Annotated in this window: 97 protein-coding genes and 1 pseudogene (1 of these 98 only partly in view); 59 read left to right on the top strand and 39 right to left on the bottom strand. The window is 63.2% G+C overall.

The window, feature by feature from the left end:
• Positions 1-263: 263 nt before the first annotated feature.
• Positions 264-1,013 (bottom strand): ABC transporter permease, encoded by a 750-nt coding sequence (locus CRO48_RS21315; RefSeq protein ID WP_097141875.1) that lies wholly within the window; start codon positions 1,011-1,013, stop codon positions 264-266.
• A gap of 58 nt (positions 1,014-1,071) precedes the next feature.
• Positions 1,072-2,079 (bottom strand): ABC transporter substrate-binding protein, encoded by a 1,008-nt coding sequence (locus CRO48_RS21310; RefSeq protein ID WP_097141874.1) that lies wholly within the window; start codon positions 2,077-2,079, stop codon positions 1,072-1,074.
• A 228-nt stretch (positions 2,080-2,307) separates the two neighbouring features.
• Between CRO48_RS21310 and CRO48_RS21305 the strand changes: the two genes are divergently transcribed.
• Positions 2,308-3,711 carry an amidase gene (locus tag CRO48_RS21305; protein WP_097141873.1) on the top strand — a complete coding sequence of 468 codons (1,404 nt, stop codon included), beginning with the start codon at positions 2,308-2,310 and terminating at the stop codon, positions 3,709-3,711.
• 14 nt (positions 3,712-3,725) lie between these two features.
• Here CRO48_RS21305 and CRO48_RS21300 read toward each other — a convergent pair whose 3' ends face one another.
• The 4 genes from CRO48_RS21300 to CRO48_RS21285 form a co-directional block, all read right to left on the bottom strand.
• Positions 3,726-4,679, bottom strand: a complete 954-nt coding sequence (locus CRO48_RS21300; RefSeq protein ID WP_176526840.1) for an NAD(P)-dependent oxidoreductase — start codon at positions 4,677-4,679, stop codon at positions 3,726-3,728.
• Between the two features lie 60 nt (positions 4,680-4,739).
• Positions 4,740-5,462, bottom strand: a complete 723-nt coding sequence (locus CRO48_RS21295; RefSeq protein WP_245423612.1) for a GntR family transcriptional regulator — start codon at positions 5,460-5,462, stop codon at positions 4,740-4,742.
• A gap of 82 nt (positions 5,463-5,544) precedes the next feature.
• A complete protein-coding gene (locus tag CRO48_RS21290; protein ID WP_097141870.1) occupies positions 5,545-6,369 on the bottom strand; it encodes an alpha/beta fold hydrolase in 825 nt (274 codons plus the stop codon).
• A complete protein-coding gene (locus CRO48_RS21285) occupies positions 6,359-6,688 on the bottom strand; it encodes an ATP-binding cassette domain-containing protein (protein ID WP_097141869.1) in 330 nt (109 codons plus the stop codon). The genes CRO48_RS21290 and CRO48_RS21285 overlap by 11 nt, the downstream gene beginning before the upstream one ends.
• Before the next feature lie 307 nt (positions 6,689-6,995).
• Between CRO48_RS21285 and CRO48_RS21280 the strand changes: the two genes are divergently transcribed.
• The 13 genes from CRO48_RS21280 to CRO48_RS21220 all read left to right on the top strand — a co-directional run bounded on the left by CRO48_RS21280 (position 6,996) and on the right by CRO48_RS21220 (position 18,652).
• Positions 6,996-7,772, top strand: a complete 777-nt coding sequence (locus CRO48_RS21280) for an SDR family oxidoreductase (RefSeq protein ID WP_097141889.1) — start codon at positions 6,996-6,998, stop codon at positions 7,770-7,772.
• Positions 7,773-7,777: 5 nt separating this feature from the next.
• A complete protein-coding gene (locus tag CRO48_RS21275) occupies positions 7,778-8,908 on the top strand; it encodes a pyridoxal phosphate-dependent aminotransferase (protein WP_097141868.1) in 1,131 nt (376 codons plus the stop codon).
• 42 nt (positions 8,909-8,950) lie between these two features.
• Positions 8,951-9,829, top strand: coding sequence for an alpha/beta fold hydrolase (locus CRO48_RS21270; RefSeq protein ID WP_097141867.1), 879 nt, complete (start codon positions 8,951-8,953; stop codon positions 9,827-9,829).
• 10 nt (positions 9,830-9,839) lie between these two features.
• Entirely contained in the window at positions 9,840-11,090 is a 1,251-nt protein-coding gene (locus CRO48_RS21265; RefSeq protein WP_245423611.1) for a hydantoinase/carbamoylase family amidase, read from the top strand.
• Positions 11,087-12,016, top strand: coding sequence for a cupin domain-containing protein (locus tag CRO48_RS21260; protein WP_097141865.1), 930 nt, complete (start codon positions 11,087-11,089; stop codon positions 12,014-12,016). The genes CRO48_RS21265 and CRO48_RS21260 overlap by 4 nt, the downstream gene beginning before the upstream one ends.
• Positions 12,016-12,294: a hypothetical protein gene (locus CRO48_RS21255; RefSeq protein ID WP_097141864.1), complete on the top strand. Its 279-nt coding sequence runs from the start codon at positions 12,016-12,018 to the stop codon at positions 12,292-12,294. Before CRO48_RS21260 ends, CRO48_RS21255 begins: the two co-directional genes overlap by 1 nt.
• Before the next feature lie 234 nt (positions 12,295-12,528).
• A complete protein-coding gene (locus CRO48_RS21250; protein ID WP_097141863.1) occupies positions 12,529-13,401 on the top strand; it encodes an ABC transporter ATP-binding protein in 873 nt (290 codons plus the stop codon).
• 18 nt (positions 13,402-13,419) lie between these two features.
• On the top strand, positions 13,420-14,199 hold the full coding sequence (locus CRO48_RS21245; RefSeq protein WP_097141862.1) for a class II aldolase/adducin family protein: 780 nt from the start codon (positions 13,420-13,422) through the stop codon (positions 14,197-14,199).
• Between the two features lie 48 nt (positions 14,200-14,247).
• The gene (locus CRO48_RS21240) at positions 14,248-15,261 is read left to right on the top strand and encodes an ABC transporter substrate-binding protein (protein WP_097141861.1); all 1,014 of its coding nucleotides are present in this window, start codon (positions 14,248-14,250) and stop codon (positions 15,259-15,261) included.
• The gene (locus tag CRO48_RS21235) at positions 15,258-16,055 is read left to right on the top strand and encodes an ABC transporter permease (protein WP_097141860.1); all 798 of its coding nucleotides are present in this window, start codon (positions 15,258-15,260) and stop codon (positions 16,053-16,055) included. The genes CRO48_RS21240 and CRO48_RS21235 overlap by 4 nt, the downstream gene beginning before the upstream one ends.
• Positions 16,052-16,813 carry an ABC transporter permease gene (locus tag CRO48_RS21230; RefSeq protein ID WP_097141859.1) on the top strand — a complete coding sequence of 254 codons (762 nt, stop codon included), beginning with the start codon at positions 16,052-16,054 and terminating at the stop codon, positions 16,811-16,813. The genes CRO48_RS21235 and CRO48_RS21230 overlap by 4 nt, the downstream gene beginning before the upstream one ends.
• A gap of 6 nt (positions 16,814-16,819) precedes the next feature.
• On the top strand, positions 16,820-18,115 hold the full coding sequence (locus tag CRO48_RS21225) for an LLM class flavin-dependent oxidoreductase (protein WP_097141858.1): 1,296 nt from the start codon (positions 16,820-16,822) through the stop codon (positions 18,113-18,115).
• Between the two features lie 24 nt (positions 18,116-18,139).
• Positions 18,140-18,652, top strand: a complete 513-nt coding sequence (locus tag CRO48_RS21220; protein ID WP_245423610.1) for a flavin reductase — start codon at positions 18,140-18,142, stop codon at positions 18,650-18,652.
• Between the two features lie 105 nt (positions 18,653-18,757).
• On the opposite strand, the gene CRO48_RS21215 is transcribed toward CRO48_RS21220, so the two are convergent.
• Positions 18,758-18,973: a type 2 periplasmic-binding domain-containing protein gene (locus CRO48_RS21215; RefSeq protein ID WP_097141856.1), complete on the bottom strand. Its 216-nt coding sequence runs from the start codon at positions 18,971-18,973 to the stop codon at positions 18,758-18,760.
• Between the two features lie 400 nt (positions 18,974-19,373).
• On the opposite strand from CRO48_RS21215, the gene CRO48_RS21210 reads away from it, so the two are divergent.
• The 5 genes from CRO48_RS21210 (at position 19,374) to CRO48_RS21190 (ending at position 25,879) form a co-directional block, all read left to right on the top strand.
• Positions 19,374-19,931, top strand: coding sequence for a biliverdin-producing heme oxygenase (locus tag CRO48_RS21210; RefSeq protein ID WP_097141855.1), 558 nt, complete (start codon positions 19,374-19,376; stop codon positions 19,929-19,931).
• Positions 19,918-22,470, top strand: a complete 2,553-nt coding sequence (locus CRO48_RS21205) for an HWE histidine kinase domain-containing protein (protein WP_097141854.1) — start codon at positions 19,918-19,920, stop codon at positions 22,468-22,470. Before CRO48_RS21210 ends, CRO48_RS21205 begins: the two co-directional genes overlap by 14 nt.
• A 277-nt stretch (positions 22,471-22,747) precedes the next feature.
• The gene (locus tag CRO48_RS21200) at positions 22,748-23,731 is read left to right on the top strand and encodes a hydroxyacid dehydrogenase (protein ID WP_097141853.1); all 984 of its coding nucleotides are present in this window, start codon (positions 22,748-22,750) and stop codon (positions 23,729-23,731) included.
• Positions 23,732-23,736: 5 nt separating this feature from the next.
• Positions 23,737-24,435, top strand: coding sequence for an RraA family protein (locus CRO48_RS21195; RefSeq protein WP_097141852.1), 699 nt, complete (start codon positions 23,737-23,739; stop codon positions 24,433-24,435).
• Positions 24,436-24,601: 166 nt separating this feature from the next.
• Positions 24,602-25,879 carry a CitMHS family transporter gene (locus CRO48_RS21190; RefSeq protein ID WP_097141851.1) on the top strand — a complete coding sequence of 426 codons (1,278 nt, stop codon included), beginning with the start codon at positions 24,602-24,604 and terminating at the stop codon, positions 25,877-25,879.
• A gap of 61 nt (positions 25,880-25,940) precedes the next feature.
• Here CRO48_RS21190 and CRO48_RS21185 read toward each other — a convergent pair whose 3' ends face one another.
• From CRO48_RS21185 to CRO48_RS21105, 16 genes are all read right to left on the bottom strand, one after another.
• On the bottom strand, positions 25,941-26,864 hold the full coding sequence (locus CRO48_RS21185; protein WP_097141850.1) for a LysR substrate-binding domain-containing protein: 924 nt from the start codon (positions 26,862-26,864) through the stop codon (positions 25,941-25,943).
• A 110-nt stretch (positions 26,865-26,974) separates the two neighbouring features.
• Positions 26,975-27,562, bottom strand: coding sequence for an SCO family protein (locus CRO48_RS21180; protein WP_097141849.1), 588 nt, complete (start codon positions 27,560-27,562; stop codon positions 26,975-26,977).
• Positions 27,559-28,065: a copper chaperone PCu(A)C gene (locus CRO48_RS21175; protein WP_097141848.1), complete on the bottom strand. Its 507-nt coding sequence runs from the start codon at positions 28,063-28,065 to the stop codon at positions 27,559-27,561. The genes CRO48_RS21180 and CRO48_RS21175 overlap by 4 nt, the downstream gene beginning before the upstream one ends.
• A gap of 28 nt (positions 28,066-28,093) precedes the next feature.
• On the bottom strand, positions 28,094-29,518 hold the full coding sequence (locus CRO48_RS21170) for a PepSY-associated TM helix domain-containing protein (RefSeq protein ID WP_097141847.1): 1,425 nt from the start codon (positions 29,516-29,518) through the stop codon (positions 28,094-28,096).
• 326 nt (positions 29,519-29,844) lie between these two features.
• Positions 29,845-30,246: a DUF2946 family protein gene (locus tag CRO48_RS21160; protein ID WP_097141845.1), complete on the bottom strand. Its 402-nt coding sequence runs from the start codon at positions 30,244-30,246 to the stop codon at positions 29,845-29,847.
• A 201-nt stretch (positions 30,247-30,447) separates the two neighbouring features.
• Positions 30,448-32,799, bottom strand: coding sequence for a glycoside hydrolase family 3 C-terminal domain-containing protein (locus CRO48_RS21155; RefSeq protein ID WP_097141888.1), 2,352 nt, complete (start codon positions 32,797-32,799; stop codon positions 30,448-30,450).
• 37 nt (positions 32,800-32,836) lie between these two features.
• On the bottom strand, positions 32,837-33,319 hold the full coding sequence (locus CRO48_RS21150) for a MarR family winged helix-turn-helix transcriptional regulator (RefSeq protein ID WP_097141844.1): 483 nt from the start codon (positions 33,317-33,319) through the stop codon (positions 32,837-32,839).
• A 51-nt stretch (positions 33,320-33,370) separates the two neighbouring features.
• Positions 33,371-33,967, bottom strand: coding sequence for a cysteine hydrolase family protein (locus tag CRO48_RS21145; protein ID WP_097141843.1), 597 nt, complete (start codon positions 33,965-33,967; stop codon positions 33,371-33,373).
• A gap of 4 nt (positions 33,968-33,971) precedes the next feature.
• On the bottom strand, positions 33,972-35,021 hold the full coding sequence (locus CRO48_RS21140) for an ABC transporter ATP-binding protein (protein WP_097141842.1): 1,050 nt from the start codon (positions 35,019-35,021) through the stop codon (positions 33,972-33,974).
• Positions 35,008-35,787 carry an ABC transporter permease gene (locus CRO48_RS21135; RefSeq protein ID WP_097141841.1) on the bottom strand — a complete coding sequence of 260 codons (780 nt, stop codon included), beginning with the start codon at positions 35,785-35,787 and terminating at the stop codon, positions 35,008-35,010. Before CRO48_RS21135 ends, CRO48_RS21140 begins: the two co-directional genes overlap by 14 nt.
• Before the next feature lie 10 nt (positions 35,788-35,797).
• Complete coding sequence (locus CRO48_RS21130; RefSeq protein ID WP_097141840.1) at positions 35,798-36,712, bottom strand: ABC transporter permease; 915 nt, start codon at positions 36,710-36,712, stop codon at positions 35,798-35,800.
• Positions 36,702-37,778: an ABC transporter substrate-binding protein gene (locus tag CRO48_RS21125; RefSeq protein ID WP_097141839.1), complete on the bottom strand. Its 1,077-nt coding sequence runs from the start codon at positions 37,776-37,778 to the stop codon at positions 36,702-36,704. The genes CRO48_RS21130 and CRO48_RS21125 overlap by 11 nt, the downstream gene beginning before the upstream one ends.
• A 372-nt stretch (positions 37,779-38,150) precedes the next feature.
• Positions 38,151-40,394, bottom strand: coding sequence for an MGH1-like glycoside hydrolase domain-containing protein (locus CRO48_RS21120; protein WP_097141838.1), 2,244 nt, complete (start codon positions 40,392-40,394; stop codon positions 38,151-38,153).
• A 6-nt stretch (positions 40,395-40,400) separates the two neighbouring features.
• Positions 40,401-43,085 carry a carbohydrate-binding protein gene (locus CRO48_RS21115; RefSeq protein WP_097141837.1) on the bottom strand — a complete coding sequence of 895 codons (2,685 nt, stop codon included), beginning with the start codon at positions 43,083-43,085 and terminating at the stop codon, positions 40,401-40,403.
• Positions 43,086-43,096: 11 nt separating this feature from the next.
• Complete coding sequence (locus CRO48_RS21110; protein ID WP_097141836.1) at positions 43,097-46,633, bottom strand: molybdopterin cofactor-binding domain-containing protein; 3,537 nt, start codon at positions 46,631-46,633, stop codon at positions 43,097-43,099.
• Positions 46,630-47,130, bottom strand: a complete 501-nt coding sequence (locus CRO48_RS21105) for a (2Fe-2S)-binding protein (RefSeq protein WP_097141835.1) — start codon at positions 47,128-47,130, stop codon at positions 46,630-46,632. Before CRO48_RS21105 ends, CRO48_RS21110 begins: the two co-directional genes overlap by 4 nt.
• 425 nt (positions 47,131-47,555) lie before the next feature.
• On the opposite strand from CRO48_RS21105, the gene CRO48_RS21100 reads away from it, so the two are divergent.
• The 8 genes from CRO48_RS21100 (at position 47,556) to CRO48_RS21065 (ending at position 55,078) form a co-directional block, all read left to right on the top strand.
• Entirely contained in the window at positions 47,556-48,692 is a 1,137-nt protein-coding gene (locus CRO48_RS21100; protein WP_097141834.1) for an FAD-dependent monooxygenase, read from the top strand.
• Positions 48,689-49,489: an alpha/beta fold hydrolase gene (locus CRO48_RS21095; RefSeq protein ID WP_097141833.1), complete on the top strand. Its 801-nt coding sequence runs from the start codon at positions 48,689-48,691 to the stop codon at positions 49,487-49,489. Before CRO48_RS21100 ends, CRO48_RS21095 begins: the two co-directional genes overlap by 4 nt.
• Positions 49,490-49,560: 71 nt before the next feature.
• On the top strand, positions 49,561-50,313 hold the full coding sequence (locus CRO48_RS21090) for a maleate cis-trans isomerase family protein (protein ID WP_097141832.1): 753 nt from the start codon (positions 49,561-49,563) through the stop codon (positions 50,311-50,313).
• 10 nt (positions 50,314-50,323) lie between these two features.
• Complete coding sequence (locus tag CRO48_RS21085) at positions 50,324-50,959, top strand: N-carbamoylsarcosine amidohydrolase (RefSeq protein ID WP_097141831.1); 636 nt, start codon at positions 50,324-50,326, stop codon at positions 50,957-50,959.
• Between the two features lie 57 nt (positions 50,960-51,016).
• Positions 51,017-52,045: a hypothetical protein gene (locus tag CRO48_RS21080; protein ID WP_003526874.1), complete on the top strand. Its 1,029-nt coding sequence runs from the start codon at positions 51,017-51,019 to the stop codon at positions 52,043-52,045.
• Between the two features lie 126 nt (positions 52,046-52,171).
• A complete protein-coding gene (locus CRO48_RS21075; RefSeq protein WP_097141830.1) occupies positions 52,172-53,485 on the top strand; it encodes an MFS transporter in 1,314 nt (437 codons plus the stop codon).
• A 192-nt stretch (positions 53,486-53,677) separates the two neighbouring features.
• Entirely contained in the window at positions 53,678-54,157 is a 480-nt protein-coding gene (locus CRO48_RS21070; protein WP_097141829.1) for a MarR family winged helix-turn-helix transcriptional regulator, read from the top strand.
• Between the two features lie 21 nt (positions 54,158-54,178).
• Entirely contained in the window at positions 54,179-55,078 is a 900-nt protein-coding gene (locus CRO48_RS21065) for a ribokinase (protein ID WP_097141828.1), read from the top strand.
• Between the two features lie 49 nt (positions 55,079-55,127).
• On the opposite strand, the gene CRO48_RS21060 is transcribed toward CRO48_RS21065, so the two are convergent.
• Positions 55,128-56,027, bottom strand: a complete 900-nt coding sequence (locus CRO48_RS21060) for a LysR family transcriptional regulator (protein WP_097141827.1) — start codon at positions 56,025-56,027, stop codon at positions 55,128-55,130.
• Positions 56,028-56,143: 116 nt separating this feature from the next.
• Here CRO48_RS21060 and CRO48_RS21055 point away from each other — a divergent pair, with 116 nt between their 5' ends.
• Both CRO48_RS21055 and CRO48_RS21050 read left to right on the top strand, forming a co-directional pair.
• Complete coding sequence (locus CRO48_RS21055; protein WP_097141887.1) at positions 56,144-57,076, top strand: ring-cleaving dioxygenase; 933 nt, start codon at positions 56,144-56,146, stop codon at positions 57,074-57,076.
• A gap of 110 nt (positions 57,077-57,186) precedes the next feature.
• Positions 57,187-57,873 (top strand): hydrolase, encoded by a 687-nt coding sequence (locus CRO48_RS21050; RefSeq protein ID WP_097141826.1) that lies wholly within the window; start codon positions 57,187-57,189, stop codon positions 57,871-57,873.
• Between the two features lie 345 nt (positions 57,874-58,218).
• On the opposite strand, the gene CRO48_RS21045 is transcribed toward CRO48_RS21050, so the two are convergent.
• Genes CRO48_RS21045 through CRO48_RS21030 form a run of 4 tightly spaced genes read right to left on the bottom strand, consistent with a single transcriptional unit; the run spans position 58,219 to position 62,091 of the window.
• A complete protein-coding gene (locus tag CRO48_RS21045; protein ID WP_097141825.1) occupies positions 58,219-59,019 on the bottom strand; it encodes an ABC transporter ATP-binding protein in 801 nt (266 codons plus the stop codon).
• A complete protein-coding gene (locus tag CRO48_RS21040) occupies positions 59,016-60,050 on the bottom strand; it encodes a FecCD family ABC transporter permease (RefSeq protein WP_097141824.1) in 1,035 nt (344 codons plus the stop codon). Before CRO48_RS21040 ends, CRO48_RS21045 begins: the two co-directional genes overlap by 4 nt.
• A 2-nt stretch (positions 60,051-60,052) precedes the next feature.
• Positions 60,053-61,030, bottom strand: a complete 978-nt coding sequence (locus CRO48_RS21035) for a FecCD family ABC transporter permease (protein WP_245423617.1) — start codon at positions 61,028-61,030, stop codon at positions 60,053-60,055.
• A 50-nt stretch (positions 61,031-61,080) separates the two neighbouring features.
• Entirely contained in the window at positions 61,081-62,091 is a 1,011-nt protein-coding gene (locus tag CRO48_RS21030; protein WP_097141822.1) for an iron-siderophore ABC transporter substrate-binding protein, read from the bottom strand.
• Between the two features lie 299 nt (positions 62,092-62,390).
• On the opposite strand from CRO48_RS21030, the gene CRO48_RS21025 reads away from it, so the two are divergent.
• Positions 62,391-64,511, top strand: a complete 2,121-nt coding sequence (locus CRO48_RS21025; protein WP_097141821.1) for a TonB-dependent siderophore receptor — start codon at positions 62,391-62,393, stop codon at positions 64,509-64,511.
• A gap of 64 nt (positions 64,512-64,575) precedes the next feature.
• On the opposite strand, the gene CRO48_RS21020 is transcribed toward CRO48_RS21025, so the two are convergent.
• Entirely contained in the window at positions 64,576-65,469 is an 894-nt protein-coding gene (locus CRO48_RS21020; protein ID WP_210202012.1) for a helix-turn-helix domain-containing protein, read from the bottom strand.
• Between the two features lie 249 nt (positions 65,470-65,718).
• On the opposite strand from CRO48_RS21020, the pseudogene CRO48_RS21015 reads away from it, so the two are divergent.
• Both CRO48_RS21015 and CRO48_RS21010 read left to right on the top strand, forming a co-directional pair.
• Positions 65,719-65,982 (top strand): annotated as a pseudogene (locus CRO48_RS21015) (ABC transporter ATP-binding protein); the annotation flags it as partial.
• On the top strand, positions 65,979-66,926 hold the full coding sequence (locus CRO48_RS21010) for a 2-hydroxyacid dehydrogenase (protein WP_097141819.1): 948 nt from the start codon (positions 65,979-65,981) through the stop codon (positions 66,924-66,926). The pseudogene CRO48_RS21015 and the gene CRO48_RS21010, both read left to right, overlap by 4 nt.
• 104 nt (positions 66,927-67,030) lie before the next feature.
• Here CRO48_RS21010 and CRO48_RS21005 read toward each other — a convergent pair whose 3' ends face one another.
• The gene (locus tag CRO48_RS21005) at positions 67,031-68,509 is read right to left on the bottom strand and encodes a glycosyl transferase family protein (protein WP_097141818.1); all 1,479 of its coding nucleotides are present in this window, start codon (positions 68,507-68,509) and stop codon (positions 67,031-67,033) included.
• A gap of 264 nt (positions 68,510-68,773) precedes the next feature.
• Between CRO48_RS21005 and CRO48_RS21000 the strand changes: the two genes are divergently transcribed.
• The 5 genes from CRO48_RS21000 (at position 68,774) to CRO48_RS20980 (ending at position 74,532) form a co-directional block, all read left to right on the top strand.
• Positions 68,774-70,810, top strand: coding sequence for a TonB-dependent receptor domain-containing protein (locus CRO48_RS21000; protein ID WP_245423609.1), 2,037 nt, complete (start codon positions 68,774-68,776; stop codon positions 70,808-70,810).
• A 43-nt stretch (positions 70,811-70,853) separates the two neighbouring features.
• Entirely contained in the window at positions 70,854-71,780 is a 927-nt protein-coding gene (locus tag CRO48_RS20995) for a siderophore ABC transporter substrate-binding protein (protein ID WP_097141816.1), read from the top strand.
• Between the two features lie 82 nt (positions 71,781-71,862).
• The gene (locus CRO48_RS20990) at positions 71,863-72,816 is read left to right on the top strand and encodes an ABC transporter permease (protein ID WP_097141815.1); all 954 of its coding nucleotides are present in this window, start codon (positions 71,863-71,865) and stop codon (positions 72,814-72,816) included.
• A gap of 22 nt (positions 72,817-72,838) precedes the next feature.
• On the top strand, positions 72,839-73,777 hold the full coding sequence (locus CRO48_RS20985; protein WP_407071947.1) for an iron chelate uptake ABC transporter family permease subunit: 939 nt from the start codon (positions 72,839-72,841) through the stop codon (positions 73,775-73,777).
• The gene (locus tag CRO48_RS20980; protein WP_097141814.1) at positions 73,774-74,532 is read left to right on the top strand and encodes an iron ABC transporter ATP-binding protein; all 759 of its coding nucleotides are present in this window, start codon (positions 73,774-73,776) and stop codon (positions 74,530-74,532) included. Before CRO48_RS20985 ends, CRO48_RS20980 begins: the two co-directional genes overlap by 4 nt.
• A 34-nt stretch (positions 74,533-74,566) precedes the next feature.
• Here the strand turns inward: CRO48_RS20980 and CRO48_RS20975 are convergent, their stop codons facing one another.
• The 7 genes from CRO48_RS20975 to CRO48_RS20945 all read right to left on the bottom strand — a co-directional run bounded on the left by CRO48_RS20975 (position 74,567) and on the right by CRO48_RS20945 (position 80,444).
• Positions 74,567-74,896, bottom strand: coding sequence for a DUF2218 domain-containing protein (locus CRO48_RS20975; protein WP_245423608.1), 330 nt, complete (start codon positions 74,894-74,896; stop codon positions 74,567-74,569).
• Positions 74,893-75,474 (bottom strand): PadR family transcriptional regulator, encoded by a 582-nt coding sequence (locus tag CRO48_RS20970; RefSeq protein WP_245423607.1) that lies wholly within the window; start codon positions 75,472-75,474, stop codon positions 74,893-74,895. The genes CRO48_RS20975 and CRO48_RS20970 overlap by 4 nt, the downstream gene beginning before the upstream one ends.
• A gap of 153 nt (positions 75,475-75,627) precedes the next feature.
• Positions 75,628-76,380, bottom strand: a complete 753-nt coding sequence (locus CRO48_RS20965) for an MBL fold metallo-hydrolase (protein WP_097141813.1) — start codon at positions 76,378-76,380, stop codon at positions 75,628-75,630.
• Positions 76,381-76,391: 11 nt separating this feature from the next.
• Complete coding sequence (locus CRO48_RS33515; protein WP_097141812.1) at positions 76,392-77,474, bottom strand: ABC transporter ATP-binding protein; 1,083 nt, start codon at positions 77,472-77,474, stop codon at positions 76,392-76,394.
• Positions 77,471-78,259 carry an ABC transporter permease gene (locus CRO48_RS20955; protein WP_097141883.1) on the bottom strand — a complete coding sequence of 263 codons (789 nt, stop codon included), beginning with the start codon at positions 78,257-78,259 and terminating at the stop codon, positions 77,471-77,473. The genes CRO48_RS33515 and CRO48_RS20955 overlap by 4 nt, the downstream gene beginning before the upstream one ends.
• A gap of 56 nt (positions 78,260-78,315) precedes the next feature.
• Positions 78,316-79,179 carry an ABC transporter permease gene (locus tag CRO48_RS20950; RefSeq protein WP_097141811.1) on the bottom strand — a complete coding sequence of 288 codons (864 nt, stop codon included), beginning with the start codon at positions 79,177-79,179 and terminating at the stop codon, positions 78,316-78,318.
• A gap of 182 nt (positions 79,180-79,361) precedes the next feature.
• Positions 79,362-80,444, bottom strand: coding sequence for an ABC transporter substrate-binding protein (locus CRO48_RS20945; protein ID WP_097141810.1), 1,083 nt, complete (start codon positions 80,442-80,444; stop codon positions 79,362-79,364).
• A gap of 112 nt (positions 80,445-80,556) precedes the next feature.
• Between CRO48_RS20945 and CRO48_RS20940 the strand changes: the two genes are divergently transcribed.
• The 9 genes from CRO48_RS20940 (at position 80,557) to cysG (ending at position 92,497) form a co-directional block, all read left to right on the top strand.
• A complete protein-coding gene (locus CRO48_RS20940) occupies positions 80,557-81,186 on the top strand; it encodes a TetR/AcrR family transcriptional regulator (protein ID WP_097141809.1) in 630 nt (209 codons plus the stop codon).
• A gap of 13 nt (positions 81,187-81,199) precedes the next feature.
• Positions 81,200-81,592 carry a YybH family protein gene (locus tag CRO48_RS20935; RefSeq protein ID WP_097141808.1) on the top strand — a complete coding sequence of 131 codons (393 nt, stop codon included), beginning with the start codon at positions 81,200-81,202 and terminating at the stop codon, positions 81,590-81,592.
• A gap of 149 nt (positions 81,593-81,741) precedes the next feature.
• Entirely contained in the window at positions 81,742-82,344 is a 603-nt protein-coding gene (locus tag CRO48_RS20930; RefSeq protein WP_097141807.1) for an ANTAR domain-containing response regulator, read from the top strand.
• Entirely contained in the window at positions 82,341-83,555 is a 1,215-nt protein-coding gene (locus tag CRO48_RS20925) for a CmpA/NrtA family ABC transporter substrate-binding protein (RefSeq protein WP_097141806.1), read from the top strand. The genes CRO48_RS20930 and CRO48_RS20925 overlap by 4 nt, the downstream gene beginning before the upstream one ends.
• Positions 83,556-83,876: 321 nt before the next feature.
• On the top strand, positions 83,877-85,112 hold the full coding sequence (locus tag CRO48_RS20920; protein ID WP_097141805.1) for an MFS transporter: 1,236 nt from the start codon (positions 83,877-83,879) through the stop codon (positions 85,110-85,112).
• A gap of 18 nt (positions 85,113-85,130) precedes the next feature.
• On the top strand, positions 85,131-87,581 hold the full coding sequence (gene nirB, locus CRO48_RS20915; RefSeq protein ID WP_097141804.1) for a nitrite reductase large subunit NirB: 2,451 nt from the start codon (positions 85,131-85,133) through the stop codon (positions 87,579-87,581).
• A gap of 136 nt (positions 87,582-87,717) precedes the next feature.
• Positions 87,718-88,047, top strand: a complete 330-nt coding sequence (nirD, locus tag CRO48_RS20910; protein WP_097141803.1) for a nitrite reductase small subunit NirD — start codon at positions 87,718-87,720, stop codon at positions 88,045-88,047.
• A gap of 114 nt (positions 88,048-88,161) precedes the next feature.
• Positions 88,162-90,858, top strand: a complete 2,697-nt coding sequence (locus tag CRO48_RS20905) for a nitrate reductase (RefSeq protein ID WP_097141802.1) — start codon at positions 88,162-88,164, stop codon at positions 90,856-90,858.
• Complete coding sequence (gene cysG, locus CRO48_RS20900) at positions 90,830-92,497, top strand: siroheme synthase CysG (protein WP_102026012.1); 1,668 nt, start codon at positions 90,830-90,832, stop codon at positions 92,495-92,497. The genes CRO48_RS20905 and cysG overlap by 29 nt, the downstream gene beginning before the upstream one ends.
• 48 nt (positions 92,498-92,545) lie before the next feature.
• Here cysG and CRO48_RS20895 read toward each other — a convergent pair whose 3' ends face one another.
• Complete coding sequence (locus CRO48_RS20895) at positions 92,546-93,445, bottom strand: LysR family transcriptional regulator (RefSeq protein WP_097141800.1); 900 nt, start codon at positions 93,443-93,445, stop codon at positions 92,546-92,548.
• Positions 93,446-93,749: 304 nt separating this feature from the next.
• Here CRO48_RS20895 and CRO48_RS20890 point away from each other — a divergent pair, with 304 nt between their 5' ends.
• From CRO48_RS20890 to CRO48_RS20870, 5 genes are read left to right on the top strand one after another with little or no spacing between them, the layout of a single operon-like run.
• Entirely contained in the window at positions 93,750-94,496 is a 747-nt protein-coding gene (locus tag CRO48_RS20890; protein WP_245423614.1) for a 5-oxoprolinase subunit PxpA, read from the top strand.
• Between the two features lie 15 nt (positions 94,497-94,511).
• The gene (locus CRO48_RS20885) at positions 94,512-94,754 is read left to right on the top strand and encodes an acetyl-CoA carboxylase (RefSeq protein ID WP_097141798.1); all 243 of its coding nucleotides are present in this window, start codon (positions 94,512-94,514) and stop codon (positions 94,752-94,754) included.
• Complete coding sequence (locus CRO48_RS20880) at positions 94,751-96,136, top strand: acetyl-CoA carboxylase biotin carboxylase subunit (RefSeq protein WP_097141797.1); 1,386 nt, start codon at positions 94,751-94,753, stop codon at positions 96,134-96,136. Before CRO48_RS20885 ends, CRO48_RS20880 begins: the two co-directional genes overlap by 4 nt.
• A complete protein-coding gene (locus CRO48_RS20875; RefSeq protein ID WP_097141796.1) occupies positions 96,136-97,011 on the top strand; it encodes a 5-oxoprolinase subunit B family protein in 876 nt (291 codons plus the stop codon). Before CRO48_RS20880 ends, CRO48_RS20875 begins: the two co-directional genes overlap by 1 nt.
• The gene (locus CRO48_RS20870; RefSeq protein WP_097141795.1) at positions 97,001-97,969 is read left to right on the top strand and encodes a 5-oxoprolinase subunit C family protein; all 969 of its coding nucleotides are present in this window, start codon (positions 97,001-97,003) and stop codon (positions 97,967-97,969) included. Before CRO48_RS20875 ends, CRO48_RS20870 begins: the two co-directional genes overlap by 11 nt.
• A 96-nt stretch (positions 97,970-98,065) precedes the next feature.
• On the opposite strand, the gene CRO48_RS20865 is transcribed toward CRO48_RS20870, so the two are convergent.
• Complete coding sequence (locus tag CRO48_RS20865) at positions 98,066-99,076, bottom strand: GntR family transcriptional regulator (RefSeq protein ID WP_097141794.1); 1,011 nt, start codon at positions 99,074-99,076, stop codon at positions 98,066-98,068.
• Between the two features lie 180 nt (positions 99,077-99,256).
• On the opposite strand from CRO48_RS20865, the gene CRO48_RS31850 reads away from it, so the two are divergent.
• From CRO48_RS31850 to CRO48_RS20830, 8 genes are all read left to right on the top strand, one after another.
• Positions 99,257-99,649 (top strand): hypothetical protein, encoded by a 393-nt coding sequence (locus CRO48_RS31850; RefSeq protein WP_141402087.1) that lies wholly within the window; start codon positions 99,257-99,259, stop codon positions 99,647-99,649.
• On the top strand, positions 99,616-100,689 hold the full coding sequence (locus tag CRO48_RS20860; protein ID WP_097141793.1) for an ABC transporter ATP-binding protein: 1,074 nt from the start codon (positions 99,616-99,618) through the stop codon (positions 100,687-100,689). Before CRO48_RS31850 ends, CRO48_RS20860 begins: the two co-directional genes overlap by 34 nt.
• 48 nt (positions 100,690-100,737) lie before the next feature.
• Positions 100,738-101,637, top strand: a complete 900-nt coding sequence (locus CRO48_RS20855) for an ABC transporter permease (RefSeq protein WP_097141792.1) — start codon at positions 100,738-100,740, stop codon at positions 101,635-101,637.
• Between the two features lie 2 nt (positions 101,638-101,639).
• Complete coding sequence (locus CRO48_RS20850) at positions 101,640-102,485, top strand: ABC transporter permease (RefSeq protein WP_097141791.1); 846 nt, start codon at positions 101,640-101,642, stop codon at positions 102,483-102,485.
• On the top strand, positions 102,482-103,222 hold the full coding sequence (locus CRO48_RS20845; protein ID WP_407071945.1) for an SDR family NAD(P)-dependent oxidoreductase: 741 nt from the start codon (positions 102,482-102,484) through the stop codon (positions 103,220-103,222). Before CRO48_RS20850 ends, CRO48_RS20845 begins: the two co-directional genes overlap by 4 nt.
• A 13-nt stretch (positions 103,223-103,235) precedes the next feature.
• Complete coding sequence (locus tag CRO48_RS20840; protein ID WP_097141789.1) at positions 103,236-104,003, top strand: SDR family NAD(P)-dependent oxidoreductase; 768 nt, start codon at positions 103,236-103,238, stop codon at positions 104,001-104,003.
• A 99-nt stretch (positions 104,004-104,102) separates the two neighbouring features.
• Positions 104,103-105,335 carry an ABC transporter substrate-binding protein gene (locus CRO48_RS20835; protein ID WP_097141788.1) on the top strand — a complete coding sequence of 411 codons (1,233 nt, stop codon included), beginning with the start codon at positions 104,103-104,105 and terminating at the stop codon, positions 105,333-105,335.
• Between the two features lie 107 nt (positions 105,336-105,442).
• Positions 105,443-106,099: the 5' portion of an ABC transporter ATP-binding protein gene (locus tag CRO48_RS20830; RefSeq protein ID WP_097141787.1), read on the top strand. It continues 453 nt past the right edge of the window; the window shows 657 of its 1,110 coding nt (coding positions 1-657); the start codon lies at positions 105,443-105,445; its stop codon lies off the right edge, out of view.

The raw sequence follows: 106,099 nt of genomic DNA, 5'->3' as shown, positions 1-106,099 counted from the left end.
CAAAGCCTAGGTTCCCCCAGAGCCTTGAGCTCGACAAATTGATTGGCTCTCCATCCGCGGACTTCATCAGGGCCAGTGGCTACAATGCCACGATAAAAGGCCGGACACATGACTGAACCTGACCGATCCCATCGATACAGAGTCTTGCATTCCACGGGCCGTCCACACATGGGGAACCTTGCCGAAGGCAACGGCGAGCTCCCAGACGAAACCCATGACGACGACGGCGAACGCAACGGGCAGACATGCGTTGAGCAGCGCATTCAGGCGGGACGCCACCATACATATTTCCTTTCGATGAAGGCGAGCAGCCCATAGAGCAGTGTTCCAAGCAGGCCGCAGACGACGATCAGCACCCAGATGCGCTCGACCTGTTCAAAATAGAGCGCCTGCAGCAGCATGACGCCGAGACCGACGGTATCGCCGAACCATTCGCCGACGATCGCACCAATAAGGCTAAGCGACACGGCCAGTTTCAGGCCGGTGAAGATCGAGGGCAGGGCGGTGGGCAGCGCGAGCCGAAAGAAGACTTGCATGCGGTTGGCGCCGAAGCTGAGGAAGAGCGCGACGCGTTTCTCGTCGATCGCCTGCAGACCGCGAAGCGTCGAGACAGCAACGGGAAAGAACGACAGGTAGAGCGCGATCATTACCTTGGAAAAGAGGCTGTTGCCGAACCAGATGACGACGACCGCGCCGAAGGCGATGACCGGGACGCTCTGCAGCGCGATGAAGAGCGGCAAGACCGAGCGTTCCAGCACGCGACTGCGGGCGAAAGCCATGCCGAAGGCGATGCCGAACGTTGCGCCAGCGATAAATCCGAGCACGGCTTCGGCAAGCGTGCGCAGGAAGCTGTTCAGGAGTTCCGGCCAGACCGAAACCGCATCCGCAACGACGCGCCCGAGCGAGGGGAGATAGCGCGGCGGAATGCCGAGCAGCGGGACGAGGACGAGCCAGGCGCACGCCACCATGACCAGGGCGGTGGCGGGATGGGCCAGCGGGAGATGTCGTTTCATGCAAACTCCGTCGTAGATCTGCCCGGCGACAGCGGAGCGCCGGGCAGATGCGCATGCCTCACATGGACTTTGCGTCTGCCGGCACCTTGGCCCAGAAGCTCTGGTCGAAGGCGGCTTCCAGATCGACATCGGTATTCAATGCCTTGTACTCCCTCAGGCTGTCATGCACGGCCTTGATCGAGGCCATGTCGATTGCGCCGAGGCCCTCGCTGCCGCCGAGCTTGGCACGCATCAGCTTCTCGATCTCCTCGAGCATCAACTCCTGGTGCTTGCGCTCGAGCCCCGAGCCTGCGGCCATGACGATATCCACGGCTTCGCTCTTGTTCTCGAAGGCGTACTTCCACCCCTTGAGCGTGGCGTTGAGGAAAGCCTGCACCACCTCCGGCTTTTCTGCGATCATCTTCTCAGATGTGACGATCGAATCCTGTTGGGTCGTGACACCGGAATCGTCGGGAAGGAAGACCTTGATGTTGTTGATGCCTTGTTCCTTCAGCGTGTTCAGCTCGTTGTAGAGCGTGACCGTCGCGACATCGTACTGCTTGTCGATGAAGGGCTGCATGGAGAAGGGCTGGGAGACGATGTTGGCATCGCCCTGTGCGAGACCTTCATGCGCCAGAACCGAGTAAAGCGTGAACTGCGGGCCGGTCATCCAGGTTGCGACCGTCTTGCCCTTGAAGTCCTTCACCGAGTTGATGCCGGAATCGTCGTAGGCGACATAGGCAAAGGGGGTCATCTGCTGCGACATGCCAATGCAGGTCAGCGGCAATCCCTTTTCGCGGGCATAGAGCACGCCTTCCGTGCCGCTGGCGATGCCGAACGTGTCCGCACCCGAGGCGACGAGCGTCTCGACGTTGATGTTGGGGCCGCCGGGATTGATGGTCGCATCGAGGCCGGCTTCCTCGTAGAAACCCTTGGCCTTGGCAACGTAAACTCCCGCGAACTGGGCCTGCGCGACCCATTTCAACCGGACGGAGACGGCTTCCGCCGCCTTTGCGGGCAGCGAGCCGCCGATCAGGGTGACGGCGAATGCGATGGCAGCGATGCTGCACTTGAGCGGGAGGTTCATTCTGTTCCCCTTGATTGATGTATGCATAAAGTCATTTGCAATATACGTGCCAACTATGTTTCGCATCCAGACAGGCGTGCCTGCCGACTTCCAGCGCTAAATATTCACCATTTTCAGGTTATGGATGCGCAAACTGCTTCTTATGTATGCAGTTTTGACAAGTCTGATTTTTTAAGCTCAATAGAAGTCACACAGCCGACCATGCGCCGCATCACGAGAGGACAGAGAATGACCGACCAGCCCCTTTGGGCCGCCGAGTTCACCCGGCTTTCCGACGCCATCCGCTCAGGCAGGGTGACCTCTTGCGAACTCACAGAGCTCATGCTCGAACGCATCGCCGAATATGATGGAAGGCTCAATTCCTACGCAGCGGTGGCACCGGACGTGGCCCGCGCGGCCGCCCGGGCGGCCGATGCCGAGATTGCGGCGGGCAACTGGCGCGGACCGCTGCATGGCATTCCGCTGGCCGTCAAGGATGCATTCGCCACCGTCGACATCCCGACCGGCTTTGGCAGTCCCGTCTTCGCTGGACAGGCGATTGCGGAAGAATCGACCGCCACGGCCCGCCTGAGGACGGCAGGTGCCGTGATGCTCGGCAAGCTGACGCTGACCGAAGGCGTCTATGCCGATCACCACCCGTCGATCACGCCGCCGGTGAACCCGTTCGGGCCGGCACACTGGACGGGCACCTCGTCATCGGGCTCCGGCGTTGCCGTGACATCGGGGCTCGCCTACGCGACCCTCGGCACGGACACGGGCGGCTCGATCCGCCTGCCGTCCTCCTGCTGCGGCGTGGTCGGCATCAAGCCGACCTGGGGCCGCGTCAGCCGCCACGGCGTCTTTCCGCTCGCAGAATCGCTGGACCACGTGGGGCCGATGGCACGGAGCGCGGCAGACGCGGCCGCCCTGCTTGCCGCAATCGCAGGTCCCGACACCGCCGACCCGACGTGCATACCAGCGCCGCTCGACGACTATCTCGGGGCGGCACTGTCGGCAGACGTCGCCGGTGTGACCATCGGCATCGATCGCACCTTCATCGCCTCGCGTGCGACAGACGAGGTCCAGGCCTCCATCGAGGCGGCGGTCGAGGTGATGAGCGCTTTGGGCGCGCGCTTCGTCACCGTCGATTTTCCAGATCCGGATGCAATCCTGCGCGGCTGGGCGGTGCAATGCGCCGTCGAATGCGCGCTTGCCCACGAAGGTGCCTATCCGTCGCGCAGCGCCGAATACGGCGAACGGCTTGCAGCGCTGATCGAACGCGGCCGCAGGCATACGGCGCGCGACATGGCTGTGGCGTTGCAGGATCGGCGCGATTTCAACGGTCGGATGGCACAGCTCTTTTCCACCGTCGACCTGGTGATGGTTCCGGGCCTGCCGGTCGCCGGCCCCTCGATGGATTTCATGGCGTCGCTGGGCGAAGATCCGGCAGCAATTCTCGCCATCGGGCCTTTCACGGCGCCGTTCGACGTCTGTGGCTATCCGACGATCACACTTCCCTGCGGTCAGAGCGGCGAGGGGATTCCGATAGGGTTGCAGTTTGTCGGCAAGCCGTTTGCCGAGGCGCTGCTCTGCCGCGCCGGCGGGGCCTATCAGAGCGTCACCGCTTTCCACCGCCGCCGGCCGGATTTCTGAGAGCCCCTGGCCTCCTAATAGCCGCGGGAGGGATCGACGACTTCCAGCAGCGGCTTGCCGGTAAGATAGGCATCGAGATTGGCCAGGAACCGCGCGCGAAAATCCGCGTCTCCGGTTCCTCCGCACCAGGAGATGTGCGGGCTGACGAAGACGTTCTGCAGGCGGTAGAACGGGTGGCCGTCCGGCAGGGGTTCCGGCGTGGTGACATCCAGCGTCGCCTGGCCGATCCGGCCGCTTTCGAGCGCCTCGAGCAGCGCATGCTGGTCGACGAGGCCGCCCCGGGAAATGTTGATCAGGTGCAGGCCGGGCTTCGCCGCACTCAGCAGTTCCGCACCGACCATGCCTTTCGTCTCCGGCGTGAGCGGCGCGGCGATAACGACATGATCCGAGCCTGCGAAAACCTCAGCGGCGTCGGCGCAAGCGGTCAGGCCGTCGCCGCCTGACCAGGGGGTGCGCCGCTTGACAAGCACGCGCATGTCGAAGGCGAGCGCGCGCCGCGCGATCGCCTGCCCGATCGAACCGTATCCGACAAGGCCGAGCGTCCTGCCGTGCAGGTGGCCGATTGTGTGCTGGGCGTGCCAGTCGGTCTCGCCGCGTGCCCGTGTTTCCTCAAGCTTCCGCTCGACGCGCAGCATGGCCGCGAACACGAATTCGGCGATTGGCAATGCATTGAGCCCACGGCCGCAGGTGACGAGCCGCCCCCGCATCAGCGCCGGCGGATAGGTCTCGAGGCCGGTGGACAGGACCTGCACCCATTTCAGCGTGTCGGGAAACGGGTGGTCGCGCGGTGTTCCGCTCCAGCCGGGCAAGGCTCTCGTCACGAGAACTTCCGCCTCCGGGCTGATGCGCCACGGTTCGGCGGTTGCGAAATCATCGATCACCAGCGGCTGCGAGGGATGTGCGGCGGCAAGGCGGCCGAACTCCGCACCGAGATGGTTGACGATCACCGGCCTCTTGCGCGTGGCCATGTCTCTCCTTGTCCGCGGGCGCGAGACTGCTCTGGGGGCGGTGCGGTCGGCCGTCGCCATTTATTGCGCGCGGCTGAGATTGGCCGGGAGCGAGGATATGAAATCGGTGAGCTGGTCGCCGAGCAACTGCACATGCTCGCTCGCCGCCTGGCGCGCTGTTTCCGGGTCACCCGCGTCGATCGCGTCCATGATACGCACATGTTCGCTAAGGGTATTCAGCATACGCCCCGGTTGATAGGTGGCGCGCATGCGGTAGGCGCCGATGCGGCGGCGCAGCTGTATCGCCTGGTCTGCGATGAAATGCGTGTGCGCCGCCTCGTAGAGCAAGTCATGGAATTTCTGGTTCACCTTGTAGAAGGCGACCGGATCACCGGCTTCGTAGGCCTGGATGAGCTCTTCGTGCACCTTGCGCATGGCGGCACGTTCGGCAGGCGTAGCGCGTCGCGCAGCCAACCGGGCACAGAGGCCTTCGAGCGCGGACATGACATCGAACATTTCGAGGAGGGCGGGAATGGAGAGCAACGCCACATGGGTACCCTGCCGCCCGCGCGTCTCGACGAGGCCGACCGCCAGAAGCGCTTTGATCGCCTCTCGCACCGGAGTGCGCGACAGGCCGAAGCGGCGGGCGAGCTCCATCTCGTCGAGCCGTTCGCCGGGGGCAAGGCGGCCGTCGAGGATCATCTGTTCGAGCTGATCGCGCAGTTCGCCCGATCGGGTCGGCGCACGTGACGTTCCCTGTGACGCAGCCGAAGCATTTGGCGACCGGATTTCATCCTGATCCACGACGGGCACTCCTCTCGCACGGCTTGCGAAGTTTAAACGGGGTTTCTGAAGTGCCATTTATACTTTTCTTTCGGGTGTGCATTCAATCTCGCGCATGCCGGCATACCAATCCGGCGAGGCAGGTTTTCAGTTTTTCCACAATCATCCCGGGCGCCTCGATCATCGGGAAATGGCCGGAGTCGTAGGGGACGACCGCCGTGGCCGCGAAGCAGGCCATCGATTCGGGATGGGCACGGCGCGCACTCCAGGTGGAATTCAGCATCAGGGCCGGGCAGTTGACGAGCGGCCATCGTTCCTCGGCGTTCCAGGCAAGGAGCCAGTCCTTGATGTCGAGCGCGAATTCCATCGGTGCCGCCATCACCATATCGTCGGTGATCGACTGCCGCAGCGTTTCGGGCGTGCCGGGATGCACGATGTCGTCGATCATCCCGCGCATGCGCCCCGTATAGTCTGCGGCGAACTCAGCATGCCGCCTGGCGATCTCAGCGTCCGGCACCCGACCGTAGTAGTGACGGTCCGTCAGCGTATCGAGGCCCACAAGGGCGCGGATCCGCTCCGGCGCGCAGATCGCGGCCTCCGTCATAACTGGCCCGCCCATCGAATGACCGACGAGCACGGCACGGTCGATGCCAAGATGGGCGAGGACATGCGCGACGGCGGCGCCCATGGCCCCCATCGTCTGACCGTCTTTCGGAGGCGGCGCCATGCCGCCGAACCCAGGAAGGGTGACGGCGAGGATGCGATAGCCCCCTGCGAGCGCCGGCACGATCGGGCTCCAGATATCGGCATTGCCGCACCAGCCATGGATAAGCACGAGCCAGTCACCGTCTCCCATCGTGCGGTAGCCGACGCTACCGCCCATGGGGGCGCTCAGCCTTTCGAGATCGGGCAAGGTTTCAATGGACATCTATCGCCCCCCGACGCCGCTCCATGCCTGCCAGGCGAAGGCCGAAGCTCATGCTCTGCGCAACGGTCATATGGGGGTAGAGCGCGTGGTTCTGGAAGACCATGGCGATATCACGCCCTCGTGGCTCCGGTTTGTCGACACGACGGTCACAGATCCCGATCTCGCCATCGGAAAGCTCCCAGAGGCGGGCGATCATGGGTAGCGTCGTCAACTGGCCACAACCCGAAGGGTCGACGAACACGACAAACTCGCCACTGCGGATCTGGAGATTGAGGTCCTCCACCGCGCTGGCTGAGGCGTCCTCGTAGGTTTTCCACATGGGGAATCGTCCTGAGCGTCAATTCGCAAGCCGACTCGACGGCCTGCGGCAACACTGGCGACATTTTCGTATTCACGCAATAGCGATACGTATACAAAATATCGATTTTAATTTCACACGGCTTGAATGCCGCTTTTTGAGGCCATTTGCTCAGGAAGCGTGCCTATCTGCTGGGCAAATGCAAATAATCAGCCACTTTAACGGCCTCAAAGTGAAAAACATTGTCGCCTTCAGCCGAAATGTATGGACACTGCCAAAAATTTACGTATGCAGGAAATAGAACTATGTATTCAGACAGGAGATGCAGGTGAAACTCAATCTGGCTGGAAAGACGGCGCTGATTACCGGGGCCTCCCAGGGCATCGGCCACGCCATCGCCAAGGTGCTGGCTGCGGAGGGGTGCCACCTTCACCTCGCCGCGCGCAACCGCGCCGCCATGGAAGAACTGAAGAAGGAGCTTGCCATCTATCCGGTCGAGGTCACCGTCCATGAGGCGGACCTCGGCACGACGGAAGCGATGGTTGCGCTGGACAAGGCGTGCGGCGACTACGACATCCTCATGAACAATGCCGGTGACATCCCGGCCGGTTCGATCGAGGACGTGACCGACGACTCGATCCGCCGCGGTTTCGATCTCAAGGTCTTCGGCTACATCACGCTCTCCCGCGAATTCTGGAAGCGGCGCAAGGGCAAAGGCGGCGTCATCATCAATGTCATCGGCAATTCCGGCGAAAACTGGGATGCCGCCTACTTCGCGGGCTCGACCGGCAATGCCGCATTGATGAGCTTCACCAAGGCGCTCGGTGGGCGCAGCATGGACGAGGGCATTCGCGTCGTCGGCGTGAACCCCGGTCCCGTCGACACGCCGCGCATGTTCAAGATCATGAAGCGCAAGGCGATCGACATGCTGGGCGACGAATCGCGCTGGGAAGAACTCTACGACAAGTATCCGGGCAAGCGTCCGGCAACCGCCGAAGAGGTTGCCGATCTCTGCGTCTTCCTCGCCTCGCCGAAGGCCGGCTATATCAGCGGCACGATCGTCACGATCGATGGCGGTATCGCCGCGCGCGGCTCGGTGATCTGATCGCCATGGCCGACGCACGCACCCGCAACCGCTATTTCGACGACCTGTTCTCCACGCCGGACCTGGCGTGGATGGGCCAGAACACCAACCACGTACCGGCGCATCCCGCCATCGTCGAGGCGATGGTGCGATCGGTGAAAGCCGGTGAGTTCAACGCCTATGCTCCGCCGATGGGCTTCGAGGCGCTGCGCAGCGCCATCGTCGCCGATCTCGGCGTGGCAGCCGGCGAAGCGCTCGTCACCGAGGGCGGCGTCAACGCGCTCGCCATGATCTGCAAGGCGCGCGCCAGATCCGGCACGACACTGGTGACCACCGATCCGACCTGGAAATGGCCGTGCATGTTCGCCGAGCAGGCCGGCGCCGAGGTGATCCAGATTCCGATCTACGATCCGGCAACGAACTACAAGCTGACGCCGGAGGCGCTTCGCGCCGCCGTCGACGAGCGATGCGCCCTTATCTACATCGTCGATCCGAACAATCCGCTCGGCATCCGCTACGAGCGCGAGGAAATCGAAGCCTTCGCCGAGATCGCCCGTTCGGTCGGTGCGCTGATGATCCACGACTGCACCTATCGCGACTTCGCCGACGGGCACACGCCGGTGCTGCAGGTGGCGCCGGAGGGCACCGTCGTCTCGCTTAGCTTCTCGAAGTGGCTGGGTCTGGCCGGCATGCGCATCGGCGCCCTGGTGGCCGAACCGAAGCTGGTGGACGAATTCTCGGCGGCCTCGACCTCGGTCCTCGGCGCCTCCGTGGTCGCCCAGCGTGCCGCCATGGCGGGCCTCTCGGTCAAGCCGGAGTGGATGCAGGAGGTTCGCCGCATCGATCGCGCCAACAAGGCGATGATTGTAGAGGCCGCCGGCACGGCCGGGCTCTCCGTACCTATCCCGGTATCGCACGGCAATTTCCTGGTGCTGGAGACCGCCGCGACCGGGGTGTCTCCGGAAGCGATCGTCGAGGCCGCCCGCCGCGAGGGCGTGATGATCCGGCAAGGCCGCTATCACACCGCCGCCTTCGGCGACCGTTTCATCAAGGTCTCGACCTCGGTGCCGGGCGCCTGGGCCGAGCGCTTCTGCGAAGGCCTGCCGCGCTACATCGAGACGGCGCGCACGCTCAACGACGTGCCGGCCCTGTTCTAGGGCCGGTATTGATACGACAACAGACCGAGAAAGAGGCTCCGCATGTATGCAACCGCGAGCGATGGCACGAAGCTCTACTACGAGACGGCGGGGGAGGGCGGCACGCCCATTCTCTTCGTCCACGAGTTCGGCGGCAACTACGATGCCTGGGAGCCGCAGATGAGCTTTTTCGCGCGCCGCCACCGCTGCATCACCTACGCGGCACGTGGCTATGCGCCGTCCGATATTCCCGATGACGTCGAGAAGTATTCCCAGGCGATCGCGGCATCGGATGCGCTTGCCGTGCTCGATGCGCTCGGCATCGAGAAGGCGCATGTGGTCGGCTTGTCGATGGGCGGCTTTGCGACGCTGCATTTTGGCCTGCGCTATCCCGAACGCGCGCTGTCGCTGACGGTAGCCGGGGCTGGCTACGGCACGGAACGGGAAACGGCCGACTATTTCCGCAATACCTCGCTGAAAGTGGCGGAGAACTTCGAAAAAGACCCGGCCGGTTTCTCGAAGATCTATGCGCTCGGCGCAAGCCGGGTGCAGTTCCAGAACAAGGACCCTCGCGGCTGGGCGACCTTCGCCGAACGGCTTTCGCGCCACTCGGCGGTCGGTGCCGCCAACACGATGCGCGGCGTACAGTGCCGCCGCCCATCTTTCTGGGACCTTGAGGAGGAGCTGAAGCGCATGAGCGTGCCGACGCTCGTGATGACCGGCGACGAGGATGACCACTGCCTCCAGCCGTCGATCTATCTCAAGAAGATGCTGCCCGCCGCCGGCCTCGCGATCCTGCCGAAGACCGGCCACACGCTGAACCTCGAAGAGCCGGCGCTCTTCAATGCGCTCGTCGCCGATTTCATCGCGCAGGCCGAGCAGGGTGCCTGGAAGGTGCGTGATCCGCGCGCCGATCCCGGCCAGGTCATGCGGACGGAGTAGGAGCATGGCGATGCCGAGGATTTCCGCCGACCGGCTCTGGCAGCGCCTGATGGCGCTCGGCGAAGACGGCGCGCTGCCCGGCGGCGGCGTCAACCGGCAGGCGCTATCGGCGGAAGAAGTCCTCGCCTGGCGCCGCCTCATCGGCTGGGGCGCCGAAGCCGGCCTCAAACCCTCGACCGATCCCGCCGGAAACCTCTTCCTGACGCTGGAAGGTTCTGCTCCCCACCTGGCGCCCGTCGTCGCCGGCAGTCATATCGACAGCCAGCCAACGGGCGGTCTTTTTGACGGAGCCTTCGGCACGCTTGCCGCCCTTGAAGCGGTCACCGCCATCGCCGAAGCCGGGGTCAGGCCCGTACGTCCGATCGTGGTCGTCGGCTGGATGAACGAGGAGGGAAGCCGTTTCGCGCCGGGCATGATGGGCTCGGAGCTCTTTGCCTGCCTGCGCCCGCTTGGCGAGGTCCTGGCGGTCCGCGACGCCGACGGCATCAGCGTCTGCGAAGCGCTGAAAGCGCTTCACGATTGTTTCCCCGATGTCGAGCGGCGGCCGCTGGGCTTTCCGGTCCACGCCTACATCGAGCCGCATATCGAACAGGCCGACCTTCTGGAAACGGAAGGTGCGGTCATTGGCGTGGTCTCCGGCATCCAGGGCAAGAAGACCTTTGAAATCACGCTTTGCGGTCGCGAAGCCCATGCCGGTACGGAGCCGATGGCACAGCGGCAGGATGCGGTGAAAGCCTTCGCCGAGATCGCCTCGCGCATGCACGCCGCCATGGCTGGCGACCTCCTCATGAAGTTCACCATCGGGCGCGTCGTGGTCGAGCCGAATGCGCCGTCGGTGGTTCCGGCCAGGGTGACGTTCCGCATCGACCTGCGCCATCCCGACAATGCAACGCTGAATGCTTTCGCCGCGCGGATCGAGGACATCGCGAAGGCAGGCGCAGGCGCCTGCGCCGTCGATATTTGTCGCCTCGTCGACGCGCCGTCAAACGGGTTCGATTCCGGCCTTCAAGAGGCTATCCGCACCTCGGCCGACAGGCACGGCCTTGCTCGCCTCGACCTTCTTTCCGCCGCCGGCCATGACGCGCGGCAGATGGCGCCGCTCACCCGCGCGGCGATGATCTTCATTCCCTGCCGTGGCGGGGTCAGCCATCATCCGGACGAATGGGCCGAGCCAGCCCATGTCGCCGCTGGCGCCACCGTTCTTCTCGATCTCCTCATGCAGGAGGCGGGCGTTTTGTCGAACCAAGGAGATGAAAGATGAGCGCAGCCAACGACATGGCGGAGATGCCGGTCCAACTGCCGCGTGATCCCGCCAGTGCGGCACAGGCGCGCAGCCGCTATTTCAACTCCGGCAACGCCTTCAATATCAAACTGCCGCCGGTACCGGGGCATATCTTCATGGACGAGCCGGCCAAGGCGATGAAGTCGGAAGTGACCGGCTTCATCAATTGCGACCAGTCCGACAGGATGCAGTGCGCCTTCCCAGCGACGACGCCGCTGATGCTGGCACGATACGCCGTCGTCAAGGCGGGCGAGACGCTCGACACCATGCTTCCGAACACCGCATCGATCTGGTACGTCATCAAGGGCGGCGCCGATCTTACCGTTGGCGGCGAGAAGGCCACGCTTGGCAAGGCCGACGTGTTCCTGCTGCCGGGTGGCGTACCATCATCCATCTCCGCCAGGGAAGACAGCGTCTTCTGGGCCGTCGGCAACGATCCGCAGCTCAGGTTCGACGCGTCCGCACCGGCTACGGGCGCAGAAGCCGCGGTGCAGTTCGTCCACTATCCGGCCGACGAGATCGTGCACCAGCTCGATGTCGTCTACAGCCGCAATGCCAATGACAGCACGTCCGGGCACGCGCTGATCTTCTCTGCCGAGAAGACGGAGGCCGCACGCAACATCACCCCGACGATGACGTTGTCGCTCAACACGTTGAAGCCCCAAAGCGAGCAGCCGCCGCACAAGCACAATTCGGCTGCGATCACGCTGGTCGTCGCGGGCGACCCGGCCTATTCGATGGTTGCCGATCAGAAATGCGACTGGTCGGCCTGGGCGACGCTGGTCACGCCACCGGCGGCCAAGCACAGCCACCACAACGATGGCAATACCCGCGCCGAATTCCTGATCGTGCAGGACGGCGGCCTCTACTACCATGCCCGCACGATGGGCTTCGAGTTCTACTGATGCAGATCATCACCGATACGGATACGACGGGCGACGGCACCTGCTCGTTGCTCGGCAACCGCTGGCCGGACGACACGGAAAACGCGTGCGTCTTCGAGCGCGCTTCAAACAATGGCTTCTTCTGGATGATGACGCAGGCGTGCTCCGAAGGAAAAAGGTGGCGGGGCCGGCACCACCTCCGTCGCGGGCTTTTCATGAGCATGACATGCCGCAAGAAGATGCCGGTCGTCGCCAGTGGAGCATGCCTCAAAATCGACCATTCAACGCACAATAAATAGAACTTTTTGCACTCAGGAAATTTATTTATGTATGCAGAATTTCACTTTATGGATTCATTTTTCCACGCCACCTCGTATCGTCCCGCCAAAGTTGGCGAGAATGTGCCCCGGATAGCAAAGAAAGGCAAAATTGCATCATTCCTGCGGCGGGCGTCAGTTTGGCATGCGGCTTGCTTGTATCCCTATAGACAAAAACTGCATACGTAAGGATCTTTGCGATGACGGAGGCAAGCCATGACATTGGTTGACAGAGATTTCCAGGGTGCCACCGGTGATGCGGGCGCAAAGAAACTCACCCCCGCGCAGGATGCCGCCGGTGGGGAACGCCCGCTGATCGAATTGCGGCAAGTCTCGAAGACTTTCGGCACCGTGAAAGCCCTCCAAGACCTGGAAGTCTCGATTCGGCCGGGGGAACTCGTGACCGTTGTCGGCCCGTCAGGCTGCGGCAAAAGCACGCTCTTCAACATCCTCGCGGGCCTGGAGGAGCCCGATCCGGGCAACATCCTTAGGCTGAAAGGCGACAGTTCCACGGCCTCCGACCTGCTCGGCAAGGTCTCGTTCATGCCGCAACGCGACCTCCTTCTGCCGTGGCGCAACGTCATCGACAACGCCATCCTCGCACTGGAGATTGAGGGCATGCCGCGTGCAGAGGCACGCAAGCTGGCGATGGACATGCTGCCCGAATTCGGCCTTGCCGGCTTCGAGGCGCAATACCCCAACCAGCTTTCGGGCGGCATGCGCCAGCGCGTGGCGCTGATGCGTACCTTCCTTTTCAAGCGCGACCTGATGCTGCTCGACGAGCCGTTCGGCGCGCTCGATGCGTTGACGCGCACGATGATGCAGCGCTGGCTGCTCGACGTCTGGCAGAAGCACAAGCGCACGGTCCTTTTCATCACCCATGATGTAGACGAGGCGATTTTCCTCGGCGACCGGGTGCTGGTGATGACGGCCCGGCCCGGCCGCGTCAAGCTCGAGCAGGTGGTCGAACTGCCGCGCCCGCGCAAGGCCGACATCGTGACCTCTCCCGAATTCATCGCCCTGAAGAAAACCCTGCTCGAGGCGATCGAGGAAGAGAGCATGAAATCCTTCCAGGTCGCGGGACATTGATAGAGACGAGGAACTGACATGACCGACCACTATTCGGGCCGTCCCGACCACATTTCCGAGAGCGAATGGAAGGCACGTGTCGATCTCGCAGCCTGCTATCGCATGGTGGCTCGGCTCGGCATGGACGACTTGATCTACAATCACATTTCCATGCGGGTGCCCGGCCACGAGGACCAGTTCCTGCTGAACCCCTATGGCTTCCTCTTCGAGGAAATCACCGCATCGAGCCTGGTGCGCATCGACCTCGATGGCAACAAACTCGACGACACGCCTTATACGGTGAACAAGGCCGCCTTCGTCATTCACGGGGCGATCCACAAGTCGAGCCACGACGCGGTCTGCGTGCTGCACACCCATTCTGACGCGAGCGTCGCCGTCTCCTGCCAGCAGCACGGCCTGCTACCGCTCAGCCAGTTTGCCATGCGCTTCTACAAGCGCCAGGCCTTTCACGACTACGAAGGCGTGGCGATCGACCTCGACGAACAGGCGCGGATCATCAACCACCTGGGCGACAACCGGGTGATGCTGATGCGCAATCACGGCATCCTGACGGTCGGCCGCACGCCGGGCGAGGCCTTCATGCTGCTCTATTACTTCGAACGGGCCGCACGCATCCAGCTCGACCTCCAGGCAGCAACCGCCTCCGGCACGAAACTCGTCGTGCCGCCGCACGAGGTCTGCGAAAAGGCCGCGCGGCAGTTCTGGGAAAGCAAGGGCGACATTCTCATTGCCGGCGAGCGGGAGTGGCCGGCCTTCCTGCGACAGCTCGACAGGGAGGGCGCGGACTACCGGCAATGATACCCGGTGGAGGAAATCGATAACGACGAAAACCAACAGAGAGGTTCCATGTTCAGACGACGTACGTTATTCGCGGCCTTCGCTGCCGCCGCCTTCGGCCTCCAGGGGCTTTCTCCGGCCAGCGCACAGGATCTGGTCAATGCCAGCCTTCGCCTGAAATGGCTGACCCAGGCGCAGTTTGCCGGCTTCTATGTCGCCCTTGAAAAAGGCTACTACAAGGAAGAGGGGATCAACCTCACCATCAACCCCGGCGGGCCGAACCTTCTGACCGAAAATCTGGTGGCGACCGGTGCCGACACATTCGGTCTCTCCGGCGGCACGGACAGCGTGTTCGCCGCCCGCGACAAGGGCCTGCCGATCGTCTGCATCGGCGTTGCGCACCAGGTTACGCCCTTCGTCTTCGTCTCTCACAAGGACGGTGCGGTCCAGTCGGTCGCCGACTTCAAGGGCAAGACGGCCACCACATGGTTCACCGGCGCCAACCACGTGCTGTCGGCAATGCTCTCCAAGGCCGGAACCAGTCCGTCCGACGTCGACATCCAACCGCAACAGGTCTCCGTTACCCCGTTCGTCGACAAGCAGGTCGATATTGTCACGGCCACCCGCTACAACGAACTCTACGTCATCAACGAGCGTGTCGGTAAGGACAATCTCAACCTCTTCGTGCCCGAGGACAGCGGCGTCTCCTTCCCCCGCGACACGCTGATCGTTTCGGAACAGACGGCGGCCGAAAAACCCGAGCTCGTCACGAAGTTCCTGCGCGCCAGCGTCAAGGGGTGGCAGGAAGCCTTTGCCAACGAAGCCGAGGCGATCGACATCATCATGAAGATCTCGCCGACGCTCAACCGCGCCCAGCAGGAATTCATGTTGAAGGAAGTCAAGACGCTGATGACGGCCGGCAAGGCATCGACGGACGGCCTCTTCTCCATCGACAAGGATGCGGTCGGCTCGGCCAACAATCTGCTCGCCGAATATGGCGTGATCTCCAAGCCGGTCGATCTGGATGCCGCATTCAACGCCGGCTTCATCGAAAGCATTCCCGCCGAGGAAAGGCGCCTATGAGCGGCACAGCCACCCTTGCTGCCAACCTGCCCGTCGTATCGACGGGCAGGCTCGGCGCAGTTCTCAGGCCGGTTCTCTGGCTTCTGCTTGCGCTCGCCGTCGTCGAGGCGGTGGTCGTCGTCTTCGGTATCCGCTCCTACTACCTGCCGCGCCCGAGCGTGATCGCGTCCACCATTATGGCCACGCCCGGCGCCTATCTCGCAGGCCTTTGGCGCACCTTCCTTGAAACGGTGCTCGGCTTCCTCGCCGGCAGCATCTTCGGCGTCGTCATGGCCGTCCTCTTCCACCGCTGGCAGACGTTGAGGGAGCTGTTCTTTCCGCTCTTCGTCGTTTCCCAGACCATACCGGTCATCGCCTTCGGCGCCGTTGTCGTCCTCTGGTTCGGCAACACACTGTTCGCCAAGGCCGTGATCTCCTTCTACATCAGCTTCCTGCCCGTGACGGTGAACACGATGCTCGGATTTTCCGCCGTCGATCCGCGCCAGGTGCAACTCATGCGCAGTTTCGGCGCCGCGGATGCGCAGATCCTCCGCCGGCTCTACCTGCCGGCCGCGTTGCCGCAGCTCTTCGTCGCGCTGAAGCTCGCCTCCTCGCTTGCTCTCGTCGGTGCGATCGTCGGCGAATGGTTCGGCGACACCACCGGCCTCGGCGTGCTTCTCCTCCAGGCCATGTACAACGAAAACGTCGCGGGCATCTGGGCCACCATCGTCGTGTCGGCCTGCCTCGGCATGGGCCTCTACGGGGCGGTTTCCTACGCCGAACGGAGGATCGTCTTCTGGGGAGGCGAGCAATGAGCGCGTCCGTTTCGTCTGACAGCCTACGTCAGTTTTCCCGCGGCATCGCCGGCGCGCTTCTCCTCGCGGCCGTCTGGGAGCTCTGCGCGCGCGGCCTCGACCTTCCGGCCTATGTCCTTCCCTCCGTCAGCGCCATCCTGGCGGGGCTGGCAAACGATGCCGGTTCCCTCCTGGCCGCCGCCCGCTTTACCGCAGCAGAATCGTTCACGGGCTATGCGATCGGCTGCCTTGCCGGCATGGCCGCGGCGGTGCTCGTTACCATGATCCCGAGTGCGCGCTCCGTCGTGATACCGCTGGCCACCGCGATCAATTCGGTGCCGGTGGTTGCCTATTCACCGCTCGTCCTCCTGTGGTTCGGCATCGGCATGGCCTCGAAGATCGTGATGGTGGCGATCGCGGTTTCCTTTACCATCTTCCTCAGCACGATCGCCGGCCTTGACCGCGTCGATCGCAAGTCAGTCGATCTCATCCGGTCCTTCGGGGCAGGCCGGCTGGCCGTCCTGTGGCGGTTGCGCCTGCCGACGGCGCTCCCGCTCGTGATCGCGGGGATGCGCGTCTCCACCGTCCGCAGCGTCATCGTCGCCATCGTCACAGAAATGCTCGGCGCCTATGGCGGGCTCGGCTGGGTGATCTACCAGGCGGTGCTGCAGGTCGATTTCGTGAAGGTCTGGGCCGCCATCATCGTGGCGTCCGCCATCAGCCTCGCCTTCTTCGGCGCCATCAGCTTTGTCGAGCGCCGTTACGTCTTCTGGAGATGAAATAGCATGACACGCAAGATCCATTTCGGCCTCTTCCTGCTCGGAACCGGCAGCCACGTCGCGGGTTGGCGCGTACCTGGCGCAATGGACAGTTTCCAGGACATAGAGATGGTCCGGCAGATCGCGGCAGAGGCCGAACGCGGCCTGTTTGACCTCATCTTCATGGGAGACAATCTCAACGCCGACCCGGCAGCTCATCCTTCCTACACCGCCCGGCTGGAGCCGCTCACGCTGCTTTCTGCCGTCGCCGGGGCAACAAGGCACATCGGGCTCGGGGCCACCGTATCGACCACCTATTCGGACCCCTTTACCGTCGCACGGCTCTTCGCCTCGCTCGATCACATCAGTGGTGGCCGCGCAGCCTGGAATGCGGTGACGACGGCCAACCCGGCGGCAGCGGCCAACTTCGGCACTCTTCACCCGGACCATTCCAGGCGCTACGAGATCGCCGAAGAGTTCCTGACCGTGGTGCGCGGCCTGTGGGACTGCTGGGCCGACGACGCGATCGTTGCCGACCGCAAGACCGGCATTTACATCGATCCCGCGAAGGTTCGGCCGCTGGACCACGAGGGGGCGCATTTCAAGGTCAAGGGCCCACTTAACATCGGCCGGTCGCCGCAGGGTCAGCCGGTCGTCCTCCAGGCCGGCGGCTCCGGCCCCGGCCAGGAACTGGCGGCGAAATCGGCGGACGTCGTCTTCTCCGTCACCCAGGATCTGGACGAAGCACGCGCCTTTTACCGGTCGGTCAAGGGCAGGCTGGCGAAATACGGGCGCAGCGAGGAGTCCATGGTCGTCCTGCCCGGCGTGATGCCGATCGTCGGACGGACGGAACGCGAAGCGCACGACAAGCTTGCTGAGCTCCAGGGTTTCATCAGCGAAACCAATGCCCTGTCTCTGCTCAGTGACCGATTCGGAACCGACATGAGCGCCTATGACCTCGACGGCCCGGTGCCCGCTGATCTCGTGCCCTCCGACAACTACCATGCCTTTGCAAAAGTCATGCTCGACAAGGCGAAGCGCGAAAACATGAGATTGCGCGACGTCTACAATCTCATGGCGGCCGCTCGCGGCCACTGGGTGCTGTGTGGCACGCCTGACTACGTGGCGGACACGCTGGAAACCTGGTTTGCGACGGGAGCAGCTGACGGCTTCAACATCATGCCGTCCCATTTCCCCTCGGGCCTGACGGATTTCGTCGATCTCGTTGTGCCGATCCTGCAGGAGCGCGGCCTCTACCGGACCGAATACGAAGGAAAGACGCTGCGCGACCGCATGGGCCTGGAACGCCCGGAACGGGCTTGAGGGGATCCGAAGGTGGGTATGATGATGCATGACTTCCAAACCGTGGAAAGCACGGAATTCCGCAATGGCATGTCCCGCCTCGGGGCCGCGGTCAACATCGTCACGACCCGCGCGGCTGACGGCCCCTTCGGTTTCACGGCGTCGGCCGTGTGCAGTGTGAGCGACGCACCGGCGACCTTGCTCGCCTGCATCAACCGGACAAGCTCCTGTTTCCCCGCCTTCGAGCGGGCTCGCTTTTTTTGCGTCAACACGCTTTCGCCCTCCCACGAGACCCTGTCCAACCTGTTCGGCGGCAAGACTTCCATGGCCGAGCGCTTCTCGGCCGGACGATGGGTGGCCGGCAAGACCGATGCGCCGGTGCTCGAGGATGCGTTGGTGAGCTTCGAATGCGAGCTTACGCGCGCCTTCGACGAAGGTACGCATCGGGTTCTGTTCGGTCGTGTCGTCGACGTCCGCAGGAGCGATCAGGAAGCCGCATTGCTCTATTGCTCCCGCCGGTATGTTGCCTGGCACAATAGCCAGGTCCTGCACCGCTAGCCCTTCCTGTGAACCGGCAAACAACCGCCACCGGAGCGGGGTTTTTATCCGGGTCGGATTGCCCGCGCCTCTCGGGAGGCCAACAGACCGGGACAGGCCTGCCCGTCAGTCAACGTTTGCCGTCGCCTGAATGATGCGGTCGACCAGAACCTGGCTCGCAGTGGGAATGTAGCCGCCCTTGCGCGTGAAGATGCCGAAGTGCCGCTCCCATGTGATGTCGGGAAACGGAAGCTCGACCAGGTTTTCCCCACCATTGGTGCGCGTCAGGTTCTGGCGTGAGGTGAAGCTCAGCAGGTCCGTGCGCGCGATCAGCTTCGGCATCACAGCCCCTTTATTCACTGCTGCGAAAGGCAAGCTGACCTTGAGACTACAAACACGATGAGCCACGCGCCGGTGCATCGAGTGTGGTCAGGTCGACCCGGCCAAGACGTCTTCTGCATCGGACGTGGCTCATCTGTCGCCGGCTGAACGCCGTCCCCCCCCGTCCCGCGGTGATACGGTCTGTCCAACGGGTCGCGCTTCGCGTCGTTGACGCCGGGGCGATCCTTCGGGCGCCGCCTATAAAATTCCCGAACGCGCCCTTGTCCCGTCGAGGGCAACGCCGTACCTCTTCTTCAGATTCTGCTCGCTCGCACGAACTTGCCCCTTTTCGCGCTATTTTGCGATGTAGCGGGGGAAGAACGGTCGTGACCGGCCGCGGCAATTGAAGAGGGAAGGCTGCATGGCGCACAGTGGAAGACGCTTTGATCTGAGAAGCCGCACGCGCCAGGGGCACGAACGTCTCGATGCGGCTGTCGGCGTATTTGCGACCCTTACCGACTATCGCCGCTATGTCGCGTGCCTCGGCGCATTCCGGGCAGCCATGGACAGGGCTTTGCTGGATATCGCCTGGCCGGAGGGCTGGAACTGGCGGCCGACGCGGATCGTGGACGAGCTCGCACGGGATGCGAAAGATCTGGGCCTGCCTCCGGCACGCAATCGAAAGGCGGATGTCGAGCTGATCGATCTCAGCGCCTTGCTCGGCGCTCTCTACGTCCTCGAAGGCTCCACACTTGGTGCGCAGGTGCTGCGCCAACGGGCTGCCACGCTCGGATTGGATCGAGACTTCGGCGCCCGCCACCTGGACCATATGTCGAATGACATAGCGCAGTGGCGGTCTTTTCTCCTACTCTTGGACGGTGCCCGCGATTTCGACATCGAACGTGCCGCCGCGTCTGCCAACGACGTCTTCGCCCTTGCGTTGCGATGCTTTGAAAGTGAGCTTCTTGTCGAACACTGAAACCGTCAACCTCGACACCTGCGATCGCGAACCGATTCATATTCCGGGGAGCATCCAGCCGCACGGTTGCCTCATTGCCTGCGATATTCACCTCACGACGATCGAGCGCGCGTCGGCGAATGCCTGCGAGGTGATCGGCCGTCAGGGAGAGCTGCTGGGCCGCAAGGTCAGCGATGTTCTGGGGCACACGCTTGTACACGACCTGCGAAACGCGCTTGCATCTGCGAACGCGGCCACGCGACCGGCACTCCTCATGGATGTATCGCTGGGGCAGGGCGTGTTCGATATCGCCATCCACCAGTACAAGTCCTCCGTGATCGTCGAGTTCGAGCCGGCTCCCGCCGCAGGGCAACCTCTGCATATCGCGCGCGAGATGATCGGTCGTATCAGCGATATCACCGACGTCGATCAACTGGTGAAGCGGGCCTGCCGGATCGTCGCCGGCGCCACCGGCTATGACCGGGTGATGATCTACCGCTTCGAGCAGGATGGCTCGGGCAAAGTTGTCAGCGAAACGAAGCGGCCCGATCTGGAGAGCTTTCTCGGCCAGTATTTTCCGGCCAGCGACATCCCGCAGCAAGCGCGCACGCTCTATCTCAAGAACACCATACGGGTGATTGCCGATGCCGGCGGGACGCGGGTTCCGGTCGAGCCGGTGCTCGATGCCTCGGGCGAGCCGCTGGATCTCAGTTTCGCCCACCTGCGCAGCGTCTCGCCGGTCCACTGCGAATACCTGCGCAACATGGGCGTTGCCGCCTCCATGTCGATCTCCGTCATTCTCGACGGGCGCCTTTGGGGCTTGATCGCCTGCCACCACTACTCGCCGCGCCCCCTGCCGATGGCGCAACGCGTGGCGATGGAGGTGTTTGGCGAATTCTTCTCTCTTCATCTGCAGTCGCTGAAGGAGCGACGCCGGTTGGCGGCCGTCGCCGGCACCCGCGAGGCGCTCGACCGGTTTCTGATCCTTTCATCCCATCACGAGGATGTCGGCGAGCTCCTTCACCAGAGCCTGCGCGAGTTCTCACGACTGCTGCCGAACAACGGTATCGGCATCATGTTCGACGGGAAATGGACGGCCGTGGGCACGACACCGCCGCACGAAGGGATACCCGTTCTTCTCGACTTCATTCGCAGCGTCAGCGAGGGGCGCATCTGGGCGACCCACGCCCTGTCGCAGAAGGTGCCGGCGGCAGCAGACTACAGCGACCGCGTTTCGGGGCTGCTTGCCATTCCGCTCTCCCAGACGGGCTCGGATTGTCTTCTGTTCTTCCGCAAGGAACTGGTGCAGACGCTGGAGTGGGCCGGCAATCCGGAAAAGACCTACGAGACAGGCCCGCTTGGCGATCGTCTGACGCCCCGCAAGAGCTTTGCGATCTGGAAGGAAACGGTAAAGGCCCAGTCGCAATGCTGGAGTGAAGCGGATCGCGAGATTGCCGAAATCGCGCGCATCGCGATCGTAGAGGTCGTTTTGCGGCACAACGAGTTGATGGCCGGCGAGCGCCGCAAGTCCGAGGTTCGCCAGCGCATGCTGAACCAGGAGCTGAACCATCGGGTGAAGAACATCCTGGCCGTCATCAAGTCGCTGGTGACCGGTCCGCAAACGGAAAAGAACTCGCTGGAAGACTATGTGGCGACGCTTCAGGGGCGCATCGAGGCGCTGTCCATCGCCCACGATCAGGTCGCGCGCGGCGACGGCGGCGGCATGCTCGCCGACCTTCTGGAGGCCGAGCTTCAGCCCTACCGGACGACCCCTTCGACGGTCACTGTCGACGGCCCGCCGATTTGGCTCGACAGCCGCGCCTTCTCCGTGCTCGCCCTGGTTTTTCACGAACTGGCAACCAATGCTGCCAAGTACGGCGCGCTTTCGCTGCCCGCGGGGCAGCTGGAGATCTCCTGGACCATGGACGAAAGCAGCGGCTGCGAGATCCGATGGCGCGAGCGAAACGGACCGCTGGTCAAGGTCCCGTCGCGTAGCGGTTTCGGCAGCGCGCTGATCGAGCGAAGCGTACCCTACGACCTCAGCGGCGAAAGTGCGATCCGGTTCGAGCCGTTCGGGGTCGAGGCCACGTTCCGAATTCCGCCGCCGCATGTGAAGGCAGCGATGACAAAAGCGAAGAATTCCGGGCAGACTTCGGAGCCGGCAACGGCGAGGCAGGGTGTGCTCAGGACTGCCGATCCGGCGGTCCTGATCGTCGAGGATCAGATGCTGATTGCACTGGACCTGGAAACCATGCTGGCGGACGAAGGCCTTTCCAAGGTTGCGACCACCAGTTCCGTACGGCAGGCCCTGGCGCAGATCGAGGCGGCTCCACCCGATCTCGCCATTCTCGACATCAATCTCGGCACGACCAATTCCTTCCCAGTCGCCGACGAACTTCACAAAAGGGGAACGCCCTACGTGTTTGCAACGGGCTACGGCGAGGGTGCGGATGTGCCTGTCACCCATGCCGGAGTTCCGATCGTCCGCAAGCCCTACAGTCGTAGTGCGATCGTTGCGGCGCTCACAGCAGTTTTGAACGGACAGCGTTCAGGTGAATAGCCAGGAGAGGCGGACGCTTGCGATCCATTGATCGGGTGGCCGAGTTCTCGCCGTGGCTCGAATTAATATATTCTTTCTAGATATATTATGATGAAAAGTATGAAATTGATTTCATGTAAATCAGCTCTACAAACAGGAAAGCCGCGTGGAGGACCCGGTCAATTTCCGTCAGAGCCTGTCGAGACAGAGCCGGATGCTCCATGCCCTGAAATGATCGAGGACGTTTAGGAGCGGTATTCCGCTCCGATGCCGTCGTCGGCGATCTGGAGCACGCCTCTTGTCATACACGATCTTCATCACCGCACCGTCCCTGCATGCCGATGGCGTCGCAATTCTGGAAAATGCCGGCTGCCGCCTGATCTATCTTGAAAAGGGGGGCGATGAAGCCGCCGTCGATCGCATCATGGGCGAGAACCCGGTCGATGCGGTAATTTCGCGCACCGTGAACCTTTCCGGCAAGGCGATCGCCAATTGCCAGACGCTGAAGGTCGTGTCCAAACATGGCGTCGGGGTCAGCAATATCGACGTTGCAGCCGCGACCGCCCGGAATATTCCCGTCTTCGTCACGCCGGGCGCGAACGCCCAGTCTGTCGCAGAAATGGCGCTTGGCCTGCTTCTGGCCAGCGCACGCCGGATCGCCTGGATGGATCAAGAGATCAAATCGGGCCGTTGGTCGCGCGCGCAGGACGGCGTGGAGCTTCAGGGGCGCACGCTCGCCCTCGTCGGGTTCGGTCAGATCGGACAACGCCTGGCGTGGGCTTGCCTCGCGCTCGGGATGAAAGTTGTCGCCTACGATCCGGGCTTCAGCCTGAAATCGCCGATCGAAGGCGTACCGATGATGTCGTCGCTCGACGAACTGCTTCCGCTGAGTGACGTCCTGAGCCTGCACATACCCTTGACCGCGCAGACCCGCGGACTGATCGGCCGCGACGCATTTCCCAAACTTCCCGACGATGCGATCCTCATCAACACGGCGCGGGGCGAGGTGGTTGACGAGGCTGCACTCATCGATGCGCTGCGGGAGGGAAAGCTCTATGCCGCCGGCCTCGATACGACCGCTGAGGAGCCCATTGCGCCCGGCAATCCGCTGCTGGCGCTTTCGAACGTGGTCCTGACGCCGCATGTCGGCGGGTCGACGCCGGCGGCGCTGGCCGCGATGGCGCGGGGGGCTGCGGACAACGTGCTCGGGTTTCTTTCCGGCGCGCGGCCGCCACAGTCGGCCTGTGTGAACCCGGCAACCATGCAATCCATCAAGGAGTGAAACCAGTGAGTGGTGAAAAGCAGAATGAAGTCGTCTGGCCGGCAGGGTATCGCATCAATCCGCGCCATGACGATCTGCCGGCGGATCTTCTCGAAGCCTTCGGCAAGATCCCGGTCGCGGTCGCTGGCGACTGCATGGGCCGTTCGATCGGCACCATGGGCCTCAAGTCCTACCACGGCAACAAGATCATGTGCGGGCAGGCCGTCACCGTCCGCGTGCGGCCGGGGGACAACCTCATGGTCCACAAGGCCCTGATGATGGCGCAGGCCGGGGACGTGATCGTTATCGACGGCGGTGGCGATCTGACCCAGGCGGTGATCGGTGGCCTCATTCGCACGACGGCGCAAACCAAGAAACTCGGTGGCTTCGTCATCGACGGGGCAATCCGCGACCTCGCCGAATGGGCGGAGGGTGACATGCCGGTCTTCGCCCGCGGGCATACGCATCGCGGCCCCAGCAAGGAAGGCCCCGGGGAAATCAACGTGGCCGTGGCCGTGGGCGGCCTTGTCGTGCATCCCGGCGATCTGATCCTCGGCGATCTCGACGGCGTCATCGCCATTCGTGCGCAGGATGCCGCTGCCCTTCTGCCAAGAACGCTCGCTCACCTCGAGCGGGAAGCGAAGATCCGGGAAACCAACCTCAAGGGCATCGCTGATCCGGAGCGCTTCGATGCGATCCTGAGGGCCAAGGGACTTCCGGTCTGACGCAGGTCAACCGTCGATCCGGTAAGCCGGCCGGCAGGGAGCGCATCGGCGCTCGCGCTCCTCCCGATGCCGTCGGTCTCGCCACCTGCAAAGTCGCCAGCATCAACCCAGATTCGAAACGTTATTCCTCGTGGGTGTCACAACCTATGGGAGGAGGAGTATTGTAGTGCTTGTCGCTCTCAGCTTCGCGATGTTCGCGTGCTTCATCTATCTGTTGATCAGCGGTCGCATGTCGGCCACGACGGTGCTGATCCTCGTGCCCACCGTCTTCGCGCTGATCGGCGGTTTCGCTCCCGACATGGGCGACATGGTCGTGAAGGGCATAAAGACCATCGCACCAACCGGTGTCCTTCTGATCTTTGCGATGATGTATTTCATGGTGATGACCGATGCCGGCATGTTCGATCCGATCGTCAAGCGTATCGTCGGCGCGGTCGGCGGGGATCCGGTGAAGATCTTCATCGGAACGGTCGCGCTCGGCTATATCGTCGCGCTCGACGGCGACGGCGCGACGGTCTACATGATCACGCTGTCGGCATTCATGCCGCTCTACCGCCGGCTCGGACTGTCGCTTCCGATGGTGGCCTGTCTTCTCCTGCAATGCACGGGCATCGGCAATCTCCTGCCCTGGGGCGGCCCAACCGCCCGAGCCGCCGCGGCCATGAAGGTGGAGATGAGCGACGTGTTCACGCCTCTCATCCTGCCGCTTCTTGCCTGTGTGGCCTGGGCTTTCTTCATGGCCTGGATCTTCGGCATGCGCGAACGCAAAAGAATAGGCGTCGTCACGATCGATACCACCCAATTGATCGAGCACCGCGCCGATGCGGGCTGGAAGCTCTACTTCAACTGGGCGCTGACGATCGTTCTGATGGCCTCGCTGGTCCTCGAGATCCTGCCACTTTCCTATCTCTTCATGATCGGCGCGGCGATCGCCATGCTCGCCAACTTCCCGCAGTACAAGGCCCAGCAGGAGGTGATCGCCAAGCATGCGCCGGCAATTCTATCGGTCGCGACCATGCTGTTTTCCGCCAGCGTCTTCATCGGCATCCTCAATGAAACGGGCATGGCCAGCGCGTTGGCGCAGTCGATCGTCGACGTCATTCCCAATCAGGTCGGTCCCTACATGGCGGTGATCACGGCACTGCTCAGCATTCCCGTGACCTGGCTCGTATCCAACGACGTCTTCTATTTCGGCATGCTGCCGATCCTGGCGGAGGCGGCCGGACATTACGGAATCACCGGGGCGGAAATGGCACGTGCTTCGCTGGTAGGGCAGCCCGTGCATATCCTCAGCCCCCTTGTCGCATCCACCTACCTTCTCGTCAGCCGGCTTGACCTCAACTACGGCGAAACGCAGAAATTCACCATCCGCTGGTCGGTGGGCGCCTCATTCGTCATGCTCGCCGTCGCCGTTGTTTTGGGTATCATCCCGCTTTACCGCTAGCAGATGCGACAATCGCTGCCCGGCGGAAGCAATAGCGCGCCGTCGGGCAACGAACCGTTCATCACCGGACTGCCGATCGGTGCGCTTCCTCAGCACCGGCAAAATCCGCTTTCCTCGCCTCCGCAATCTCGACCAGCAGTCTCGCGGCGGGCGTGAAATAGGCCGAGCGTAGCCTGATGATGCCGAATTCACGAAGCATGGTGGTCTCTTCCAGCGGGATCTCCTTCAATTGAGCGCCCGCGGCACCTGCTCCTAAATTGCGGCGTGAAATGAAGCTCAAAAGCTTCGTTTCCGCGATCAGCCGGGGAAGAAGCGAAATCGAACTGGTCTCCATCTGGACCTGCGGCCCGTCGAAGCCGAGCGACCGGAACCTCTCCTGCAACCACTGGCGTGTCGCGACGGCCGGTCTGGACAAGACCCATTTGTGCACCGCGAGGCTTTCCATCGTAATGGGGCTGTCGAAGATCGGATGGTCACGGCTTGCGACGGCGACTGCGGCATCCGTCGCCAGCGAAAACGATTCGAACCGGTCCCCATCCGCTGTTGCCTCGGTCAGCGGGCCGAACACGAGGTCGAGGTTCTTTTCGATGAGGGCCCCGACGAGAACGTCGTTCATGCCGACCGTCAGGTCGAGCGTCACGGCGGGGGCCCGTCGGATCAGCTCGGCCGTCAGAAGAGGCAGCATGTATTCCGCCGCGGTCGCTGCGCTTCCAATCCGGATGTGGCCGGCGATGCCGACGCCAAGATCGGCGATTTCGCGCCGGATTTCCGCCGCATGGCCGATGAGGCTGCGCATTCTGGCGAGAAAGACGATCCCCGCCTCGGTCAGGACCAGCCGCCTGCCTTCATGCCGAAACAGTTCGGTGCGCAGATCGTCCTCCAGCCGCCGAATGCACTTCGTCAGCGCAGGCTGGGTGCGACCCAGCTTTTCGGCGGCCCAAAGCGAGGTTGCCAGCCTCGGCAATCGCCACGAAATAGGTTGCATCCCTCAGATCGATCATCGCAATCTTGCCCATGCTGTCGGGAAATGGCCCCGACCTTCAGCGAGCATATGACGCGAACTTGCCACTTGGCTCAACACCGGAAAGGTGCATCTCAAAGCAGCGTATCGCGGATTTTCTCCAGCGCCTGATCCTGATCCGCACCGTAGGGAAGAAGCCCCTTCAGTCGCCCGTCGGCGCCGATCAGCAGGAGCGACATGGTGTGGCTCATGTGGTAGTCACCGTCCGCGCCCGGCAGCTTCGCTGCGTGCACCCTCCAGCCGTCGATAACCTTCCGAATCTCTGCCGGCGTGCCGGTCACGCCCGTGATCCGGTCCGTGAAAGCAGTCACGTATCCGTGCATCACCTCAGGCGTGTCGCGCTCGGGATCGACCGAGAAGAAGTAGGTCTTCAGCGGCATTCCCTCTTCGCCAAGCTCCTTCAGATAGCCGGCGACTTCGAAGAGTGTCGTCGGGCAAACCTCGGGGCAATGCGTGTAGCCGAAATACACGAGCGACGGGCTGCCCTTGAACATCGACTGATCGACCGGGTTGCCCCGGTCGTCGACGAGCGAGAAGGACGCATCGAAGCGCCCGGTGCGCGGGCTGTCGATGCCCACCCACGCCATCACGCCGATGAGGATCGCGACGAAGAGTGCCGATATGCCCGCGAACGCGATGGCGGCCGGATTGCGCACCGTCATTTGCCGCCTTCCGCATGTGCCGCGTGATCGTCGTGCTTCATTTCCGCCGCCCCGCCTGCAGCCGGGCCGACGACGAACTCGACCTCGACCGTGCCTGCCTTCTCGAAGGTGAGGGTGGCCTTGATCATCTCGCCTTCCTGGAAGGGTTGGGAAACATTCATGAACATCACGTGGTAGCCGCCGGGCTTGAGTTCGACGGTGGCGTTCGCAGGTACGGCAATGCCGTCCTTCAATTCGCGCATCACCATGATGCCGCCATCCATCTTCATTTCGTGAAGCTGAGCGCTAGCGGCCCGATCTGCTTTCACGCTCAGAAGGCGGTCGGCCGATCCGTTGTTCGTGATCGTGAGATAACCGCCTCCGACCTTGGCACCCGGGAGCATGGCGCGCGCATGGGGATGGCCGATCTTAAGCTCTCCGACCTGGAAGCCGTGCGCATGTGCAGCCCCGGCAAGTACGATGGAAACAAGGATGGCAAGCAGTCTGAACAGGTTCTGTATCATGGTCGTTCCAGTCCGTTTGTAGGGAAGATTAGCTCAGGACGCGCTTCAGCGGCTTCACATGCCGGAAGAGCAGCATGTCCAGCGCAAGCACGGCGACGAGGACAATTCCGGAGAGCGGGAAGAGCAGAGACACTGCGACCATGACGATCGCGCCGCCTTTCCAGATCGACATCTTTCCCGGCACCACGGGAGCGACAAGTCGGCCCGCGCCGGACGGCCGGCGCTTCCACCACATGACGATGCCGCTGACGGACAGAAAGATGACGGAAAGGCAGAAGATGGTGTTAAGCGCGACGTTCCAACCGCCGCCGAGATCGCCTTCGTGGAAAGCGATGCCGATGGCCATGGCCTTGCCAGCGGCGCTGTAGTCCGCAAACTTGACGTCGGCGAGCACCTTGCCGGTATACCGGTCGACATGGACGGTTCGGTCGGACAGCGGATCGGCACTGTCGTTGCTCATCGTGTCCCGCGCAATCGTCCATACCCCCGTTTCCCCATTCGGGAAGGAGAGCTGAAAGCGCCCGTCGAAGCCGAGCGAGCGGGCCTGCGCGACGACGGCGTCGAGATCGCCCGGCTGGTTTTCAGACATTGCCGCGTGTCCATTGTGCGCCGCATGGGGATCGGAGGCCGGCATCGGGGTCTGCTCCAGGGCCCACGGCACATCCTTCACGCCGCCATGGTTCATGCTGGCGTGCGTAACGTCGGAAATCGGGACGTTGTCCCACTTCTCCGCCGGGAACGTGCTCCAGGCTTGAGTGAGCTTTTCGCCCCAGATGCCGGACCAGGAAAGGCCGGAGATCAGAAACACCAGAAGAAGAGCTGCGGCATAGATACCGACGGTCTGGTGAAACGATTTCCAGACTTGTCGCCCACGGCCGGACAGTTGCGGCCGCAAGGAGCCGGCGAGACCGCGGCCGTCGCGAGGCCACCAAAGATAGACGCCCGTAACGATCAAGACGATGCCGAAGCCCGCCGCGATCTCTATCAGACGATCTCCGACGGTGCCGATCAGCAGCGTGCCGTGGATGACGTTTGCCAGATCATAGAGCGCATCGCGACGCTCCCATGTTCCAAGGACCGTGCCACGATACGGATCGACGGCGACCATGGTCGATTGACCGTCCTTGCTGACCCGGAAGACGGCGGGCTGTTCCTCCGTCCGGGGAACGATGTACTGGACAAGCGCGCTGCCGGGAACGGCTGCGACCGCCGCATTGGCCTGTGCGGATACCGCAACGGTCTGCGTCGTCGGGGAAACCGAATAGAGTTTCTCACCGTCCCGGCCGACGAGTACGGAAGACCAGAGCATGATCAGTCCGGTCACGGCCAACATGATGAGGAAGGGTGCCACATAGAGCCCGGCATAGAAGTGCCATCGCCAGGCTGTCGTATAGAATGCCTTTGCGAGAGATTTATCGCGGGTCGGTGATGCAGTGTCGGCGGTCAATGTCATTGTTGTCCCCTTTGACAACTGAAACGGTTTTTGAATTCGCAACGAGCGCGCATGCAAGCGCGGCCGGAAGCACCGAAGGCGGCCGGTCTCATGCGGTCATGGATGTGTTTGATCGAGCGGTTCTCTGTCGCCGGGCGAATCGGCTGGAGGGCTTTCGGCTACCACAGCCTCCGCAAAGGTGTTTCCCACCTTCTCGACGAGACAATGATATACGCTCTGGCGCGATATTTTTGAGCATGGAAGTCGTCCGGCAAAGCGCCGGGACGATCCGCTCAATGCGGAAGAACCGGCGCAGGCTGAAAATTTCCGCTGATGAAAGCGGCAGTTCAGGCAGCGAGGCCGGATGGAGGTCCGCGTGGCGAGGTATTCGGGGGAAACAGCTGGCGGTAGAAGGCTTCCCGGCGCGTCGCCGTGACGCGATCGATCTGCTTCCGGATCAACTGACCGGAAACGTCCGCCGGTGCAGGCAGCAGAACCGACGCGCTCAGGCGGCACGCTTCGCAGCCGGATCCCGCGTCATGATTGTCGTGCTTCACCTTCCCATCCTCGGAGGGGAGGCAGAGCACCTGCAGGGAGCCGTCCGGGAGTGCGTACTGGGCAAGTTCGTTCAGCGGGATCGAAGGCCCGCCAACGACCGGCGGCTTATGAGCAAAGGCGACGAGCAGCAAGGCGAGCGCGCAGATAATGCGCACCATATACCGCCCTGCAAAGTCCCGTCGCTTGATCATCGATTCCCCGGTGTCACGTCCGACACAGCGCGCACCATATCCTCCCGGCAGCGCAAGCTCAATGCGACAATCTTGCCGCACCTGTGGAAGCCCCGCTCCCTCCCGGCGAGCGCTGCTGTCAGGTTTCAGACGTCGGCATCCTTGCAGGCGACATCCGGGCCATGCTGAAGCCCGGCGCGTCGGTTTGGCCGCGCCATCCGGTCAGCCGCAGGTGCCGTTGTTGAGGTCGGACAGCAACTTAACGCCATCGTCCCGGGAGATGCTGTCGCCGATGAACCAGCTGAGGCTCTCGTGGAAACCGAGGAAGGAGCCGCGGATCTTCTCCGTGATGATCCTCGCTTCATCGTCGGAAACCGCGAGCTTCTCGGCGATGAATGCGCGCACGGTCTCGGCCGCGGCCGCATCGCCCAAGATCGCTGACGTTGGAGAATGCTCGGTAAAGGCGGGTCGGCCGAGCGGCTCACTTCGGCAAGGGACGACCTGAGACAGCCGAATGTCGCGCGATGACGCCGCCGCCTCGATGACAAACGCCTCCGCCTGCAGGACCCAGCTTCCGCGCGACGTATCGAAATGCTGGAAATCGCGGGGCGCGAGGGAAAAGGTCACCGATCTGGATTCCCCGGGCTGAAGAGCGATCTTCGCAAACGCCTTGAGTTCTCGTATGGGCCGCTTCAGGCCCGGTGCAACGGGCCGCACATAGATCTGCACGATCTCCTTTCCAGGCACCATGCCGGTATTGCGGATCGTCAGCGTGACGTTGCAGCTGCTGCCGGGGGAGATCACGCTGGCGTCGATCGCCAGATTCTCGTAGCCGAAAGTGGTAAAGCTCAGGCCATGCCCGAAGGGGAAAGCCGGCGCAACCTTCTTGAGATCGTAGTAGCGATAGCCGACGAAGATACCCTCGCTGTAGAGGTGACGGCCGTGTTCGCCCGGATAGCTGTGCCAGCCGGGGATATCCTCGATCCTGACGGGCATCGTCGCCGACAGCTTGCCGCACGGGTTCTGTTCCCCAAAGAGAATGCGTGCGATGGCTTCGCCGCCCCCCTGGCCGGGGTAGAAGCAGGCAAGTGCGGCATGCACCGTTTCCAGCCACGGCATCTCAACGGCATCGGGCATGGTGAGCACGACGACGAGCTTGTCTGTGACACCCGCCAGCGCTGCTATCACGGCATTCTGCGCGGCCACGATATCCAGCGTATCGCGGTCGTTACCCTCACCATTGCGCCCCTTTTCGTTTTCGGCAAAGACGATGACTGCGTCAGCGTCCCGGGCGCGCTCGCAAATCCGGGCGACGTGCGCCTCGATTTCCATTGCCGTCCCGTCGGGCGAGGGCAGGTGTTCAACGACAAACCGCCCGGCCGCCCGTGCCTCGATCTGCGACAACGGGATATCGACGAGATAGGGATTGGTGGTTGCCGATCCGGATCCCTGGATCTGGGGCTTCACGGCGCCGTCACCGACGATGAGAAGGTGCTTTGTCGTAGCCGGGTCAAGCGGCAGCACCGCTTTCTCGTTCTTCAGGAGAACGATCGACTCCGCAGCAATGTCGCGTGCGAGCGCATGATGTCGGTCGAGGTCCGCACCGGGCACGGTGGGCTTTGCAGCGAGACATTTGCGCACGAAATCGAGCATCCGCCCGCAGGCGGCATCGACAGCCTGCCGGTCGACCTCACCGGTTTTCAGGGCGGTCAGCAATTGCGCCTTGCGCGGTTTGCTTTCCGGCATGTCCAGCTCGGTTCCCGCCGCCAGCGACACCGGGCGATCCTTGATCGCATGCCAGTCGGAAACAACCAGCCCGTCATATCCCCATTCCTGACGCAACACCTGCGTGAGAAGCCAGTGATTTTCCGCCGCCTGCACGCCGTTGACGGGATTGTAGGCGCTCATCACGGTCCATGGCGCGCTCCGGGCGATCGCCCGCTCGAACCCGGCGAGGTAGATCTCGCGGAGCGCCCGCTCGCTGACGTCCGAACTGGTGTTGGTGCGGTCGATTTCGGAGTTGTTGCAGGCGAAATGCTTCAGCGAGGCGCCGATACCGTGGTCCTGCAGGCCGCTTATCAGGGCTGCGGCAAGGTCGCCGTTGATGACCGGATCCTCGGAGTAGTATTCGTAGGCGCGACCGGCCAGCGGCGTCCGCCGGGTGTTGATCCCCGGACCGAGGAGAAGCTGGACACCCATCTGATGGCACTCCGCGGCGAGAGCTTGTCCCATCCGGTAGGTCAGATCGTAGTCCCACGAGCAGCCGATCAGGTTGCCGTTTGGAAAGCAGGTCGCCGGAAGGGTGGTGCCGAACATTCCCGTGTCGTCGTCGGCATCCTGGTTCACGACCGCGAGAAACTGTTGCAAGCTGTCTTCGTCGTCGTCACCCGCGTCGATCTGCGTCGTGGAATAGCGCACGCCGTAGGTTCCATCCGTCATGATGACCGACGGAATGTTCAGGCGCGCGATCGAGGCAGTCTTCCAAAGCCCCCGTCCACTGAGAATATCGACCTTCTCCTCGTCGGTCATGGTCGCAATGACATCCGCGACAGCGACCTTGGCATCCTGGAACATAAAGATTCCCTGCATTTTTCTGTTGTCGGCTCGGCGTTCAGCTGATCTTCCGCAGCAATTCCATCAACATCATCTGCTCTGCCGTGCTCAGAGGCCTTAGCGTTTCCCGCGATATTTCCAGGGCAACCGAAAGGTTGCGCTGGACGATGGCGATGCCCTCCTCCGTCAGCGTGAGCACCAGCCGTCGCGCGTCGCTCGGATCGGGGGCGGTGTTGATGAGATTGCGCCTTACCAGCCTATCCACCACGCCCTTGATCGTCGCCATGTCCATGGCCGTTTCCCGTCCGAGGCTGCCCTGGGAACAGGGCTGCATTTCCTTGAGCTTGACCAGAGCCGCCCATTGCGTGGTCGTCAGCTTTTCCGCCATGAGTCCGGCGAAGATCGAGACGTGACGCTGGTTGGCCTGGCGAAGGAAAAAGCCTATCTGTTCGCCGAGCGCATACTGGTCCGATCCCGCAGGCCCGGTGCCGTTTTTGGTTGGCTTGCCGGACAGGTGCTGCTCGTTCGAGCTTATGTCCATCCAAAGGCTCCTCAATGGTTGGGCGGTCTTCTATGCCGGGCCAACGCGTCGCTACCGTTTCCACCGCTCAAGGATGTCGGCGGTGGTCATGAGTTGGATTTGCTCAGGCAGTCGTGGCACAAGATGCTGCAACACGGCGTCATGAGCCTTGGGGTCGGCACTTCCGAGTGCATCGGTTGCCAGCACCACCCGATATCCGAGATCGACTGCTGCCAGCATGCTTGAGTAGACGCACACATCCGTCTCGACGCCTGACATGATAACCGTGTCCACCTGTTCGCCAGCAAGCCTCTCTGCGAAACCGGGGACTGCGAAGATCGAGTAGGTGGACTTGTCGACGACCCAACCCCTGTCAGCGATCGAGGAAAGCGGTTCGACCAGATCGAGCATTGCCGGATCGAGCACATCTCCCGTCATCATGTTCCAGCGGTCGAAGTAGGCCTGCCAGCTGCCGGAAGCTTGCTGCGCATTGGCAGGCACGACGAATCGGGCATAGACGGTCCTTTCGGGCCACGCCTCGCAAAGGCGAACGACGTTTGGCAAAATGAAGCCAAGCGAGGGCGTGTGCCAAGGCGTGTCCTCCGCAAAGAGCCGTTGCATGTCGATCGTGACATGCAGCGCATTGTTCCAATGTCCACGCCCGGGCATCTGGTCAGTTCGCCACTGCGATCGTGTGCTCCGGCGACCAGCTCAGGCTGACGGTTTCGCCTTCGCGCAGGACACGGCCATCGCGATTTTGCGCAAACAGCTTCAACGGCAGCCCATCCGGGGTCTCCAGGATGTAGGAGAGAACAGGGCCGGCATAGATGACCGTCGTAATGCGCGCCGAGAGCCGGTTCGGCTGGCCGTCCGCTGTCGCCAGCGACATCTTTTCAGGGCGTATCGCCAGCGTGACGTCCGCACCGTTGCCAGGCAGCGCGCTGTCGCTGCGCACGACCGTGCCGTTGGAGAGCCTGACTGCGCCGTTTTCGACCTTTCCGGAAAGAAAGTTGGAATCGCCGAGGAACTCGGCTGCAAAACGCGTCAACGGTCTTTCGTAGACCGTTTCCGGCTCGCCGATCTGCACGATGCGGCCACGATCGAGGATTGCGACCTTGTCGGAGAGCGTCAGGGCTTCTTCCTGGTCGTGGGTGACGAAGATCGTGGTCAGGCCGCTCTCGCGCTGGATCCGCAGCAATTCCACCTGCATCTCCTGCCGAAGACGACGGTCGAGTGCGGAAAGCGGCTCGTCGAGAAGCAGCACGCTCGGCTTGATGACGATGGCCCGCGCCAGGGCAACACGCTGCTGCTGGCCGCCGGAGAGCTGCTTCGGCGTGCGATCGCCGAAGCCCGACAGGCGCACCATCTCCAGGGCGCGATCCACCTCCTTGCGGGCCGCCTCTCCCTTGATGCCACGGCGTTCCAGGCCGAAGGCGACGTTCTGCGCGATCGTCATGTGCGGGAACAAGGCGTAGGACTGGAACATCATGCCGATGTTGCGGCCCCAGACCGGCACGTTCGTCACGTCATTGTTGCCGATCATGATGACGCCCTCGTCGGGCTTGATGAAGCCCGCGATGATGCGGAGGAGCGTCGTCTTGCCCGAGCCGGAAGGGCCGAGAAGGCTGGTGAAGGACCCTTCCGGAAACTCGGTGCTGATATCGGTGAGGACCGAGATCGGGCCGTAGGTCTTGGCGACGGACTTGACTTTAACGTTTGTCACGGGTGTCTCCGGGTTTGGCGAAGCGCGCAAAGATCAGGATGGCGGCCATCGAACCGAGCAGCAGCAAGGTCGAGATCGCGTTGATTTCAGGCGTGAAGCCCTTGCGGATTGCCGAGTAGATCTGCACCGGCAGAGTGGTGTAGCCGGGCGTTGCGAGGAAGTAGGAAATGACGAACTGGTCCAGCGAGACCGCAAAGGCGAACAGCGCCGCACCGAGGATGCTCGGATAAAGAAGCGGCAGCGTTACCGAAAAGAAGGCATGAACTGGCGTGGAGCCAAGGCTCATGGCCGCCTCCTCGAGATCCGCGCGCACCGTCTTGAAACCCGTCCCGACCACGAGAACCACATAGGGAATGGCAAGCGCGACGTGGCCGATCAACAGGGCGTGCATGCCGCGCCCGATGCCGCTCCAGTAAAAGAAGATCAGCATCGCCGTGCCGGTGATCAGCCACGGAATCGCGATCGGCGGCAGAAGCAGGATCTGCAGAAGGCTTCTTCCGCGGAAGGTCCGGCGCGAAAGCGCGACGGAGGCCATCGTGCCAAGCGTGGTGGCGATCACCGCCGTGATCAGCGCGATGATGATGCTGTTCGCTCCGGCCTTCAGCAGGGGTTGGTTCGAAAGCAGAGCCTCGTACCAGCGCGTGGAGAAGGTGAAGGGCAGTTCGTAAAGCGGCGATGCGTTGAACCCCATCGCCATCATCACAACGATCGGCGTGTACAGGAACAGGAGTATCGCGATCAGGTAAAAGCGTCCGAGTTGTCTCATGGTGCGTTCCTCAACCTGCCGTCCTGCCGCGCAGCACGCCGGAGAATGTAGCGAAGATCGCAAGAACGACGGCAAGCAGCGTGAACGACAGCGAAGCGCCGAGCGGCCAGTTGAAGGCTTGCGTGAACTGGTCCTCGATGACTGTTCCCATCGTGACGCCGACGCGTCCGCCGAGAATGCGTGGTTCCATGAAGGAGCCAATGACCGGAATGAAGATCAGCACGGCGCCGGAAATCAGGCCGGGCGCGGCCATCGGAATGAGGATCTTGTACAGGATCGTCCACCAGCGCGCGCCAAGGCTGGCAGCAGCTTCGATGATGGCGTCGTCAATCGTCACGAGCGCGATGTAACAGGTAAGGATCATATAAGGCAGATAGCCATGCACCAGCCCGAGCACGACGGCGTAGCGCGTGTAAAGGATGCTGATCGATCCGGCATCGGGAGCAACCATGTGCAGGATATTGTCGAGAAAGCCGTTTTCCCGAAGCACCATCGTCCAGGAGAAGACGCGAACCAGACCGTTGGTCCAGAACGGCAGCAGGATCAGCACCAGAAGCGTCTCGCGCGTCTTGCCGACCGTTGCGCGCACCAGGGCCACGGCAGCGAGAAAGCCCAGAATGGCGCAGAACAGCGTAGTCCAGAAACCCATCATCAGCGAGTTGAAACCGATCCGCAGAAGATACGGCTGATCGATGAAGGCCCGGTACTGCTTCAGCGTGAATTCGACCGGCGTCTTGCCCATCGGGGTGGCCGACATGAAACTGAAGGCCAGCATGGTAAGCAGCGGAAGAAATATGGCGATCGTGAGCCAACCGTATGTCGGCAGCAACAGCGCCGTCGTCGACACCCAGGCGGGGAGGGGGCGCTTGACGCGCGGATCGACTGATCCGCGCGTCTGCGCCAGGGCGAGCTGGTCATTCTGCATAGAAGGCTTTCACTTCCTGCCAGACATTGTTGAAGGCTTCGCGACGATCGTCGGGCAGTGCCGACATTATGCTCATCGTCTTCAGGTAATCCGGATTGTGCACCTGGCGGCTCAGGTCGTCGGCCGGCAGGCTGTCAAGCGCAGCGGAGTTCGAGGATGCCGGGGCGCCGACCTTGGTCGCCCATTCGACATAGAAGGCCGGGTCGATCATCCAGTTGGCGAAGGCAAGCGCACCCTCCGGGTTCGGTGCGGTAGCGGGGATGCCAAGGCCGTCGACCCAACCCACTGCGCCCTCCTTCGGAACGACGAATTCCACAGGCAGTTTCGAATTGCGCTTCGAGCGGACCGAGCCGCCCGACCAGAAGATCGACAGATCAAACTCGTCGGCGGCGAACGACTTGTTCCACTGGTCCTCGGTCGACCACAGGAGTTTGACGTTCGGCTTGATCGACTTGAGGGCCTCGGTCACCGCAGCCAGATCCTGCGGATCGTTCATGTCCTGGCCGGTCATCAGCGCACCGATGCCGACATTGATGATGGCGTCGTCGTCCATTGCCACGCGACCCTTGTAGGTCGCATCAGCCAGCGCCTTGTAGCTCTCCGGCTTCGGCTTGCCCTCGCGGATCGCCAGCGCGGTCATGCCCCAGACCCACGGAACGGCAAAGCCTACGCCGTCCTTGGAGAAATTGGGGTTGCTGCGCAGGGCCTCATCGACGGTCGCGGCGTTGGGCACCTTCGAGAAATCGATCGGCTGCAGCAGGTCTTCGGCGACGGCCTGGGCGCAGCGTGCGGCGTTGAGGACGACAAGATCGTATGCGCCGGGATTGGTGCGCATCTTGGTGAGCATCTCGGATTCCGAGCTGTAGTAGTCATGCACCACGCTGATGCCGGTCTTTTCGGTGAACTGCTTCAGCGACCAGGCCTCGTCGGTGCCGTAGCCCTGCCAGTTGAGCACGGTGATCTGACCTGAAGCAAAGACCTTGCGTGGCAAGAGTGAGAAGCTGGCGCCGGCGGCCAGCGTAGCCGTCATGAGCTTCAGCGTGTTGCGTCTTGAAAATTCAGCCATTGCTGCACCCCTCTGGTGGACCTGCTGTTGTTGACAATCGCGGCGGCAGCCATCGATTGCGGTTATTCACCACACCATCCGGATTTAGCGGACGGCGGGAAAAGAGTTACCGAATTTAATTCGTACACAAATTAAATGTTCAGGAGGTGCTGGAAGAGAAAAAGGATAAAACGCGCGCAGGAAACCAGCCTCTGCTGCCGAAACAGAGGGCCTGCCTACCATTGATGCACATTATCCCAGTCAGCTGCGACGAGACACACTCTGCGCCCGGTCGAAACTCATGCTCATACCCTCTGAACGTCGGCTGTAAGTTTGTTATTTTTATTTGTATACAAATTAATAAGACAGATTTTCGTTCTGTCAAGTTCTTCCTTATGAAGGCGCGCTGCGTGCGGTCGAAAAATGAACGTCAAGCGTCCGTGCATCACCTGCAGGCCCTACCTCGATCTGCAGGTCGCGGCCAACGAGTCTCCAGCGCGCTTCCGCTCCGTTCAGGCGGACGGCCACGACGGACATCGCTTCGACATCGACGATGCGGATAGTGCCGGCCGCATCATCCGCACCGATGACGCAACTGAAACCGCGCGGCCAGAATGCGATGTTCGATAGCCGAGCCTTGAGGTCGGTCGCCAGCCTCGGCTTTCCGTCAAGTTCCACTGTGAGAAGCTTGTTCTCGATGCGGATACCGAGTTTTCCCATCGGCGACAGCATCGGTCCGATGCTTGTATCGCGACCGGGATTGCGGATTTCCCATCCGTTCCAGGGATCGAAATCGACCACCTCGCCGACCGCCATCAACGGCAGCAAGGCCGCCCATATGTAGAAGGGATCCGTATCGCCCTGGTCCATCGCCTCGCCGGTCGTGGCGTTGTAGTTCTCGGCGGCGATCCGGTCCTGACGCCAGGACTTCATGAAAAGCGCGTGGCTCATCTCCGCGAGGCTCGTCGCTTCGGCGTAGAAGCCGTATCGCCGCAGGCCCAGCCAGACCATGTAGTTGACGTTCGGCCAGATGCGCCCACGCCAGTAAACGTTGTCGGCGAAGGCCGGATCGTCGCGCGTGACGTTCGGCAGGCCGAATGTCCCCGCAAAGGTACGCTCGTCCGCAAGGTGCTGAAGCAGGAAGGCGGCCTGCTCGTCGCTGGCCGCACCGCAGAACAGCGGATAGAAGCTTGTCGGAGACAGCGAGCGGACGAAGCCGCCGCTGCGCTGCCGGTTGGCAAAGATCTTGCGGCTGTCGTCCCACAACTCCTCGCGGATCAGCCTGCGGCTGTTTTCCGCAATCCCCGCGAACTCGCGCGCATCCTCCCGATGGCCGAGGATTTCGGCCATGCGCGCCAGTATTTCCGCGTCGAGCGCGGCCGCGCAATTCAGGCCGAGATCGAAGGTTGAAAGCGTCCGCGTCGCCGGATCGTAGATCGCCTCGTCATGGGTCGGCGAATTGTCCATGCCCGTTTCGTTGCGGGCACCGAAGGCGGTGCCCTTGTAGAGCGCCTCGCCGACGTCGGATGTGCCGCAGGAGAGAAGCCCGCGCTTTTCGGGGTCGCGGCTCTTCCTCCACCAGCGTTGATTGCGGGCGAGGGCCACATAGTTGGCCTCCAGAAGGGAGCGCTCGCCGGTACGCTGATAGAGCTGCCAGACGGCAAGGGCGCCGTGCGGCGGCTGGCTGCGATCCACCCAGGCATCGTTCGACGTCACGATGCAGGCGATGTTGCCCTGCGGCGTCGCTCCCGCCAGCGCCGCCGCCAGGTTCTCGCGCGCCAGATCGGCGTCGAACGTTCCTGCCAGTTGGGCGGCGAAAATCTGGTCGTTGTACCAGACGGCGAACTTGCCGAGATTCCAGATCCGCGTGACTGCCGTGTAGGGGCGGGCGTTGGTCGCATCCCAGATGGTGTTCCAGGCAACGACGTCGCGAATGGCGTCAAGCGATCCGGCAAAAAGGCCGGCATGATCATCCGCACGACCGGCCGCGGTCTTTCGCGTCAGTTCGCCCCGTGCTTTTTCGATGGCAAGTTCGGCACTATCCGCGACGGCCGCCGCATATGCACCGTGGCGCATCATTTCCAGATTGAAACGAAGCGCAAGCACAGGAGCGTCGTTGCTTCGGCTGCCGAGATAGAAATAGCCATTCGTTTCGAGGTCGGCCCGCAGGGCATCGAGATCGTCATGCCCCGTCACCTGGACCGGTGAGTCGGCGCTCGCCACCGCGACGTAGCGCGTTCCAACCTTGACCAGGGCCACGCCATCATCGACGCGATACTGCACTCTTTCGCCGCCCTCGGACGAAATCGCCAGAGCGATCCAGAACCGGAGCCCCCATTCGCCGCTGGCCTTGCCGTGCCACTCGCCTCTTATGGCGAAGGGATCGGCCTTGTCCCAGGAAAACGCAACCGTTGTTCCGGCGTGATCGGTTTCCAGCTCTATGAGCGAACCGTCGATGGCGTGCCGGCCCAACCTTACGGCGTCACGGCGCGGCTCGATCGCCGAGGTCGTTCGCGTCCGCGTCGAATAAAGGATGGGCGTCACCCGCACGCCAAGCGGCAAGAACACCATTTCGGCGGGCCGATCGGACCAGGTATTCCAGGCGCGTTCGATCGGGACTGTCGCATGTTTCAGCATGGTCGCTCAGCTTTCCTGAAGAAGGACGAGGCGAGGAGGAGCGGTCAGTCCGCTCGGGTCCTGCATGTCGCCCTGATAGGGTGTGTTGCGGTAATAGCGGTTGGCCGCCGTATTGGACACGGCAATTTCCAGGCGGTGGATACCCTTGGCGAGCCGGCCCAGAGAGAAACGGTAGGGGCGCCAGCCACGGCGCCCGCATAAGCGCTCGTCGACCCGCACCGAGACCGCCGTATGTGCCTCCGGCACCTCGAGCAACCATTCGCCTTCCGTCTCGATCGCGATCTCGCGGAAATAAAAGCCGGTTCCCGAGAAGGAAGCAAAGCCCTGCTCCTCCCATCCGGCATCCACGGAAAGCGAAGCGGATGCAGGGCCTCCATCGACGGCGAAGTTCCAGACCCCGTCCAGAACCGTCGAGATGCCATCAGCCGATGGCAGGGACGACAGGGTCGAGGCGCATTGGCCAGCGGCCGCGGCTGGCAGAAAGCGAAAGCATCGCAGCTCCTGTGCCTCAAGCACAACCGAGAGCCTGTCGCAATCCGCAAGCGCGGCAATGTCCCCGTCCGCCGGAGACCACATCTCGCACCGCATAGCGGAATTGAACGCGATTTCGCAGCCGCCGGGGTCGTCGCCGTCGTTGAACACCACCACCCGCCACCCGCCATCGGGTTCGGCGCCGATCCATGTCCAGGGTCTGCGCGGCATGGTCGCGCTGATCGTCACCCCGCGATCCGGCAGGTCGGACACAAGTTTTGCGAGCTCCTGAAGTGTCGGCGCGTCCGCAGAATGCGTCGACCGCAACACGCTGCTGGAGCCGGTCTTCGCTTCGCAACATGTGCGCGGCAGATCGCCCGAGGACCATACACGCCCGCCATCCTCGCCGAAGCGGTCGAGACTTTGCAGCACGGCGTCCGATTTGAGGACCGTCACCGAAGGCAGGACGACCGCATCGAATGTAAGGCCCGCAGCCTCGATCTGCCCGTTGCTTACCTTGGCCGCGGCAAGATCGCTCTCGCTGACGAACATGAAGTCGCAACCGAGCTCCAGAAGACCTTCGCACCAGGCGCCGACGTGGCGGGCATGGCTGTGGCGCGGCCCCTCCGCCCAGGCCGTGTACAGCGGATAGAAAATGGCGACGGGCGCAAGCGGCTTCGCCGGCTCCATGAAGGCCGAGAGCCGCGCCGACTCTTCTGCGAACAGTCCATGATAGGGCCACCAGGGCTCGAAGTTGATGCCTGGCGCAAAATCGAAGCGCGGATTGGTGAACGGTGTGGGATCGTCGTCGCGGCCGTCTGTCTGGTAAACCCCGTGCCAGACATGCTGACGCATGCCGAGGCAGTGAAGGCGGATGACGTGGGCGCGCAAGGTCTCGAGCGTCAGCTCCCATTGTCCGGCCGCCCGCACCGGGGTGCGCAACGCGCTGGCATAGGTTTCGACGGCGCAGCGGCTCCGGCCGTTGGCACGGGCGACGGAATCGCCGAGCTTCGGCGCGAGCTGCGGGATGAAATTGTTGGCGTCGACGGCGGTTTCGTGCCGGAATGCATCGACACCGAAAAAATCGACGGCGGGTGCGACGCGCGGATCGATGCTGGTGAAGCCGCCGTTGAGCGACCAGGCGCTGACATGCGGCAGGATCTCATGTCCCGTGAGTGCGATCCCGGTCCGCTCGCACCACTTGCGCAGCGTACCGAAGAATGCCTCGTTCATTCTGCTGGAATAGGCAGCGAAGAATTGCGCACGCAATCTCGCCGTGTCCGCCCCGACCTCATGGACCAGCGCCGCCAGGGCCTTCGCAAAGGAAAGCCCGGTCTCCGCTTCCACCGCTGACGGCAGTGCCTGCGAAAAGAGCAGGCTGTTTCCGAGGTGTCCCGAGATCTGGTCCCACCGATAGAAACCGGCGGCGGGCTGGTCGTAGAAGACGAAGCCCAGCGTATCCGGGACGAATGCCCGCAGCGGCTCGATCAAGGGTTCAAGGCCGACTTCGATAAACCGGCTGGCGGCCTCGGGAAGGAGATAGTTGATCAGCCGCGAGGTCGTCGAGCGGGCACTGACGAAGACGGTGAGCACATGCCCCTCCGGAACCGCGCCGTCAAAGGCAAAGCGGCAGCCGGTGGCATCGCTGCTGACGATGCGCGTCTCAAGTGTCACCTCGACGATCTGCTCAGGGTCATGAGGGGCGGTCGTAGCGCTGAGTATCGCCGCCTCGATGCTCCATTCGCACCATTCGACCCGGCCCTCCTCATACTGCCAGGCAACGATATCGGGGCCCATGCCGTCAACGAAGGGCGGGCGTATGCCGCTGATCTCGCCGTCACGATCACTGCCGGCGGACCAGAACAGGTGGCGTTCCCGCAGATGGTCGTGCCCTGCGACGGTTCTTCCGCCCGCATGGCCGCTGATCCAGTTGTAGTCGTCGTAGATGCCGGTCTTGAGGCCGAGCTCAGCAGCGATCGCAATCGCGCACCGGTAGGCGGCGATGAAGGGAGCAGACAGGTAGTCCGTAACCGGCATCGCCAGCCGTGCCTGGATCAGCACAGTACCAAACCCCTGTGCCTTGAAGTCTGCAAGCTGCGCGCGGCAGGTCGCCTCGTCCGGCACCGAATGCCAGAACCAATAGGCCGACGGCATGAACGCATGAGGAGGCTTGCGGAAAATGTCCTCCCCCGGCCGTTCCAGGTGCGACTGCTGCTGCACGACAAACCTCTTCAATGCGATGCCGCGTTAACACGCTGCATGGCCGCTGCAAAGTCCTCCCATGCAGGCTTGTCCGGCGCAAAGCGCGCGCGGACATAGGTAGCGAGGTCTTCCAGTTGCCGCTGGTCCAGTGTCTGCCTGAAGGACGGCATCGACATGACCTCCGGAGCCTCGCGACCCGTCGTCTGCGCCAGGATGGCGGGAGCCTCGACACCGTTCAGCAGGGCCTGCAGAAGGTTGTCCGGCGTATCGGCATGGAGATTGGAATTCAGCGCCAGCGACGACAGGATCTTGTCGTTGCCGTGGCAGGAATCGCAGGCGCCGTTGAAGATGCGCTCGCCCCGCGGCGAGATCCGCGCCGCCTCGGTCCTGGCGGCGTTGCTGGCGGCAATGGCCGCCTCGCGCTGCGCTTCGGCCTTGTCCGGGGGAGCGTCGGCGTTCAGGCTGGCAAGGTAATTGGCCATTGCGCGTATGTCGCTGTCGGGAAGCGGCTGCATCGCCTTGACGACGTCGGCCATAGGCCCTGCGGCACTGCCGTGCTGGTTCGAGTGCCCCTTGCGCAGGTAGTGGAAGAAGGCGTCCTCAGTCCAGCCGACAGGCCCCTTGGCGAGGGCATTCAGAGCCGGTGCTTCCCACCCGTCGACGAAGCCGCCGGAAAGATGCGCCGCACCGCCTTTTTCCGCACCGAGGACATTCCGCTCGGTGTGGCAGGCCGAGCAATGGCCCAGCGTTTCCACCAGATAGGCGCCGCGGTTCCATTGGCTGTCGCGGCTCGCATCGTACTTGAACGGCTCGGCCTTGTGGAACATGGCGTTCCATCCGGCCATCATCGGCCGGAAACTGTAGGGGAACTTCAGCTTGGTTTCCGGCGCGCGCTGGGCGACCGGCTGCTGTGTGGTCAGATAGGCATAGAGCGCCTGCAGGTCGGCGTCGTCTGCGCCGGCGAAGGACGTATAGGGGTGGGCGGGGTAGAGGTGCCGCCCGTCGCGGCTGACACCTTCGCGCATCGCACGTTCGAAGGCTGTGTAGGACCAGCCGCCAATTCCGTTCTCCACATCTGGGGTGATGTTGGTGGCATATACGGCGCCGAAGGGCGTGTCGAAACGACGACCTCCGGCAAATGGCGTCCCGTCGTTCCCGACATGACAGACGTTGCAGGCGCCGGCCGCGGCCGCAAGGCGGCCGCGCTCGATCGTCGCCGCACTGTAGACGTCGCTGCCCGGACGCTCGATGCTCGGAATGGCCGGGCGCCAGGGCGATGCCATCGTCGCCAGCCCGGACAAAGCCGCAACGCTGCCTGCCACCGACAGGCCGATGTTGCGCCACCACCGTTTCCGGGAAGCGGCTTGCGGACGGCGCGGCTCGTCGCCGTTCAGCCCTGCGAGAATCTTCTCCGGCGTGAAGGGCAGCTCGCGGAAGCGGATGCCGGTCGCGTCGTACACGGCATTCGCAATGGCGGCCGCACTCGGGACGGAGGCGGATTCGCCCACGCCGAGCGGCGGCTCGTCCTGCCTTGGGATCATCAGCACGTCGATATCCGGCACCTCCGGGAACGTGATCAGCGGATAGCCGCCCCACTCCTTCGAGGTCACGGCGGTCGAGGAGAAATCGACCTTCTCCTTCAGCACGCGGCTTGTCGACTGGATGATGTTGCCGTGGATCTGGTGCCGGACCCCGTCGGGGTTGATCATCAGGCCGGAATCCTGGCCGCAGATCACCTTGGTCACCGCGACCTCGCCGGTCTTCTTGTTGACCGCGACGTCGGCCACCCACGCCGCCCAGGCGGCGGCGGTTCCGGGAAACTTGCCGTGCACGTAGACGGCATAGGCGAAGCCACGCCCGTAAAGCAGGTCTCCTTCGCCGCCCAGCGTGCCGTGCGTCGTATGCGGAACCCACTTCGACCGCTCGGCGACCGCGCGCACGAGGTCGACCGCGCGCGGATCGTGCAGATAGCGCAGCCGGTACTCGATGGGATCGACGCCGGCTGCGGCTGCAAGCTCATCGACGTAGCATTCGTGCGCGAACGTATTCGGCATCGCAGAGACGCCGCGAAACCACGAGGCGCGCGCGATCGGCGGCATGTCGTGGACGGTCACCCTCAGATTGCCATAGGCGTAGGGCGGGATTGCTGTCCGGTCCCCCATTTGCAAGACGTCCGCTATGGGGGGCACCTTGCCCGTAAGAATGAGCGGCAGCGTGGGGGCGAGGTTGGAGGGGTATCGCGTCTGGAAATCGTAGGCCGCCGGCCCGCCTTCCATATCCAGACCTCCGCGAACATCCATCACCTGGGCCGCACCTTTCGGCTCCCAGGAATGCTCCTGCTCGCGGGTCAGCTGGACGCGCACAGGCGCGCCGACCGCGCGCGACAGAAGGGCGGCATCGGCGGTCACGTCGTCAGCGCAGTTGCGCCCGTAGCAACCGGCCGCCTCGAGCCTTTCCACCACGATGACGTCTTCGGGGATGTCGAGCAGGAGGGCCAGATCGCGGCGCATCGGAAACGGATTCTGCGTACCGGACCACACCGTGAGCCGACCGTCGCGATAGTCCGCGACCGCGCAGGAGGGACCGATCGAGGCATGCATCTGGTACGGCCAGACGTAGGTTCGGTCCATCGGTTGCGGGCTGGCCGCCAGTGCGAGATCGACATTGCCCCTGTCGGCAAGCTTGCGTGGCGTCGCCGGATTGGCGCGAAGGGCGTTCTCGGGCGAATTCAGGTCCGGCTGATGGGGAGCAGGGCGCCAGTCGACCTTCAGGCTCCGCGCTGCTTCGGCCGCATTCTCCTCGCGCGTGGCCACCACGCCGACGAAGTCCCCGATCGCCACGACTGCGACGAGGCCGTCGATATGAGCGACAGATGCCTCGTCCACCGCAATCAGGCTGTTTCCGACGTGGTCGCCGTGATCGAAGCCGGCGTAAGGCGGGCGAACAACACGGCCATGCAGCATGCCCGGCACGCGCACGTCGTGCACATAGGTCCATTTTCCGGTCGCCTTGGCGGGGATATCGACACGCGGCCGCGACGCGCCGACCAGCCGATAGGACGAGACCGGCTTGACAGGAGCATCCGGGTCGATCTCCAGCCTTATGTCCTCGCCGGCGATCAGGTCGCCGATCGGAATGTTCCAGTTCTCGCCCTCGCTCCCCCGGATCATCCCCTCGTCGAGGATGATCCTGTCCCTTGGCGCGTCGAGGTGCGCCGCTGCCTTGTCGAGGAGATAGGCTCTGGCCGTGGCGCTCGCCTGCCGCAGCGGGATCGCCGTGACCTGAATGGTTTCGCTCGCGATCGTGGCACCCTGGTCCGGGCCAGTCCGGGTATCGCCGAGGATCATCTCGACATGGCTGAACGGAACGTCCAGCTCTTCGGCCACGATCTGGGCCAGCGAAGTGCGTATTCCGGTGCCGAGGTCGACGTGACCGTTGAAGGCACGGACGACACCGGCCTGATCGATCGAAAGATAGATGCGGCCGCCGGCGCCGGCAGCGTACACGCAGAGCTGCCCGGAGGCAGCCGCCGTAGCGGATCCGTACTGTTCTTCATCCCGGATCATGCCTGCTTCTCCGCTTCCGACGTCGGGGCGACTTGACGCTCGGACTGCGCATAGCGCACTGCCCGCCGCGCCGCCGCCAAGATTTCCATATGTGTTCCGCAGCGGCAGAGGTGATGCCGCAGAGCTTCGCGAATATCGGCCTCGTCGGCGTTCACCTTTGCCGCGACAAGGGCCGCAGTCGCCATGATCATTCCGTTCAGACAATAGCCGCATTGCGCGGCGGCCTCCTCGATGAAGGCACGCTGCACGGGATGGAGTTCCTCGCCCGTGGCCAACCCTTCCAGTGTGATGACCTCGCGATCTGCGATAGCCGAGAGCGGTATGGTGCAGGAGCGCACTGCACGCCCATCGACCAGGACCGCGCAGGCCCCGCACTCGCCGAGCCCGCATCCGTATTTCGGCCCGTTCAGGGCCAGATCGTTCCGCAGGATGTAAAGAAGGGGCGTCTTTGGATCGGCCTCGATGCTGCAGGCCTCGCCGTTGACGTTGATTTGCATCGGTATTGCGACCACCGGATCATCCCCGATCGCAACAGCAGGGTGCCCGGTCGCCCGACTGCGCGAGCTCTGCCCGGCGCAAGATGGCAATAATGGCCATAATCACTCCCATTCCCGCGACGGACGACGGCCGTCGACGTCAGATTTCTATTTGCACTCCGATGCGACGCGCGATCTTCCGCCACGCGCTCGCCGGGTGCGCCCCTTATATTTATAACCAGCGTATACGCTATAACTTGATGAATGGCAATGATGAATAAGGATGACAAAACAACAGAATCGAGCGCATCAAGTTGAATCATCTGCGTGATCTGCCGCCCACCCCGCCATTTTGCTATTGTCATTTAAAGCGTACACGCTTATTATCGCGCCAATAGCAAACGCCAAAAAGGCGGCATTCGGTTCGTCGCCGCGAGGGGGTCATCATGACGGAAAGAAAAGAGAAAATCGCAATTATCGGGGCTGGCCTCGGCGGAGCTGTCGCCGGCGCTCTGCTTCAGCATTCCGGGTTCGATGTCGATGTCTACGAGCAGGCGCCCAGCTTTTCGCGGCTAGGAGCGGGTATCCACATGGGTCCGAACGTGCTCAAGATCTTCGAGCGGTTCGGCGTGGACAAGCAGGTTGTCGCGATCAGCAGCACGCCGAGCCACTGGTTCAGCCGCGACGGCCTTACGGGTGACTACCTGTCCCGCATTCCCCTCGATGGCTATGGCGCGACCTATTGCACGGTCCACCGGGGCGACCTGCAGGCACTGCAATGCGATCAGTTGAAGCCGGGCACGCTGCACTTCGGCAAGAAGCTGGTCCGCATCGACGACAACGGCACCGACGTCATGCTGGAATTCGAAGACGGAACGTCCGTTCGCGCGGACATCGTCATCGGTGCCGACGGCATCAATTCCAAGGTGCGCGAAACTTTGCTCGGCTACGAGAAGCCGAACTACAGCGGCTGGGTCGGCCATCGCGCCCTGATCTCCGCCGAGAAGCTGAAGAAGTTCGACCTGGAGTTCGAGGACTGCGTGAAATGGTGGGGCCCGGATCGTCACATGATGGTCTATTACACCACCGGCCGGCGTGACGAATACTACTATGTCACCGGCGTTCCACATCCCGCCTGGGAGTTCGACTCGGCGTTCGTCGAAAGCAGCCGCGAGGAAATGGCCTCCGAGTTCGAGGGTTACCATCCCATCATTCAGGCGCTCATCGAATCCACCGACGAGGTGACGAAGTGGCCGCTCTTCAATCGCAATCCGCTGCCGCTCTGGAGCCGCGGCCGCCTGGTGATGCTGGGCGACGCCTGCCATCCGATGAAGCCGCATATGGCGCAAGGCGCTGCCATGGCGATCGAAGATGCCGCCATGCTGACGCGCTGCCTGGAGGAGACGGGGATCAGCGGCTACGCCACCGCCTTCAAGCTCTATGAGGTCAACCGCCGCGACCGCGCCACCCGCGTTCAGACGGTCTCCAACGCCAATACGTTCCTGCTGCACCAGGAAGACCCGTCCTGGGTTTATGGGTATGACGTCTATGCGCAGCCGCTGAAGAGCGAGAGCGCAGCATGAGCGGGCAGTTCTTGTACGGCGCGAATATCTTCGCCAACGGTATCCGCCAGCACTACCTTCGCTATGGCGGCAAGGGGACTCCGGTCGTGCTTGTTCCGGGCATCACCAGCCCGGCCATCACCTGGGGATTCGTCGCGGAACGGCTGGCGGAAAACCACGATGTCTATGTCCTGGATGTTCGCGGTCGGGGACTTTCCTCGACCGGGCCGGATCTCGACTACGGCCTGGATTCGATGGCCTCCGACGTTGTCCACTTTGCGGAGGCACTGAAGCTTAACGCTCCTGCGCTGCTCGGACACTCGATGGGCGCCCGTATCGCGATCCGTGCGTCGAACATGAAGCCTGCGGCGTTTTCTCGTCTCGTGCTCGTCGATCCCCCGGTTTCCGGTCCCGGGCGGCGCCCCTATCCGAGCAAGCTGCCCTGGTACGTCGATTCCATCCGGCTCTCCCTGAAGGGCATCGACGCCGAAGGCATGAAGGCCTTCTGCCCGACCTGGACGGAAGAACAGCTGAAGCTGCGCGCCGAGTGGCTGCATACCTGCTACGAACCGGCGATCGTCACCGCCTTCGAGGACTTCCACAAGGACGACATCTTCCCCGACCTGCCGAAGCTTTCGGTTCCTGCGATGCTGATGGTGGCGGGACGCGGCGGCGTGATAGAGCAGGCGGATATAGACGAAGCGCTAGCGCTCAACCCCGCAATCGAGATCGCCCGCGTCGAGAACGCGGGCCACATGATCCCCTGGGATGATTTCGACGGCTTCTTCGCCGCACTCGGTGACTTTCTCTCCCGCTGATGATGAAGGCTGCGGCGTGCTTTCGACGCCGCTTCGTTCGAATGCAAGCCTGATACCAGAGGACAAATTCCGTGCAGAACATCTATAGAATCGGCCAGATCGTTCCCAGTTCCAACACCACGATGGAAACCGAAATCCCGGCGATGCTGACGGCGCGTCAGTCGATCCGCCCGGAGCGCTTCACCTTTCATTCGAGCCGCATGCGTATGAAGAAGGTCGTGAAGGAAGAGCTGGCGGCGATGGACGCCGAGTCCGACCGCTGCGCCGTGGAGCTCTCTGACGCCCGCGTCGATGTGCTGGGCTATGCCTGCCTCGTCGCCATCATGGCAATGGGCCTCGGCTATCACCGCCAGTCCGAGGCGCGGCTGAGGGGACGCACGCAGGAGAACGACACGAACATTCCCGTCGTCACCAGCGCCGGCGCTCTGGTCGAAGGCCTGAAGGTGATGAACGCCAAGAAGATCGCGGTCGTCGCGCCCTACATGAAGCCGCTGACCGAACTCGTCGTGAACTACATTCGCGAGGAAGGCTTCGAGGTCATGGATTGGCGGGCCCTGGAAATCCCGGACAATCTCGACGTCGCCCGCCACGATCCGGAGAACCTTCCGGCAATCGTCCAGACGCTCGACCTCTCCGAGGTGGACGTCATCGTGCTGTCGGCATGCGTGCAGATGCCTTCGCTGCCGGTGATCGCCAAGGTCGAGGCGATGACAGGCAAGCCGGTCGTGACCGCAGCGGTCGCGACGACATACTGCATGCTGAAGGCGCTTGGCCTCGAGGCTGTAGCGCCGGGTGCCGGCGCGTTGCTCTCCGGCGCATACTGAGGAGCCCGCCATGCAGAGCGCCGAAGCCAACTACAAGGGTGTCTGGGGAAACCGCATCGGCTTCGGCCAGCGCCCGGCTCTTCTCGTCATCGATTTCCTTAAGGGCTACACGATCGAGGGTTCCCCCCTCTATGCGCCCGGTGTGGTCGACGCAGTCGCCCGCACGCCTCACCTGATCGAGGCGGCCCGCCGCGCCGGCGTGCCGGTGATCCATACACGAATACTCTATCTGGCGGAAAATTGCGCCGACGGCGGCATATGGGTCCAGAAGGCGCCGGTGATGAGGGCCATGGTCGAGGGCAACGAACTGGCCGAGTTCTGCGATGAAGTGGTGCCGGCTGCCGGCGAACTGGTGATCGTCAAGCAATACGCCAGCGCGTTCTTCGGCACGAGCCTCGCCTCGCATCTTCATGCGCAGGGTATCGATACGGTCGTGCTCGCCGGTTGCTCGACAAGCGGCTGCATCCGGGCCAGTGCTGTGGACGCCGTCCAGCACGGGTTCCGCACGATCGTCGTCGGCGACTGCGTCGGCGACCGTCATCCCGATCCGCACAATGCCAATCTCTTCGACATCGACAGCAAATACGGCGACGTCGTCTCCCGCGAGGATGCGATTGCAGCCTTCGGCGGCGCGAACTGTCCGTAGCCTTCGACATAGCGTTACGAACGAAAACAAGAACAGCCAACCAGAGGACCGACAAAGATGGACAGAAGTGTATTCACGGAACTGTGCCTTGAGCAATTGAAGCAGAGCGGCGTTCATGAAGGTGAAAAGGTCGTCGTGCTCTCGCAGGGAGACGAGCGGCTCGACTACGCTGATGCCTTTTTGGCAGCCGGCCAGCGTCTGGGCGCGCGCATGTATCATCTGCGCCTGCCTGCTCCGCTTCCCGGCGATGGAAGCTGGGCCGTCGGCCAGACCGGGCTTGCCGGAAACCCCGAAGCCGTCGAAGCGCTGAAGAAGGCGGACATGGTGGTCGACCTGATCTTCCTTCTGTTCAGTCCGGAACAGATGGCGATCCAGGCCGCCGGTGCGCGTGTTCTGACGGCGGTCGAACCCGCGCCGCTGCTCGGCCGGCTCATGCCGACAAAGCAGCTTCGCGAGCGCGTCGAAGTCGGCGTGGAATACATGAAGAAGGCGAAGACCCTTCGGATCACCAGCAAAGCGGGTACCGACGTTCTCTACAAGATGGGCGTCTATCCGACGGTCGGCGAATACGGCTGCACCGACGAGGCAGGCCGTTGGGACCATTGGCCGGCGGCCTTCGTGTTCTCGGGTGCTGCCGACGACGGCGTCGACGGCCAGATCGTTCTGGCACCCGGGGATGTCCTGCTCCCGCTCAACATCTATGTCCGCGAGCCGGTCATCTACACGATCGAGAAGGGCTTCATTCAGGACATCCGTGGAGGCCTCGAGGCCGACCTCATCAAGTCCTACATGAAGACCTTCAACGATCCGCGCGGCATGGGCATGTCGCATGTCGGCTGGGGGTTGGACCACCGTGCCAACTGGCACGGCCTTTGCGACTTCGGCGGCGGCATGGGCATGGAACTGCGCTCCTTCTACGGAAACGTCATGTTCTCCACCGGCCCGAACAACGAGCTGGGCGGCCCGAACGACACCGCATGCCATCTGGACATTCCGATGCGCGGTTGCAGCCTCTTCCTCGATGACGAGCCGATGGTGCTCGACGGCGACATCGCCGTGAAGGAAATGCAGCACAACTTCGGCTGAGGCGAACTGGCCGAACAAGTCCCTGGCCGCCCGACGATGGCGGCCAGCAACGTGACGATAGATCACGGCACGCGCACAGCGAGGCGCGACAAGAAAATCTGGCATCAATCGACATGAGGGGTCTCCATGCAAACACCAGTTTCAGTAGAACAAGCAATCCAAACCGCCGGCGTCGGCACGTTCCAGCGTCGCCTGTTTGTCATCTTCGGTCTGGTCTGGGCCGCGGACGCCATGCAGGTCCTGGCAATCGGCTTCACTGCGCCATCGATTGCTGCAAGTTTCGGCATTACCGTTCCGCAAGCTCTGCAGACCGGCACGATGTTCTTTCTTGGGATGCTCATCGGCGCCTTCGTTTTCGGCCGCCTCGCCGATCGTATTGGTCGCCGGCCGGTTCTTTTTGCCGCCATTATCCTGGATGCCGTGTTTGGCGTCGCCTCGGCCTTCGCACCCGACCTGCAGTGGCTCTATGTTGCGCGCTTTCTGACAGGTGTCGGCGTCGGCGGCACGCTGCCGGTCGACTATGCGATGATGGCCGAATTCCTGCCCGCCGATCGTCGCGGACGCTGGCTCGTGCTGCTTGAAGGCTTCTGGGCCGTCGGCACCGTAGCACTCGCGTTTCTGGCGCTTGCTGCAGGCAGCCAAGGCGGTGAGGCATGGAGAACGATCTTCTTCGTCACCGGACTTCCGGCCCTCATCGGTGTGGGGCTGCGGTTCTATGTGCCGGAATCGCCACTTTACCTCAGCCGAAAAGGAAAGTCGGCGGAGGCCCGTCAGGTCCTCCAGCGGGTTGCGAAGGCCAACGGCAATACCACGGAAATTCCACCGCTGATGCCGCAGAAGCCCGAAAGCAAATCACTCGCCGCCCTGCTATCGCCTGAACTCCGTCGCCGAAGCGTCTTCTTGATGCTGGCCTGGTTGCTGATCTCGGTTTCCTATTACGGCGTGTTCGTCTATCTGCCGGTCAAGCTGGCGAATGATGGGTTCGGCTTCCTCCGTGGTCAGCTCTTTCTGGTGCTCCTGGCAATCGCCCAGTTGCCCGGCTACGCGCTGGCTGCCTACGGCGTCGAACGGTGGGGCCGCAAGCCAACCCTGATCGGCTTCCTTCTGCTGAGCGCCGTCGGCACGTTGGCATACGGGCTGGGGCAGACACTGGAAGTGGTGGTGAGCGCGTCGCTCCTCATGAGCTTTGCGCTGCTTGGGACCTGGGGTGCAATCTATGCCTTCACACCAGAGGTCTATCCGACGGGGCTGCGCGCCAGCGGCATGGGCACCGCAGGCTCGGTAGCACGCTTCGGCGGCCTGCTTGCGCCCTCGATCGTCGCACCGATCATGAGCAGCAGCTTCGGGCTGGCGCTGGGCATCATCTCCGGGCTTCTGCTGCTGGGGGCGCTGAGCGTTTGGCTGATCGATGTCGAGACGAAGAGCCAGGCGCTCGAATGAACCGGCGTTTCGTCCGCGGTGGTGCCCTGCACCATCGCGGATAAGCCGGCTGAGGAGCCCGTGCTGCCAGCACTTGTGCAGCCGCTACGTCTTTTTTAGGGGTCATCCGCCTCGGGCCGATTTTACTGCGGTGTTTCGGCGTCTAGAAGGAACATATTGCTGGATCGGCAGACGAAGGCTGTAGGTAGAGACATGGACGAACATGATGGGCAGGACCGCTATCGCGTAACCGAACAGGTGGGGCACCTGTTGCGGAAGGCCTACCAGCGGCACCTCGCGATCTTCCAGGACAATGCCACCGATCCCAGCCTGACATCGGTGCAGTTCGTGACGCTTTGCGCCCTGCATGACCTGGGTCCGGTTTCCCAGGCCGAGCTGGTCAAGGCGACGGCCGTCGATCAGGCGACCATCCGCGGCATCGTCGACCGGCTCAAGGCGCGCGGACTGATCGACATTTCGCGCGATGCCAATGATGGCCGGAAAGTCATCATGTCGCTGCTGCCGGCGGGCGAGGCGGTGCTTGAGGAAATGTATCCGAAAGCGAAGACGATTACCGAAAAGACCATGTGCAGGCTGAACGTCGCCGAACAGGTGGCATTGCTGTACCTGCTGCGGAAAATCGGCGAGGACGATGTGACCGCCGAGCGTGAAGACAACAGCAGCGATCCGTGATGTGAATAAGGCAGGACAGACATGATAACGGTTTTCGGCTCCATCAACATGGATCTCGTCGCCATCGCAAGCAAGATGCCACGCCCTGGAGAGACGGTAGCCGGCCTGCAGTCCTCCGCGTCGCCCGGCGGCAAGGGAGCCAATCAGGCACTGGCGGCGCGTCGCGCCGGTGCGGGCGTGCGCATGGCGGGAGCCGTTGGCCACGATCCCTTTGGTGCCGAAGCTCTGGCCCTGCTGAAGGACGCCTCCGTCGATCTGTCGCTCGTGCGAGCGGTCGAACAATCCACAGGAACCGCCCATGTGGTTGTGGACGCCGGTGGTGAGAATGCGATCGTGGTCGTGCCCGGAGCGAACGGTCAGGTTGAAGAGAGCGACGCGCGTTCCGTGCTCGAAGGGATGAATGCAGGCGAGACGCTCGTTCTGCAGATGGAAATTCCGCCGCGCGCTGTCGAGGCTGCTCTTGTGGCGGCGCGGGAAAAAGGTGTCGTCTCCATCTTCAATGTCGCGCCGATGACGTCCGATGCCATCCGTCTCTACGCCGCAGCCGACATCGTCGTCGCAAACGAGACCGAGTTCGAAGCGCTGGTCGGCGCACCGGTTCAGTCGGAACAACATAGGCTGGATGCAATGAAGAGGCTTCATGCGCATTCCGGCCGCACGCTCGTCGTGACGCTGGGCGCCGACGGAGCGGTGGCCATTCATGAAGGAAACGTGCACCGCGCCGAGGGCCTGAAGATCACACCCGTTGATACCGTAGGTGCCGGCGACACTTTTTGCGGATATCTTGCCGCCGCTCTCGACGCCGGCCTTGATTTCGCGTCCGCATTGCGGCGCGCAGTCGTGGCGGGCTCTCTTGCATGCACGAAATCTGGAGCGCAGCCAGCCATTCCCCTGATGGCCGAGGTGCAGACCCGCCTTTAAGATAGGCGGGGAGGGATGGCATTCGAAGCCGGGGGCGCGGGACGATCGCCTATTCGAGCGTTACCATGAAGGCTGGAATCTGGCTCTCGAAAAACTTCGAGAATGCGGCGATGCGTGGCGGCAGCGCCTGGTAGGGCGGGTAGTAGAGGGTCAGCCAGAGGACGGGCGGCGACCATGACGGCAGCACATGCACCAGCCGTCCGGTCCGCAGGTGCTCGGCGACGTGAAACTTCGGCAGCATTGCCACGCCCGCTCCGTCCGCCGCCATATCGGCAAGGATGTCGCCGCTATTGGCGCTGAAGGCGCGGCCGGCGGAAATCGTCACGCTGGCATTGCCGTCCGAGAGGTTCCAGGTCTCGCGCCGGCTCTCCCCGCTATAGGCAAGGCATTCGTCCGGCGCCAGCTCGTTCGGGTGCTGAAGCGCGGCAAAGCGGCTTCCCGGTGCCGCGACGAGAATGCGCACAACGGGGCTTATCTTTCTCCAGATCGTGAATTTGTCGGAAGGTGCCGAGGATATACGGATGGCGAGGTCGTAATCGTCCTCGAGGATGTTGACGAAGCCGTCCGCAAGCGAGACCTCGAAGTTGATCTTCGGGTAGCGCTCCCGGAAGCCGGAGAGGATCGGCGGCAGGATGGTGGTGCCGAACCATGTCGGTGCGCTGATCCGCAGGCGACCCTGGTCGGCCTTGTTGGCGTTCACCACCTCTTTGCGCGCGTTTTCCAGGGCCTGCAGTGCCGGCTGGATCTGCGCGGCGAAGACCGCGCCGTCCGTCGTCAGCGAGACCTGGCGCGTCGTGCGCACGAACAGCTGAACGCCGAGATCCTCCTCAAGTGCCGCGATTGCCCGCGTCACCGCCGCCGGCGTCATGTCGAGCTCCCGGGCCACCTGGGCAAAATTCCGCTTTTCCGCTGCCAGCAGGAAGGTACGCAAAGCCTTGTAGTCGTTCATCTGATTATTCCATAAATCGCAATTCAATCACAATTATTATTGCAATTCACGCCAGGGTCAAATCGGACGAGTATGCCCCCATCGAAAGACAAACAACGATGCAGAAAGGCAAGACCATGATCACCGAAATCAAGGGCCTCCATCACGTCACCTCCCTGGCTGCCGATGCAGCAAAGAACAACACCTTCTTTACCGATACGCTCGGCCTGCGCCGGGTGAAGAAGACGGTGAACTTCGACGAACCGAGCGTCTATCACCTCTATTACGGCGATGAAAACGGTTCGGCCGGCACCGTCATGACCTACTTCCCCTTCCCGGACATCATGCGCGGTCGCGCAGGCGTAGGCGAAGTCGGCGAAACCCAGTTCTCCATTCCGTCAGGTTCTCTGCCCTTCTGGAAGGAGCGGCTGATCGCCCAGGGCGTCAAGGGCCTCCAGGAAGATACGACCTTCGGTGCTCGCAGGCTTCGCTTCGACGGGCCGGACGGCGAGGGCCTGGCCCTGATCGAAACGGAGGGCGACCTCCGCAAGCCCTGGACCGGCGCCGGCATTCAGGACGAAACGGCGATCCGCGGCTTCTCGGGTGCAAGGCTGCGGCTGCACGAGGCCGACGCCACCGCCGAGCTGCTCGGCTTCATGGGTTACCAGAAGGCTGAAAGCGAAGGCAATGTGACGCGCTTCATCATCCCGGGGGGCAATGGTGCCGATGCCATCGACCTCGAGGCGCTGTCGCAGACCTCCTATGCACGGCAGGGCGCGGGCTCGGTGCACCACATCGCCTTTGCGGTCGACGATCGCGCAGCCCAGCTTGCGGTCCGCAAGGCGCTGATGGACACGGGATACCAGGTGACGCCGGTGATCGACCGCGACTATTTCTGGGCGATCTACTTCCGGACACCGGGCGGCGTGCTGTTCGAAATCGCCACCAACGAGCCCGGTTTCAACCGGGACGAGGATACGGCCCACCTCGGCGAAGCCCTGAAGCTGCCGACCCGCTACGAGCCCTACCGCGAAAGGATCGAGGCACACCTTACACCGCTGGCCGCCTGATCCCGCTCTTCCATGTATTATCGATGGCTGCCGACGAGTTCGGCAGCCGGCCCATCCCCCGCCACTGAAATCGTCGCTCCTGCGACAGCCCGCTCCAGAGGAGAAAGCAAATGTCCAAGCTCGAAGTCCTGACACCCGCAAACAGCCAGCTCATCTTCATCGACCAGCAGCCGCAAATGGCGTTCGGCGTACAGTCGATCGACCGTCAGGCACTGAAGAACAATGTCGTGGGGCTTGGGAAGGCTGCGAGGATCTTCGACATCCCGACGACGATCACGACAGTGGAGACTGAATCCTTCTCCGGCCATACCTATCCGGAACTGCTGGCCGTCTTCCCGGAAAACGACATTCTCGAGCGCACCTCGATGAACTCCTGGGACGACCAGAATGTGCGCGATGCCCTTGCCCGCAATGCCGCCAACGGTCGCAAGAAGGTGGTCGTGTCCGGCCTTTGGACCGAAGTGTGCAACACCACCTTCGCACTCTCTTGCCTGAACGATACCGATTACGAAATCTACATGGTGGCGGACGCCTCCGGCGGCACCTCTGTCGACGCACACAAGTATGCCATGGACCGCATGGTCCAGGCCGGGGTCATCCCGGTCACCTGGCAGCAGGTCCTGCTCGAATGGCAGCGCGACTGGGCCCGCCGTGAAACCTACGATGCGGTCACTTCGCTCGTGAAGGAGCATTCGGGCGCCTACGGCATGGGCATCGACTACGCCTACACCATGGTTCACAAGGCTGCCGAGCGCGTCACCCACGGTAAGCGGGTCGGTCCGAACCCCGCGAAATAATCCCGAGACCGTCGCCTTCATCGAGCGGTTAAGCCCTTACTGGAATCGTACGCGGCATCTCTGCCGCGTTCGTTCCGGCCCCGGCCGAACAATCTCGAGCAACGCAGAGGCCGCATAGCTGCATTGCACAAAAAATGTTTTCCATCTGGTCAAAAAACGATCATAGTGCCTGCAGCTGATGCACATGGCGGTTTTCCTCCCAGTGCCGCCGCAGCAGCTGTTCCCCTCTGGAGGTTTTTGACCTTCACACTTTATGGGCCTCGGTTTTCCGATGGCCCATTTTTTTTGCCTCAATCTTGATCTGGCCGGCGAGGGGTGTTCCGCACCTGACGACCGTGGGAGGCATCAATCTGCCATCCGGTGCCGGCCAATCGGCAGCATGATCGGCCGACCGGAAGTCGGGTCTATGATGATGCGGCTCTCCAGGCCGAAGACTTTGCGCACGATTTGTTCGGTCAGCACGTCTTCGGGTTTTCCGCAGGTGTGCAGACGTCCATCCGCCATTGCGACGAGAAAGTCGGCATAGCGCGCCGCCAGGTTGAGATCGTGCAGGACCATCACGATGGTGGTTCCGCGCGACTGGTTGAGATCTGTCAGCAGGTCCAGCACCTCGACCTGGTGGCTGATGTCCAGGAACGTGGTCGGCTCGTCGAGCAGAAGCACTTCCGTCTGCTGCGCAAGCGCCATGGCGATCCAGACCCGCTGACGTTGTCCGCCGGAAAGTTCGTCCACCGGCCTTTCCGCCAGCTCTACGGTTTTCGTCGCCTCGAGCGCAGCCGCCACGGCCTCGTCATCCTTGCGCGTCCAGCGCGAAAACATCGCCTGATGGGGATGCCTTCCGCGGCTGACAAGGTCGGCCACCGATATGCCTTCCGGAGCGATCGGAGATTGGGGCAGAAGGCCGAGCGTTCGCGCAAGTTCGCGCGGCGGGGTCCGGTGGATCGACTTGCCGTCGAGAAGCACGTGCCCTTTCTTCGGGGAGATCAGGCGCGACATCGTCCGCAGCAACGTAGACTTGCCGCAGGCATTGGCACCGACGATCACGGTAATCCCGCCGGGCGGAACGGCGAGGTCCAGCCCTTCCAGAACAACGCTGTCGCCGTAGCCTGCCGACAGCTCATGTGCGGTAAGCGTGCGTATGGTCATAGCGAGCCTCCGGCGCGGTTGACGCGCACGATCAGGAAAATCAGGTAGGGCGCCCCGAGCGCGCCGGTAATGACGCCCACCGGATAGCGGCCGGGCAGCAGGAACTGTCCGCAATAGTCGCCCGCCAGCACGAGTGTGGCGCCGATCAATGCCGACGGAATGAGAAGCGATCCGTTGCTCCCGACGATACGGGCGGCGATCGGCCCGGACAGGAACGCGACGAAGGCGATCGGCCCGGTTATCGCCGTCGCGCTGGCGATCATCCCCACAGCGGCAACGATAATCAGGACGCGCGTTCTGGCGACCGGAACGCCAAGAGCGGCCGCCGTGTCCTCGCCGAGCCTGAGGGCCTCCAGGTCGCGCATGCGGGAAAGCAGCAGCCCCCCGAAGACGGCCAACGCCAGAACAAGCGGAAGCGCCTGCCCGAGCTGCGCGCCGTTGACGCTGCCCGTCAGCCAGCGCATCGCCTCCTGCAGGCTCCAGGCAGGGGCGGTCGACAGAATGTAGGCGATGAAGCTCTCCAGCATGGCCGACACGCCGATGCCGATCAGAATGAGCCGGGTTCCGGCGACCCCGTTGCGATACGACAGCCCATACACCAGAAGCGCCACACCAAGGCCGGCCAACACGGCAAAGACCGGGACGACTGGCCCCTTCAGCTGCAGAACGACGATGGCAAAGACGGCGGCGGCACTCGCGCCCAGACTGATGCCGATGATGTCGGGGCTTGCCAGCGGATTGCGCAGCATGATCTGGAAGGCGACGCCGCCGAGGCCGAAGCTCAGACCCGCCAGGATCGCGAGCAGGGCACGCGGCAACCGCAATTGCCCGACAGTGAAGCTCGCCCCCGGCACGTCCTTGCCGAGCAGCACGCGAATGACGTCCGAAGGAGGCGTGAAGGACTGTCCCAGCGAAAGCGTCAGGATGAACAATGCCGCCACAAGGGTCAGAAGCACCGCAATCGCGAACCTGTAGCGTCGAACGCGGCGGTTGCGGCCCTCGGTGAGCGCCTCTACGATCGGGGATAGCATCGTCACAGCTCCCGAACCCGCTGCCGCCGGACGACCCAGATGAAGAACGGCGCACCGACGAACGCCGTCACGATGCCCACGTCCAGCTCCGCCGGACGGGCGATGATCCGCCCGACGATGTCGGCGCCGAGAAGCAGACAGGCACCCGCCACTGCTGAAAACGGCAGCAGCCAGCGGTGATCGACCCCCACCAGCAACCGGCACAGATGCGGGACTACCAGCCCGAGAAAGCCGATCGGCCCGCAGACGGCCGTCGTGGCGCCGCACAGCAGGATCGCGCCGAAGGCGGCGAACGCCCGGGCCAGCGCGACGCGTTCGCCGAGACCGGCGGCAAGGTCGTCGCCCAGGGCCAGCGAATTCAGTTTCCGCGCCGAGAGCAGGCTGATGATGAAGCCCGCGACAAGAAACGGCAGCACGTGGGACATGCGCTCGAAGGTCGCGCCGCCCACGCCGCCGATCTGCCAGGCGCGGATACCGCCTGCAATGTCGTTGCGTGGCAGCACCAGGGCGATGACCAGGGAAGAGAACGCGACCGAGGTGGCTGCCCCAGCAAGCGCCAGCTTCAAGGGCGTGGCTCCGCCTCGTCCCAGCGAACCGATGGCGTAGACGAAGACCGCCGAAGCGCCGGCTCCCAGAACGGCTGCAAAGATATAGGCGTCGGCCGAGGCGATGTTGAACCAGGCCACCCCGACAACCACCGCCAGCGACGCACCCATGTTGACGCCGAGGATACCCGGATCGGCGAGAGGATTGCGCGTAACACCCTGCATGATCGCTCCGGCCAGGCCGAGGGCCGCGCCCGCAAGAAGCGCCAGCAGCGTCCGCGGGATCCGCATCGCGACGGCGGCTTGCGCGATGGTATCTTCCCGGCCACCGATCGCAGCGACAATGTCGGCCCAGGCGACCTCCCGCGTTCCGATCGCCACGGAGAGGATGCAGAGCAGGACAAGTACCGCGGCAACGACCGCCAGCCACAGCATCCTGTTCCCACCCGCTCGCGGGGCGACGGCCCCGCCTATGCTTTCGGAGATCATTTCGCCGTTCCGGCCGCTTTTACCGCCGCCGCGGCGAGCAGATCGACGTAGTCCTTCAATACCCAGGATATCGAAAGCGGCGTCGGGTTTGCGGCCGTGCCTACCGGATTCTGGCCGAGCATGACGATGGCGTCACTGGCAACGGCGGGCATCTTCGAAAGCAGCGGATCGGCGCGCACGGCGTCGAGCAGCGGCTGCCCGCCATAGGTGACGACTATGTCGACGTCATCAAATGCGTCGACCCGCTCGGCGCTGACACCTGCCGCGAACTGACCGGGCGTCGTGGCTTCGACGACGCTCTTGGGCGCGTGCAATCCAAGGTCTGCAAAGAACTTAACGCGGGTGTCGTTCGCCGTGTAGAAATTGACGATGCTCAGGTTGTTCGTGTCGAGATGCGTCACGAACATGGCCGACTTTCCCTTTAATCCGGGATGCATGGAGAGTGCGCGGGCGATCTCGTCTTCGATGCGTGCGATCAGCCCTTCGCCCTCTGCGGACATGCCCAGACCAGCGCTGTTCAGCCGGATCATCTCGCGCCAGTCCGTCGACCAGGGAGATTGCGGATAGGCGACAACCGGCGCGATCTGACTCAACGTGTCATAGTCGGCCTGGCTGAGGCCGGAGTAGGACGCGAGGATGACATCGGGATTGGTGGCGGCGACCGCCTCGAAATCGATACCGTCCCCCTCGTCGAACAGGACCGGCTTGCCCGCGCCCAGTTCATCCAGCTTTTCCGACACCCAGGGGAGAAGCCCGTCACCGTCGTCGTCGCCGAAATTGGCCGCGGCAAAACCAACGGGCACGATCCCGAGCGCAAGCGGAACCTCGTGATTGGCCCAGGCGACGGTCGCGACGCGCTCGGGTTTCCTGTCGATGGTCGTCGTTCCCAGGGCATGCTTGATGACGATCGGGTAGGTCGTGCCTTCGCCCGCCCAGGCGCAGCCGACCGCCGCAATCGTCAGCCACACCGCAGCCAGTGGTAGGGAAAAACCAAAGATGCGCAGCATTGGCAAAGCTCTCAGTCCGGTTTAAGTGGACTTTCAGTTTCAGGTTCAAAAAGTCCCGTCAAGCCTGCGGCCAGGCACGATGCCACAGAGCGGCAAACTTTCCGGGGTTTCCTACAAAGACACGGAAAATTACAATACCGGACAAAGCTTCTCAAGTTATCAGCCGGTCAAGGTGGTTCCAGTCGTCTACTTCATGTCGACGCCTGGTCCCTCAATGCGCGGGCATGCCCCGGGCCTGATCTTCAAGAAAACCGTGCGGTCGCGCCGGCAACCGCAACATCAATGTCTGGGAATTGATCATGAGCAACGAATCGAATGGCGGCCATCAGCGGCAGGCGCGCATGCGCTATCGCGACGCGCTCCTTCTGGGTACGGCACTAATCGCCTTGACGCCGACCGGTTCTCACGCCCAGGAAGCCAATAGGTCCAATAACGCCACCGTACTCGAAACGATCACCGTCGAGGGAGCAGACGGAGACGACGATTCCAAGTCCATCGTCGCGACCACGACGTCGAGCGGCAGCAAGCTGCCGACCGACATCCTCGATACGCCCGCTTCCATATCGGTGATCACGGCCAAGGAAATCCAGGAACGCGGCGCGGAAACAATCGAGCAGGCCCTGCAGTATACCGCTGGCGTCACTGCGGACTTTTACGGCTCGGACGACCGCTACGACTTCTTCACGATCCGCGGATTTGACGCCTACACCTATCGTGACGGCCTGCCACTGGGCAGCTCCTTCGGCGGCGTGCGCGAAGAACCCTATGCCTATGAGCGCATCGAAGTGCTGAAGGGAGCGAATTCCACCGTATTTGGCGTGTCCGATCCGGGTGGCTCGGTCAACTACGTGACCAAGCGGCCGAAGAGCGAGAAGTTCGGCGAAGTCTACGCCACCGGCGGCTCCTATGACCGCGCCGAAACCGGCTTCGACTTCGGTGACAACCTGACCAGCGACGATACGCTCTCCTATCGTTTCACCGGCAAGTTCAAGGACGCCAAGGCGGAATACGATTATTCCCGGGACGACGAGAAGTTCTTCATGGGGGGACTGACATGGCGGCCTACCGATGCGACCAGTCTCACCGTCGTCTACGATCGCCTCGACCGTGACGGCGTTCCCGGCAGCGGCGGCCATCCGGTCGGAACGAACTTCGACAGAAGCCGCTTTTTTGGCGAGCCGGATTTCAACTATCGCGGAACCGACCGGGATACCGTCAGCGTCATGCTCGATCACGACTTCGGCTCGGGGCTGACATTCAGCTCCAATGCGCGCTACAGCGACACCAGGACCGATTTCGGCTACGCCTATCTTTCCGCCACGCCGACCGACGGTTCGACGATCGCCGACCGGTCTTTCTTTGCCAACGACTATTCCGCCAGGAATTTCGTCATCGACGCGCGGCTGCAATACGAGGCAAGTTTCGACAATGTCGAGAGCCGCAGCCTGGTGGGCGTCGAGTACAATGACCTATCCTCCGACAACGACACCTACTGGGGACCTGCGCCCGGCATCGACTGGAACAACCCGGTCTACACCGGAGCGCCGTCGTCGCTCGCGTTGATCGACAGTATCGGCAGCGATCAGACCACCAAGGCAATCTACGTCCAGCAGGATCTGACCTTCGCGGAGCGGTTCATCGCCACTGTCGGACTTCGCAACGACTGGATCGATACGACGCAGACGAACAGGCTCACCGGCACTCCCGCAAAGGGCGATAACAGCGAGTTCACCAGCCGGGTGGGGCTCACCTACAAGGTGACGGAACAGATCGCGACATATGCCAGCTATGCGCAGTCGGTCGCGCCACCTGAGATCGGTGTTGAACCGGAGCGCGGGGAGCAGGTCGAGGTCGGCGTGAAGTACCGCCCCGACGAGTTCCCGGCCTTGTTCAGCGCAGCCGTGTACGACCTGACGAAGAACAACATCACCGTGACGAATCCCGACACGCTGCTGCCGTCCACAATCGGCGAGGTTCGGGTCCGCGGTCTGGACCTTGAGGCAAAGGCGGAGCTGAAGAACGGCTTCAGCCTGATTGCCGCCTACTCCTATCTCGATTCCGAGATTGTCGAGAACGGTTCCGCCGGCAACGAGGGCAACCGGATGCAGCTCGTGCCGAAGCATATTGCCTCGCTCTGGCTCAACTATGAGCTCGAAGGCAACGGAAGTCGCGGGGATCTGACCGTCGGCGCGGGCGCACGCTACACGGGCTCGTACTACTTTACCGCGGAGAATATTAACGGCACCGGAGGCAGCGTCGTCTTCGACGCGGCTGCCACCTACAAGCTCGCCCAAAACACCGCACTGGAGTTGAATATCAGCAACGTCTTCAACAAGAAGTACGTGGCCAATGGCGGTTTCGGAGCCGATTTCTACAATCCGGGCCGCACGATCTTCGCCACGCTACGCCAGACCTGGTAAGGCGGATCCGATCGGCCCATCCGAATCCATTTCGGATGGGCATCCCAAGCGGCACAAAAGGGGACTAGCGGGTCTGATGCAAGCGCCGCCAGGCGGCCGGGGTTTCGCCTGCGATCTGCCGGAACACTTTCGTGAGATGTGCCTGATCGGAAAAGCCGAGCTGGGCGGCAACGCCGGCGATGGTCAGCTCGCTCTCCGACAGGAGCTTCTTCGCAAGATCGATCCGCCTTCCCAGCTGCCATTGCAGCGGCGTCTGGCCGGTGGTCTGCTTGAAGACGTTGGCAAACCAGCTTTCCGACAGGCCGACCGTACCTGCCATTTCGGCAACCGTCATGCGGCAATCGCCGCGGCCGTCGATCCGCGCCACGAGCTTGTTCATCTGCCCCTGGGTCAGCCTGCCATTCGTGTGCGCGTCGTCGGGCGTGGGGATGTCGAGAAGGCCGGCAACGATGCTGCCCACGAGGCTTTCAGTATACACTGCATGCTTCGACGGGTTTGCCACTTCGCTGACAAGTAGCCCCGCCAGGGTCTCGATCGCTCCGACATCCTGGATTTCGACCGGGCGGCGCAGGGCCGACAACGCGGCCGACGCCCCCACGGACGGTGCCAGGAACCGAAGCAGCCGGTCCTTGTGGAGGTGCAGATCCAGGTGGGAAAAGCGATGCGCGGCGGTAAACCTCGTCCACATGGGGACGCCGGCGGGCACGTAGATCGCCCGCGTCATCGGGCGATGGTGCCGCTCGAATTCGGCGTTCCGATTGGATATGCGGATCTGGGAGGACACATCGTTGAAGAAAATCACGATGCGCGGATCGGGCGAGAGATAATAGCCACTCGCTCCTGAATGAGCCTCCGCGTCCCAGAAGACGCCGACGAGACCGTCCAGCCCCCGCCATCTGACCGGCGCATTCAGCCGGATGCCTTCGGTGTGGCACGTCATGGAATGACGGTAGTTCAATGTCGCAAGCCGTCCATATCAGATAGGCGAGGCGCAATATCTGCTTTGACGGGTCTCGCGCCGAAGGATGTCATCCCAGTCAACTTTTCGAACTGCATTTCGGAAACAATACGCCGATCACGGCCTATAACATGATAACGATTATCATGTTTTGTAGCCGTCGCAAGCTTTTTTGCCCCTTGGAAAGGGTTCACAGAAAGCGCCAACTGATTGCCCCCGTGATTGTCTCCTCGCGGCAGCAGAGCAAACCTCCTAGTCGGGCTGCGGCGCGAGTTCGGCATGTCCTATCTTTTCATCGCCCACGATTTGCCGGTAATACGGGACTTCGCCAATCGCGTCATCGTCATGAAGGCAGGCGAGATTGTGGAGGAGGGCACCGTGCGCCAGATCTTCGAGGCTCTTGAAGAGTCCTATGCCCGTGCGCTCCTCGCGGCCAGCCTCGATCCGGATCCCGAGATCCAGGCCGCCCGGCGCGCTGCACGCAACCCTGAAGAAGGACTCGTTCCCGCATGAAGCCCGACGTACTGGTCGCCTATCCCCTTCGTCCCCGCCAGATGGCGATGCTGGAGGAAGCCTATTCTGTTCATCGCCTCGATCTTCTGACCGGCGACGCGAGGGACGCCCTGCTGGTCGAGGTCGGCCCCAAATGCACCGCCATGGTCGTGAACGGGCACGTGACAATCGACGACACCTTTCTTGCAAAGCTACCTGCGCTGAAGCTCGCCGCCTGCTCTTCGGCCGGCTACGACCAGATGGACGTCGGCGCCATGACGCGGCGCGGCATCACCTTGACCAATACGTCCGATGTGCTTCTCGACGACGTCGCCGACATGGCATTGCTCCTGATGCTCGCCGCGCGACGCCGGCTGGTGGCGGGTGACCGCTATGTCCGCTCCGGCGACTGGGGCCGCCTCGGCATGATGCCGCTCACCACCTCGACGGCCGGCAAGAAGGCAGGCATCGTCGGCCTCGGACGGATCGGGCTTGCGATCGCCAGACGCTGCGAGGCCGTCGGCTTGACGATCGGCTATTACGGCCGGTCGCAGAAGGCCGGGATCGACTATTCCTACTTCGACGATCCGGTGAAGCTGGCCGAATGGGCGGACATCCTGCTCGTGGCAACGCCCGGCGGCCCGGAGACGGAGGGACTCATCTCCGCCGCCGTGCTCGACGCGCTCGGACCTTCCGGCAGCCTCGTCAACATCTCCCGCGGGACCGTCGTGGACGAACCGGCGTTGATCCGCGCCCTGCAGGAAGGGCGGATCGCTTCGGCCGGGCTCGACGTCTATCTGAACGAGCCCAATCCCGATCCGGCCTTCGCTTCGCTGGACAATGTGGTGCTCTATCCGCATCACGCCAGCGGCACGGAGGAAACGCGGGATCGGATGGCGCGACTCGTCATCGACAATCTGGCGGCGTTTTTCGCCGGCAGGCCGCTGCTGACGCCGGTCAACTGACGACCAGCGCGTCGCCAGGGGTCAGGCGAAGCAGTGGGGAAACTGTCACAAGACAAGCCAACAGAACGGCTCCAAATAGCCGCGACACGTCTTAAGCTCGCCCGTCATCCCCCGGCTTTGACCTTGCGCTCCGTGGTGCGGACTGCGCGCCGTTTCCAGAGTTCCGTCGCGTACGCCACCGCCGCGTCAAAATGGGCGGCATTACCATTTTTCAGAGCCATCAGCGCGACGGCCGCCGTCGTTACGATGACCGTCTCCGCCGCCTCGTCGCGGGCCGCCCCGCGCCAAACGGCATGCCAGTATTCTCTGGCATTCATCCCGGTCGGCATGAGGCGCGCGGGGGTCGGCCGCATCGGAACGAACGTGTCGACTGCCTCACCATCGACCAGCCGATGGATGACCGTGGGACGGAAGGGCGCGAACTGCGCAATGTCGCGGGTGTTGCCGACGATGGCGAGGTTCGGGATGCCCAGCAGCTTGGCCGTGTCGCGCTGGATGTCCTGGCTGGACGCGCGTGACACCCCGAGAACGACTGCGGGTGCCGAAAGCGGGTTCAGCAGATGCGTCATCGCGTTGATGGGCAGACGCATCTCCAGTAGCGGATAAAGCCCGATAAGGCGCTGTAGTTGCGGGGCGAAGGCGGCCAGTGGCATATAGGCAATGCCTGCGTCGTCCAGCGCGCGCTCTGCCCCCTCTATCGACGAGCACACCGGTATTCCGGTCAGCTGGGCGGCGAGCTCGAGCTTGCCCGCCTCCGAGCCCGCCCCGAAATGGCCATGCAGGAGCACGCGATACCCGGCCGAGGCCACGAGCCTTGCCGCCTGGATGAACCAGGGCGCTGTCCTGACCTTGGGAGAAATGTAGGCCGGCCAGTCGAGGTCCGCCCGGCTTGCGGCCGCTTCCTGCGCTCCCATCTGCAGCCGTGCCGCACGAATGAAGCCCGCCAGCTCCGTGGCCGTTGCGCCCCTGAACTGCAGGGTCGACAGCAGCGCCCCGATTTGGAGAAGGTCGGCCTCGCCGCGCAGGATGATCCCCAGCGCATCCTCGGCTTCATCGATCGCCAGCGGCCGGCTGTGCCCCTGCCCGGCGCAGGTGGTGGCGATGTATTTTGCAAGACGACGTTGCGGATTGGCGTTGTGGCCAATTCCCGCCAGTTTGGTCGCAATCGAAATCGGCGTCGGTGCGCCTTCAAGGACGTCGTTGGGTTGAACGGCAAGCGGCGGCGCCTCGATCAGCGCCGGTCCCTCCCAACCGATGGAAGGATCGTTCCCGGCGGGTTTCGGAACGGCTGCCGGGGCAAAAAGACTGTCGACCTCGGTCGCAAGTGCGCGAAGCCGCAGGCGCACGCTATCTGCGAGCGGCGTCGGCCGCAGCCCCTTTCCCGTCCGCAGAAATAGGGGGTCGCCGTAGATTTCGCGCAATTGCCCCAGCATGCGGCTGACGGCCGGGCTCTGCAGGCCCATGCTGGCTGCGGCCCTTGCCACGCTGCCCTCCCGCATGAGCGCATCGAACACCATCAGCAACCGCAGGTCGGCGGGACGGACCGATCGCTTGGGCTCTGATTTTTCCTGGACTTTGCTCATGGTGATCCCCGACGTCGTACGATGCGATTTGCGATTTTTCGAATTTATAATGAGTCTAAAACAACCGCGTTGCCCGTTCGGTTCGCACTAAGTAACTGGATAAAAAATCTCCAGTTTAAACGTCGCGAATGACGTGAATGTGAAGTCGGGGCGCGGTTGAGAATGAATGGCAAGAGGGTAGGGGTCTCGAATGGAGGCCAAGGCGCAGCAGTTTTGAAGAGGCTGTTCGGGGCCGCGATGGCCGGGACGTTCCTGGCGACCCCGATGGCTGCAAGAGCCCAGGAGACTGCCGAGAACGCGGTGACCGAACTCGAGCAGGTCGTGGTAACGGCGTCGGGCTTCGAACAGAACGTCAAGGACGCGCCGGCAAGCATCACCGTGGTCACCCGCGAGCAACTCGAGAAGGGGCAGTTCCGCGATCTGGCCGACGCCTTGCGGAATGTCCAGGGCGTAACGGTGACGGGCGTAGCCAACGAAAAAGACATCTACATCCGTGGCCTGCCCGGCAACTACACGCTGATACTGGTGGACGGCAAGCGCCAGAGTACCCGCGACGCACGCACCAATGGCAATTCGGGCTTCGAACAGAGTTTCGTTCCCCCGGTGCAGGCGATCGAACGGATCGAGGTGGTGCGCGGCCCCATGTCCTCTCTCTACGGGTCCGACGCCATGGGCGGCGTCATCAACATCATCACCCGGAAGGTCGGCGACCGCTGGTCGGGTTCGGTAAGCACCGACGCAACGATCCAGCAGCATTCCCGCTACGGCAATTCCGGCCAGGCATCCTTCTATGTTAACGGGCCCCTGCTGCAGGACACGATCGGCATGCAGTTGTGGGGGCGCGGGCTCAAGCGCGGCGAGGACAACTTCCTGGGCGGCATTGCCGGCAATCGCGACCACGACCTCACCGGCAGGCTGACATTCACGCCCAACGAGGACCACGACATCTATCTCGAGGGCGGTACCGCGACGGTACGGCGCGACCAGTCAGCGGGATACACGCTCGAGGAGCTCGCGAACGGAAGCTATAACGACAACTCCCGCGATCACTGGTCGCTGTCGCATACCGGGCGATGGGGCTGGACCACGTCGGAATTCTCCATCCAGCAGGAATGGGCGCGCCGGGAGACCTACACCTACGCGCCGGCCGAAGGGCGACTTGCGATGAACCCGCGCTCGCCCGAGGTTCGCAATACCGTCATCGACGGCAAGTTCACGACGCCGTTCGAGCTCTTCGGCACGCACACGCTGGTCACCGGCGGACAATATTTCGAAGCGCGGCTCACCGACCAGAACCCGGGCCTTCGCGACGGACAGAACCACACCTTCTCGGCAACGCAATGGGCGCTATTCGCAGAAGACGAATGGCGAATCATAGACGATTTCGCCCTCACCACCGGACTTCGGTCCAACTATCATGAAGAGTACGGCAATCACCTCAGCCCGCGCATCTACGGCGTCTGGGACGCAACGAGCGAACTGACGGTCAAGGGCGGCATCTCCACCGGCTTCCGCGCGCCCGACATCCGACAGATCGCACCCGGCTATGCTTATACGACCGGCGGCGGAGGCTGCTACTATGGCTCTCCGAGCACGCTGCCGCCCGGGACCAACCCATGCGGCGTCATCATTGCCGATCCCTCGCTGAAGGCAGAAACCAGTACCAGTTATGAAGTCGGCGCCCTCTGGGACAACGGCGACGTCGAGCTGGGCGCGACCTACTTCTACACCGACTTCGACGACAAGATCACCAATGCCCGCGTCCTGGATGCGAGCGGCAATCCGGTGCGCTGGAGCGAAGACCCCAACTACGTCCTCTGGTACAACTACAACGTCGACAGCGCGGTGATCCAGGGCGTCGAACTGACCGCCAGCTGGTACGCCACCAGCGACCTCGTCCTGCGGGCAAGCTACACCTACACCCATTCGGAGCAGAAGACCGGCGACTACATGGGCTTCCCGCTGGCGCGCACGCCGGAACATGCAGGCTTCCTGCGCGCGGACTGGACGACGCCGGTAGAGGGCCTCGGCGCCTGGGCATCGGCAAACTACCACGGCTCCGAGATTGCCGCCGGCGCGCGCATCGGCAGCAACGGAGAGGTCGTCTCCATCAACGGTATCGAGGGCAGGAAATATGGCGCCTACACGACCCTGGATTTCGGCGTCAATTACGCGCTGAACGAGAGCGTCACCGTCAGCGGCGCCGTATACAACGTGTTCGACAAGGACATCGAGCAGACCGATTTCAACACGGTGGAAGAAGGACGTCGTTTCTGGGTCAGCATGGCCACCAAATTTTAACCATTCGACACGAATTCAGAGCCGCAGAACGAAGGGCTGAAACATGATCCGTACCAAACTCACGAGCCTGCTTGTCACGGCATTTGCGGTCGCCTCGCTGGCGCTCCCGGCCAAGGCCGACGACATAGTGGTCAAGCACAGGCAGGGCGAGACGACCCTGGCTGCCACGCCTGCCAAGGTGATCGTGTTCGATATGGCGAGCCTCGACACGCTGGACGCCCTCGGGGTCGAAGTCGCCGGCGTACCCGGTGGCCGGAAGCCTGAATATCTCAAGGCCTACGAAGGCGAGAAGTATGCCAAGGTGGGAACATTGTTCGAGCCGGACTACGAGGCCGTCAGTGCCGTAGCGCCCGATCTGATCATCATCGGAGGCCGGTCGGCCGCCAAATATGCCGAACTTTCGCGCATTGCACCGACGATCGATCTCTCCGTCGATGCGAAGGCTTTCAAGGCGAGTGCCGAGGAAAATGTCCGCACGCTTGGCGCGCTGTTCGGCAAGAAACCTGAGGCCGAGACCCTGATCGGCAAGCTCGAGAACTCGGCCGCCGCCCTCAAGGAGAAGGCGAAGGGAGCCGGCAATGGCCTGCTCATCCTGACCACCGGCGGCAAGATGAGTGCCTATGGCCCCGGCTCCCGCTTTGGCGTGCTGCACGACGACTATGGCGTGGTTCCGGCAGCCACGGATCTCAAGCCCGGCAAGAGCAGCAACCACGGACAGGCGATCTCCTTCGAGTTCATCCTGGAGACCGACCCGGACTGGCTGTTCGTCATCGACCGCGATGCTGCCATCGGGCAGGAAGGCACGGCGGCCGCAACGTTCCTCGACAACGAGATCGTACGGCAGACCAAGGCCTGGAAGAACGGGCATGTGGTCTACCTCGATGCGGCATCGTGGTATGTCGTCGGCGGGGGCATCCAGTCGATGCAAAGGACGATCGACCAGCTGACCACCGCCTTCGCGGGCGAGTGATCATCAAAGCATTTGGCAGTTCCGGTCGTCCGCTCCGAGCGGACGGCCGGATCGCTTTTTTTCATCCTTGTCGGGTCCTCCATTGAAGTTCGCCTCAGCGCTCCTGATCCTGGTCGCCCTTGCCGCCGCGAGCATGTTTTTCGGCGTCAGCGACGTCACGCTCGCGTCGCTTTCGGCAGGGGACGGCAAGACGTGGCTCGTCCTCCTCGACAGCCGCATTCCGCGGACGCTCGCGCTGATCTTTGCCGGCGCGGGGATGGCGGTGTCGGGGACCATCATGCAGATGCTGGCGCAGAACCGTTTCGTCGAACCGTCCACGGCGGGCACGGTGGAATCGGCCGGTCTCGGCATTCTGCTGGTCATGCTTTTCGCACCAGGGCTTCCGGTCTATGCCCGCATGCTTGTCGCGACGTTCTTCGCAATCGCCGGCACCGCGCTCTTCCTTGCAATCCTGCGGCAGATCCCCTTGCGGTCGGCGCTGATGGTACCCTTGGTCGGGATCATGCTCGGCGGGGTCATTAGCGCCGTCACGACGTTTCTCGCCTATCGTTTTGATCTCCTCCAGTCGATGGGCGCATGGACGACTGGGGACTTCTCTGCCGTTCTGCGCGGACGCTACGAACTGCTCTGGCTGTCCATGGGCCTGACCGTGGCCGCCTATTTCGCCGCCGACCGGTTCACCGTCATGGGCATGGGCGAGGCCTTTTCCAGCAATCTCGGTATCAACTATCGCCGCGTGGTCATGCTCGGCCTGGTGATCGTCGCGATGGTGACCGCCTGCGTCGTCGTGTCGGTGGGCATGGTACCTTTCGTCGGACTGATCGTCCCCAACGTCGTCAGCATGGCGCTTGGCGACCGGCTCCGCCGCTCGCTTCCCTGGGTGGCCATGTTGGGCGCCGGACTCGTCCTTGCATGCGACATCATCGGACGCAGCGTCATCGCGCCCTTCGAAATCCCGGTGGGAACCGTACTCGGGGCCATCGGCAGCGCGTTCTTCCTCTATCTCGTGCTGCGGAGGAACAGTCGTGCAGCATGATGGGCGAAGAGATTCCAGGGCTCTGCGAACGCTCGTGTTGACCGGCGGCCTCGCAGCGCTCGCCTACATCCTGTTCATGACGCTTGGGGCGAAAGGCAACTGGAGCTTCGTGCTTCCCTTCCGGGCCACCAAGCTGGCGGCGATGCTCCTGGTCGCCTATTCCATCGCGGTATCGACCGTTCTTTTCCAGACGATTACCAACAACAGGATCCTCACGCCCTCCATCATGGGCTTCGATGCGCTCTATGTGCTGATTCAGACCTGCCTCGTCTTCGCGCTCGGCGCCGGCACGGTATCCGCCCTCGATCCCCGCGCCATGTTCGTGTTCGAATGCACGATCATGATCCTGTTTTCTTGCCTGCTCTATCGCTGGCTGTTCTCGAGCGGCCCGCGCAGCCTCCACCTCCTGATGTTGGTCGGCGTGATATTCGGGGTGTTCTTTCGCAGCGTCTCAGGCTTTCTGCAGCGTGTGATCGATCCCAACGAATTCATCGTTCTGCAGGATCGCCTGTTCGCAAGCTTCAACGGCGTCGATCCGAGCCTGCTCGGCATCTCGGCAGTTCTCGTCGCGGCAGCCAGCCTTGTCGCGCTGCGCATCTTCCACAGGTTCGACGTCATGGCGCTGGGCCGCGATACGGCGATTGGTCTCGGGATCGATCATCGCCGCACGACGCTGGCCATCCTCGTCATCGTCGCCGTTCTCGTTTCTGTTTCCACGGCGCTGGTGGGACCTGTCACTTTCTTCGGCCTGCTCGTCGCAAGCCTCGCCTACCAGATACTGCCGACGAGCCGTCATCGCCTCGTCCTTCCGGTCGCCGTCTTCATCGCCACAGCGACGCTCGTCGGCGGGCAGCTCGTGCTCGAACGGATCTTCGCCTTCGACACGGCGCTCGGCATCATCATCGAGTTTGCGGGCGGACTCGTCTTCCTCATTCTTCTTGTCAGGGGAGCTCTTCGATGATCCGAATCGAGCAGGCCACCAAGCGCTACGGCCAGACATGCGTCGTCGATGGCGTCACCCTCACGCTACCCGCCGGCGGGGTCACCTCGATCATCGGGCCGAACGGAGCAGGGAAATCCACGCTGCTTGCGATGATCTGCCGTCTGCTTGGCATGGACGGCGGAGCAATCTCGGTGGGAGGGCTGGATGTGACGAAGACGCCCGGCGATGTCCTGGCGCGGCGCCTGTCAATCCTGCGCCAGGACAACAGCCTGACCGCGCGGCTGACCGTCCGCGATCTCGTTGCCTTTGGTCGCTACCCTCATTCGAAAGGGCGGTTGACGGGTGACGACGCGCGCCTGATCGAGGAGGCGCTTGCCTATCTCGACCTGAAGCCGCTGGCCGACCGATTCCTGGACGAGCTCTCGGGCGGACAGCGCCAGCGCGCGTTCGTGGCCATGGTCCTGTGCCAGGACACCGAGTACATGATGTTCGACGAACCGCTCAACAATCTCGACATCAAGCACGCGGTGACGATGATGCGGCTCTTGCGCCGGGCCGCCGACGAGCTTGGCAAGACGGTCGTCGTCGTCCTGCACGACATCAATTTCGCCTCCTGCCATTCGGACCGGATCGTGGCCATGCAGGACGGCCGCGTGCTTTGCCAGGGCACGCCCCAGGAGATCGTCAGGCCCGACATTCTGGAGGCGATCTATGGAACCTCCTTCGTCGTGCAGGAGATCGGTGGCAAGAGGATCGCCACCTATTTCGAATGACGGCCGATCTTCGGCTACCAATGCGACGACTCTGTCACTCGCCGTCGCGCCAGGTGACAGCGAGCTCCTCACGGAAGGCGAAGCGGACGAGGTGGCGGATGACCACGTCCTGTAGCTGCGCCATCTGCTCCTGATCCGGTGAGGTGAGCGAAATCCGCAGCACGGTATCGTCGGCCCTCAGGCGGCATTCGCCGACGCCGAAGGTGATGTGCCCCGATTGGCTGTCGAATTCGACGGGACGCTTGTGCGCGAAATGCTTGCACAACTGCTGCAAGTACCGGCTGGCATGCTCGGTTGCGATATCCGCGGCGCTTCTGACGCCGGAATTGGCGAAAGTGTCGTTGCCGGAAGTCATGTCCGTCATCGGCTGCGCTCCACGATCTGCGCGGCCTGATCGAGGGCGGCGGCTATCTTCTCGGCCGCCGCATCGTCGAGCGGGCCGCTTTTCAGCCGCAAACGCAGGGAAAGCTTGAGATTTTCCATGGCCCGCAGCACCGGCAGCGGAATGTCCCTCCTGCCGCCTTCGCCATCCCCCTTCCCGCGGGAGAGGAGTTCGTCGAGAAGAGACTGGTTGGCTGCAAGGAATGCTTCGCCTTCCGGGGTGACGCTATAGCGCTTGCGTCCGCCATCGGTCTGGTCGATCCGCGCATAGCCCATGTCATCCAGCCAGGCGAGCGTCGGATAGACCACGCCTGGGCTGGGCGAGTAGGCGCCGGAGAACCTCTCCTCGATCGATTTGATCAGTTCGTAGCCATGGCTTGGCGTCTTCGCGATCATCGCGAGCATCAGCAGGCGAAGATCGCCGTAGTCGAACAGGCGGCCGCCGTGACGGCCTCCACGCCGGTGGCGATGATGTTCGTGGCTGCCCGATCGTTCGTCGGACGGTGAGAAGAAGCGGTGAAAGAAGTGAGGATGATTTTTCATGATCCCGATATAGATCACGATATATCGGAATTCAAGATATATCGAGAAAAATGGCGGCATTCGTTCCGCGGGGCGAAACGCCGGGAAACCGCGACGCAGCCTGCGCCTGGCTTACCGTGACCGGGGCCAGCCGAATGCCGCACCGCGAAAGTCTTTTCGTATGCGGCCTGCTCAGCGCAACTGTTGGTCTGTCGGACGGTCGCGCTTTGCGTCGAGCCAGTCGCGGATCAACTGCCGGTATCGCGCGCCGTCGAAGCTCGGGAAATGCCCGCCGTGAACCACGCGGACCGGATAGTCCAGCAGCCGCTTCATGGAGGCCAGATAGTCGGCGGCGTCGGAGTGGTAGGTGTCTTCGATCAGCGGACCGTCATAGAGAATGTCCCCGGAGAAGAGGATGCCTGTCCGCTTCTCCCACAGCGCGATCCCGCCGGGCGAATGACCGGGCGTATGGACGACTTCGAAATGCCGGTCGCCCAAGTCGATCACGTCGCCGTGCTGCAGGATTCGCGTGGCCGGGGCGGTCTTCACGCCGTAGCATTTCGAGCAATAGGGCTCCGGCGGCAGCGCGTCGAATATGTCGTCGGTGACGTAGGGATCGGCGAGCGTATTGGCGCGCGTCGGCTGCGCGAGGAGATCGGCCTCAGCCGCGTGAACCGCCCGGCACTCGAACTCGTGATGACAGCCTACGTGATCGAAATGCGTGTGGCTGGCGACCGCGACCAGCGGCCGCTCGGTAACGAGCGGCACCCATTCCCGCAGCGAGACGACCCCCATGCCGCTGTCGACCAGCATGTCGGCATCGCGCCCGCGCACATGCCAGATGTTGCAGCGGTAGAATTCCTTGATGTGCGGCTCGCAGATGTAGGTGACGTCATCATCGAGACGGCTCACGGCATACCATTTGTCAGCGGAAATCCTCAACATCGCGCTGCCCCTTACGCCACAGCCAGTGCGGTCACGCCGGAGGGATCGAGCGCGAGCGGGATGCGCTCGCCGGGCCTCACCGCGGATGCTTGCGGCATGTGCGCGACAAGGCTCAACTGATTGGCTGCCATGGGCGCCAGGTGGCACCTGAAATGGGTGCCGAAGAACGCGGATGCGGTGATGTGCGCCTCGCCCAGCCGAACCGCCGAATGGCTGGCTGCATCGCAAAAATGCTCAGGGCGGATGCACAGCGTCACGTCGTCGCCGGGTACGGGTTTGCGGATGGTGAAGTTCGCGGCCGGGAGGACGACGGTTCCCACGGGCGTCTCGACCCGGGCACCATCGTTGGCCGCCTCCCGCACGCGCCCTTGCAGGAAGTTGATCTCACCCATGAAGCCGGCGGAAAACAGCGACTTCGGCCGCATGTGGATTTCCGCCGGTGCGCCAAAGTCCTCCACTTTCCCCTGGTTCATCACCACGATGCGGTCGGCGATGGCCATCGCCTCCTCCTGATCGTGGGTGACATGGACAAACGTCGTGCCGACGCGCTGCTGGATCGCCTTCAATTCGTCCTGCATCTGCCGGCGAAGTTTCAGGTCGAGCGCTCCAAGGGGTTCGTCCAGCAGGAGCACGTCGGGATCGACGGCAAGGGCGCGGGCGAGGGCCACGCGCTGCCGCTGCCCGCCGGACAGTTCGTGTGGCTTCTTCCGGGCGGCGGACTTCAGGCCGACGAGATTCAGAAAACCCATCGCCTTGTCGTCCCGCTCGTTCTTCGGCAGACCGCGCATTCGAAGCCCGAAGCCGACATTGTCTACCAGCCGCATGTGCGGGAAGAGCGCGTAGTCCTGGAACATGGTCGTGGTCGGCCGCCTGGCCGGAGCGACGCCGGTCATGTCCCTTCCGCCGATCGACACCGATCCCGCCGTGGGCGTGGTGAAGCCGCCGAGGATCGACAGCAGGGTCGTCTTTCCGCACCCGGACGGTCCCAGCAGGACGATGAACTCGCCGGCATCGATATCGAGAGACACGTCGTCGAGCGCCTTGAACGGGCCGTAAGTCTTGGTGGCATTGCGGATGGAGACGGATGCGGTCATGACTTGCGGCTCCTGCCGAAAAGAGCGAGTTCGAGCACCAGCAGCACGGCGACCGAAATCAGGAAGACGAGCGAACCGATGGCGTTCGTCTTCGGGTTCAGGCCGGAGCGAAGCATGCTCCAGATTTCCACCGGAAGCGTCACGTCGAAGCGCGACAGGAGGAAGGCGATAATGAACTCGTCCCAGCTGAAGGTGACGGAAAGAAAGAAGGCCGCCATGATCGACGGCATCAGCATGGGCGCGGTGACCAGCGTCATCACCTTGAAATCGCTGGCGCCGAGATCACGCGCCGCCCGCTCGATATTGATGTGGTGATCGCCCATCGAGGCATAGATGATGGCAAAGCAGAGCGGCAGATTGATCACGACGTGCCCGATGCCGACCGTCCATAGCGACAGGGGAATGCCGAGCGTATTCAGCACCGCAAGCAGCCCGAGCGCGATGATCAGATAGCTGACCGTCATCGGCGCGATCAGCAGGCCGCGCTGCCATGCCGATCCCGGCAGCCTGTATCGCGCCAGCGCGTAGGCGGCGAGAAAGCCGAGGGCGCAGGCGACGATGGAGGAGGTCGTCGCGACCAGGAAGGAATTGGCAAGGGCTGCCATCAGCTTGCGGTCGGCAAAGACCGCCTCGTACCATTGCAGCGAGACGCCGTTGAACGGCGGCACCGGCAGCCGTCCGTCCTGGAACGAGAACAGCACCAGAACCGCAACCGGCAGGAAGATGAAGCCGTAGATGCAGGCCAGATAGAGCCAGCTCAGGCACGACCCCAGTACCCGCTTCATCTTGCCCTGACGAAGCAGAAGACTTGAGGTGCGCGCCTGTTGCTCGAAAGCCATCGTCATGCCCTTTCGATCTTCAGCCAGCGCGCACAAAGCACATAGGCTGCCGTGACGGCCAGCATCAGTATGATGGAAAGGGCGGCTGCCATCGGGAAGTCTGCCCGCCTGCCGATCTGCAGCATGATGATCTGCGGCAGGACAAGCTCGTTGTTGCCGCCGAGGATCTGCGGCGTGATGTAGTCGCCGATGCAGAGCACGAAGGTCAGGAAAGCACCGGTCATCACGCCGGGCAGCGTCAGCGGCAGGATCACATGCCAGAAGGTCTGGAACGCATTGGCGCCGAGGTCGGCGGCGGCGCGGCGGTAGTTCGGCGAAAGCTGGATCAGGTTGGAATAGATCGTCAGCGTCAGAAGCATGACGAAGAAATGCACGAAGCCGATGACCGTCGCGGTGCGGTTGCTGGCGATTTCGAGCGGTTCGGAGATCAGGCCGATCCCGAGCAGCGCCTGATTGATGACACCGCCCTTCGACAGCACCAGCAGCCAGGAATAGGATCGCACGACATAAGAGGTCCAGAACGGCAGGATGGCCAGGATAAGCGCCATGCGCTGCCAGCGCTTTGGCACCCGCTCGGCTATTATCCAGGCCAGCGGATAGGCCAGCAGGACCGAAAGCACCGTCACCGTCAGCGTGATCTCGAGCGAGTTCGTCAATCCCCGGAGCAGGGCACTTTCGTTGAAGAAGCGGGCGTAGTTGTCGAGGTTCCAGACGCGCAGGATTTCACGGCCCTGCCGCGACCACAGGCTCATGGCGGCCATGTAGAGAAAGGGGATGACGAAGAACGCAACCGTCCAGAGGAGGGCGGGGGCGACGAGGCCCCAGGCCTTGCGGTGTTCCGATTGCTCAAGCGTGGCGGTGGTCATCCTTGTCGTCCAGCTGGTGTCCGCGCGTTATGCCGGGTCATCGTTCGGCTGCAGCATCCGCCTCGGAACTTGCAAAGGCGAGAGAGCGGCCCTGCTGAAAGCAGGCGCGCGCATGACTCACACGGTGTGCACAAAGCCCGCCCCATCCCACGAGAGAAAGGGCAGGCCGGCAGCAGATCCCCTCACTGCTGCATCATGTTGGTCCAGGCGTCCTGCATCTTCTGGTCGAGTTCCGCCGTCGGGATCGGATAGAGCTGGGTGTTCTTCAGATAGGCGGGCTGGTCGTCCCAGCGCAGCGCCTTCTTCTGCTCGTCGGCCAGATGCTCGCCGGCCTTCTGGTTGGTCGGCATGCCCCAGTAGCAGGACGACGTTGCAAGGCGGGCCTGGCCTTCCGGGCTGAGGATATATTGCACGAACTTCAGGGCCAGATCGGGTTTTTTGGAATCCTTCATGACGCCGATGGACTGCGCCCAGCGAACGGCGCCCTGCTTCGGCACGATCCAGTCCAGCTCCGGTTTGTCTTTAGCGAGAGAGGCGGTGATCCACTCGCCCCCGCCGACGAGAATATCCACCTCGCCTGTCGCCAGCGCCGTCTGCGAGGAAACCACATCACTGACCTGCTTCGACACGGTCTTCATCGCCGACAGCTTTTCCTCGATGGCGGGCATGTCGGCGTTCGAAAGGTCGGCAGTCTTCTTGCCGAGGCCGAGCTGTACCAGGCCGATCATGGGCAGATAGTAGTCATAGAGGGCGATGCGGCCCTTGTACTTGTCCGACCAGATGACCGAGAGGTCTTCCATGTCCTTCGGATCGACCTTCGTCTTGTCGAAGGAGATGGTGTTGTAGCCGAACTTCTCGGTCACGGCATAGGTCTTGCCGTCCTTGGTGTTGTTTTCCTCCATGCGGAGTTCGGGAAAAATGTCGGCGGTGGGCAGCGCGTCCGCGGGCATCTCTCCGAGCAGGCCCATGTCGATCACGCGATGCACGTCGACCGCGTCGACAACCATCACATCCCAGTCGCCGGGCTGCGATTGCTCCAGGATGGAGAGGCCCGCGCCGGTGCCCTCGTATTCCTTCAGGTTGACCTTGACGTCGTTGGCTTTCTCGAATGGTTCGATCAGCGCGGGATCGGTGTGATCGCACCACACGAGCGCATTGAGTTCGTCGGCAGCCGCCGCCTGTCCCGCCGCAAGCGCTACGAGAGTGAATGCTGCAACCGAAGAGAATAGCCGGCGTGAAGCGGCACCTGAATGAGATTGGTTCATCGTTCTGCCCTCTGGTTTCGGCGCTCGTTGCGGCGCCTTTACAAAAAGACTGAATGAGTTCATTTTTCAAGTCAACATCAAAATTGAAGACATTCAAGCAAGGGAATGGCGGGTGACCGGACTGCGCGCGAGACAGAAGGCCGACAAGAACAGGCGCATGCTGGAAGCGGCAACAAGGCTCTTCCGGGAGGTCGGCTACGATGCCGCGCGGATCGAGGATATCGCCGAGCGCGCCGAGGTGTCGGTCGGAACCTTCTACAACTACTATGAGAACAAGGGCGACATGCTCGTGGCGACCGTCGCCATGGAGGTCGAGGAAGTGCTGGAGGCAGGAGAGCCGATCGTCGCCAACCCGCCTGCAGACGCGCTGGAAGCGCTGTCGGCACTGATCAACCAGTACTACGACCACTCGCTCGTCTATCTGAGCAAGGACATGTGGCGGACGGCGATGGCGATCTCGATCCAACAGCCCGATACGCCCTTCTCCAGACGTTACACCGAACTGGACCGCGCTCTCTGCCGGCAGGTGTCCACCCTGATCCAGCGACTGCAGCAGCGCGGCGCCGTCATGATGGGCATCGACACGGCCGCAGTCGGCGCGATGTTCTTCAACAATCTCAATATGATGTTCACGGAATTCGTGCGCGACGAGGCCATGTCCCTGGAACGACTGAAGGACGACGTGGCGCGCCAGAACAGACCGCTGGCCACCTTGATAAGCGCACCGCAACAGCAGGCATGATCGGGGAGAAACAATGAACTGTACAATAGACGGCGTGACCGCCGCCGCCGACCGGCTGGTCGAGGCGTTCGGCCGCCATGACGTCGAGGCGTATTTTGCCGCGTTTGCGGAAAACGCCACCTTTGTCTTCCACAATCTTGATCGCGTTCTGACAAGTCGCGACGCGTATCGGGCGGAATGGCGGCTTTGGGAGGAGCGCGACGGCTTTCGCGTGCTCGGGTGCCGTTCGAGCGAGCAGCGGATCCAGCTTGCCGGAGATACCGCAATATTCACGCATCGCGTGGAAACGCGGGTGGAATTCGGCGGAGAACCGATCGACACGCAAGAGCGGGAAACGATCGTCTTTCAGCAGGATGAGCACGGCGCGTGGTTGGCCGTGCACGAACACCTGTCGAAGGCCGCCTAAGTCCTGCTCGCAAACCGGCAGCATCGCCCCGATCGCAGACGGGCGGCAGGTGGCCGCTTTTCACAGGTCCGCTTGATTTCCATGCCGGCATGGCGCATCTGCGAAATGTCGGCAAGTTTGCGCCGGCGCGGTCCCAATGCGGTGGCGGAATGAAACCAAGCCGACTGAACGTACTGGTCATCGACGAGAACCGGATACGCGCTGCCATCATCGAAGAGGGGCTGCGCGACGCCGGCTATGACCAGATCACGGTCATCGACGAGATGCGTGGACTGGCACGGCGCATTGCCGATCTCAATCCGGACGTCATCGTCATCGACCTCGAAAATCCCAACCGCGACATGCTGGAGAGCTTTTTCCAGATCTCCCGCGCCGTGAAGCGACCGATCGCCATGTTCGTCGACAAATCCGACGAGGCCTCGATCGAAGCCGCCGTCGAGGCGGGCGTCTCGGCCTATATCGTGGACGGACTGAAGCAGGAACGCGTCCGGCCGATCCTGAAAATGGCGATCAGCCGCTTCAATGCCTTTTCGCGGCTTAACCGCGAACTGGAGGAAACCAAAGGCGAACTGGAAAACCGCAAGTTGATCGACCGAGCCAAGGGCTTGCTGATGCGCTCGCGCGGCCTGTCGGAGGATGCCGCGTACGCGCTGCTTCGTCGAACGGCCATGAACCAGAACCGCAAGATCGTCGAGATCGCGCAGAGCCTGCTAACCGCCGCCAGCCTGCTCGATCCGGGAGCCGACGAATGACGACAAGACATCACATTACCGCCGGCTTCCTCCCGCTGCTCGACAGCGCCCTGCTTGTCGTAGCCAGGGAGAAGGGCTTTGCCGAAGCACAGTCGGTCGAACTCACGCTGGTGCGCGAGCGCTCCTGGGCCACGATCCGGGACCGACTCGCAGTCAGCCACTTTGACGTCGCGCATATCCTTGCGCCGATGCCGATCGCCTGCAATCTCGGCCTCAGCGCCCCGGCACCGAAGATGGTCGTCCCGATGGCGCTCGGGCTTGGCGGAAACGCCGTTACCGTTTCCGCAGCCCTTTGGGACGCAATGGCGAAATGTGGCGCGACCGACGACCTGGATGCCCGAGCAAGCGGCGCGGCGCTGCGACGGGTCATCGATCGCCGCAACGAAGAGACGCTTCGCTTCGGCGTCGTCCATCCCTATTCAGCACACAACTACGAACTTCGCTACTGGCTGGCAGCGAGCGGGATCGACCCAGACCGCGAGATCGAGATCGTCGTCCTGCCACCGCCCGACATGGGCGATGCGCTGGCGGCCGGCCTCATCGACGGCTATTGCGCCGGCGAGCCATGGAACACGTTCGGCGTGCTTAAGCGCAGCGCCCATCTTGCCACCGTCAAGGCGGCGATCTGGAAGTCCAGTCCGGAGAAGGTCCTCGGCGTGAATGCGCGCTGGTCGGAAGGCCATCCCGAGGCGCTGCACGCCCTTCTGAGAGCGCTCTACAGCGCGTCGCTCTGGTGCGCGGAGCCGCAAAATCACGGGGAACTGGCCAATCTGCTTGCCGGCCCATCCTACGTCGCCCGGCCAGCCGAACTGCTTCTGCCGGCGCTGAGGGGCGTCCTGCCGATCGGGGCCGGGCAAACGCGGGTCGTAACGGACTTCTTCGTTCCCAACGCCAAGGCGGCCACCTTTCCTTGGAAAAGCCATGCGCTTTGGTTCTACACCCAGATGGTTCGCTGGCATCAGGTCGAACATACGGCGGAACATCAGAACATTGCCGGCGGCACCTATCGCCCCGACATCTATCGGAACGCCATGAGGTCGCTGGGCGTGGCACTGCCTTCTGCCAGCGCCAAGGTGGAAGGGGCCCTGCGTACCGAAACGCCGGTCGGATCGAGTGGCGCCCTGACGCTTGGTCCCGACGGCTTTTTCGACGGCAGTCTGTTCGATCCCGACGACATCACCACCTATATCGCCGCGCAACTGGGCCAGTAGGCCGTGCCCAATTCGCGTGCATTGCACAAATTTTAGATCGATTGCTGCATCCGATCGGCCCGGTCCATCGACCGCCAAGGGCACGGCTGCTGCCAAGATCACGTAAAAACAACAACTTGCAGAATCTGGCACGCACCTTGCTTTTAATCTAGCAGGCCTACGGGTCACGAATTCGGCGTCCAACGACGGGCGCCTCCAGCAAAGCCGCTGATCAGGATAACTCGCGCGCCTCTTTGGGTGCATGCGTAACCTGGCCAGCGGCTTTTTTGTTTTTCAACCCCAAGTTGGATCGGCACGACCTTGTCGGGCCAGGGAGAAGCCATGCCTGCAAACACCCAAGCCATGTCCGCCGGCGAACCGGCCAAAGCACTGTGGATGTCCACGCTCGCCTTCACCATCTGTTTCGCCGTCTGGACGATCTTCGCCATCATCGGCGTCCGCATCAAGCAGGACCTCGGCCTCACCGAGGCCCAGTTCGGCCTCCTCGTCGGCACCCCGATCCTGACCGGGTCGCTCGTGCGCATCGTGCTCGGCGTCTGGACGACCCGCTACGGCGGCCGCCTCGTCTACACGCTGACCATGCTCGCCGCGGCGGTGGCGACCTTCCTGCTCTCCTACGCCACCACCTATCCGCAGATGCTGCTCGCCGGCCTCGGCGTCGGTCTGGCCGGTGGCTCGTTCGCCGTCGGCGTCGCCTACATCTCCCCGTTCTTTCCGGCGCAGAAGCAGGGCACCGCACTCGGCATCTTCGGCGCCGGCAATGTCGGCGCGGCGGTGACGAAGTTCGTCGCCCCGTTCGTGCTTCTGGCCTGGGGATGGCAGGCCGTCGCCCAGATCTGGGCCGCAGCCCTCGTCGTCATGGCGATCGTGTTCTGGTTCACCACGACCGACGACCCGGCCTACCGCGCCCGCCGCGAGAAGGGTGCCGCGCCGCGCAGCCTCGCCCAGGAATTCGCCCCGCTCAAGAAGGCACAGGTCTGGCGCTTCTGCCTCTACTACTTCTTCGCCTTCGGCGGGTTCGTGGCCCTTTCGCTCTGGCTGCCGCGCTACCTCGTCGGCGTCTACGGCTTCGACCTTGCCGTAGCCGGCATGATCGCCGCCGCCTACTCCATCCCCGGAAGCATATTCCGCGCCTTCGGCGGCATGCTGTCCGACAAGAAGGGCGCCCGCAGCGTCATGTACTGGATGTTCGGCGTCTCGGCTGTCTCGACCCTGATCCTGTCGCTGCCGGCAGTCGTCACGCCCCCGGTCTTCATCGTCGTCGTCTTCGTGCTGGGCTTCGTCATGAGCCTCGGCAAGGCGGCCGTCTACAAGCACATCCCCGTCTACTACCCCGACAGCGTCGGCGCGGTCGGCGGCGTTGTCGGCATGGTCGGCGGCCTTGGCGGCTTCGTCCTGCCGATCGCCTTCGGCCTGCTGAAGGACGCGACCGGCCTGTGGTCGAGCTGCTTCCTGCTGCTCTTCGCCGTCGTCGCCGTCTCGCTGATCTGGATGCACCTGTCGATCAAGCAGATGGACCGTCGCGGGCTCTCCGTCTCCGCCGTGGCCGCCACCTGATCAAAGGAACAAGAACCTATGACTGAGAAACTTGTCATCATCGGCAACGGCATGGCGCCGGGACGCATGCTGGAGCACCTCTTCGAAAAGGCGCCCGGCCAGTACCAGGTGACGATCTTCAACGCCGAGCCGCGCGTCAACTACGACCGCATCATGCTCTCGCCGGTGCTCTCCGGCGAGAAGGAATACGAAGAGATCATCATTCACGGCGACGGCTGGTACATCAAGCACGGCATCACCCTCTACAAGGGCCACAAGATCGTCGCGATAGACCGTGCCGCCAAGACCGTCACCTCCGACCACGGCGTCACCGAGAGCTACGACAAGCTGGTGATCGCCACCGGCTCCGTCCCCTTCATCATCCCGGTGCCGGGAAAGGACCTGCGCGGCGTCATCACCTACCGCGACCTCGACGACGTGCAGGCGATGCTGCTGGCGGCCCAGTCGCGCGAGAAGGCGGTCGTCATCGGCGGCGGCCTGCTGGGCCTCGAGGCAGCAGCGGGCCTTGCCAATCGCGGCATGGACGTGACCGTGCTGCACGTGATGCCGACGCTGATGGAGCGCCAGCTCGATCCGGCCGCCGGTTATCTTTTGCAGAAGGCCGTGGAAGAACGCGGCATCAAGGTCATCTGCAAGGCCAACACCAAGGCGATCATCGGCGATGGCAAGGTCGAGGGCATCGAGCTCGACGACGGCCGCATCATCCCGGCGACGCTGGTGGTGATGGCCGTCGGCATCCGGCCGAGCGTCGGGCTCGCCAGGGATGCGGGCCTCGCCGTCAACCGCGGCATCGTCGTCGACGACGGCATGCTGACCTCGGACGGCAGCATCATGGCGCTCGGCGAATGCGCCGAGGTGGCAGGCCAGGTCTACGGCCTCGTCGCCCCGCTCTACGAGATGGCGCGCGTCGCCGCCTCTCACCTCTCCGGCGATCGTTCCGCCGCCTTCGTCCATTCCGACACGCCGACCAAGCTCAAGGTGACCGGCATCGAGCTGTTCTCATTGGGTGATTTCGCAGACGGCGACGACCGCGAGGAGATCGTGCTGCGCGATGCCTCCGCCGGCGTCTACAAGCGGCTCGTGCTGAAGGACAACAAGATCATCGGCACCGTGCTGTACGGCGAGACGGCCGACGGCGCCTGGTTCAACGACTTGAAGAAGAGGCAGACCGATATCTCGCAGATGCGCGAGACGCTGATCTTCGGACAGGCCTATCAGGGAGGGTCGCCGCTGGACCCTATGGCGGCCGTTGCAGCCTTGCCGGATGACGCGGAGATCTGTGGCTGCAACGGCGTTTGCAAAGGCAAGATCACATCGACCATTACGGGAAAAGGGCTCACCTCGCTCGACGAGGTGCGCGCCCATACAAAGGCGTCCGCCTCCTGCGGCTCCTGTACGGGTCTTGTCGAGCAGCTGATGACGCTGACGCTCGGCGACAACTACAACCCCGCCGCCGTCCAACCGATGTGCGGCTGCACCGATCTCGGCCATGACGACGTCCGCCGCCTGATCAAGGCCAAGGGCCTGAAATCCATTCCGGCCGTCATGCAGGAGCTGGAGTGGAAGACCTCCTGCGGCTGCGCCAAGTGCCGCCCGGCGTTGAACTACTACCTCATCTGCGACTGGCCGGACGAATACGCCGACGACTACCAGTCACGCTTCATCAACGAGCGCGTCCACGCCAACATCCAGAAGGACGGAACCTATTCGGTCGTGCCGCGCATGTGGGGCGGCGTCACGAATGCGAAGGAGCTGCGCGCCATCGCCGACGTGGTCGACAAGTTCGACGTACCACTGGTCAAGGTCACGGGCGGCCAGCGGATCGATCTGCTCGGCATAGAGAAGGAGGACCTGCCGGCCGTCTGGGCCGGTCTCGGCAAGGCCGGCTTCGTATCCGGCCAGGCCTATGCCAAGGGACTTCGAACCGTGAAGACCTGCGTCGGCTCCGATTGGTGCCGCTTCGGCACGCAGGATTCGACCGGGCTTGGCATCCGTATCGAGAAATTCATGTGGGGTTCTTGGACGCCGGCGAAGCTGAAGATGGCGGTTTCCGGCTGTCCGCGAAACTGCGCCGAGGCGACCTGCAAGGATATCGGTGTCATCTGCGTAGACAGTGGCTTCGAGATCCACTTTGCCGGCGCCGCCGGCCTCGACATCAAGGGCACCGAGGTGCTCGGCCTGGTGAAGACCGAGGACGAGGCGCTGGAACACATCGTGGCGCTGACGCAGATGTACCGCGAGCAGGCCCGCTATCTGGAGCGCATCTACAAATGGGCCAAGCGCGTCGGCCTCGACGAAATCCGCCGCCAGATCATGAGCGATGCGGACAAGCGCAAGGCTTACTACGACCGTTTCGTCTTCTCCCAGACGTTCGCCCAGGTGGATCCCTGGTCGGAGCGCGTCTCCGGCAAGGACAAGCACGAGTTCCGGCCGATGGCATCGGTCGGTTTCAACGAGGCCGCGGAGTGATCGCACTTCCCCCTGGAGTGTCGAAATCGCCGCGAAGCGGCGGGCGGGGCGGCATCCGGAGGAGGAACCCCCGCCCGGAAATCCCCACCGGCAGCAGGCTCTTCGCGCGCGGGAACAGGAACGGAAAGGACAGGCAATGAACTGGTATTCCATCGGCAGAATAGAGGATATCCCGCTGCGCGGCGCGCGCTGCGTGCGGACGCCGCAGGGCAAGATCGGCGTGTTCCGCACGGCCGAGAACGAGGTCTTCGCGATCGAGGACCACTGCCCGCACAAAGGCGGCCCGCTCAGCCAGGGAATCGTCCACGGCAAGGCAGTGACCTGCCCGCTGCACAACTGGGTGATCTCGCTCGAGACCGGCAAGGCGCTTGGCGCAGACGAGGGTGCGGTCAGGTCGATCCCCGTGAAGAACGAGGACGGCGCGCTCTCGATCGAGCTCGAAAGCCTGATGATGGCAGCGGAGTGAGGGGAATGGCGATGGTCACCGCCCCTCATCCGGCTGCCGCAGCCTTCTCCCCGCCTGCGGGGACAAGGTCCCGGCAGGGAGACGGGCATGCCACGTTCCCGAACGGAGCTGCCCATGCCCATTGAAACGAAAACCACCTGTCCCTATTGCGGCGTCGGCTGCGGCGTGATCGCGCGCGTCGACGATGATGGCGCCGTCTCGGTCAAGGGCGATCCGGATCATCCGGCGAATTTCGGCCGTCTCTGCTCGAAAGGCTCTGCACTGGCCGAGACGATCGATCTCGACGGGCGCCTGCTCCATCCCGAGATAGACGGCAGGCAGGCCGGCTGGGACGAAGCGCTCGATCTCGTGGCGCAGCGCTTTTCCGGCGCCATCGCCGAGCATGGGCCGGACGCCGTCGCCTTCTACGTCTCCGGCCAGCTCCTGACCGAGGACTACTACGTCGCAAACAAGCTGATGAAGGGGTTTATAGGCTCGGCCAACATCGACACCAACTCGCGGCTCTGCATGTCCTCCTCCGTCGCCGGCCATCGCCGCGCCTTCGGCTCGGACACCGTCCCGGGCACCTACGAGGACCTCGAGCTGGCCGATCTCGTGGTGCTTGCCGGCTCCAACCTCGCCTGGTGCCACCCGGTACTCTACCAGCGCCTCGCCGCGGCCAAGGCCGCCCGGCCCGGCATGAAGGTAGTCGTCATCGACCCGCGCCGGACGATGACCGCCGACATTGCCGACCTGCATCTCGCGATCCGCCCCGACGGCGACGTCGCGCTGTTCAACGGCCTGCTCGCCCATCTCGCCAAGAGTACCGCGATTGACGAGAACTATCTCGCCATGCACACGCAAGGGTTTGCCGAAGCCTTTGCCACTGCGAGCAGCATGACCTTTACCGAGCTGATGGACAGGACAGGGCTTGGCGCAAGTGGGTTGCGCCAGTTCTTCGGGCTGTTCGAGCGCACGGAAAAGGTCGTCACCTGCTACAGCCAGGGCGTCAACCAGTCGTCGTCAGGCACCGACAAGGTCAACGCCATCCTCAACTGCCATCTCGCGACCGGCCGTATCGGCCGCCCGGGCATGGGGCCCTTCTCGCTGACCGGCCAGCCGAACGCGATGGGCGGGCGTGAGGTCGGCGGGCTCGCCAACATGCTCGCCGCCCACATGGCGATCGAATGCGCGGCCGACCGCAACCGCGTCCAGCGCTTCTGGGCCTCGCCCAGGATCGCCGTACGCCCCGGCCTGAAGGCGGTCGACCTGTTCGACGCGGTCGCCGACGGCCGCATCAAGGCGCTCTGGATCATGGCAACCAATCCGGTGGTGTCGATGCCGGATGCTGCCGCGGTCGAGGCGGCCATTAAGGCCTGTCCCTTCGTCGTCGTCTCCGATGTGTTGAAGACCACCGATACCGCGCGCCACGCGCACGTTCTGCTCCCCTCGCTCGGCTGGGGCGAGAAAGACGGCACGGTGACCAATTCCGAGCGCCGCATCTCCCGTCAGCGCCCATTCCTGCGGGCGCCGTGCGAGGCGCGCGCCGACTGGTGGCAGCTCTCCGAGGTCGCCCGCCGCATGGGTTTTGCAGGCTTCGGCTACGCCGCGCCCGCGGAGATCTTTGATGAGCACGCCGAACTCTCAGCCTTCGAGAACAACGGCAGCCGCGACTTCGATATAGGGGCCTATGTCGGGCTGGACCGAGAGAGCTACCGGACGCTGCCCCCCTTCCAATGGCCTGCGCCGGCAAACGGTATCAAGGCCTCCGCCAGCAATACGACCGGCGGCGGCGGAAAGGAGGAAAAGGCCAGGCGCTTCTTCGCGGACGGCGGTTTCTACCATCCGGACGGCCGGGCCCGCTTCGTCGCCGTGACCCCCGCCCAGACCGACCGGACGAGTACGGACTATCCCTTCACGCTGAACACCGGCCGTATCCGCGACCAGTGGCACACGATGACGCGAACCGGGAAGAGCGCCCGCCTGTCCGCCCACATCGCGGAGCCCTTCGCCGAGCTTCACCCGCGAGACGCTATCGAAATCGGCGTGGGCAATGCCGCCCTCGTCGAACTGAAATCCCCGCATGGCAAGACGATCGTCCGCGCTCTGATTACCGACCGGCAGACGCGCAGTAACATCTTCGTGCCGATGCACTGGAACGACCAGTTCGCGTCAAGGGCCCGGATCGATACGCTCGTGCCGCCGCTGACGGACAAGGTGTCCGGCCAGCCCGCCTCGAAGAACGTCGCCGTCAGCGCCCAGCCCTTCGCCGCCTCGTTCTATGGTTTTGCCGTATCGGTCGCCAAGCCGGCGACACCGCAGGCCGACTACTGGGCGCTCGCCAGGGCGGATGGCGGATGGCGGATCGAGCTTGCCTTCGCAACCGAGGTCGTAGACTGGACGGCATGGTGCCGTGACACCTTCGCGCTTTCTCCTGATGTGGAGCCGCTCGGCTATGCCGACCGCCAGACCGGCGACCTGCGGCTCGCCTTCTTAGATGGCGACCGGCTGCTGGCCGCCCTCTTCCTGGCCCGCGAACCCGTTGCCGTTGCCCGCAACTGGGCGGTTTCGCAGCTTTCCGCCGAACACGGCAACCTGCGCAAGCGGTTCACCCTCGTCGCCGGCCGCCCCGGCGCGGGCATATCCGATCCGGGCGCGACCGTCTGCTCGTGCTTTTCCGTCGGTGTCAACCAGATCGTCGCCGCCGTCCGCGGCGGCTGCCACACCGTCGAGGCCGTCGGCAAGGAAATCAATGCCGGAACCAATTGCGGCTCCTGCCGCGCAGAGATCAGGGGGATCATCGATGGATGTCTTACAGCCGCCGCGGAATGACGCGCCCGCCCGCATGGAACCGCTCGCCACGCTTCCCGTGTTCTGGTCGTTGGAAGGCAAAAAGGTGATCGTGGCCGGCGGATCCGACGCAGCAGCCTGGAAGGCGGAACTGATGGCCGCATGCGGCGCCGAGGTGCATGTCTATGCCGATGACCTTTCAGAGTGCTTCGCGCAGCTGATTGGAGCTCCCGCAGCGGATTTGCCTCTCAGCCTAGCCCTCTCCCCGCGCGCGGGGAGAGGGGACAAGGTCACGGTGAGCCCCGCGACATTGCCCGCGACATTGAAGGAGATCGGCGACCAAACCGGCGGGGTGTCAGACGGCAACCGCGAAACCCCTTCGCCCCGCTTGCGGGGAGAAGAGACGAACCGCGGACGATACTTTCATCATCCACGGCCATGGTATCCCGAAATCCTCGACGGCGCAGCACTCGCAATTGCCGACTGCGAGGATGAGGACGAGGCGTGTGCCTTCTTTCAAGCCGCCCGTGTGGCCGGCGTTCCGGTCAACGTCATCGACAAGCCGGCCTACTGCCAGTTCCAGTTCGGCTCGATCGTCAACCGGTCACCGGTGGTCGTCGCGATCTCCACCGATGGCGCAGCCCCCATCCTGGCGCAGGCGATCCGCCGACGGATCGAGACCTTGCTGCCGCGCAGCCTGAAGAGCTGGGCCGCTCTTGCCCGGTCCATGCGCGACCGCGTCAACGGGAGACTGGCACCGGGCCCGCAACGGCGGGCGTTCTGGGAACGCTTCGTCGACCGCGCCTTTGCAACAACGGATACGCCGGAGGAGGGCGTCGGCGGGGCGCTTCTTGCAGATGCCGAAAGGCTCGCGGAAGCGCCCGCCACCGGGCGCGTCACGCTCGTCGGAGCCGGGCCGGGCGACGCCGAGTTGATGACACTCAAAGCGGTGCGGGCACTTCAATCCGCAGACGTGATCCTGTTCGACGACCTCGTGTCCGACGAGGTGCTGGAACTCGCCCGCCGCGAAGCCAGGCGAATGCTGGTCGGCAAGCGCGGCGGCCGCGAAAGCTGCAGGCAGGAGGACATCAACGACATGATGGTGACGCTGGCACGGGCCGGCAAGCATGTCGTGCGACTGAAATCGGGGGACGCGACCATCTTCGGGCGCGCGGGCGAGGAGATCGAAAGGCTGGAGCGGGAAGGCATTCCCGTCGAAATCGTTGCCGGCATCACTGCGGCAAGCGCCATGGCTTCGCGTCTTGGTGTATCACTGACCCATCGCGACTGCGCGCAATCCGTCCGCTTCATCACCGGCCACTCCCGCCATGGCGGCCTGCCGACGGATGTCGACTGGCGTGCGGTGGCCGATCCCCGGACAACGACCGTCTTCTACATGGGGGGCCGAACGGCATGTCTTATTGCCGGGCGGCTCGCTGAAGAAGGCCTGCCGCCGGCGACCCCTGCCGTCATCGTCAGCAACGTCAGCAGGCCGTCCGAGAAACGCTGGCTGGGCACAGTGGAAAGCATTCCGGCGGGCATCGCCACAATCGGCTTCGATGACCCGGTCCTGATCGGTGTCGGTGCCGTTTTCGAAGCCCGTGCGGTTCGATGCCAAACCGCACCACGAAGCGCGCCGGCCAAATTGCAGAAGGCGGCAGCCCTGCATGCGCGACCTTAGCGCGCGCTGGCTGGGCGTAGGGGCGAAACCGGCGAGCCTTGGGCGTATTTACTCCGGAAGATGGAAGGCGCTTCTGAAATAGGCGCGAAACGCCGACATCTGAGGGGAGAACTCGGTACTGCGCCGCCAGGCGAGGCCCACGTCCATCGAGGGTATGTCGTCCTGAAGCACCAGCGTTTCGATGCGTCTGCCCTCCAGCGACCACGGCCGATGCACCATGTCCGACAGGATCGCGACACCCTGCCCGTTGGCGACGAGCGAACGGACGGCCTCCACCGAGGACGTGCGCAGCGATATGCTGGGCTGGTAGGGCGTCTGGGTCCAGTATTTGAGTGAGGTGTGCGAGGCCTCGTCCACCGTCAGCATGATATAGGGTTCTTCGGCGACCTCCTTCAGGCCGACCGCTCCCACCGACAGAAGCCTGTGGCGGGCGGGAAGCCACAGGCGGCGCGGAGAACTCAGCAGTTTCTCCGTCTGCAATTCCGGGTTCAGGATGTTCGAGGTCAGCAGTACCGAGATGTCGTATCGGTTGGTCAGCAATCCTTCCTCGATCGACTCCCGGTTGAGCTCGAAAAGCTGGATGTCTAAACCCGGGAACTGCCGGCGCAACCGTTCGATATGATAGGGCAGGAAGTAGCCGATGACGGTGTAGGTTGCCGCCACCGTAAGGCGTCCGGTCACCTCGCTGGTCACCAGGTTGAGCTGCTGGGCTTCGGCGACCTTCTTCATGATGTCATAGGCATGGGCGAGAAACTGCCGGCCGGCAGAGGTCAGGTCCATGCCATGGGGCGTGCGCTCGAAAAGCTGCGCCCCGACCGTCTCCTCCAGGTCGCGGATCGCCGTGGTCACAGCGGACTGCGAGATCGACAGGTTGACCGCGGCTTGCGAGACCTGCCCGGATTCCGCTGTAGCGATGAAGTACCTGACCTGTTTAAGACTGAGCGCCATATCGCATTTCCAGATACCTATCTTCCGTTTTTCAGATACCCAGTCGTGGTATCGGCTTAAAATCTGGCCAACTCGTGCCCATTTTGACGATAAGCACCTGAATCAACAGTTGATTGCGATGCTCACAAAATGGGCGACAAAATCTAATATTCAGATAATAAACATGAGAAAATCGAATTTTTCAAATGTCGAATTTGCGCGTAGCGTCTTCTGACGAAATCGCGTGCATCGTCTTGCAGTGCAAAAAATACGAGCAGAATGGGAGAGGCTTTTGGCTCTCGAGGTAGTAGATATCAATTGCGACATGGGCGAGGCTTTCGGGCGCTGGCACGTCGGCGACACAGACGACGCGAGCCTCATGGGCTACATCAGCTCCGCCAACATCGCTGCCGGCTTCCATGCTGGCGATCCGAACCTGATGGACCAGACGGTTCGCCTCGCCGTGGAGCACGGCGTCGGCATCGGGGCGCATCCCGGCTACAACGACCTGCAGGGCTTCGGTCGTCGCCGCATCAACGGCACCTCCCGCGAACTGGTCAACGATATCGCCTACCAGGTCGGCGCGCTGCGCGAATTTGCGCGCCGCCACGGCGCCCGTCTGCAGCACATCAAGCCGCACGGCGCGCTCTACATGGAAATGGCGGTCAATCCGGACTTCGCCCAGCAGTTCATCACCTACATGCGCACGGTGGCGCCGAATGCATTCGTCTTCTGCATGGCGGGTTCGGCGACCGAGCGGGCGGCGCAAGAAGCCGGACAGCCCGCGATCCGCGAGTTCTATGCCGACCGCGACTATGATGAGAGCGGCTCGATCGTGTTCACGCGCGATGCGGGCCGGCCGGACCCGGCCGCAATCGCCCGCAAGGTGGTCCGCGCCTGCGTCGAGGGCAGGGTGACCGCCGTCACCGGCCACGATATCGAGGTCCCGTTCGAAAGCATCTGCTTCCACTCCGATACGCTCGGCGCATTGGACATCGTCCGCCACATGCGGGATGCGCTGCGCGCCGAGGGCATTCGCATCGCCCCCGTATCCGAAATCGTCAAAGTCTAATTTCCGGAGAACATCATGAGCAAGCTCGAGATCAGATCGCCGCTTCCCGGCACTTTCTACCGCAAGCCGTCTCCGGATGCGCCCAGCTTCAAGTCCGATGGCGATGCCGTCGCCGCGACCGACGTGGTCGGCCTCATCGAAGTGATGAAGACCTTTCATGAGATCCCTGCAGGCATCGCCGGAAGCCGTGTCACCTTCCTGGTGGACGACGCCGAACCGATCATGGCGGGCCAGGTGATCGCCGAGGTTGAGGCATGACGATCCGCTCGCTGCTGATCGCCAATCGCGGCGAGATCGCCGTACGGATCATCCGGGCGGCCAAGGCTCTGGGCATCCGCACCGTGCAGGTGCATTCCGCAGCCGACAGCGACATGCTGGCCGTCAAGCTCGCCGACGAGGCGATCGATATCGGTCCGCCGTCCGCCGCGAAGTCATACCTGAAGATCGAGGCGGTGATCGCTGCCGCCAAACAGTCCGGCGTCGATGCTATCCACCCCGGCTACGGGTTTCTTTCCGAAAATGCAGCCTTTGCTCAGGCCGTAGAAGACGCCGGCATGATCTTCGTCGGCCCGAAGCCCGAGGCAATCAGCCTGCTCGGCGACAAGGTCGAGGCGCGCAAGGTCGCCAAGCGCGCCGGCGTGCCGACTGTGCCCGGCAGCGACGGCCGCGTGGACAGCGTCGAGATTGCCCGTGAGATCGTCGGCAAGATCGGCTTTCCGGTCATGATCAAGGCCGCCGCCGGCGGCGGTGGCCGTGGCATCCGGATCGCCGAGACGATGGAGGATTTCGAACGTCATTTCCCGCAGGCCTCCGCCGAGGCGCTCGCCGCCTTCGGCGACGGCGGTCTCTACATCGAGAAGGTGATCACGCGTGCCCGCCACGTCGAGGTGCAGATCCTCGGCGACGGGGAGAATGCCGTGCATTGCTTCGAGCGCGAATGCTCGCTGCAACGGCGTCGTCAGAAGGTCTGGGAGGAGGCCCCGTCGCATCTCCTGCCTGAGAATGTACGGGCCGCCCTTTGCGCCAGCGCGGTGGCGCTTGCCCGTGAGGTGAACTACCGCGGCGCCGGTACCGTCGAATATCTCTATGACGAGGTCAGCGGCGAATTCTATTTCATCGAGGTCAATACCCGCATCCAGGTCGAGCATCCGGTGACGGAGATGATCACCGGCATCGATCTCGTGGCCGAGATGATCCGCATCGCCGGCGGCGAAAAGCTTTCCGTTCGCCAGGAAGACATCAAGGTCCACGGCCACGCCATCGAATGCCGCATCAATGCGGAGGATCCCTCCAAGGGCTTCCTGCCGGGGCCGGGTACGGTGGAGAAACTGGTCGTGCCGGAAGGCGAGGGCATCCGTTTCGACACCATGCTCTATGAGGGCTACACGGTGCCGCCCTTCTACGACTCGCTGCTTGGCAAGCTGATCGTCTGGGCGGAGACCCGCGAAGCCTGCCTGGAACGCCTGCAAAACGCACTGCGCGGCCTCAAGATCAAGGGCCTGCCAACGACGGTTCCGCTGCACTTGGCGCTGGCCGGCGATCCGTTGGTGGCAAAAGCGGATTTCCACACGCGCTTTCTTGAATCATGGCTTGAAACGGATTTTCCCGCGGCTCTCGCCGCCCTCGAGGAGGCTGCCTGATGCCCATGCGATATTCATTTGGAGGCGACGAGCACCTGTTCGTCGAATGCAGCGAGGACATGTCGCTCGAGGCGTTCTTCAACAGCCTGTCGATGACGACCGGCATCAAAGAGGCGGGCATCAAGGGCGTGACCGAGATCTGCCCGGCCAACGCCTCCTTCCAGATCAAGTTCAATCCGGATGTCATCCACCCCGACGACGTGCTGAGGGAAGTCAAGGCGATCGAGGCTGCGGCCACGAAGGCGGAGCCCGTCATCACTACCCGCATCGTCGAGATCCCGGTCTTCTACAACGATCCCTGGACGCACGAGACGCTGATGCGTTTCCGCGAGCGCCATCAGGACCCGACGGGCACCGACCTCGACTATGCCGCGCGCATCAACAATTACGCCTCTGTCGACGAGTTCATCAAGGCGCATTCCGGTTCGCCGTGGTTCGTATCAATGGTCGGCTTCGTCTCCGGCCTGCCGTTCATGTACCAGATGGTCGAGCGCAAGCGGCAGATCCAGGTACCGAAATACCTGCGTCCGCGCACGGACACGCCGCGTCTGACGGTCGGCCATGGCGGCTGCTTCGGCTGCATCTACTCGGTGCGCGGCGCCGGCGGCTACCAGATGTTCGGCATCACGCCGATGCCTATCTACGACCCCACGCAGAAGACCAGCTATCTGAAGGACTTCATGGTGTTCTTCCGTCCCGGCGACATCGTGAAGTTCAAGCCGGTCGATCGCGACGGATACGATCAGGCCGTGGAGGACGTGGACAAGGGCCGGTTTGCACCGCCGATCCGCGAGGTCAGGTTCGACTTGCGCGAGTTCCAGAACGACATCGACGGCTACAACGCAAAGCTGGAGGGCGTGCTCAATGGCCATTAAGGTTATCCATCCGGGCCTCGCCACGACCGTACAGGACCTCGGCCGACCGGGCTATTTCCATCTCGGCATTCCCGAAGGTGGAGCGATGGACCGCTTGTCGCTCAAGGCGGCCAATCTTCTTGTCGGCAACGACGAGGGGGCTGCCGGCCTCGAGGCCGTGTTCATCGGGCCGAAGCTTGAATTCACCCAGGATGCAATGGTTGCGGTCACGGGCGCGGAGATGCCCATCAAGGTCGATGGCGTCGAGCAGCCCGGCTGGACGGCCTTTGCGGTGAAGGCCGGGCAGGTGCTAACTTTCGATTTCCTCAAGGGCGGCGCGCGCATCTACATCGCCGTATCCGGCGGCATCGACGTTCCCATAGCGCTCGGCAGCCGTTCGACCTATCCAATCGGCGCGCTTGGCGGCTTCCATGGCCGCGCGATCGCCGCTGGCGACGAGTTGCCGGTGGGCGAGGTGCGCAAGGCCACGGAGGGGAAAACGATCCCGGAGGCGCTGCGCCGCAGGCCGGGCATGCCGACGGAACTGCGCGTCGTCCCTGGCCTCTACTGGCACCGCATCACCGAACAGGCCGGCAGGAACTTCTTCGAGGACGAATGGAAAGTCGCGCCCGAGGCGGATCGCATGGGTTACCGGTTCCGCGGCGGCAGGCCGCTGGATTTCGTGGCGCGCGAGCAGCCGTTCGGCGCCGGTTCGGATCCCTCCAACATCGTCGACAGCTGCTACCCCTACGGATCGATCCAGGTGCCCGGCGGTACCGAGCCGATCATCCTGCACCGCGATGCCGTCTCCGGCGGCGGCTATTTCATGATCGGAACGGTGATCTCCGCCGACATGGACCTGATCGGCCAGATGCAGCCGCATACGCCGACCCGGTTCGTCAAGGTCGACATTGAGGCGGCGCTGCAAGCGCGCAAGGACCGAGCCGCCCTGGTCGGGCAGATCAAGGCGCTGTTCTAGGAGGATAGGGCGATGGCCGGGACGACTGCGAGAAAAAGCGTTGCGGCCATCGTCATCCGGCGCGATCCCGAAAGAGCACGGGGGCAGGCGAGCGCCTTACTCCATGACGCGGGTGAGGTAGTCGGCGGTAACGCTCGGCCCCGGGATGATCGCCACGATCTTCATCTGGGCGATCGTGCGGTTGACGGAGGCGTCGAGATGGCTTTCGAGCATGGCGGCGGCGGCGGCAACCGCCCCGCGCATCAAGAGTTCCACGACGAGCCGCAGCTCGGTGATGAGGATAGGCTCGCCCGGCAGGCCGAGCCGGCGCAGCAGGCGCTCGGTCGCGGCGACGGGCAGCAGGTTGTTTGCGATCAGGTCGCGCAGCTTCTCGTTCGGCGTCGACAGGACACAGGTTTCGATGAAGCGTGTCTGGATGTCCTCGGGGTCGCGCTGGACGTCGAGCGCGTGCAGCTTCTCCAGCTCGGTGAGGCGATCGAAAAGCCGCTTCAGCGCGCCGCGGTCGAGGTATGGTGCACAGGTGATCAGCGCCTGAGGCTCGAGCATCTTGCGCAGGACGAAATGTTCCTTGACCGTCTGTGCCGTCAGCGGTCCTGCAACCCAGTGAGAACTCTGGTTCTTGCGAACCAGACCCCGCTCGCTCAGGCGGCCCAAAACGTCGCGCACGACCGTTCGGCTGACGTTGAAGTGGCTGGCAAGCTCGGTTTCGATGATCCTGTACTGCCCGAAGACGACGCACCCGGCGACGTCCTTCTCGACGGTGTTGTAGATCCGCTCCCAGGAGGAACGGCTCTGCAGAGCTTCGTCGACGTGCTGGGGGACGACGAGGCCGATCGATTTTATGTCGGCGCGGTTCGGCTCGACGCGCTCCCCGCCGGGACCGACCAGAAAGCCGCGCCCCTTGAAGCGCGACACCAGTCCCTCGGACTCGAGCGTCTGCAGCGCGCGCTGCACCGGTGCGCGCGAAATCTGCAGGATCTCGGCAATCGGGCCCTCGAGCAACACCAGGCCGGCCGGAAGCGTGCCCTCGACGATGTTCTTCCGCAGCACGTGCTCGGCAAGTTCGTAGCGACGCTGCGTACTCTGTCCGGTCCGGTTGTCGGCCATGAAATCAAGATACCTTCGCTCTGGCGCCCGAGTGGTCATCCGTTTGTACGCGATCTGTAATTGAAGTTCGATAGACGACTATAAATGCATTTTGCATACACAATTGACAAGAAGGATTGACATAATTCGGCGTCGATAGCGCTGAAAACAGGACACCGCGCTGCGTGCAGAGCGCGGGCGATGCTGCTGCGCGCGCGGAATGCGCGCCAACAGGCGAGACCGCGCGCATTTCTGAGGCACATGAACGCGTTTGCAAGCGACGCTGCCGACAACCCCGCCACCTCCCGCTCCGACAATGCAAAAAATTCAAAAAAGTCTATTGAGTACAAAAACCATTTATGTATTCTAGATCACAACAAGCGCGCCGGTCAGAAGCGCGGGGAACTGAACGCAAACTTTAACTTTGGTGGAATCATTCGATCGCGCGCGGAGCGTCTGCGTGCGAGCGCTATAGGCTTGTCGCCGTTCGGCCTTTGCTGGCTGAGCGAACGGATCGCCGTTGCCGAATGCATACCGCCTGCAAACTGGCAGGATGAACAGTGTCGGCCGTGCTTCAACTTTCCAATGTCGTGAAGACCTATGGTGACCTGAGGGCGCTCGACGGGATCGAGCTGTCCCTGCCGGAGGATTCCTATGTCTCGCTGCTGGGGCCGAGCGGCTCCGGCAAGACCACGCTGCTTCGCGTGATCGCGGGTTTCGAACAGCCCGAAAGCGGCGCGATCCGCTTTTCCGGCAAGGATGTGAGCAACACCCCGCCGCACGAGCGCAATATCGGCTTCGTCTTCCAGAACTTCGCCCTGTTTCCGCACCTGTCGGTCTACGACAACATCGCCTTCGGACTGGTCAATCGCGCGGTCGATCCGGTCACCGACATGAAGCTGCTGGACAGGAAGGTGCGCGACATGATTTCGCTGGTCGGGCTCGCAGGTCTCGAGGGCCGCGCCACGACGCAGATCTCAGGCGGGCAGAAACAGCGCGTGGCGCTTGCGCGCACGCTCGTCACCGAGCCGCAGATGGTTCTGCTCGATGAGCCGCTCGGCGCGCTCGACGCCAACCTTCGCGCCCGCATGCGCAGCGAGCTGCGCATGATCCGCGAACGTTGCGGCGTGACCTTCCTGCATGTGACCGGCAGCGAGACCGAGGCGCTCGCCATGGGCGACACCGTGTTGGTGCTCGACCGGGCGCGCATCGCCCAGCAGGGCGATTCCGACACCATCTACAACCGACCCTGTTCGCCGGCAGTGGCCCGCTTCCTCAACTGCTACAACCTGTTCTCGGGCAAGATGGCCGATGGCGGATTTGCAACTGCGCAAGGCCTGCTCGGCTTCCAGGGGCACCCGCAAAGGGCTGCCGATCCCGCCTATGCCATCCGCTACGACCGGGTCGACATCCGCCCGGCAGGGGCTGCGGCGACTGCCGACGAGGTACAGATCGAGGGCACGTTCATCGCCAGCGAATACACCGGTTCGGCCGTCAACGCCTTCTTCTCGCTCGATGACGGGAAGGTGTTCGAGGTGGAGGCGCACCTCAGCCACCGGGCGCCGGAGAATTACGAACCGCACAGGCGCTACGCGCTGGCCTGGAAGAGGGAGGACGCCCTTGTCTTCGCTTGAGCCGAGTTCACGCCGCTGCCTCCCAGCCCGTTCGCGGAGAATTGCGAGATGACCATGACCGCCGTCACCGAAGAAATCAAAACCGAGAAGGCTGCGGCCAACGGCCCGTCGGGCAAGACGCTGTGGCTGCTTGCGCCGGGCGTCCTGTGGATGCTGCTCTTCCTCGTCCTGCCTCTCGCGATGATGCTCTACGTGTCGTTCTGGACGCAGACCACCTTCAAGATCGAGCCGACGCTGACGCTGAAGAGCTGGATCACCTTCTTCACCTCCGACACCTATCTGGGCGCGCTGTGGACCACCGTCCGCATCTGGCTGATCGTGCTCGCCGCAACGGTCGTGGTCGGCTATCCGGCAGCCCTTTTCGTCGGCCTGTTCGTCAAGAACAAGACGCTGCAGACCGTCCTGCTGGTGCTGTGCGTCATTCCGTTCTGGACCTCGTTCCTCATCCGCGTGCTGGCCTGGCGGCCGATGCTCGGCAAGGAGGGCGCGATCAACATGATCCTGATGAAGATCGGCATCATCAGCCAGCCGATCGAGGTGCTGCTCTTCTCCGAATTGTCCGTCATCATCGGCATGACACAGATCTATTGCGTGTTCATGGTCGGCCCGATCGCCTTCATGCTCGGCCGCATCGATCCCTCGATCATAGAAGCCGCCAAGGATCTCGGCGCCGGCTTCTGGCGGATCTTCCGCACCATCATCCTGCCGCTCTCCATGCCGGGCGTGGTCGTCGGCGCCATCTTCGTCTCGGTCATGGTTCTCGGCGAATTTGCCACTTCGGCCGCACTTTCGGGCCGCAAGGTGAACCTGCTCGGCAACATCATCGTCACCCAGGTCGGATCGCTGAAATGGGCGTTCGCGGCGGTCGCCGGCGTCGTCCTCACCATCCTCATGGGCGCAGTCGTCGCGGCTCTCCTGCGGGTCGTCGATCTCAGGAAGGAGCTCTGACCATGAACGCAAGCGGCATCAAGTTCGGCCTCGGCGTCTATACCACGCTCTTCCTCGTCTTCCTCTATGGCCCGCTCGTCGTGCTTGCCATCCTGTCGTTCCAGACGGGTCCGGAGGGCGGGCCACAGTTTCCGATCATCGAATGGTCGACCTACTGGTACAAGCATCTCTTCGGCCTCACGCCCCCCTCGCGCATCGCACCGCTGCCGATCGACCAGGGGCTCGGCCGCTCGATGCTTCTGGCGATGATGACCATGGTGGTCTCCACCATCCTCGGCGTCACCGCCGCACAAGCCTTCCGCCGCAAGTTCACCGGTTCCGGCGTGGTCTTCTATCTGATCGTGCTCGGCATGATGGTTCCCGGCGTGCTCGTCGGCCTCGGCATGGCACTGGTCGCCAACACGCTCGGCATCGAGCGCCACTGGTGGGGCACGGCTTTCGTCCTGCACGTCGTCTATACGTTCCCCTTCGCCTTCCTGGTGATGCTGGCGATCTTCAACCGCTTCGATTCCAGCGTCGAGGAAGCCTCCTGGTCGCTCGGCGTCAGCCCGGCCCGTACCTTCAGGAAGGTCACCTTCCCGCTGATCTTCCCGGGCGTCCTGTCGGCAATGCTGTTCGCCTTCACGCTCTCCTACGACGAGTTTTCCCGCACGCTCTTCGCGTCCGGCCGCGACCTTACGCTGCCGCTCGCCATCTACGGCACGTTCTCGGTCGAGGTGCACCCCAACGTCTTCGCCTTCGGGGTCCTGACGACGCTGTTCTCGTTCGCGCTTCTTAGCGTCTACGCAGTCTTGATGGGCCTCTCCGTCCGCCGCGCCAAGCGTATCGCCGTCCAGGAGGAAGCATGATGTCCGGCATATCCACCATCGTCACCGGCGCGGGGTCCGGCATCGGCCGGGCGATAGCCGAGCGGCTTGGCGCCGACGGCTACCGGGTCCTCGTCAACGATCTGTCGCTTGAGCGCGCCGAGACGGTCGCTGCAGGCATCCGGTCCAGGGGCGGCGCCGCCGTCGCCTTCGCCGGCGATGTCTCCTCGGAGGCCGACTCGGCTTCGATCCATACGGCGGCAGTGAAAGCGCACGGTACGGTAGGCCTTCTGGTCAACAATGCCGGCATCGCCCACCAGGCGCTCTTCGAGAATCTCGAGGTCCACGACTTCGACCGCATGTTTGCAGTGCATGTTCGCGGCACCTTCCTGATGACCAAGGCCGTTCTCGGCCCGATGCTCGCCGCCGGCAAGGGCTCGATCGTCAACATCGCCTCGCAACTCGGCCAGATCGGCGGCATCGAGCTTGCCCACTACTCAGGCGCAAAGGCGGCGATCATCGGCATGACCAAATCGCTGGCCCGCGAGGTGTCGAGCCGCGGCGTCCGAGTCAATGTCGTCGCACCCGGCCCGATCAACACGCCACTGGTGATGGAACTCTCGCGGGAATGGCGCGAGCGCAAGAAGTCCGAACTGCCGCTCGGCCGCTTCGGGGAGCCGGAGGAAGTGGCCGCAACCGTCGCCTTCCTCGCATCCGACGAGGCGAGCCTGTTCGTTGGCCAGACGCTTGGCCCGAACTCCGGCGACGTCATGCTCTGAAGGAACGAAAATCATGTCAGCAAGCCAAAAGCGTATCGTTATCGTCACCGGCGCCGGGATCGGCATCGGTCAGGCCGCGGCAAAGGCGTTCGCGGCGCTCGGCGACCATGTCGTCGTTACCGACATTCTGGAAAAGGAAGGAAGGGAAACGGTCGATGCGATCACGGCCTCGGGCGGCTCCGCCGAGTTCCAGCACTATGACGTCCGCTCCACCGAGCGAACCGATGCGCTGGTTGCCGATGTCGAGGAGCGCCACGGCAGGATCGACGTCATCGTCGCCAATGCCGGTATCGCCCATAGAACCCCGCTTGCCCAGCTGACGGATGAAAAGTGGGACCTGACCTTCGACATCGACCTGAAGGGCATTTTCCGTCTGGTCCGCGCCGCCGCACCCGGCATGCGCGCCCGCAAGTCCGGCAGCATCGTCGCCCTCTCCTCGATCATGGGCATCGCCTACGGCTGGGACGAGCACGTGCACTACTCCGCGGCCAAGTCCGGGGTGATCGGTCTGGTGCGCGGACTTGCGGTCGAGCTCGCCCGCGACGGCGTGCGGGTCAACGGCATCGCGCCCGGCTATATCCGCACCGCGCAGCTGCTCTCCGAAGAAAACTCGCTCGGCCCGGCCGGCGCCGAGAAGGCGGCCGAATTCATCCCGATGGGGCGGCTAGGCACGCCCGAAGACATCGCGGATGTCATCGCATTCCTGGCCTCTCAGGCCGCGAGATACATGACCGGCCAGGTGCTGGTCGTGGATGGTGGCCTCCTCGTGGGGCGGTACTGAACCGCACGGAAGGCCGGAACAGAAACCTCCGGCCGGTGACGGCAATCAAGAGGGCGCTCCAAGGAGCGTTCCTGGGAACAACCAAAACTGGAGAAGAGAATGTCCAAGATGGAAATCAATCGCCGCTCGCTCCTGAAGCGGTCTGCAGGTGCCATGGCGCTCGCCATGGGCGCGGGTACGCCCTTCCTGTCTTCACGCCTGGCCTACGCTCAGGCAGCCGATCTCGCCAGCCAGCAGCTGCGCACGATCGGCCTTTCGACGACCGTTCAGGAACGCATTCTCGAAACCTTCAAGGAGAAGTACGGCGTCGGCTCCGTATCCGGCACCGCGTCCACCTTCCCCGATGCGCAGACCAAGATCCTCTCCGGTTCGAACGACTACGATTGCTGGGAGATCATCGCCGAGCGTCTTCCGTCGATCGTCATGACCGACAATGTCGCGCCCATTCCCGCAGCCGAACTGAAGAACTGGAACAGCATCCGCGACACGTTCACCACGGCGAGCGACAAGTGGGACCGCAGCGCCCAGATCGTCGGCCAGATCTGGACGGACGAGGCGCAGACCATGCTGAACATGGTGCCGACCGTCTACAACTACGACTCCATCGGCTACAACCCCGACGTCCTCTCCGAAGAGGAGGCCAACACATGGACGGCGATCTTCGATTCCAAGTGGCGCGGCAAATCCGGCCTCAACACCGATCCGCTGATCGCCATTGGACAGGCCATCCTCGCCATGAACTCGCTCGGCATGCTGGAAGCCAAGAACCCCGGCAACCCGACGGCTGAGGAAATCGACGAAGCGGCCGCCTTCCTCATCTCCAAGAAGAAGGACGGTCAGTTCCGCGCCCTCTGGGGCGATTTCGGCGAACTCGTCAACTTCATGGCTTCGGGCGAAATGGTCGTCTGCGATGCCTGGCAGCCGGCCGTCATGGCGGTCAAGGCGCAGGGCAAGCCGGCGCGCTATGCGGTTCCGAAGGAAGGCACCCGCGGCTGGGCGATCGGCCCGTCGATGATCGCCTCCACCAAGAGCCGCGAGGCGGTCATCGCCTATGCCGACTACTGGCTCTCCGGCGAGCCGGGGATCACCGTCTCCGAGCAGGGCTACTATTCGCCGTCCACCAACATCAAGAACGCGATGTCTCCGGAGAAATATGCGTTCTGGTATGAGGGCAAGCCCTGGGTCGGCCCGGCCGAACGCGGCATCAAGGAAGGCGACCTGCGTGATGGCGGTTCGCTCGAGGAGCGCTCGCAGAAGGTCGCCTACTGGCACCAGTGGCCGGATGAATACGACCACCTCGTGCAGAAGTGGGACGAGTTCCTGAACGCATAACCAGACTGTGACGGCGTCTCCTTCCCCGGCTTGCCGGGGGAGGGGCGTCCAGACGACTTCGCGGCCTGATCCAAGCCGATCAGCATGCGCCAATCCGGAGAGCTAGGATGATTTTCGACCTCGAACTGATGAAGGTGGGCAAGGTCTACGACAATGGCACCACCGCTGTCAGCGAATTCGACCTGTCGGTCAGCAAGGGCGAGTTCATCGCCTTCCTCGGCCCGTCCGGCTGCGGCAAGACGACGACGCTGCGCATGATCGCGGGCTTCGAGAGCATCTCGTCCGGCGACATGATGATCAAGGGCGTCCGGATGAACGACGTGCCGCCCGAGCGTCGCCCCACCTCGATGATCTTCCAGAGCTATGCGCTGTTCCCGCACATGACCGTGCGCCGCAACGTCGGCTACGGCCTCGAGGTCAAGGGCCTGCCGAAGGCAGAGCGCGACGCCAAGGTCGATCGCATTCTTTCCACGCTCGGGCTGGAAGATATTGCCGAGCGCAAGACCGACAAGCTGTCGGGCGGCCAGCGCCAGCGCATCGCGCTTGCCCGCGGCCTCGTCGTCGAGCCCGACATCCTGCTGCTGGACGAGCCGCTGGGCGCGCTCGACGCCAATCTGCGCAAGGCGATCCAGAACGAGTTGAAGCTCCTGCAGAAGACGCTCGGCGTGACGTTCATCTTCGTCACGCATGCCCAGTCCGAAGCACTGGCGCTATCCGATCGCATCGTGGTGATGAACCAGGGCCGCGTCGAACAGATCAGTCCG

Origin of the sequence: Rhizobium subbaraonis, from assembly GCF_900220975.1 — a bacterium.
Classification (GTDB): Bacteria; Pseudomonadota; Alphaproteobacteria; order Rhizobiales; family Rhizobiaceae; genus Mycoplana; species Mycoplana subbaraonis.
The sequence above is the reverse complement of the archived record's forward strand: the minus strand, read 5'-3'. Positions and strand labels throughout refer to the sequence as shown.

Coding starts and splice junctions, on each gene's coding strand:
- CRO48_RS21260 (WP_097141865.1), top strand. CDS start 11,087: ATGAGCGCAGCCAACGACATGGCGGAGATGCCGGTCCAACTGCCGCGT.
- CRO48_RS31850 (WP_141402087.1), top strand. CDS start 99,257: ATGCTGCTGCGCGCGCGGAATGCGCGCCAACAGGCGAGACCGCGCGCA.
- CRO48_RS21155 (WP_097141888.1), bottom strand. CDS start 32,799: ATGTTCCAGGATGCCAAGGTCGCTGTCGCGGATGTCATTGCGACCATG.
- CRO48_RS21075 (WP_097141830.1), top strand. CDS start 52,172: ATGCAAACACCAGTTTCAGTAGAACAAGCAATCCAAACCGCCGGCGTC.
- CRO48_RS21250 (WP_097141863.1), top strand. CDS start 12,529: ATGACATTGGTTGACAGAGATTTCCAGGGTGCCACCGGTGATGCGGGC.
- CRO48_RS21305 (WP_097141873.1), top strand. CDS start 2,308: ATGACCGACCAGCCCCTTTGGGCCGCCGAGTTCACCCGGCTTTCCGAC.
- CRO48_RS21010 (WP_097141819.1), top strand. CDS start 65,979: ATGAAGCCCGACGTACTGGTCGCCTATCCCCTTCGTCCCCGCCAGATG.
- CRO48_RS21005 (WP_097141818.1), bottom strand. CDS start 68,509: ATGAGCAAAGTCCAGGAAAAATCAGAGCCCAAGCGATCGGTCCGTCCC.
- CRO48_RS21055 (WP_097141887.1), top strand. CDS start 56,144: ATGATCACCGAAATCAAGGGCCTCCATCACGTCACCTCCCTGGCTGCC.
- cysG (WP_102026012.1), top strand. CDS start 90,830: ATGGATGTCTTACAGCCGCCGCGGAATGACGCGCCCGCCCGCATGGAA.
- CRO48_RS21125 (WP_097141839.1), bottom strand. CDS start 37,778: ATGGCTGAATTTTCAAGACGCAACACGCTGAAGCTCATGACGGCTACG.
- CRO48_RS20930 (WP_097141807.1), top strand. CDS start 81,742: ATGAAACCAAGCCGACTGAACGTACTGGTCATCGACGAGAACCGGATA.
- CRO48_RS20965 (WP_097141813.1), bottom strand. CDS start 76,380: ATGTTGAGGATTTCCGCTGACAAATGGTATGCCGTGAGCCGTCTCGAT.
- CRO48_RS21070 (WP_097141829.1), top strand. CDS start 53,678: ATGGACGAACATGATGGGCAGGACCGCTATCGCGTAACCGAACAGGTG.
- CRO48_RS20870 (WP_097141795.1), top strand. CDS start 97,001: ATGGCCATTAAGGTTATCCATCCGGGCCTCGCCACGACCGTACAGGAC.
- CRO48_RS33515 (WP_097141812.1), bottom strand. CDS start 77,474: ATGACCGCATCCGTCTCCATCCGCAATGCCACCAAGACTTACGGCCCG.
- CRO48_RS21255 (WP_097141864.1), top strand. CDS start 12,016: ATGCAGATCATCACCGATACGGATACGACGGGCGACGGCACCTGCTCG.
- CRO48_RS21100 (WP_097141834.1), top strand. CDS start 47,556: ATGACGGAAAGAAAAGAGAAAATCGCAATTATCGGGGCTGGCCTCGGC.
- CRO48_RS20980 (WP_097141814.1), top strand. CDS start 73,774: ATGATCCGAATCGAGCAGGCCACCAAGCGCTACGGCCAGACATGCGTC.
- CRO48_RS21030 (WP_097141822.1), bottom strand. CDS start 62,091: ATGCTGCGCATCTTTGGTTTTTCCCTACCACTGGCTGCGGTGTGGCTG.
- CRO48_RS21245 (WP_097141862.1), top strand. CDS start 13,420: ATGACCGACCACTATTCGGGCCGTCCCGACCACATTTCCGAGAGCGAA.
- CRO48_RS21170 (WP_097141847.1), bottom strand. CDS start 29,518: ATGACATTGACCGCCGACACTGCATCACCGACCCGCGATAAATCTCTC.
- CRO48_RS20925 (WP_097141806.1), top strand. CDS start 82,341: ATGACGACAAGACATCACATTACCGCCGGCTTCCTCCCGCTGCTCGAC.
- CRO48_RS21160 (WP_097141845.1), bottom strand. CDS start 30,246: ATGATCAAGCGACGGGACTTTGCAGGGCGGTATATGGTGCGCATTATC.
- CRO48_RS21300 (WP_176526840.1), bottom strand. CDS start 4,679: ATGGCCACGCGCAAGAGGCCGGTGATCGTCAACCATCTCGGTGCGGAG.
- CRO48_RS20885 (WP_097141798.1), top strand. CDS start 94,512: ATGAGCAAGCTCGAGATCAGATCGCCGCTTCCCGGCACTTTCTACCGC.
- CRO48_RS21105 (WP_097141835.1), bottom strand. CDS start 47,130: ATGCAAATCAACGTCAACGGCGAGGCCTGCAGCATCGAGGCCGATCCA.
- CRO48_RS21000 (WP_245423609.1), top strand. CDS start 68,774: ATGGCTGCAAGAGCCCAGGAGACTGCCGAGAACGCGGTGACCGAACTC.
- CRO48_RS21270 (WP_097141867.1), top strand. CDS start 8,951: ATGTATGCAACCGCGAGCGATGGCACGAAGCTCTACTACGAGACGGCG.
- CRO48_RS20875 (WP_097141796.1), top strand. CDS start 96,136: ATGCCCATGCGATATTCATTTGGAGGCGACGAGCACCTGTTCGTCGAA.
- CRO48_RS21095 (WP_097141833.1), top strand. CDS start 48,689: ATGAGCGGGCAGTTCTTGTACGGCGCGAATATCTTCGCCAACGGTATC.
- CRO48_RS20890 (WP_245423614.1), top strand. CDS start 93,750: ATGGGCGAGGCTTTCGGGCGCTGGCACGTCGGCGACACAGACGACGCG.
- CRO48_RS21110 (WP_097141836.1), bottom strand. CDS start 46,633: ATGATCCGGGATGAAGAACAGTACGGATCCGCTACGGCGGCTGCCTCC.
- CRO48_RS20865 (WP_097141794.1), bottom strand. CDS start 99,076: ATGGCCGACAACCGGACCGGACAGAGTACGCAGCGTCGCTACGAACTT.
- CRO48_RS21135 (WP_097141841.1), bottom strand. CDS start 35,787: ATGAGACAACTCGGACGCTTTTACCTGATCGCGATACTCCTGTTCCTG.
- CRO48_RS21175 (WP_097141848.1), bottom strand. CDS start 28,065: ATGATACAGAACCTGTTCAGACTGCTTGCCATCCTTGTTTCCATCGTA.
- CRO48_RS21315 (WP_097141875.1), bottom strand. CDS start 1,013: ATGAAACGACATCTCCCGCTGGCCCATCCCGCCACCGCCCTGGTCATG.
- CRO48_RS21085 (WP_097141831.1), top strand. CDS start 50,324: ATGCAGAGCGCCGAAGCCAACTACAAGGGTGTCTGGGGAAACCGCATC.
- CRO48_RS21290 (WP_097141870.1), bottom strand. CDS start 6,369: ATGTCCATTGAAACCTTGCCCGATCTCGAAAGGCTGAGCGCCCCCATG.
- CRO48_RS20840 (WP_097141789.1), top strand. CDS start 103,236: ATGTCAGCAAGCCAAAAGCGTATCGTTATCGTCACCGGCGCCGGGATC.
- CRO48_RS21185 (WP_097141850.1), bottom strand. CDS start 26,864: ATGCAACCTATTTCGTGGCGATTGCCGAGGCTGGCAACCTCGCTTTGG.
- CRO48_RS21120 (WP_097141838.1), bottom strand. CDS start 40,394: ATGCTGAAACATGCGACAGTCCCGATCGAACGCGCCTGGAATACCTGG.
- CRO48_RS21060 (WP_097141827.1), bottom strand. CDS start 56,027: ATGAACGACTACAAGGCTTTGCGTACCTTCCTGCTGGCAGCGGAAAAG.
- CRO48_RS21035 (WP_245423617.1), bottom strand. CDS start 61,030: ATGCTGTGGCTGGCGGTCGTTGCCGCGGTACTTGTCCTGCTCTGCATC.
- CRO48_RS21130 (WP_097141840.1), bottom strand. CDS start 36,712: ATGCAGAATGACCAGCTCGCCCTGGCGCAGACGCGCGGATCAGTCGAT.
- CRO48_RS20975 (WP_245423608.1), bottom strand. CDS start 74,896: ATGACGGACATGACTTCCGGCAACGACACTTTCGCCAATTCCGGCGTC.
- CRO48_RS20935 (WP_097141808.1), top strand. CDS start 81,200: ATGAACTGTACAATAGACGGCGTGACCGCCGCCGCCGACCGGCTGGTC.
- CRO48_RS20895 (WP_097141800.1), bottom strand. CDS start 93,445: ATGGCGCTCAGTCTTAAACAGGTCAGGTACTTCATCGCTACAGCGGAA.
- CRO48_RS20855 (WP_097141792.1), top strand. CDS start 100,738: ATGACCATGACCGCCGTCACCGAAGAAATCAAAACCGAGAAGGCTGCG.
- CRO48_RS21265 (WP_245423611.1), top strand. CDS start 9,840: ATGCCGAGGATTTCCGCCGACCGGCTCTGGCAGCGCCTGATGGCGCTC.
- CRO48_RS21240 (WP_097141861.1), top strand. CDS start 14,248: ATGTTCAGACGACGTACGTTATTCGCGGCCTTCGCTGCCGCCGCCTTC.
- CRO48_RS21285 (WP_097141869.1), bottom strand. CDS start 6,688: ATGTGGAAAACCTACGAGGACGCCTCAGCCAGCGCGGTGGAGGACCTC.
- CRO48_RS20905 (WP_097141802.1), top strand. CDS start 88,162: ATGCCCATTGAAACGAAAACCACCTGTCCCTATTGCGGCGTCGGCTGC.
- CRO48_RS21275 (WP_097141868.1), top strand. CDS start 7,778: ATGGCCGACGCACGCACCCGCAACCGCTATTTCGACGACCTGTTCTCC.
- CRO48_RS21045 (WP_097141825.1), bottom strand. CDS start 59,019: ATGACCATACGCACGCTTACCGCACATGAGCTGTCGGCAGGCTACGGC.
- CRO48_RS21180 (WP_097141849.1), bottom strand. CDS start 27,562: ATGACGGTGCGCAATCCGGCCGCCATCGCGTTCGCGGGCATATCGGCA.
- CRO48_RS21230 (WP_097141859.1), top strand. CDS start 16,052: ATGAGCGCGTCCGTTTCGTCTGACAGCCTACGTCAGTTTTCCCGCGGC.
- CRO48_RS21080 (WP_003526874.1), top strand. CDS start 51,017: ATGGACAGAAGTGTATTCACGGAACTGTGCCTTGAGCAATTGAAGCAG.
- CRO48_RS20850 (WP_097141791.1), top strand. CDS start 101,640: ATGAACGCAAGCGGCATCAAGTTCGGCCTCGGCGTCTATACCACGCTC.
- CRO48_RS21210 (WP_097141855.1), top strand. CDS start 19,374: ATGGCGCACAGTGGAAGACGCTTTGATCTGAGAAGCCGCACGCGCCAG.
- CRO48_RS20950 (WP_097141811.1), bottom strand. CDS start 79,179: ATGACCACCGCCACGCTTGAGCAATCGGAACACCGCAAGGCCTGGGGC.
- CRO48_RS21065 (WP_097141828.1), top strand. CDS start 54,179: ATGATAACGGTTTTCGGCTCCATCAACATGGATCTCGTCGCCATCGCA.
- CRO48_RS20835 (WP_097141788.1), top strand. CDS start 104,103: ATGTCCAAGATGGAAATCAATCGCCGCTCGCTCCTGAAGCGGTCTGCA.
- CRO48_RS21220 (WP_245423610.1), top strand. CDS start 18,140: ATGCATGACTTCCAAACCGTGGAAAGCACGGAATTCCGCAATGGCATG.
- CRO48_RS21225 (WP_097141858.1), top strand. CDS start 16,820: ATGACACGCAAGATCCATTTCGGCCTCTTCCTGCTCGGAACCGGCAGC.
- CRO48_RS21150 (WP_097141844.1), bottom strand. CDS start 33,319: ATGGACATAAGCTCGAACGAGCAGCACCTGTCCGGCAAGCCAACCAAA.
- CRO48_RS20920 (WP_097141805.1), top strand. CDS start 83,877: ATGCCTGCAAACACCCAAGCCATGTCCGCCGGCGAACCGGCCAAAGCA.
- CRO48_RS20995 (WP_097141816.1), top strand. CDS start 70,854: ATGATCCGTACCAAACTCACGAGCCTGCTTGTCACGGCATTTGCGGTC.
- CRO48_RS21145 (WP_097141843.1), bottom strand. CDS start 33,967: ATGCCCGGGCGTGGACATTGGAACAATGCGCTGCATGTCACGATCGAC.
- CRO48_RS20880 (WP_097141797.1), top strand. CDS start 94,751: ATGACGATCCGCTCGCTGCTGATCGCCAATCGCGGCGAGATCGCCGTA.
- CRO48_RS21215 (WP_097141856.1), bottom strand. CDS start 18,973: ATGCCGAAGCTGATCGCGCGCACGGACCTGCTGAGCTTCACCTCACGC.
- CRO48_RS21040 (WP_097141824.1), bottom strand. CDS start 60,050: ATGCTATCCCCGATCGTAGAGGCGCTCACCGAGGGCCGCAACCGCCGC.
- CRO48_RS20845 (WP_407071945.1), top strand. CDS start 102,482: ATGATGTCCGGCATATCCACCATCGTCACCGGCGCGGGGTCCGGCATC.
- CRO48_RS21050 (WP_097141826.1), top strand. CDS start 57,187: ATGTCCAAGCTCGAAGTCCTGACACCCGCAAACAGCCAGCTCATCTTC.
- CRO48_RS21025 (WP_097141821.1), top strand. CDS start 62,391: ATGAGCAACGAATCGAATGGCGGCCATCAGCGGCAGGCGCGCATGCGC.
- CRO48_RS20945 (WP_097141810.1), bottom strand. CDS start 80,444: ATGAACCAATCTCATTCAGGTGCCGCTTCACGCCGGCTATTCTCTTCG.
- nirD (WP_097141803.1), top strand. CDS start 87,718: ATGAACTGGTATTCCATCGGCAGAATAGAGGATATCCCGCTGCGCGGC.
- CRO48_RS21310 (WP_097141874.1), bottom strand. CDS start 2,079: ATGAACCTCCCGCTCAAGTGCAGCATCGCTGCCATCGCATTCGCCGTC.
- CRO48_RS21235 (WP_097141860.1), top strand. CDS start 15,258: ATGAGCGGCACAGCCACCCTTGCTGCCAACCTGCCCGTCGTATCGACG.
- CRO48_RS20955 (WP_097141883.1), bottom strand. CDS start 78,259: ATGAAGCGGGTACTGGGGTCGTGCCTGAGCTGGCTCTATCTGGCCTGC.
- nirB (WP_097141804.1), top strand. CDS start 85,131: ATGACTGAGAAACTTGTCATCATCGGCAACGGCATGGCGCCGGGACGC.